The sequence below is a fragment of the Brevundimonas sp. 1080 genome (genome assembly GCF_040545985.1).
Lineage (GTDB): Bacteria > Pseudomonadota > Alphaproteobacteria > Caulobacterales > Caulobacteraceae > Brevundimonas.
Genome location: NZ_JBEPMW010000001.1, coordinates 997511 through 1083295 on the forward strand (window position 1 = coordinate 997511; position 85785 = coordinate 1083295).

The 85785-nt window shown below is 64.7% G+C and carries 87 protein-coding genes, 2 tRNA genes and 1 pseudogene (1 of these 90 running past the window's edge); 45 read left to right on the forward strand and 45 right to left on the reverse strand.

Annotation, left to right across the window (positions count from 1 at the left end):
* Positions 1-267, forward strand: the end of a protein-coding gene (trmD, locus tag ABIC32_RS05060) for a tRNA (guanosine(37)-N1)-methyltransferase TrmD (protein WP_153923945.1). It extends 459 nt beyond the left edge of the window; 267 of the gene's 726 nt are visible here — the last part of the coding sequence; the start codon falls outside the window, past its left edge; the stop codon is at positions 265-267.
* Between the two features lies 1 nt (position 268).
* The gene (gene rplS / locus ABIC32_RS05065) at positions 269-691 is read left to right on the forward strand and encodes a 50S ribosomal protein L19 (RefSeq protein ID WP_017505017.1); all 423 of its coding nucleotides are present in this window, start codon (positions 269-271) and stop codon (positions 689-691) included.
* Between the two features lie 75 nt (positions 692-766).
* On the opposite strand, the gene ABIC32_RS05070 is transcribed toward rplS, so the two are convergent.
* The 12 genes from ABIC32_RS05070 to trmB form a co-directional block, all read right to left on the reverse strand.
* A complete protein-coding gene (locus ABIC32_RS05070; protein WP_039247171.1) occupies positions 767-1252 on the reverse strand; it encodes a PA2169 family four-helix-bundle protein in 486 nt (161 codons plus the stop codon).
* 73 nt (positions 1253-1325) lie between these two features.
* Complete coding sequence (locus ABIC32_RS05075) at positions 1326-2123, reverse strand: tryptophan 2,3-dioxygenase (RefSeq protein ID WP_354072773.1); 798 nt, start codon at positions 2121-2123, stop codon at positions 1326-1328.
* Positions 2124-2172: 49 nt separating this feature from the next.
* A complete protein-coding gene (locus ABIC32_RS05080; RefSeq protein ID WP_055809437.1) occupies positions 2173-2703 on the reverse strand; it encodes a CHAP domain-containing protein in 531 nt (176 codons plus the stop codon).
* A gap of 36 nt (positions 2704-2739) precedes the next feature.
* Entirely contained in the window at positions 2740-3894 is a 1155-nt protein-coding gene (locus tag ABIC32_RS05085) for an acyltransferase family protein (RefSeq protein ID WP_354072776.1), read from the reverse strand.
* Between the two features lie 66 nt (positions 3895-3960).
* A complete protein-coding gene (locus tag ABIC32_RS05090; protein WP_354072778.1) occupies positions 3961-5439 on the reverse strand; it encodes a carotenoid oxygenase family protein in 1479 nt (492 codons plus the stop codon).
* A 23-nt stretch (positions 5440-5462) separates the two neighbouring features.
* Positions 5463-5888 carry a DUF2141 domain-containing protein gene (locus tag ABIC32_RS05095; protein ID WP_354072780.1) on the reverse strand — a complete coding sequence of 142 codons (426 nt, stop codon included), beginning with the start codon at positions 5886-5888 and terminating at the stop codon, positions 5463-5465.
* 241 nt (positions 5889-6129) lie between these two features.
* Positions 6130-9162 carry a translation initiation factor IF-2 gene (gene infB, locus ABIC32_RS05100; RefSeq protein ID WP_354072782.1) on the reverse strand — a complete coding sequence of 1011 codons (3033 nt, stop codon included), beginning with the start codon at positions 9160-9162 and terminating at the stop codon, positions 6130-6132.
* Between the two features lie 108 nt (positions 9163-9270).
* Positions 9271-9930: an RNA-binding protein gene (locus ABIC32_RS05105; RefSeq protein WP_354072784.1), complete on the reverse strand. Its 660-nt coding sequence runs from the start codon at positions 9928-9930 to the stop codon at positions 9271-9273.
* 18 nt (positions 9931-9948) lie between these two features.
* The gene (gene nusA, locus ABIC32_RS05110; protein ID WP_354072786.1) at positions 9949-11682 is read right to left on the reverse strand and encodes a transcription termination factor NusA; all 1734 of its coding nucleotides are present in this window, start codon (positions 11680-11682) and stop codon (positions 9949-9951) included.
* On the reverse strand, positions 11682-12281 hold the full coding sequence (gene rimP, locus ABIC32_RS05115; RefSeq protein ID WP_066555243.1) for a ribosome maturation factor RimP: 600 nt from the start codon (positions 12279-12281) through the stop codon (positions 11682-11684). The genes nusA and rimP overlap by 1 nt, the downstream gene beginning before the upstream one ends.
* Before the next feature lie 140 nt (positions 12282-12421).
* Positions 12422-12916, reverse strand: a complete 495-nt coding sequence (locus ABIC32_RS05120) for a DUF1993 domain-containing protein (protein WP_354072788.1) — start codon at positions 12914-12916, stop codon at positions 12422-12424.
* A 35-nt stretch (positions 12917-12951) separates the two neighbouring features.
* Complete coding sequence (gene trmB / locus ABIC32_RS05125; protein WP_354072790.1) at positions 12952-13668, reverse strand: tRNA (guanosine(46)-N7)-methyltransferase TrmB; 717 nt, start codon at positions 13666-13668, stop codon at positions 12952-12954.
* Positions 13669-13817: 149 nt separating this feature from the next.
* Between trmB and ABIC32_RS05130 the strand changes: the two genes are divergently transcribed.
* The 4 genes from ABIC32_RS05130 to arfB all read left to right on the forward strand — a co-directional run bounded on the left by ABIC32_RS05130 (position 13818) and on the right by arfB (position 17618).
* Positions 13818-15296 carry an amidohydrolase gene (locus tag ABIC32_RS05130; RefSeq protein WP_354072792.1) on the forward strand — a complete coding sequence of 493 codons (1479 nt, stop codon included), beginning with the start codon at positions 13818-13820 and terminating at the stop codon, positions 15294-15296.
* Positions 15296-16675: an amidohydrolase family protein gene (locus ABIC32_RS05135; protein WP_354072794.1), complete on the forward strand. Its 1380-nt coding sequence runs from the start codon at positions 15296-15298 to the stop codon at positions 16673-16675. Before ABIC32_RS05130 ends, ABIC32_RS05135 begins: the two co-directional genes overlap by 1 nt.
* 83 nt (positions 16676-16758) lie before the next feature.
* Positions 16759-17217, forward strand: a complete 459-nt coding sequence (locus ABIC32_RS05140; protein ID WP_174085386.1) for a YaiI/YqxD family protein — start codon at positions 16759-16761, stop codon at positions 17215-17217.
* Positions 17214-17618, forward strand: a complete 405-nt coding sequence (gene arfB, locus ABIC32_RS05145) for an alternative ribosome rescue aminoacyl-tRNA hydrolase ArfB (RefSeq protein WP_017505001.1) — start codon at positions 17214-17216, stop codon at positions 17616-17618. The genes ABIC32_RS05140 and arfB overlap by 4 nt, the downstream gene beginning before the upstream one ends.
* Before the next feature lie 3 nt (positions 17619-17621).
* Here the strand turns inward: arfB and ABIC32_RS05150 are convergent, their stop codons facing one another.
* The 4 genes from ABIC32_RS05150 to ABIC32_RS05165 are packed head-to-tail and all read right to left on the reverse strand — an operon-like array spanning position 17622 to position 21219.
* Positions 17622-18095 (reverse strand): hypothetical protein, encoded by a 474-nt coding sequence (locus tag ABIC32_RS05150; RefSeq protein ID WP_174085385.1) that lies wholly within the window; start codon positions 18093-18095, stop codon positions 17622-17624.
* 14 nt (positions 18096-18109) lie between these two features.
* Entirely contained in the window at positions 18110-19690 is a 1581-nt protein-coding gene (gene ubiB, locus ABIC32_RS05155; RefSeq protein ID WP_354072798.1) for a 2-polyprenylphenol 6-hydroxylase, read from the reverse strand.
* Complete coding sequence (locus ABIC32_RS05160; RefSeq protein WP_284878118.1) at positions 19678-20466, reverse strand: class I SAM-dependent methyltransferase; 789 nt, start codon at positions 20464-20466, stop codon at positions 19678-19680. The genes ubiB and ABIC32_RS05160 overlap by 13 nt, the downstream gene beginning before the upstream one ends.
* Before the next feature lie 51 nt (positions 20467-20517).
* Positions 20518-21219 (reverse strand): Crp/Fnr family transcriptional regulator, encoded by a 702-nt coding sequence (locus ABIC32_RS05165; protein WP_354072801.1) that lies wholly within the window; start codon positions 21217-21219, stop codon positions 20518-20520.
* Positions 21220-21374: 155 nt separating this feature from the next.
* Here ABIC32_RS05165 and ABIC32_RS05170 point away from each other — a divergent pair, with 155 nt between their 5' ends.
* The 6 genes from ABIC32_RS05170 (at position 21375) to ABIC32_RS05195 (ending at position 25512) form a co-directional block, all read left to right on the forward strand.
* On the forward strand, positions 21375-21680 hold the full coding sequence (locus tag ABIC32_RS05170; RefSeq protein ID WP_354072803.1) for a 4a-hydroxytetrahydrobiopterin dehydratase: 306 nt from the start codon (positions 21375-21377) through the stop codon (positions 21678-21680).
* Positions 21677-22474: an SDR family oxidoreductase gene (locus tag ABIC32_RS05175; RefSeq protein WP_354072805.1), complete on the forward strand. Its 798-nt coding sequence runs from the start codon at positions 21677-21679 to the stop codon at positions 22472-22474. Before ABIC32_RS05170 ends, ABIC32_RS05175 begins: the two co-directional genes overlap by 4 nt.
* Before the next feature lie 175 nt (positions 22475-22649).
* Positions 22650-22726 (forward strand) — tRNA-Arg (locus ABIC32_RS05180).
* A 154-nt stretch (positions 22727-22880) separates the two neighbouring features.
* Positions 22881-24914, forward strand: a complete 2034-nt coding sequence (locus tag ABIC32_RS05185) for a TonB-dependent receptor (protein ID WP_354072807.1) — start codon at positions 22881-22883, stop codon at positions 24912-24914.
* A 90-nt stretch (positions 24915-25004) separates the two neighbouring features.
* A complete protein-coding gene (locus ABIC32_RS05190) occupies positions 25005-25166 on the forward strand; it encodes a hypothetical protein (protein WP_354072809.1) in 162 nt (53 codons plus the stop codon).
* A gap of 145 nt (positions 25167-25311) precedes the next feature.
* The gene (locus ABIC32_RS05195) at positions 25312-25512 is read left to right on the forward strand and encodes a ComEA family DNA-binding protein (protein WP_354072811.1); all 201 of its coding nucleotides are present in this window, start codon (positions 25312-25314) and stop codon (positions 25510-25512) included.
* 524 nt (positions 25513-26036) lie between these two features.
* Here the strand turns inward: ABIC32_RS05195 and ABIC32_RS05200 are convergent.
* The 6 genes from ABIC32_RS05200 to ABIC32_RS05225 all read right to left on the reverse strand — a co-directional run bounded on the left by ABIC32_RS05200 (position 26037) and on the right by ABIC32_RS05225 (position 34683).
* Positions 26037-27971: a pentapeptide repeat-containing protein gene (locus tag ABIC32_RS05200; protein WP_354072813.1), complete on the reverse strand. Its 1935-nt coding sequence runs from the start codon at positions 27969-27971 to the stop codon at positions 26037-26039.
* Between the two features lie 168 nt (positions 27972-28139).
* Positions 28140-28727: a phospholipase D-like domain-containing protein gene (locus ABIC32_RS15255; RefSeq protein ID WP_502909305.1), complete on the reverse strand. Its 588-nt coding sequence runs from the start codon at positions 28725-28727 to the stop codon at positions 28140-28142.
* Positions 28703-29371, reverse strand: a complete 669-nt coding sequence (locus ABIC32_RS05210; protein ID WP_354072817.1) for a phospholipase D-like domain-containing protein — start codon at positions 29369-29371, stop codon at positions 28703-28705. The genes ABIC32_RS15255 and ABIC32_RS05210 overlap by 25 nt, the downstream gene beginning before the upstream one ends.
* A 109-nt stretch (positions 29372-29480) precedes the next feature.
* On the reverse strand, positions 29481-29744 hold the full coding sequence (locus tag ABIC32_RS05215; protein WP_165117595.1) for a hypothetical protein: 264 nt from the start codon (positions 29742-29744) through the stop codon (positions 29481-29483).
* A gap of 407 nt (positions 29745-30151) precedes the next feature.
* Positions 30152-32530, reverse strand: a complete 2379-nt coding sequence (locus tag ABIC32_RS05220; protein WP_354072819.1) for a putative bifunctional diguanylate cyclase/phosphodiesterase — start codon at positions 32528-32530, stop codon at positions 30152-30154.
* A gap of 2 nt (positions 32531-32532) precedes the next feature.
* Entirely contained in the window at positions 32533-34683 is a 2151-nt protein-coding gene (locus tag ABIC32_RS05225) for a FecR domain-containing protein (protein WP_354072821.1), read from the reverse strand.
* A gap of 199 nt (positions 34684-34882) precedes the next feature.
* Here ABIC32_RS05225 and ABIC32_RS05230 point away from each other — a divergent pair, with 199 nt between their 5' ends.
* From ABIC32_RS05230 to ABIC32_RS05245, 4 genes are all read left to right on the forward strand, one after another.
* Entirely contained in the window at positions 34883-36409 is a 1527-nt protein-coding gene (locus ABIC32_RS05230; RefSeq protein WP_354072823.1) for a ShlB/FhaC/HecB family hemolysin secretion/activation protein, read from the forward strand.
* 841 nt (positions 36410-37250) lie between these two features.
* Positions 37251-38162 carry a helix-turn-helix domain-containing protein gene (locus ABIC32_RS05235; protein ID WP_354072825.1) on the forward strand — a complete coding sequence of 304 codons (912 nt, stop codon included), beginning with the start codon at positions 37251-37253 and terminating at the stop codon, positions 38160-38162.
* A gap of 80 nt (positions 38163-38242) precedes the next feature.
* Positions 38243-38626 (forward strand): hypothetical protein, encoded by a 384-nt coding sequence (locus ABIC32_RS05240; RefSeq protein WP_354072827.1) that lies wholly within the window; start codon positions 38243-38245, stop codon positions 38624-38626.
* Entirely contained in the window at positions 38623-40098 is a 1476-nt protein-coding gene (locus ABIC32_RS05245; RefSeq protein WP_354072829.1) for a S41 family peptidase, read from the forward strand. Before ABIC32_RS05240 ends, ABIC32_RS05245 begins: the two co-directional genes overlap by 4 nt.
* Before the next feature lie 94 nt (positions 40099-40192).
* On the opposite strand, the gene ABIC32_RS05250 is transcribed toward ABIC32_RS05245, so the two are convergent.
* The 6 genes and pseudogenes from ABIC32_RS05250 to ABIC32_RS05275 all read right to left on the reverse strand — a co-directional run bounded on the left by ABIC32_RS05250 (position 40193) and on the right by ABIC32_RS05275 (position 48360).
* Entirely contained in the window at positions 40193-41455 is a 1263-nt protein-coding gene (locus tag ABIC32_RS05250; protein WP_354072831.1) for a ComEC/Rec2 family competence protein, read from the reverse strand.
* A gap of 84 nt (positions 41456-41539) precedes the next feature.
* Entirely contained in the window at positions 41540-44887 is a 3348-nt protein-coding gene (locus ABIC32_RS05255; protein ID WP_354072833.1) for a TonB-dependent receptor domain-containing protein, read from the reverse strand.
* 87 nt (positions 44888-44974) lie between these two features.
* Positions 44975-45985, reverse strand: coding sequence for a FecR family protein (locus tag ABIC32_RS05260; protein WP_354072835.1), 1011 nt, complete (start codon positions 45983-45985; stop codon positions 44975-44977).
* Positions 45954-46763, reverse strand: a complete 810-nt coding sequence (locus tag ABIC32_RS05265) for a sigma-70 family RNA polymerase sigma factor (RefSeq protein WP_354072837.1) — start codon at positions 46761-46763, stop codon at positions 45954-45956. The genes ABIC32_RS05260 and ABIC32_RS05265 overlap by 32 nt, the downstream gene beginning before the upstream one ends.
* A gap of 104 nt (positions 46764-46867) precedes the next feature.
* Positions 46868-47280, reverse strand: a pseudogene (locus ABIC32_RS05270) (site-specific integrase).
* Between the two features lie 171 nt (positions 47281-47451).
* The gene (locus ABIC32_RS05275; RefSeq protein WP_354072839.1) at positions 47452-48360 is read right to left on the reverse strand and encodes an AraC family transcriptional regulator; all 909 of its coding nucleotides are present in this window, start codon (positions 48358-48360) and stop codon (positions 47452-47454) included.
* A 225-nt stretch (positions 48361-48585) separates the two neighbouring features.
* On the opposite strand from ABIC32_RS05275, the gene ABIC32_RS05280 reads away from it, so the two are divergent.
* The 8 genes from ABIC32_RS05280 to ABIC32_RS05315 all read left to right on the forward strand — a co-directional run bounded on the left by ABIC32_RS05280 (position 48586) and on the right by ABIC32_RS05315 (position 54379).
* Complete coding sequence (locus tag ABIC32_RS05280) at positions 48586-49455, forward strand: SDR family oxidoreductase (protein WP_354072841.1); 870 nt, start codon at positions 48586-48588, stop codon at positions 49453-49455.
* Positions 49452-50702 (forward strand): MFS transporter, encoded by a 1251-nt coding sequence (locus ABIC32_RS05285; protein WP_354072843.1) that lies wholly within the window; start codon positions 49452-49454, stop codon positions 50700-50702. Before ABIC32_RS05280 ends, ABIC32_RS05285 begins: the two co-directional genes overlap by 4 nt.
* Before the next feature lie 31 nt (positions 50703-50733).
* On the forward strand, positions 50734-51576 hold the full coding sequence (locus ABIC32_RS05290; protein ID WP_354072845.1) for an SDR family oxidoreductase: 843 nt from the start codon (positions 50734-50736) through the stop codon (positions 51574-51576).
* Positions 51577-51671: 95 nt separating this feature from the next.
* Positions 51672-52550, forward strand: a complete 879-nt coding sequence (locus ABIC32_RS05295; protein ID WP_354072847.1) for an alpha/beta hydrolase — start codon at positions 51672-51674, stop codon at positions 52548-52550.
* 55 nt (positions 52551-52605) lie between these two features.
* Positions 52606-52824, forward strand: coding sequence for a hypothetical protein (locus ABIC32_RS05300; protein ID WP_354072849.1), 219 nt, complete (start codon positions 52606-52608; stop codon positions 52822-52824).
* A 163-nt stretch (positions 52825-52987) separates the two neighbouring features.
* Positions 52988-53224, forward strand: coding sequence for a hypothetical protein (locus ABIC32_RS05305; protein WP_354072851.1), 237 nt, complete (start codon positions 52988-52990; stop codon positions 53222-53224).
* A 1-nt stretch (position 53225) separates the two neighbouring features.
* On the forward strand, positions 53226-53672 hold the full coding sequence (locus ABIC32_RS05310; RefSeq protein WP_354072853.1) for a hypothetical protein: 447 nt from the start codon (positions 53226-53228) through the stop codon (positions 53670-53672).
* Complete coding sequence (locus ABIC32_RS05315) at positions 53672-54379, forward strand: SOS response-associated peptidase (RefSeq protein ID WP_354072855.1); 708 nt, start codon at positions 53672-53674, stop codon at positions 54377-54379. Before ABIC32_RS05310 ends, ABIC32_RS05315 begins: the two co-directional genes overlap by 1 nt.
* 24 nt (positions 54380-54403) lie before the next feature.
* Here ABIC32_RS05315 and ABIC32_RS05320 read toward each other — a convergent pair whose 3' ends face one another.
* On the reverse strand, positions 54404-54844 hold the full coding sequence (locus ABIC32_RS05320; protein ID WP_354072857.1) for a DUF1810 domain-containing protein: 441 nt from the start codon (positions 54842-54844) through the stop codon (positions 54404-54406).
* Positions 54841-55179: a hypothetical protein gene (locus ABIC32_RS05325; RefSeq protein ID WP_354072859.1), complete on the reverse strand. Its 339-nt coding sequence runs from the start codon at positions 55177-55179 to the stop codon at positions 54841-54843. The genes ABIC32_RS05320 and ABIC32_RS05325 overlap by 4 nt, the downstream gene beginning before the upstream one ends.
* Before the next feature lie 139 nt (positions 55180-55318).
* On the opposite strand from ABIC32_RS05325, the gene ABIC32_RS05330 reads away from it, so the two are divergent.
* Together ABIC32_RS05330 and ABIC32_RS05335 are read left to right on the forward strand one after the other, a co-directional pair.
* Positions 55319-56074, forward strand: a complete 756-nt coding sequence (locus tag ABIC32_RS05330) for an ImuA family protein (protein ID WP_354072861.1) — start codon at positions 55319-55321, stop codon at positions 56072-56074.
* Positions 56075-56081: 7 nt separating this feature from the next.
* Positions 56082-57506: a Y-family DNA polymerase gene (locus ABIC32_RS05335; RefSeq protein WP_354072863.1), complete on the forward strand. Its 1425-nt coding sequence runs from the start codon at positions 56082-56084 to the stop codon at positions 57504-57506.
* A 191-nt stretch (positions 57507-57697) separates the two neighbouring features.
* On the opposite strand, the gene ABIC32_RS05340 is transcribed toward ABIC32_RS05335, so the two are convergent.
* Positions 57698-57979, reverse strand: coding sequence for a SemiSWEET family sugar transporter (locus ABIC32_RS05340; protein ID WP_055753660.1), 282 nt, complete (start codon positions 57977-57979; stop codon positions 57698-57700).
* 227 nt (positions 57980-58206) lie between these two features.
* Here ABIC32_RS05340 and ABIC32_RS05345 point away from each other — a divergent pair, with 227 nt between their 5' ends.
* From ABIC32_RS05345 to ABIC32_RS05365, 5 genes are all read left to right on the forward strand, one after another.
* Positions 58207-59352 (forward strand): DUF3182 family protein, encoded by a 1146-nt coding sequence (locus ABIC32_RS05345; RefSeq protein ID WP_354072865.1) that lies wholly within the window; start codon positions 58207-58209, stop codon positions 59350-59352.
* Positions 59349-60107: an alpha/beta hydrolase family protein gene (locus ABIC32_RS05350; RefSeq protein WP_295241432.1), complete on the forward strand. Its 759-nt coding sequence runs from the start codon at positions 59349-59351 to the stop codon at positions 60105-60107. Before ABIC32_RS05345 ends, ABIC32_RS05350 begins: the two co-directional genes overlap by 4 nt.
* Before the next feature lie 129 nt (positions 60108-60236).
* Positions 60237-60500 (forward strand): DUF2171 domain-containing protein, encoded by a 264-nt coding sequence (locus ABIC32_RS05355; RefSeq protein WP_295192244.1) that lies wholly within the window; start codon positions 60237-60239, stop codon positions 60498-60500.
* The gene (locus ABIC32_RS05360; protein ID WP_174086732.1) at positions 60500-60715 is read left to right on the forward strand and encodes a hypothetical protein; all 216 of its coding nucleotides are present in this window, start codon (positions 60500-60502) and stop codon (positions 60713-60715) included. The genes ABIC32_RS05355 and ABIC32_RS05360 overlap by 1 nt, the downstream gene beginning before the upstream one ends.
* Positions 60712-60930 (forward strand): ComEA family DNA-binding protein, encoded by a 219-nt coding sequence (locus ABIC32_RS05365; RefSeq protein WP_354072868.1) that lies wholly within the window; start codon positions 60712-60714, stop codon positions 60928-60930. Before ABIC32_RS05360 ends, ABIC32_RS05365 begins: the two co-directional genes overlap by 4 nt.
* Before the next feature lie 122 nt (positions 60931-61052).
* On the opposite strand, the gene ABIC32_RS05370 is transcribed toward ABIC32_RS05365, so the two are convergent.
* Genes ABIC32_RS05370 through ABIC32_RS05400 form a run of 7 tightly spaced genes read right to left on the reverse strand, consistent with a single transcriptional unit; the run spans position 61053 to position 67381 of the window.
* Positions 61053-61907 carry a glycosyltransferase family 2 protein gene (locus ABIC32_RS05370; protein ID WP_354072870.1) on the reverse strand — a complete coding sequence of 285 codons (855 nt, stop codon included), beginning with the start codon at positions 61905-61907 and terminating at the stop codon, positions 61053-61055.
* Complete coding sequence (locus tag ABIC32_RS05375) at positions 61904-62485, reverse strand: class I SAM-dependent DNA methyltransferase (RefSeq protein WP_295241428.1); 582 nt, start codon at positions 62483-62485, stop codon at positions 61904-61906. Before ABIC32_RS05375 ends, ABIC32_RS05370 begins: the two co-directional genes overlap by 4 nt.
* Complete coding sequence (locus tag ABIC32_RS05380) at positions 62478-63185, reverse strand: PIG-L deacetylase family protein (RefSeq protein WP_295241426.1); 708 nt, start codon at positions 63183-63185, stop codon at positions 62478-62480. The genes ABIC32_RS05375 and ABIC32_RS05380 overlap by 8 nt, the downstream gene beginning before the upstream one ends.
* On the reverse strand, positions 63179-64279 hold the full coding sequence (locus ABIC32_RS05385; RefSeq protein ID WP_354072873.1) for an acyl-CoA dehydrogenase family protein: 1101 nt from the start codon (positions 64277-64279) through the stop codon (positions 63179-63181). Before ABIC32_RS05385 ends, ABIC32_RS05380 begins: the two co-directional genes overlap by 7 nt.
* Entirely contained in the window at positions 64276-65307 is a 1032-nt protein-coding gene (locus tag ABIC32_RS05390; protein WP_354072875.1) for a glycosyltransferase, read from the reverse strand. Before ABIC32_RS05390 ends, ABIC32_RS05385 begins: the two co-directional genes overlap by 4 nt.
* Positions 65304-66257: a glycosyltransferase gene (locus tag ABIC32_RS05395; RefSeq protein ID WP_354072877.1), complete on the reverse strand. Its 954-nt coding sequence runs from the start codon at positions 66255-66257 to the stop codon at positions 65304-65306. The genes ABIC32_RS05390 and ABIC32_RS05395 overlap by 4 nt, the downstream gene beginning before the upstream one ends.
* The gene (locus ABIC32_RS05400; RefSeq protein WP_354072879.1) at positions 66254-67381 is read right to left on the reverse strand and encodes a glycosyltransferase; all 1128 of its coding nucleotides are present in this window, start codon (positions 67379-67381) and stop codon (positions 66254-66256) included. Before ABIC32_RS05400 ends, ABIC32_RS05395 begins: the two co-directional genes overlap by 4 nt.
* A gap of 248 nt (positions 67382-67629) precedes the next feature.
* Between ABIC32_RS05400 and ABIC32_RS05405 the strand changes: the two genes are divergently transcribed.
* Positions 67630-67929 carry a hypothetical protein gene (locus tag ABIC32_RS05405; protein ID WP_354072881.1) on the forward strand — a complete coding sequence of 100 codons (300 nt, stop codon included), beginning with the start codon at positions 67630-67632 and terminating at the stop codon, positions 67927-67929.
* Between the two features lie 82 nt (positions 67930-68011).
* Positions 68012-68776: a Crp/Fnr family transcriptional regulator gene (locus tag ABIC32_RS05410; RefSeq protein WP_354072883.1), complete on the forward strand. Its 765-nt coding sequence runs from the start codon at positions 68012-68014 to the stop codon at positions 68774-68776.
* Positions 68777-68834: 58 nt separating this feature from the next.
* Here the strand turns inward: ABIC32_RS05410 and ABIC32_RS05415 are convergent, their stop codons facing one another.
* A complete protein-coding gene (locus ABIC32_RS05415; protein WP_137722461.1) occupies positions 68835-69593 on the reverse strand; it encodes a Crp/Fnr family transcriptional regulator in 759 nt (252 codons plus the stop codon).
* A gap of 168 nt (positions 69594-69761) precedes the next feature.
* On the opposite strand from ABIC32_RS05415, the gene ABIC32_RS05420 reads away from it, so the two are divergent.
* The 3 genes from ABIC32_RS05420 to ABIC32_RS05430 are packed head-to-tail and all read left to right on the forward strand — an operon-like array spanning position 69762 to position 70812.
* A complete protein-coding gene (locus tag ABIC32_RS05420; protein WP_039248678.1) occupies positions 69762-69947 on the forward strand; it encodes a hypothetical protein in 186 nt (61 codons plus the stop codon).
* Positions 69944-70549 (forward strand): cysteine hydrolase family protein, encoded by a 606-nt coding sequence (locus tag ABIC32_RS05425; RefSeq protein WP_354072886.1) that lies wholly within the window; start codon positions 69944-69946, stop codon positions 70547-70549. Before ABIC32_RS05420 ends, ABIC32_RS05425 begins: the two co-directional genes overlap by 4 nt.
* Entirely contained in the window at positions 70546-70812 is a 267-nt protein-coding gene (locus tag ABIC32_RS05430; protein ID WP_039248674.1) for a hypothetical protein, read from the forward strand. The genes ABIC32_RS05425 and ABIC32_RS05430 overlap by 4 nt, the downstream gene beginning before the upstream one ends.
* 9 nt (positions 70813-70821) lie before the next feature.
* On the opposite strand, the gene ABIC32_RS05435 is transcribed toward ABIC32_RS05430, so the two are convergent.
* The gene (locus ABIC32_RS05435) at positions 70822-71535 is read right to left on the reverse strand and encodes a Crp/Fnr family transcriptional regulator (protein WP_084140461.1); all 714 of its coding nucleotides are present in this window, start codon (positions 71533-71535) and stop codon (positions 70822-70824) included.
* 43 nt (positions 71536-71578) lie between these two features.
* Complete coding sequence (locus ABIC32_RS05440; RefSeq protein WP_354072889.1) at positions 71579-72493, reverse strand: manganese catalase family protein; 915 nt, start codon at positions 72491-72493, stop codon at positions 71579-71581.
* 179 nt (positions 72494-72672) lie between these two features.
* Here ABIC32_RS05440 and ABIC32_RS05445 point away from each other — a divergent pair, with 179 nt between their 5' ends.
* From ABIC32_RS05445 to ABIC32_RS05465, 5 genes are all read left to right on the forward strand, one after another.
* A complete protein-coding gene (locus tag ABIC32_RS05445; protein ID WP_354072891.1) occupies positions 72673-73218 on the forward strand; it encodes a hemerythrin domain-containing protein in 546 nt (181 codons plus the stop codon).
* 33 nt (positions 73219-73251) lie between these two features.
* A complete protein-coding gene (locus ABIC32_RS05450) occupies positions 73252-73818 on the forward strand; it encodes an SRPBCC family protein (RefSeq protein ID WP_354072893.1) in 567 nt (188 codons plus the stop codon).
* Between the two features lie 17 nt (positions 73819-73835).
* Positions 73836-75014 (forward strand): zinc-dependent alcohol dehydrogenase, encoded by a 1179-nt coding sequence (locus ABIC32_RS05455; RefSeq protein ID WP_137722467.1) that lies wholly within the window; start codon positions 73836-73838, stop codon positions 75012-75014.
* Between the two features lie 217 nt (positions 75015-75231).
* Complete coding sequence (locus tag ABIC32_RS05460; protein ID WP_354072895.1) at positions 75232-75801, forward strand: arylesterase; 570 nt, start codon at positions 75232-75234, stop codon at positions 75799-75801.
* A 4-nt stretch (positions 75802-75805) separates the two neighbouring features.
* On the forward strand, positions 75806-76582 hold the full coding sequence (locus tag ABIC32_RS05465) for an exodeoxyribonuclease III (RefSeq protein WP_292078516.1): 777 nt from the start codon (positions 75806-75808) through the stop codon (positions 76580-76582).
* Positions 76583-76625: 43 nt separating this feature from the next.
* Here ABIC32_RS05465 and ABIC32_RS05470 read toward each other — a convergent pair whose 3' ends face one another.
* The gene (locus ABIC32_RS05470) at positions 76626-77186 is read right to left on the reverse strand and encodes an alpha-ketoglutarate-dependent dioxygenase AlkB (protein ID WP_354072897.1); all 561 of its coding nucleotides are present in this window, start codon (positions 77184-77186) and stop codon (positions 76626-76628) included.
* Positions 77183-78256 carry a DNA polymerase IV gene (dinB, locus tag ABIC32_RS05475; RefSeq protein WP_354072899.1) on the reverse strand — a complete coding sequence of 358 codons (1074 nt, stop codon included), beginning with the start codon at positions 78254-78256 and terminating at the stop codon, positions 77183-77185. Before dinB ends, ABIC32_RS05470 begins: the two co-directional genes overlap by 4 nt.
* A 110-nt stretch (positions 78257-78366) precedes the next feature.
* Here dinB and ABIC32_RS05480 point away from each other — a divergent pair, with 110 nt between their 5' ends.
* The gene (locus tag ABIC32_RS05480; RefSeq protein ID WP_354072901.1) at positions 78367-81621 is read left to right on the forward strand and encodes an error-prone DNA polymerase; all 3255 of its coding nucleotides are present in this window, start codon (positions 78367-78369) and stop codon (positions 81619-81621) included.
* Between the two features lie 433 nt (positions 81622-82054).
* A complete protein-coding gene (locus ABIC32_RS05485) occupies positions 82055-82231 on the forward strand; it encodes a hypothetical protein (protein WP_354072903.1) in 177 nt (58 codons plus the stop codon).
* A gap of 370 nt (positions 82232-82601) precedes the next feature.
* Here ABIC32_RS05485 and ABIC32_RS05490 read toward each other — a convergent pair whose 3' ends face one another.
* Positions 82602-83423: a hypothetical protein gene (locus tag ABIC32_RS05490; RefSeq protein WP_354072905.1), complete on the reverse strand. Its 822-nt coding sequence runs from the start codon at positions 83421-83423 to the stop codon at positions 82602-82604.
* 69 nt (positions 83424-83492) lie between these two features.
* Here ABIC32_RS05490 and ABIC32_RS05495 point away from each other — a divergent pair, with 69 nt between their 5' ends.
* On the forward strand, positions 83493-83723 hold the full coding sequence (locus ABIC32_RS05495; RefSeq protein WP_354072907.1) for a helix-turn-helix domain-containing protein: 231 nt from the start codon (positions 83493-83495) through the stop codon (positions 83721-83723).
* 383 nt (positions 83724-84106) lie between these two features.
* Positions 84107-85735, forward strand: a complete 1629-nt coding sequence (locus ABIC32_RS05500; RefSeq protein ID WP_354072951.1) for a recombinase family protein — start codon at positions 84107-84109, stop codon at positions 85733-85735.
* Here ABIC32_RS05500 and ABIC32_RS05505 read toward each other — a convergent pair.
* Positions 85692-85768: transfer RNA gene (locus ABIC32_RS05505), tRNA-Met, on the reverse strand. The genes ABIC32_RS05500 and ABIC32_RS05505 overlap by 44 nt on opposite strands.
* Positions 85769-85785 lie beyond the last annotated feature (17 nt).

Consider the following 85785-nt stretch of genomic DNA (forward strand, 5'->3'; position numbering starts at 1 on the left):
AGACTGATCCCCGGCGTGCTCGGCTCAGGCGACAGCCTGTCGTCCGAAAGCTTCGAGGATGGGCTCTTGGAACACCCGCAGTACACGCGACCGCGGACGTTCGAGGGGCTTGAGATACCCGAGGTGCTGCTGTCGGGCGATCACAAGAGGATCGCGGGATGGCGCGAGGCGCAGCGGGCGACGACTACGCGGGAGCGGCGGCCGGACCTCTGGCAGGCGCATCTCGCCAACTCACAGCTAAAGGGCGCAAAGCCCGAGGAGAAATGACATGAACATCGTTCAACAGCTGGACGCCGAAGAAAAAGCCCGCGTCCTGGGCGAACGCAAAATCCCGGAATTCCAGCCCGGCGACACCCTGCGCGTCAACGTGAAGATCAAGGAAGGCGAGCGCGAGCGCGTTCAGGCCTTCGAAGGCGTCTGCATCGCCCGTGACGGCGGCGGCATCAGCGAAACCTTCACGGTCCGCAAGATCTCGTTCGGTGAAGGCGTCGAGCGCCGCTTCCCCATCCTGTCGCCGAACATCGAGTCGATCGAAGTGAAGCGCCGCGGCGTCGTGCGTCGCGCCAAGCTCTATTATCTGCGCGATCGTCGCGGCAAGTCGGCCCGTATCGCCGAGCGCCAGACGGTCCGCCCCGCCAAGGGCGTCGTCGTTCCGGAAACCGGTTCGGCTGCCAAGACCGAAGAAGCCTAGTTTCAGGCTACACGATCAAATGACGAAGGCCCCGGCGGTGACGCCGGGGCCTTTTTCTATTCCGTCAGTCCGGGATTACTGCGGGAACAAGGGGTTGGCCGCGTCGCGCTGGCCTTCAAGGCTGTGTTTCAGAGCCTCCATCTGCTCATGCTCGGTCTTCACCGCCGCATAGGCCCGCCGGATCGTCTCGCGCGTGGTGGCGGAAATGCCCGTGTCTTCCAGCGCCTTTTCATATTTGTTGGCGATGAACCCCTCGCCCGAGTTGATCGAGCCGACGACGGAATCGTCGTTACGCAGCAGGGCGTGTTTCACATCCAGAAACGCGCGGTGCGCCTTGGCCAGAATCGATCCATCGGACTCCGGATCGCCGCCCAGGCCGCGAACGGCGGCCGACAGGTCGTCGACGACCTGCTGGCGTTCGCTGCTGCGGCGCTCGAACAGGGTGCGGTAGTGCGGGTCTTGCGTCTGTTCGGCGGCTTCGCGATAGCCGTCTGCGCTGTCCAGCGTCGTTTCGATCAGGCCGTTCAGAACCTTGATGTCGTGGGCGTTGGGGTTGCTCATCTCGTCCATTCCTTCCGCTGTTGCGGTCAAACGGCGAAATGGTCCGGCGCGGCGAAGGTTGCCGCCTGCGACATCAAAGTTTGGTGCGAAGCGACCACAGCTCGGGGAAGCAGCGCTTGGTCAGGGTCGAGGCCAGATAGGCGGCGCCTTCCGTTCCGCCCGTGCCGCGACGCCGACCGATGATGCGTTCGACCGTGACGACATGCTTGTGCCGCCAGGTCAGCAGGGCGTCGTCCAGATCGACCAGCTTCTCGGCCAACTGATAAAGGACCCACCACCGTTCCGTGTCGCGATAGACCTCCAGCCAGGCCGCCTCGACGGCTTCGGACGGCGCATAGGGCTGGGTCACGTCGCGGTTCAGCACCTCGGCGGGCACCGGCAGACCGGCCTTGGCCAGTTGAGCCAAGGCGTCATCATAAAGGCTGGGCGCGGCGATGGCGGCCTGAAGCGCGGCCAGGGCCTCGGGGCGGTCTTCGTGGAACTTCAGGAAGCTGGCGTCCTTGAGGCCAAGCATGGCCTCGAAACGTCGGAACTGGTCGCTCTGGAAGCCGGACGATGACCCCAACGACCCTCGGAACCGCAGATAGTCCGACGGCGTCATCGTCGACAGAATGTCCCAGCTGTGGGTCATCACGGCCTGGATGCGGCTCACGCGCGCCAGGCTCTTGTAGGCCGGGACCAGGTCACCCGCGCGCACCATCGACTGAGCCAAGGCCGTCTCATGCAGGATCTGCTTGAGCCACAGTTCCTCGGTCTGGTGGATGACGACGAACAGCATCTCGTCGTGCTGGTCCGACAGCGGGTGCTGGGTCGAAAGCAGGTCGTCCAACGCCAGATAGCCGGCGTAGGTGATGTCGCTGGATTGGGTCATGCCCGCCTATCGCCCGCGATGGCGGGCGGTGCAAGCTTGGCGCCGGCCCTTAATGCTGGCCTTGGGCCGAGACGTTGGCGGCGATCTGACGGCCGGCGTCGAAGGCGTCGCGGGCGCCTTTGTAGATGAAGCCGTAGGTCGGATAGACCGTCGTGCCCAGGTCGTTGATCGGATTGTACCAGACCTTGACCTGCGACCAGTCGTTGGAGGGCGAGACGTCGACGACGGTGACGTTCTCTTCGACCTTGCCGCGGCTCCCGCCCCAGTTGGCGTGGGTCACGCGCACGACGCGGTCGGTCAGGATGTCGGAGACGACGGCGACGTGGCCCCGGCTCATGCGGCCCTCGGGGCGGAAGACCAGAACCGAGCCGGTTTCCGGGGCCTTGCCGGTGCGGAAGTTGGCGGCGGCTTGGCGCCACCAGGTCCAGGCGTCGCCGAAGATGTTGATGCCGGAGAACATGCGCGCAAAAGTCACGCACTGCCAGTAGGGCTCATCAGCCTTTGCGGTGGAGGGGACGGCACCCAGCGCAAAAAAACCGAGGGTCGCCGCAACCGCGGCGGCTTTGAGCCGTTTTGACATGCTTGGGGTATCCCGACCCGCCTTTGGAAGCGCCCTTTAGGCCACGGGATCACGCCCTGTCGCAAGTTGTTTCGGCATATCGCCGTCCTTCATATTTCCTTCTGAAACCTTGTTGTGACGCTTGGCGCGCTTGTCGGCCATGTCCCTGAGAGCCTTGCGCGCCGGGCGTTCGACCAGATGATAGGAGACGGTCGCAACAACTGGCAGAAGGGCCAGGATCGCCAACCACACGAAAATTTGAAGCTGCTTGTCCGGCGAGTCGAACAGTTTGGCGGCCAGACCGACCGCCAGAAGCTTCCACGGCACGCAGACCATATAGACCGAATAGCTGATCTCGCCGAGGTAGACGGCGGGTTTGGAGGCCAGCCATCCGGCGCGCGCATTGGGCAGCGACGCCAGTGACAGGATCAGGGCGCCGGCCAGCAGAACCGTGACGCCGTCCCACAGTCCTAGCGCGGCGCTGAGCACCATCAGGCCGAACGAGACGGCGGCGCACAGCCACGGCGCCTTCAACGGCGCGCGGCGATAAACCAGATAGAGGGCGCACCCCAAGGCGAAGCACGGCACGATCCTGAGCGCGCCCCAGAGGATCGTCGCCTCGGTCAAGGCGAAGCCGGCCAGTTGCTCGAACGCGAAATAGAGGATGACGAGGAAGGCCGCAGCCCCGACCACCGCCGCGATCGGCCGATGACGCAGGCGCCAGAAGACGAAAGCGAACAGCGGGAAGCAGAGATAGGCGAACCACTCTGCAGAAATGGACCAGGACGGATGGTTCCAGCCCGCGACCGGCGCCAGCCCCCAGGCGTGAACCATGAAGAGGTTGGCGGGCAGCGACGCCCAACTCAGCACATTGGCGTCCACGCTCATACCGGCGAAAAGGGCGGCCGCCGCCAGCAGCCCCACGCCGATCAGGGTGGCGATATGCAGCGGATAGACGCGCGCGATCCGCGCCCACAGGAAGCCGCGATACGAGAACCGCTTCTCGCCTGCCGCCGCCAGATAGACGTGGCTGAGGATGAAGCCGGACAGGACGAAGAACAGCTCGACTCCCAGATAGCCCTTGGCGACGAGGCCTGACTGACCCGCGCCGGCCAGGTTCTCCCAGAAGCTGTAGACGGCGACCCACATGGCGGCGCCGAAGCGCAGGGCGGTGATGGGGCGAAGATCGGCGGGCGTCTGGACGGGGGTCATGGTCTCACCTTGGCACGTCAGCCTTTTCGAACCGTGAAGGCCCGCAAAGGTTGTGCCCGTTCGGCCCTACCCTGCCCACACGCCGTGGAAGCCGGCCGGCAGGGCCACGTCCGCCTGCCAGGTCGCGACCGGGCCGTCCTCGATCCGCGCCACGTCGAAGACGTGCAGTTCCGTCCGCCCGTCCTTCAGATTGACCGACGGTCCAACCAGCCAGGCGTCCCGTTCCGCCGTCGCGCCGGGCTTGGGCACGAAGACCGCCTCCTCGACCACCTGATGCACGCCGAACTCGAAGGCGCGCGAGCGACCGCTGTCCCAGTCGTGGACCGCCAGTCCCGTCGGTAAGGGCCGGCCGCGAGCCTCGCCGGAGGTATGGGCGGTCAGGCCGCGCTTCAGCCCCGCACGACGCGGATCGGCTTTCGGGAATTCACCCACGACAGCGCTGTAGGTCATGTGGGCGTGTCCATCCGGGCGCAGGGTGATCAGAGCCATTTTCGCCGGATCGCCCGGAACGACCCCATGTCCATCCACCAGAACCCGCGCGCCATCGACCGCGAAGCGCGGATCGCCGCTGGCGGCGACATCGAAGCGGATCGTGCCGTCGCGCTCAGCCCAGGCGTCACCCAGGTGGAAATGGAAGAAGCTGGGCACCTCATAGAGGCGGCGCTTCGACAGGTCGTCCTTGTCCAACACCAGGACCTGGGTCCCCATCTCGGGTCTCCAGGCCAGGCCCGCGGTCACCGGCATGGCGTGGGTCGCGAACACCCAGGGCTGGAGCACCAGGATCACGTGCCGGTCCGTGGCGGTGAAGTCGTGCATATAGCTGGCGCGCGGCAGAGGCACGACCTGGGCGTCGCTCAGGCTGCGATCCGGGCGCAGATGCCAGATGACGGCCTGGCTGCCCGCCGACCCCACGTTCCAGATCGAGCCGTCGGGGGCGTAGCGCGGATGGGCCTGGAACGGCATGCCTTTCAAATCATCGCGCAGGGTGACGAAGTTGCCCGTCGACAGGTCCGACGCCGACAGGGCCAGGGGCGATCCCGCCTCCCACAGCGCCCAGACCTGATCGCCGGCGACCATGACGGCGGTGTTGGCGGCGTTGGCGTCGTCGTTCGAGCCGATGCGGGCGCGGTCGTCGCCCTTGGTGCCGAAGCCCGGCGTAACCACCGCGTCCAGCTCCGTCTCCGTGCGGCGCTTGGGCGTGTCGGCGAACCGCGCCTCCAGCGTCGCCTGGCCGTCCTGGATGCGGAAGGCGCGCATCATGCCGTCGCCGTCAAACCAGTGGGTTGCCGACCCGCCCTGCCGCCGGAACTTGGCCGGTCCGTTGCGATACAGCGCGCCTTGCAACCCCGCCGGCGCCCGGCCGTGGACCAGGCGCATCGTTTGGCGCGCGATGTCGCCTTCGACGTCCTGGGTCGCCAGCGCCCAGTCGGCCTTCGTCGCGGCGACAGCGTCCAGGGCGGCGGCGGCGCGCACCATCTCGGGCGTAGCGACCGCGGCCGAGAGGGCGGCGGCGCCCATCAGGAATGAACGGCGGGAGGGGGTCATGATCAAGCTCCGGCTTTCGTCGCTTACTTCAGGTCGATCGACTGGGTCGTCGCGCCGGCGGCCGCGAACTTGGCGCGCTCCCAAGACGCCGGTCCCATATTGCCGACAGCGTTGTTGGAGAAGGCGAAGGGCTCGACCGGCATGCCGAAGGGATTGGTGTTCATCTTGCCGTCGCCGTTCAGGTCGTGGAAGGCGCGCACCGCATAGTCGCCGTCCGGCAGGCCGTCGAAGGTCACGCTGGTCTGGCCGGCGGCGGCGTCCAGCATGGCCACCTGGGCCGGCTGGCCCTCGCCGCCATAGTTGGCCTCGCTGTTGAAGACGGCAACCATGATCTGGCCTTGGGGCGCCGCGCTCGGGAAGGCGACGGTCAAGTCCGCGGCGAAGACGGGCGCGGCTGACAGGGCAGCGGCGAGAGCGAGGACGGGAGCGATGGCGGTGACGGTCTTCATGACGGCGTGTCCTGTGTCAGTGAGAGGACCGACGACCGGCCCTCGACGACCGGACCGTGCCGTCGTCCCCTGCCCTTCACCACCGCGCTTGCGGCGATGAACGGCCGCAGTTCGCCAACGACCACCCCCGTTTATTCGCGAAGCGCGAACGAACACTTCGAACGCATCGTGTCCGTGCCGCAAAGAAAAGGCCCGGAATCTGAGTTCCGGGCCTTGGTCTCTTCGTGCTCGCGACGAGGAACTAGTCCAGCGTGCGCTTGATCTCTTCGACCGTGAAGCACTCGATGTAGTCGCCTTCCTTGATGTCCTGGAAGCCCTGGAACTGCATGCCGCATTCCTGGCCGGCCGTGACCTCGTTGACCTCGTCCTTGAAGCGCTTGAGCGTGTTGAGCGTGCCCAGCTCCAGCACCACGACGTCGTCGCGGATGATGCGGACGCGCGCGCCTTTGCGGACCACGCCTTCCGACACCCGGCAACCGGCGATCTTGCCGATCTTGGAGATGTCGAACACCTGAAGGACAGCGGCGTTGCCCAGGAAGGTTTCGCGTTGCAACGGCGCCAGCATGCCGGACAGCACGCCTTTGATGTCGTCCAGCAGGTCGTAGATGATCGAATAGTAGCGGATCTCGACGCCTTCGCGCTCGGCCAGATCGCGCGCCTGTTTCGAAGCTCGGACGTTGAAGCCGAGGATCGGCGCGCCGGCCGACTTGGCCAGGTTGACGTCGCTCTCGGTGATGCCGCCGGCGCCGGAGTAGACCGTGCGGGCGCGCACCTCGTCGGTGCTCATCTTGTCCAGCGAACCCATGATGGCTTCCGCCGAACCCTGCACGTCCGCCTTGATGACGACCGGCAGTTCCGAGGCCTTCTTGGAGCCCAGCTTGGCCATCATATCGACCAGCGAGACCGAGCCGCCCGAAACCTGGGCCTTCTCGCGCTTCACCCGCTGACGGTATTCGGTCAGCTCGCGGGCGCGGGCTTCGGACTCCACCACGGCGAAGACGTCGCCGGGCGAGGGCGCCTCGTCCAGGCCGAGGATCTCGACCGGGACCGAAGGACCGGCTTCGGTCAGTTGCTCGTTGCGCTCGTTCAGCAGGGCGCGAACCTTGCCCCACGATCCGCCGGCGACGACGATGTCGCCGCGCTTCAGCGTGCCGCGCTTGACCAGGACGGTGCCGACCGGGCCGCGACCCTTGTCCAGCTTGGCCTCGATGACCACACCCTCGGCCGAGCGATCGGCGTTGGCGCGCAGGTCCATAACCTCGGCCTGGATCAGGATGGCTTCCAGCAGGCCGTCGAGGTTCATCCGCTCCTTGGCCGAGACCTCGATGATCTGGGTCTCGCCGCCCAGGCTTTCGGCGATGACTTCGTACTGCAGCAGCTCGTTGACGACCTTCTGTGACGTCGCGCCGGGCTTATCCATCTTGTTGACCGCCACGATCAGGGGCGCGTTGGCCGCCTTGGCGTGTTGGATGGCTTCGATGGTCTGCGGCATGACGCCGTCGTCGGCGGCGACAACCAGGACCACGATGTCGGTCACATTGGCGCCGCGCGCCCGCATGGCCGAGAAGGCGGCGTGGCCCGGGGTGTCCAGGAAGGTGACCTTCTGGTCGTCCGGCAGGCGAACCTGATAGGCGCCGATGTGCTGGGTGATGCCGCCGGCTTCGCCGCCGGCGACGTCGGTCGTGCGCAGGGCGTCGAGCAGCGAGGTCTTGCCGTGGTCGACGTGGCCCATGATGGCCACCACCGGCGCGCGGGTGTCGGAGGCGTCGGCGTCGTCGTCCTCGCCCAGGAAGCCGGTTTCGATGTCGGATTCCGAGACGCGCTTGACGGCCATGCCGAACTCTTCGGCCACCAGTTCGGCGGTGTCGGAATCGATCACGTCGTTGATCTTCATCATCAGGCCCTGCTTCATCAGGAACTTGATGATGTCGACGCCGCGAACGGCCATCCGGTTGGACAGCTCCTGCACGGTGATGACGTCGGGGATGACGACTTCACGCGGACGGTTGGGCGCATCGGTAGAGCCGCCCTTGCGCTTTTCCTTCTCACGTTCGCGAGCACGGCGGACCGAGGCCAGCGAGCGCATCCGCTCGGCGGCGTCGCCGTCGCCGACCACGGACTGGATGGTCATGCGGCCTTCGCGGCGCTTGGGCTCGCCGCGCGTGCGGCTGACGGCCTTGCCGGCGTCGGAGAAGCGCTTCTCGCGATCGTCGTCACGACCGGCCGGACGACCAAAGCCGGCACCGGGCGCACGGGCCGGACGCAGAACATTGGCCTCGGCCGGCGGGGCGTTCGGGGTCGGACGACCGCCAGGGCCGGTGCGCGCGCCGCCGGGACGGGCGGCGCCGGGCGCCGGACGCGGATTCAGGGCCGAATAGCGGACGGGCTCGGCCGGCTTGGCGCCTTGCGGACGTTGACCGCTAGGGCCCGAACGGGCGCCCTGCGGACGGTCGCCTTGCGGGCGATCGCTCTGCGGGCGGTCCGAATAGGCGCGATCGCCGCCGCCCATCGCCTGCTCGCGGGCCGAACGGCCGCCGAAGGCCGGACGCTCGGGTGCGGCGCGTTGGGGATTGCCGGGCTTGGGCACACGTTGGCCGAAGTTGACCACCGGGCGGGCCGGAGCGGCCGGACGGACGGGCGCAGCCGGGGCCGGATTCGCAGGCGCCGGGGTCGGCGCGACAGGCGCAGGCGCGGCGGCCACGGGCGCGGCCGGCTTGGGTGCGGGCTTGGCCGGCGCGACAGGCGCAGCCGCCGTCAGCTTGGCGGCTTCGGCGCGTGCAGCTTCCGCGGCGGCCTTGGCGGCCGCGGCCTCGTCGCGAGCGGCCTGGGCGGCGCGTTCGGTGGCGGCGGCCTGTTCGCGGGCTGCGGCGTCTGCGGCGGCCTTGGCGGCGGCGGCGGCGTCAGCCTTGGCGGCGTTCGCTTGCGTGGCCAAGGCGATGGCGCGACGGCGGGCTTCCTGCTCCTCGGCCGACAGGGCGCCGCCGGCGGGTTGCGACGGACGCGGACCTTGCGGACGCGGCGCCTGCGCGGCCTGTTGAGGACGCGCGACATCGAAGCCCTGCGGACGTTGAGGTCCGCCGGCGCCGGCGCGGCGCTTGGTCTCGACCACCACCGTCTTGGATCGGCCATGGCTGAAGCTCTGCTTCACGGTGCCGGTCGGCACCGATCCCACAACGCGCGGCTTCAGGCTCAGCGGAGCGCGCGGCCCCGTCTGGGACGGCGTGCCGCCCGTGTTGCCCTGGCCTTGGTTGGTCTTGTCGTTTTCGTCGCTCATCCGGTCGCTTTACTCGGGGCGGAAAGGCCCGCCGTCCTCATCTAATACCCATGAACGACCGTGAGCCCGTCTCCGCCCTTGGAGACAGGCCCTCGGCCGCTAAAATCCTCAGCTCGCCCCTGTAGGGGGTGCTCCCGCCGATCCGTCCTCGACACTGGAAACGTCCCAGTGAGGGGGGCGAAGCGGCCGAAATCCAGCCAGTCGTTCGACCTCGATGGTCCAGCGATCGGCGCGTCCGCCCGCAAGCAGGACGGCGTGTATCGCATTTTCCAGCCCAAGGGCCAAACTCAAATCGTCCGCCGTGAACGCGCCGCAGATCTTGGCGGTCTGATGACGGGCCAGGGCGAGGATCTTTCCGCGCCCGTCGGCCGAGCCATCGGCGGCTTCCAGCACCCAGGCGGCCTTGCCCGCACGCAGGCTCGCCGCGGTTTTCTCGAAGCCGGATATAAGAACGCCTTCGCGCCGGGCAAGACCTAGCTGGTCGAGACAGCGCCTTGTCAACAGCCGTTCGACGACATCGGCCAGGTCGGCCGGGGCGGTCAATTTGGTCTTGGCCGCGCGGGTGAAGCCGTTCTTCTTGACCGCCGCCTCGACTGAGGCGCGGCTGGCTTCGACCCACAGGCCGCGTCCGGGCAGCTTCCTGCCCAGGTCGGGGACCACCTGGCCATCGGGCCCGGCGACGAAACGGATCAGGCGAGATTCGTCCATGACCTCGTGAGAGACGAGGTCCCGGCGTTCCCTATCGATCGTTGCGTCGCGCAAGCTCATATGTGGCCAGGTCTCCCATCACGCGTTCGACGGTTCGGCGTCGGACTCTTCGCCCTCGGCCGGGTCGTCTTCGGCGGGCGCGTCGCCGAACACCTGGTCCGGATCGTATTCGCCCTCGGCGTAGTCGCCCTCTTCTTCGTACTCTTCCGGCTCGGGCTGCGGCAGTTCCGAAGCGTCGATCCAGCCGGCCGCGACGCGGGCCTGCAGGATCAGCAGCTCGGCGTCTTCCTGCGCCAGATTGAAGTTTTCCAGCACGCCGGGGACCTTCACCCGCTCGCCGTTCTTGACCTCATAGCCGCCGCGGATTTCGTCGGTGGCCAGGTCGGCCAGATCCTCGACCGTCTTCACGCCGCCTTCGCCCAGGGCGACGGCGATCGGCAGGGTGACGCCCGGCACCTGAAGCACGCCGTCCTCGACGCCCAGTTCGACGCGCTTGGCGTCCAGCTCGGCGGCCTTCTTGTCCAGATATTCGCGGGCGCGGGCCTGAAGCTCTTCAGCGGTTTCTTCGTCGAAGCCTTCGATCTCGGAGACTTCGTACGGATCGACGTAGGCCAGGTCCTCGACCGTGGCGAAGCCTTCGGTGACCAGCAGCTGGGCGATGACTTCGTCGACGTCCAGGGCTTCCTGGAACAGTCCGGTGCGCTCGGCGAACTCGCGCTGACGACGCTCGGAGTCCTGAGCCTCGGTGATGATGTCGATCTGCCAGCCGGTCAGTTGCGAGGCCAGGCGGACGTTCTGGCCGCGACGGCCGATGGCCAGCGACAGCTGCTCGTCCGGCACGACCACTTCGACGCGGCCGGCTTCTTCATCCAGCACGACCTTGGAGACTTCGGCCGGGGCCAGGGCGTTGACGATGAAGGTCGGCTCGTCCGGATTCCACTGGATGATGTCGATCTTCTCGCCCTGCAGTTCGGCGACGACCGCCTGAACGCGCGAGCCGCGCATGCCGACGCAGGCGCCGACGGGATCGATGGAGCTGTCGTTCGACAGGACGGCCATCTTGGCGCGCGAGCCCGAGTCACGGGCGGCGGCGCGGATCTCGATCACGCCGTCATAAACTTCCGGCACTTCCTGGGCGAACAACTTGGCCATGAAGCCGGGGTGGGCGCGCGACAGCATGACCTGCGGGCCCTTGGCCTCGGGGCGGACGTCGTAGATGTAGGTGCGGATGCGGTCGCCGATGTTGAACACTTCGCGCGGGATGGATTGGTCGCGGCGCATGACGCCTTCGCCCCGGCCCAGATCGACGATGGTGTTGCCGTATTCGACGCGCTTGACCGTACCGTTGACGATCTCGCCGACGCGATCCTTGAACTCTTCGTACTGGTTGGCGCGCTCGGCCTCGCGGACCTTTCCGGTCACGACCTGGCGGGCCATCTGGGTTTGCACCCGACCGAACTCGAACGGCGGCAGGTTCTCGACGTATTCCTTGCCGACCACCGCCTCGGGATCGCGCTTGGAGGCGTCCTTCAGGCGCACCATGGCGCTGTCGTTGAACTCTTCCAGCTCGTCTTCCGGCATCCAGTCGTCCTCGACGATGGTGACGTGACGGGTCAGCGACAGCTCGCCGGTCTTGTGGTCGATCTTGGCGCGGATGTCGTGATGCGCGCCGTAGCGCGACTTTGCGCCCTTCTGGATCGCTTCTTCGATCGCCTCGATGACGATTTCGCGCTCGATGTTCTTCTCGCGGGCGACGGCCTCGGCGATCTGCAGCAGTTCGAGGCGGTTGGCGGAAATACCAGTGACGGCCATCAGGCGTTGTCCTCAGAAGGGGTCGTGGTGTCGGTTGTCAGGTCGGAGGCTTCCCCTTCGGGAAGGCCGTCGTCTTCAGGTTCGCCGCGTGCGGCACGAATGGCGGCGCCCCGTTTCATCAGGGCGTCGGTCAGGACCAGCTTCGCGTCGCTCAGCCAGTCGAAGGGGATCAGGGCGGTGTCGTCCTCGCCGTCCAGGTCGATCAGGACGTTGCCGTCTTCATAGCCGGCCAGCACGCCCTTGAACCGCTTGCGGCCCTCGATCATGCGGTCGGTTTCCAGACGCGCCTCCTCGCCCTCGAACAGGTCGAAGTCGATGGGACGGGTCAAGGGCCGGTCGATGCCGGGCGACGACACCTCCAGCATATATTCACCGGGGATGGGGTCGGCGGCGTCGAACACTTCCGACACCGCGCGGCTCAGCTTGGCGCATTGTTCGACCGAGATGTCGTGGTCGGACGGCCGCTCGGCCATGATCTGGAGGCGCTGACGTTTGGAGCCGGTCATCAGGCGCACGCGCACGACGTCCAGGCCCAACGACTCCGCGATAGGGTCGATCAGGTCCAGCAGTTGGCGATCCTGGGCGGTTCTTGCGCGCAAGCGACGAATATCCAAAACAAAAGCGGCGGTCCGTCCGGGCCGCCGCTTGGAACGACGCCGTTGGACGCCGGTCTAACGATGTGAGCGCCATATAGGCCAACCGAAAGGGGTTGTCAGCCCCCCCGCGATCAAACCCGCCGTCAGCGCGGCCCCAGATAGTCGCGCTTGCCGATCTCGACGCCCGCCGCGCGCAACAGGGCGTAGGTCATGGTGACGTGGAAAAAGAAGTTCGGCAGCGCAAACCCGGTCAGATAATCGACGCCGTTGAACTCGTGCTGCCCGCCGGGGAATTTCAGCACCACTTCGCGCGCCTCGGCGCCCTGGAAGGCGTCGCGAGGCACGCTTTCGATATAGGCGATCGACAGGGCGATGGTGGCCTTCAGCTCGGCGAACGACGCTTCGGTATCGTCCGTCTTGGGCCAGTCCTGTCCGACCAGCCGGGCGACGCAAGCCCGCGCCGAAAACGCCGCCGTGCGCACCTGGGCTGGGAACGGGTTCATGTCCGGGGCGAGACGCGCCTCCATCAGGGCTGCCTCATCGAACCCCTGGGCAAGCGCCTTGTCGAGCAAGGCCGACAGATTGTTCAGCGTGCGCAAAAAGACGGGCGCCGAGGCGTCGTAGATCGAAAAGGCCAAGGAGGTCAGGTCCGGTTGGAACGACCCCTTAGCTGCTAATCAACGCGCCGATATTCAAGGAAGACCGGGGTCGTGTCGCCAAGCTTCTTTTCTTCGTAGCGGGTCACGACGTGATCGGCGGGCGGGACGAACCAGTCCTGGTCGGCTGGACCTAGTCGCTCCAGGCCCTCAGTGCGGTTCAGCCGCTCCAGCGCCCATTCGGCGTAGTCCAGCCAATCGGTGACGAAGCGCAGGGTCCCGCCAGGCTTCAGGATGCGGGCGAAGGCCTGGGCCGTCTCGTCCTGCAATAGACGGCGTTTGTTGTGGCGCGCCTTGTGCCAGGGGTCGGGGAACAGGATCAGCACCCGATCGACCGAAGCGTCCGGAAGGGCGTCGACCAGGTCGCGCGCGTCGTCGGCATGGATGCGGACGTTCTTCAGTCCGCCCTCTTCCACGTGACGCAGGGCCGAGGCGACGCCGTTCAGGAAGGGCTCGCAGCCGATCACCAGGGCGTCGGGCCGCGTCGCCGCCTGGGCGGCCATATGCTCGCCGCCGCCGAAGCCGATCTCCAGCCAGACCTCGGTCGCCTCGGGCATCATCGTCTTGGGGTCCAGCGGCCCGGCCTTGGGATCGGGCACGGCGATCTCGGGCAGCAGGGTCTCCATCAATGCCGCCTGGCGGGGCTTAATGGGGCGGGCCTTGATGCGGCCGAACGATCGCAGCGGGCGGTCGAGATGCGGGTTTTCGTCCTCGGGACGGTCATCGGCGTTCATGCGTCTGCCGTTAGCCGTCGCCGGCCAAAGCGTCCAGAACTAGCGTCCAGAAGACGAACGCCGAAACCTTTTGACGGTCGCGGCCGAACGCCCTTCTATGCCGATCACAAGCGGCGTCGGGGCTGACGCTTCGCGGGAGAGGGATTTCGATGATCGGACATCATCTGCGGGGCGTCAGCCTCGCGGCCATTACATGCGCCGTGCTGGGCCTGTCGGCCTGCGCCACCACCGGCCAGACCCCTGACGATACGGCCGCGAAACCGTCGAGGGACCGGACCTTGGCCGCCGGCCTGGATCCCGCGACGACGCTGGATCCCTATCCCTCGACCTATCAGCCCCTGCCGCGCGAGAACTTCGCCGTGGTCGGCGCCACCGTCCTGACCGGCACGGATCGCAAGATCGAGAACGGCGTGGTCGTGGTCACGGACGGCAAGATCGCCGCCGTCGGCGACGCCTCGACCCCCGTCCCTTCAGGCTATCGCGTCGTTGAGGCGCGCGGCCGCTATGTCACCCCCGGCGTCATCGACGTGCACAGCCACCTGGGCGTCTATCCGTCGCCCGGCGTCTCGGGCATGAGCGACGGCAACGAGGCGACCAGCCCGAACACCGCCCAGGTCTGGGCCGAACATTCGCTGTGGCCCCAGGACCCCGGCTTCAACACCGCCCGCGCCGGCGGCGTGACCACGCTTCACATCCTGCCCGGCTCGGCGAATCTGTTCGGCGGACGCGGCGTGACGATCCGCAACGTGCCCTCGATCACCATGCAGGGCCTGAAGTTCCCGGCCGCCCCCTATACGGTCAAGATGGCCTGCGGCGAGAACCCGTCGCGCGTCTATGGCGGCCGCAACCAGAGCCCGGCGACGGGCATGGGCAATATGGCCGGCTATCGCGCCGCCTTCATCGCCGCGCGCGACTACAAGGCCAAATGGGACAAGTGGCGCGAGGACGGCGAAGGCGCCGCCCCGACCCGCAACCTGCAGAACGAGACCCTGATGGGCGTTCTGGACGGGTCGATCCTGATCCAGAACCACTGCTACCGCGCCGACGAGATGGCGCTGATGATGGATATGGCCAAGGAGTTCGGCTACCGCATCACAACCTTCCACCACGCCACCGAGGCCTACAAGCTGGCGCCGCAACTGGCCGCCAACGGCATCTGCGCGGCCATGTGGACCGGCTGGTGGGGCTTCAAGATGGAGGCCCTGGACGCCATCGAGGAGAACGCCGCTCTGGTCGACGCCCAGCAGGGATCGTGCGCCGTCATCCACTCCGACGACGCCGAACTGACCCAACGGCTCAACCAGGAAGCCGCGGCCGCCCTGTCGGCCGGTCGCCGCGCCGGGCTGAACATTTCCGAAGAGCACGCCATCGGCTGGATCACCTCCAATGCCGCCAAGGCCATCGGCATCGCCGACCAGACCGGGTCGCTGGAGCCCGGCAAGCGCGCCGACGTGGTGATCTGGAGCGCCGATCCCTTCTCGATCTACGCCCGCGCCGATCAGGTCTTCATCGACGGCGCCCTGACCTTTGATCGCAGCAACCCCGCCTATCAGCCGACCAGCGACTTCGAACTGGGTCAGCCGGGCTATGGCCTGACCGCCGCCAACGTCACGGAAGGAGCCCGCTGATGCGCCTGTCTCACATCCTCGCGGGCGCCGTCGCGGCCTTGTCGCTCGCCGCCCCTGCTCTTGCGCAGTCCGGGCCTCAAGTAGCGCGAAGCGCGGTAGGCCAAAATGAAACCGTCGCCATCGTCGGCGGGCGCATCCTGACCGGCGACTCCGTCATCGAGAACGGCACGGTCGTGATCCGCGACGGTAAGATCGTCTCGGTGGGCTCAGGCGGCGCGCCGTCCGGCGCCCGCGTCATCGACGCAGTGGGCAAGACGGTCGCGCCCGGTTTCGTCGCCGTGGATTCCGGCTTGGCCGGGACCGAAGTCGGCTCGGTCAGCGGCACCAACGAACTGCGCAACAGCGCCAATACGCTCAGCGCCGCCTTCGACATCTCGTACGGCCTGGACCCCTGGTCCTTCACCCTGCCAGTCGCGCGGCTGGGCGGCATCACCCGCGCCATCGTCGTGCCCCAGCATCCCGGCTCTTCCGGCGGCCATGTCCATGAGGACGAGACGGCCGGCGCCGGCGACGGCGGCTATCAGACGCCGGGCCTGTTCGCGGGTCAGGCGGCGATCATCAATCTGGGCCAGGGCTCGAACATTCTGGTCAAGCCGCGCGTGGCCATGGTCGCCCCGTTCGGCGAGGCCGGAGCCGGCATCGCCGGAGGCGCGCGCGGCGCGCAGTTCGTCCTGTTCAAGGAGACGCTGTCGGAAGTCCGCCTCTATGCCCGCAACAAGTCGGCCTATGAGCGGGCGGGCCTGCGCGACCTCAGCCTGTCGCGCGCCGATCTCGAGGCGCTGATCCCCGTCGCCAACGGGACGATGCCGCTGATCGTGACCGTCCACCGCGCCTCAGACATTCAGCAGGTGCTGCGCCTGGCGCGCGAGGAAGGGATCAAACTGATCCTGGACGGCGCCGAGGAAGGCTGGCTGGTCGCCGGCGACATCGCCGCAGCCGGCGTGCCGGTGCTGCTGAACCCCATCTCCAACCTGCCCAGCGATTTCGAGATGCGGGCGGCGCGGGCGGAAAACGCAGCGGCTCTGAACGCGGCGGGTGTCGTCATCGCGATCAAGGGCAACGAGGGCTCGACCCACCGCGCACGCGAGGCCCGTTACAACGCGGGCAACGCCGTCTCGCACGGCTTGCCCTATAGCGCCGCCATCGCCGCCCTGACGGTCAATCCGGCGAAGATCTTCGGCATGGCCGGGCAGTTCGGCCAGATCGCACCGGGCGCAGCGGGTGACGTCGTGGTCTGGTCCGGCGATCCGCTGGAGCCGCTTAGCCAACCGTCGGCCGTTTTCGTCAATGGCGTCGAACAGCCCCTGACCAGCCGCCCGCTGATGCTGCGCGACCGCTATCGCCAGCAGACGCCGATGCCGCCGGCCTATCGCAACTAAGGACCGCTTTGGTCTGAACGTAAAGGGCGGGGCCGCACGGTCCCGCCCTTTTTCATTGGCCGCGTCCGCGCTAGGTCAGGCCCATGCCCACCGCGCTCTACATCGACGCCGACGCCTGCCCCGTGAAGGAAGAGGTGTATCGCGTCGCCCGCCGCTATGGGCTGAAGACCTATGTCGTCTCCAACACCTGGATGCAGGTTCCGCGTGAGCCGCTGATCGAACAGGTGGTGGTGGACGCCGGCCCAGACATCGCCGACGACTGGATCGCTGAGCGGGCGGGCGTAGGCGACGTGGTCATCACCGCCGATATCCCCCTAGCGGACCGCTGTCTGAAGTCGGGCGCACAGGCGCTGAAGTCGAACGGCCAGCCCTTCACCCCGGACTCCATCGGCTCGGCCCTTGCCGGACGGATGGTGGGCGAGCATCTGCGGTCGATGGGCGTGGCCACATCCGGTCCGCCGCCGTTCTCGGCCGCCGACCGTTCGCGTTTCTTGCAAGCGCTGGACCAGGCCGTGGTCAAGGCGCGCAAGGCGGCGACATGACCACCGTCATCCCCGAGGACGAGCTTGAGTTTCACTTCTACCGCGCGGGCGGTCCAGGCGGGCAGAACGTCAACAAGGTCTCGACCGCCGTCCAGATGCGGTTCGATGTGAAGAACTCGCCGTCGCTGACCGATCCGGTCAAGGCGCGGCTGATGAAGCTGGCCGGCAGCCGGCTGACGCTGGAAGGCGTGATCCTGATCACCGCCGTGCGTCACCGCACCCAGGAGCGCAATCGCGCCGACGCCATCGAACGGCTTCAAGCCATGGTGGACGAGGCCTCGATCCGCCCCGTCTATCGCGTGCCGACACGTCCGACCAAGGCGTCCAAGGAACGCCGCCTCAAGGCCAAGACGACCCGCGCCTCGATCAAGTCGGGGCGCGGCAAGCCTTCGCTGGACTAACGGTCAGCGCTCGGCCGGGCGGAACAGCAGGGCCGCGATCTTGTCCTCGGCGTCGAAGCCGATCAGCCATTCGGTGACCTGATTGTCGAAGGTGACCTTGAACATCTGGGCCTCGCCTTCCTGTTTGACGTATTCGACCGTCTTGACGGCGCCGAAGCCCTTGATCAGTGGGACCACCTGGGCTTCCTGCTGACGGATCTGGGTTCCAAGGCCGGTCGTGAAATCCGAATAGTCGAAACCGGTCCCCTGCGCGCTGGCGATCACGGCGCGCAAAGCCTCTTCCGAACGGGCGATGTCGGGAGCTTGGGCGGCGGACGCCGCTGCGGGCGCAGCGGCGGGACGGGCTTGAGGTGCTGCGGCTTGAGCCGGGCGGTCGAAGGCGTTCGGCACGGCGCCGGCGGCCGCCTGAGCCAAGGCGGGCACGGGCGCCAGCAGGACGGCGGCTACAATGGCGGTCTTCATCAAGGTCGGCTTCATAGCGAAAGCTCCGGTCAGGTCAGATAGGGCCAGAGCGAAAGGCCCAAGGCCGCCAGGGCCGCGATGACCGCGACCGTGACTGAAGCCGCCACCCAAGCCGGAGTTCCCGACTTTTCGATGACCACCGCGCCCGGGCGCGGCGGCTCCTGAACCAGGCGCGAGATGGCGCGGGCGGCGGCGATCATTTCGTTGATCGCATCGCGGGCCTGGGCCTGCGGTCCCAGTTCGCGGCGGATCCAGCGTTCGACCACCGGCTGGGCGGCCTTCCACAGGTCGTGGTCGGGTTGCAGGCGGCGCGCCACGCCCTCGACCGAGACCATGGTCTTTTGCAGCAGGATCAGTTCGGGCCGCAGCCGCATGTCGAACAGGGCGGTGATCTCGAACAACTGGCCCAACAGCCGGCCCATCGACACCTGGCTGGCGGCGCGGCCGATCACCGGCTCGCCGACCGCGCGCAGCGCCTGGGCGAAGGTCTCCACCGAGTGGTGCGGCGGGACGTAGCCGGCCTCGAAATGCACGCGCGAAATCCGGTCGTAGTCGCGACTGATGAAGCCCCACAGGATCTCGGCCAGATAGCGCCGCTCCGCCGGTCCCAATCGCCCGACAATGCCGAAGTCGATCGCCGTCAGATGAGCCGGCGCGCTGGCGAACAGATTGCCCTCGTGCAGATCGGCGTGGAACACCCCGTGGTCCAACGCCTGCACCAGAAAGGCGCGCACGACATTGTCGGCCAGCTGATCCTTGTCCAATCCTGGCAGGTCCGTAAGCGCCGGATCCGTCATGGGCACGCCTTGCGCCCACTCCAGCGTCAGCACGCGCTTGCCCACCCCGTCCCAGATCACGGCCGGCGCGGACATATATCCGTCCTTGGCCAGCACCTCGGCCATCTCGCTGGCGGCGGCGGCCTCCAGCCGCATGTCCAACTCCAGATCCAGCGAGTTGGCGATGGTCTCGACAAAGGCGGACGGCTCCAGACGCCGCGCCATCGGCACGAGCCGCCAGACCAGCCGGGCGGCCAGACGCATCGAATCCAGGCCATTGGCGACCCGCCGCTCGACCCCCGGCCGCAGCACCTTGACCGCGACGGCCCGCCCATCGGCCAGGGTCGCGCGGTGCGCCTGGGCCAGGGAGGCGGCGGCGACCGGCGGGCTGAGGTCGATGAACAGGCTTTCGGCCGGACGACCCAGCGATTTCTCGATCTCGCGACGCGCCTCTTCCAGAGAGAACGGCGGCAGGGCGTCCTTCAACCGGCCAAGATCGCGCGCGAATTCCAGCCCGAAGATATCGGCGCGCGTGGCCAGAACCTGACCCAGTTTGATCGCCACGGGGCCCAGATGTTCGAACGCCTTGCCCAGCCTCTGGCCCGGCCGACCCTGGCGGCCAGCTCGACCTGAGAACAGTTGCACGAACCGAGCAAACGGTCGCGTCCAGGCCGGCAGCAGATGGGTCACCTCGCGCGGGATCAGGGCGTCATGACGCGCCAAGACCCAAAGCCAGCCCAGCAGGCGCAGGAAGGACGCAACCGGGTTCTGGACCGCGACCGTCGCGGGCGGCGGCGGGGCCGTGCGATAGATCCGGCTGGTCAGATCGCCCACCCGTGATGGATGGCGGCGATCCCGCCCGACAGATTGGTCACGGACACGCGGCGGAAGCCGGCGTCCTCGATCATGCCCTTGAACGTATTCTGATCGGGGAACCGACGGATGCTCTCGACCAGATACTGATAGCTGTCGCGATCCTTGGCGACCCAGCCGCCGATGCGCGGAATGGCGTGGAAGGACCAGGCGTCATAGACCTTGCGGATCGGCGTGGTGGTGGGGCGCGAGAACTCCAGGCACAGGAACCGACCGCCCGGCTTCAGCACCCGGCGCGCCTCGGCCAAGGCCTTGTCGATATGGGCCACGTTGCGGATGCCGAAACTGATCGAATAGGCGTCGACCGAGGCGTCAGCTAGCGGCAGGTTCATGGCGTCGCCGACGCTCCACTGCATCTCCGGTTCGCCGCCCTTGTGGACGCCGGCCAGGATCATCTCGGCGTTGTAGTCCAGCACGATGACATTGGCGTCCTCGCCGCCGCGCCGCTCCTGCGCCGCGCGCGCCATCCTGGAATAGCGACGCGCCATGTCGCCGGTGCCGCCCGCGACGTCCAGAATGGTCTCGCCCGGACGCGGGTTCAGCTTGGCGGCGGCGATGTCCTTCCAGATGCGGTGGACGCCGACGCTCATCAGGTCGTTCATCACGTCGTAGTTGGAGGCGACGGAATCGAAGACCCCGCGCACCATCTTCACCTTCTCGCGCGCATCCACGTCGCGAAAGCCGAAGGAGGAACGATCACCCGACGAATGCGGGCCGTGGGAGGAGGCGTCGGTCATAGTCGTCGTCTAGCGCGTCGCAGCGCCCCCGTCATCCAATGAGACACCCGATCATGCCGCTTCGGGCTGCGGCAGTTTCAAATCCTTCATCACGTCGCGCATCAGGCCGTAACAGCCGCACGACGCCGCCTCCAGACCGTCGCGATCCAGCACCTTGACCCAGCCGCGCCCCCGCTGGATCAGAGACTTGCGCTCCAGCACCGTGCCGACCTCCGACACCGTGGCGCGACGCACGCCCAGCATGCCGGCAATATCAGCCTGCGTCAGATCGATCCGGTCGTCCTCGGCCCGGTCGTGGAGCATCAGCAGCCAGCGGGCCAGCCGTTCGTCCAGCCGATGCTGGGCGTTGCAAGCGGCCGCCTGCTGCACCTGCGCCATCAAGCCTTCAGTGAAGCGCGACAGGGCCGAGCGCAGCGTCTCGCTGTCCTCCAGCGCCTCGCCGAACACCTCGGCCGAGCAATGGGCCGCGATCCCGTCGCGTTGGGAAATGGCCCGACTGGCGGCGCGGGCGTTGAAGGGTCCGCAGGTGACGCCGATCAGGCCTTCGCGCCCTATGGCGGCCGTCTCCACCATCTTGTCATCGGGCAGGATGGTCATCACCGACACCACGCCCTTGATCGGAAACCACACCTGATCGACCGCCTCGCCGGCGTCATAGAGCATCTGGCCGCGTGTGATTTCGCGCTCTTTCAAATGCGGTTCGATCCGCTTGCGGTCGGCCGCATCCAGAGCGGCGATCCAGAGATTTTCCATCCTAACCCCGCTGGCGACCGATGACGCCGAAGAGCGACGATCGCTGCTCGATCAATGCACAAGCTTGACCATGGGTTCCCTGGACGGATCCGCGCGGCTTCGCCGCTTGCCGCCATCCATCAGGCGCCCTACGCCAAAGAAAAAGAGGAAACGCGATGACCGACACACGGCTTGACGTAGCGGAAACGCTGAAGGGTTTGCCCGCCTGGCGAGCGCATGACGGCGATCGCCCGGCCATCACGCGGACGCTGAAGTTCGCGGATTTCAACGCCGCCTTCGGCTTCATGACCCGCGTCGCCCTGATGGCCGACAAGATGGACCACCATCCCGAATGGTCGAATGTCTACGACCGCGTCGAGATCCTGCTCACCACCCACGACGCCGATGGCGTGACGGACAAGGACGTGACCTTGGCCCGCTTCATTGACGCCGCCGCCGCCGGCATGGGAGTGAAGTCGTGAGCGGCTCCGCGCGTTCCGGCCGCGTCGCCGGCAAGACGGCCCTGATCACCGGCGCGGCCGGCGGCCTGGGCGAAGCCATGGCCTTCATGCTGGCCCGCGAGGGCGCCCGCGTCGCCGTCACCGACATCGACGCCGCACGCGCTCAAGCCTTGGCGAGCCGGATCAATGCGGAAGTTCCGGACGCCGCCTTCGCCTATGCCCACGACGTGGCCAGCGAGGCCGAATGGGAAGGCGTGATCGCCGCCGCTGTCGCCGATCTCGGCGGCCTGTCGGTGCTGGTCAACAACGCCGGCGTCGGCGGCCCCCTGGCCTTCGTCGAGCAGGACACGATCGAGAACTGGCAGCGTCAGTACGAGATCAATCTGCGCTCCATCATGCTGGGGGCCAAACACGCCATGCCGCATCTGCGCGCCTCGGCTCCGGCCTCGATCATCAACATCTCCTCGATCGCAGGGCTCGCGGCCGCCCCCGGCATGGGCGCCTATAACGCCACCAAGGCGGCGGTCTGGATGTACACCAAGACCCTGGCGCTTGAGGCCGCCAAGGCCGAATGGAACGTGCGCTGCAACTCGGTCCACCCTGTCTTCATCAAGACCCCGATCCTGGACCCCTTCATCGCCCTGGCCGGCGGGGACGAGGACAAGGCGCACGAGCGCCTGGCGCGCGGCATTCCCTTGAAGCGGATCGGCGAACCGGACGACGTCGCCTACTGCGTCCTCTATCTGGCGTCCGACGAATCCAAGTTCGTCACGGGATCGGAGTTCAAGATCGACGGCGGCATGACGGCGCAATAGGGCGCGAGCGCCCTATTGCTTTCTTTTTGGGCCTATCGCGCTTCGCGCTGCTTGAGGCCGTTGGCCTTCCTTGTCGGTGATTGATGTCGGCCATCCGGTCGTCATCCGCGCATTCGGGATTGAGGCCGCTTGCGCCATGCTGTAAGCGGCCTGTTCCGGCGTCGCGCCGGCCGACGCACCCGTAGCTCAGCTGGATAGAGTGCTGCCCTCCGAAGGCAGAGGTCACAGGTTCGAATCCTGTCGGGTGCGCCATTCTCCTCCAAAATAGTCCATGACGTCGTCTCCGGCGCGCGATGCTCGCCAAGACACGTTCAACACAAAATCGTCGTCGGGTTCTTGATTGCGCAAAGCCTATGTGACGTTATCTCGTAACAAGTCACTTCCTCCCCAGGCTGAGAGTTTTTCTATGCGTCCCTCAAGCGTCTCGCGATCCCTGCTCATGGCGGCGGCAGGCTCCACGATCCTGGCCGGCGCCGCCGCCGCGCAGTCCGCACCGCAGGCTCCGACGGAGTTGGGCGACATCATCGTGACGGGCGCACCCTATGGCATCAGCCAGCGGGCCTCGGTGATCGCGACGGACGTCGTGGACGAACAGACCCTGGCCACGGCGCCGGCGGCCTCGCTCGGCGACATGCTCAGCGGGCGTCCGGGCATTCGTTCGACCGACTTCGCGCCCGGCGCCAGCCGACCCGTCATTCGCGGCCTCAGCGGCCCGCGCGTCCAGGTGCTGACCAACGGCATCGGCCTGATCGACGCAAGCTCTGTGTCGCCTGACCACGCCGTGGCCACCGATCCGGCCGAGGCCAATCGTATCGAGATCATCCGCGGCCCCGCGACGCTGGTCTATGGCGGTTCGGCCATCGGCGGTGTGGTCAACGTTCTGGACGACCGCATCCCCACCGAGATCCCCGAGGGGGGCGTGTCCGGCGTGGTCTCCACCCAGGCGTCCAGCGTCGATGATGGCCGCAGCGCCTTCGGACGCGTGACCGTCGGCAGTGGGAACTTCGCCTTCAATGTCGATGGCGTGAAGCGCAAGACCGACGACTACGACATCCCGGCCCCGGCCATTTCCGCCAGGCGCGCCGCCGCCGAAGGCCTTGCGCGCGAAGACACCGGAACCCAGCCCAACAGCTATACCGATCTGGAAGCCTGGGGCGTCGGCGGTTCCTACATCGGCGACAAGGGCTTCGCCGGCGTTTCCTACAAGAACACCGACAGCGAATACGGAACGGTCGCCGAGGAATCGGTCTTCATCAAGCTGAACCAGAAGCGGTGGGACGCGCGCGGCGAATACCGTTTCGACAGCGGGCCCTTCTCGGCCCTGCGCGGCTCCTACGGCCATGCCGATTACACCCACACCGAGTTCGAGGCCGTGGGCGAACCGGGCACCATCTTCAACTCCGACGGCTGGGAAGGCCGTGCGGACCTGGTTCAGCGCGAACGCAACGGCTGGAACGGCGCCGTCGGGGTTCAGGCCCTGTCGCGCAACTTCGAGGCCATCGGCGAGGAGGCCTTCGTGCCCAGCGTCAAGATCGACGAACTCGGCCTCTATACGGTGCAGCGTCTGGACCTCGGCAACCATGGTTTCGAGGGCGGCCTGCGTTATGACCGGCGCGAACTCAGCGGCACGCCCATCGGCGGCGCCAGCGAAGTCACGCGCGAGTTCGACAATTGGTCGGCGTCCGCCGCCGCCTTCATCCGCCCGACCGCCGGTCTGTTCCTGGGCCTCAGCCTGGCCCACAACGAGCGCGCGCCCAGCGAGGTCGAGCTGTTCGCCGACGGCGTCCACATCGCCACCGCTGCCTATGAGACCGGCGACCTGACGCTGAACTCCGAAAAGGTGACGACGCTGGAGGGCACCGCCCACTACGACCGCGGCCGATTCACCGGCGATCTGCACGTCTATCACTCCTGGTATAACGGCTTCATCGACGAACGGCCGACAGGCGACCAGTTCTATTTCGAGGAAGAGGACGAGTTCTTCCCCATCTATCGGTTCGTCCAGACCGACGCGAAATTCTATGGCTTCGAGCTGGAAGGCGCCTATGCGCTTTGGCAGGACGGCGATCGCAAACTGTCGCTGGAAGGCGCGGCCGACTATGTCCACGCCCAGACGGACTTCGGCCCTGCCGCGCGGATTCCGCCCTACTCCGTCACCGGACGCCTGGCCTGGACATCGACCAGGTTCGACGCCAGCGCCGAGGTTCGCCATGTCGGAGAGCAGGACCGGGTCGCCAACGAATTCGAACTGCCGACCGACGACTACACCCTGGTCAACGCCTCGGTGGCCGTCCGCCCCTTCGCCCAGCAGAACGTCACCCTGTTCGCCGAGGCGCGGAACCTGACGGATGAGGAAGCCCGCGAACACGTGTCCTTCCTCAAGGACATCGCCCCTCTGCCGGGGCGCAACCTTCGGGTCGGCGTCGCCTACCGCTTCTGACAAACATCGAGAGCCTTCGGCGCAGTCTTGGTTGCGCCGAAGGCTCACACGCGTCGGCGAACGCGAACCGCCTCCGTGCGTTGATCGCCCATGAATGAAAAAGAACCTCGCAAAGTCCCGATCGGCTACGAAGACCGGCCCGACAAGCCGACACGCGGCGCCTTTCGCATCACGGCCCTCGCCATAGCGGCCGCAGCCGTCGTCTTCCTGACGCTGATCGCAGTCGTCGTCATGCGAAGCGGCGGCATCTAGGGGCTCGAAGCCTTCCGACCTGTGTTAGGGCCTGGCTTGCTGCACGTCTCTTCCAAGCGCTTAAGCGCTTCACCAGCCGGCGAAGTCGCCAGCCCGCGCAATCCCGCGGCCACCGGCCGCGAGGCTCTACTGCGGACCGCGAGAGATGATTGACTTGAACACCGCCACTGCGGCCGAACTCGATGGCGTTGAACTTTTGCGTGGCCATGGGTTTGAGATCGTCCGCTATCGTGAGGAACGCGGTCTGTTCACCAGCCTTCGCCAACTCTACGAAGTGCCGGGTCTGGCCCAAAAAACGGATGGCGTCGAAGCGCACCTTTACTTCGAACCTGGTGACGCCAGCTAGGCGATGTCTTTATTACAGCGGCGACCACAACCACGGTAGTGTGACGCTTTGAGAGATGCCGCGACATGAACCCTTGGTATTGGCTGGGCTCCCGAGTTGGTTAAATCGCCACGCACCTCCAACCCGCCACACGTCAGAAAGCCCCACGGCTTTGTGCGGTGGGGCTTTATGGTGTTTTGGGTGCGGGAGCACGCATTGGCCACAATAGTATACTCGGCGTGATCGATATTCCGGCTTGACGGGACGTCGCCACGCGCCGTCATTTTTGACAGTCACAAATGCGCCAAGAGCGGTCTTGGGCTGGTCGCCCGATACCGGACATTCAGCGCAGCAACCCGAAGTCTGCTCTCGACCCGTACTGACCTTCGAAGCGTCCGCTTGCGCCCGCAACCCGCCCGTGATCCGAGAAGTTGACCCAACAGGCGACCTCAATCCGAGGAGCCTCCAAGTTTTTTACAAGCCAGGGTCCCGCCAGTGAATGCCGGGACCGTGCCGAGCGACAGTTACCCGACCGATCGCCCGCATTAATTGATCTGGAACCGCCGCCTCGCCGCCAGCGCCACGAGGAACAGTAGGACGCCGGCGAGGAAGGACTGTACCGACGAAATCAGGCGCGTCGCCAGCGCGAACCCCGGGCTGTCCCTGAGCAGCGCGTATTCCATGGCCTGAGCGACAGACGTCGGCTCGCCAGACCCGAGCGGTTTGAGGTTCCAGATACCGAACAGATTGACCATCGACCGGGACGATAGATTGGCCGCCTCGATCCATGCCCGGTGGGGCCAAGCGGGTGTGACTGAATACTGGAGGGATTCCGTCCCTGTCATCGCGGCCAGCCCGAAGTAGACGCACGCGCCGAAAGCCCAGAGCGCAAGGGCGGCGGCAACAGGACGGCGGAACGAAGCCCCGTAGTTGGAACACAGGCCGAACAGCCAGGACAGCGATCGCTCCACGCTTGGAGTGGTAGTCTGCTGCCGTCGCGAGACGAGCTCGTACCTGAACAGGGCCTGCTCCAGGTACCGGTCCCTGACGCCTTCCGCCGCCTGCTTGAGAGCGCGGAAGCCGTGCTCGAGGCCTAGCCGCTCCTCGTCAGTGTCCGCGGCCCTGATGATGGGGATCATGCGACGGTCGTTGGTGACGAGATCGCGATCAAACCGGATCTCGCCCTTGAACATGGCACCGTTGAACGCCGAGAAGGCGGTGAATGCGATGCCGCGAAAATCGACGAAGCTGTCAAAACGCGTCTCCTTGAACGCGCCCTCGTGGTCACCGCCAACTCCTTCCCAGATCACGTTCCGAAAGTCGGCCGGTCCCTGGAAATGCGCCCGGGCGAAACTGACCAGGTTTTGGAAGGTGACGTCATCGAAGCCGACCTTTCCCCCGAACTCCGCGCCATGGAACATCGGCATGGACAAGGTCGCTTCCGCGAATGACAGCGCGCGTCCCCAGCGGGTCTCCGTGAAGCTCGTCGAAAGACCGGTTTTGACGAGTGAAAAGTCCGCGTCCCTCTCGACGGACATGTAGTCGCCCTCGAGCTGTTCGCCTTCGAAGCCGGAGACGCTGAGGGCCCCGCCGATCTTCACGCTCTCTAGGGACAGGTCCCCTTGGACGTTGCTGATCCGGAGATCGTCCGCGATGCGCGACTCCTCAAGGGTCAGTTGGCGCGTGGTGATGCCGTCGAACTGCACTTCGTCCCGGAAGTCATCTCCGTTAAAGCTCACGCCGCCCGGGCACGTGATGGCTTCTGCGGAGACCGCGTCAGCGCAGGTCAGACGGGCGCATTGAAGACGGCCCGCGTCGATATTCGCGAACGTCATCGCCCCGGCCACGACGCCGCTTGACAGCCGGAGGTCCATCCCTTCGGTCACCCCGGCCAAGGCGAAGTCGTCGTCGACGAACACCCGACGCAGATGCAGGTTCTTCAACGCACGACCGCGCAGACGTCCTTCTCCGAGGTAGAGCCTTTGTCCCTTGATGCAGGCTTCCGACAACCAGATGTCCGGCAGGACGTCGAGGATCGCGCCGTCCATCGGGAGGCCGGGCGCCGTCGTATAAGACAGGAACCTCGGGGGTTTGCCGCCAGACCGCTCGGTGCTGACCGGGAGTTCTTTAGGAAAGCGCTTGAGGGCGGCGTCGATGGAGCGGTCTATCGCATCCTGCTCCTCCCACATCCAGGCGGATTTGGCGGGCGAGCCATCCTGCCACACCAGCGGCGTATGTACCCGCGTATACTCCTGCCCGTTGGGCGCCGTCTCGAGACGGTGTTCCTCCTCGCGCCAGATATCCTGTAGAGTTGCGGGACGCGTGCCGCCGACTTGCCGCCGGTTGCGCGTGAACTGGTCGTCGGGCGTAAGAAACCATCCGGCGACCCGGATATTGGCCAGTCCGTTCCAGGAATAATCCTGTCGCCACCAGCGCCGCCACCACTCCGCCCGCAGATCCGCGATGCTGTCCGACTTCATTTTCCCCGCCCTTGTGTGCCCGATCTGGCGTCGGTTCGTCGCCTAGCTCATCTACGCCATCGCTCGCGCCTATATGCGCAAACTCTGGAGCGGCCAGACCGATCAAGGTCAGCGCAATTTCAGAGGCGGCCAAGCTGTTGCCTTTCAAACGCCCAAGCCACACAACCGTTAGGCGATTAGTTCGTTGGACGCCACTCCGACGGCGTTCTGAGACAGTGGGGCCTTCATGTACATCGACCAACTCACAATCTGGAATTTCCGCAGTTTTGGGGCGACCGCGCCTGAAGTCACCGATAACCCCGGCACTTCGGCGACGATCGTGAAACTGGATGCGGCAGCGAGCGTCTTCATCGGCCGCAACGGAGCGGGAAAGAGTTCCTTGGTCCAGGCTCTTCTTCGACTGTTCGGAGAGAACCGCCCATGCCGATCGGCGTCTTCTAGCCTCTTGAGAAAGGCCGAGCGCGTCTTGTCCATGGTCATTTGATCGAACCAGCTTGGCGAATGCTGGGTCGAGACCAGGATCACCTCCGGGCCATCGGCTTCATCAAGCCGCTGGGCGATAGCCTCCGCGACGACGGGCGAGGTGAAATACTGGTTCTCAATGTAGAGGGTCGTTTTGGCCGCAGCGATGGCGGCCAATGTGGCCGCCTCGCCTTGCCTCAACTCCGGAAAATCTTTCCATGGGGCCTGGGTTCGAGACACGCCGATCTCAACGTTTTCCAGATCGGGCCTCACAGCGGCGGCCAGACGTCGCAAATGGTTTCAGCTCGGGCGGCAAGCGGCTCTCCGGTCGCTCTCGCCCACCGTTCGCGGAAGAGATCACCCAGGGCGGCCGCCGGCGGACCATCGACCATCGCCATGACCTCATGCCGGCAATCGTAGCAGGGCGTTCCCTTCTCGGTCTTCCCGCGACGCGGATCGGGGTGGAGATGTTCGGGGCTATCCCAGCGGTCGGGACCGATGTCGCAACTGCCGCAGAAGGCCACGGTGTCATCGACGATGATGACCTTCTGGTGGTGGGAAGCGCCTGGCGGCAAGGTTCCGTCCAGACGGAAATCGACGCGCGTGTCGGCGAAGAAGCGACGACTGCGCCAGGGAAAGAACCGCTGAGTGGCCGCAACGGCTAGGGGCGACTTCCAGCACAGGATCCGGATGTCCAGGTCCGGCCGAGCTTGCGACAGCTCTTTGAGGAAGCGGCCGATTGTTTGCGGACCAGAGCCGTCCGCGGGCTTGTGATCAACGACGGTGTCGGGATCAAAGGCCCAGTTCAGGAAGTGGATGGTCCGACTCGCCTGGCTCATCGCCGCCTTTGCGGCCGCCAGATAAGGCTCCATGTCCACCAGCAGCGCGGCGCGGGGCGCGACTTCGGCACGCCAGCAGGTGGTTCCGACTTCCAGCATGTCCGGGTCTCCCGACCAAAATCGCCCGGTGAGCCGGTCGCACTGCTTACATCATATTGAAGATGTCGCGACGCCCCCGACAGGCATCCAGAGCGTCGCGACGCTTCTCTTACTGGGTCCGGGACGCAGCGTCAGCGGCCGCATCGGTCTTGCGCGCTGCGGTATCGGCGGCGGCATCGGCGTTAGCTGCCGCGTCCTTGGCGGCATCGGTGGTTGCGTCGGCGGCGGCGTCCGCATTCGCGGCTGTGTCACTGGCCGCCGAGGCGACCGTGTCGCCGGCGTTTTCCGCCGTAGCGGCGGCGTTTTCCTCGGTCCGCTCGGAGCAAGCCGACAAGGCCAAGGCGGCCGCGGCGGCGATATACAGCATACGCATGATGTGTTTCCTCTTGCTGACCCGGCGGCTGATCCGCCTTCAATTGCAGCGTCGTCAGGCTAGGGCGAAGGCCTGCCGATGGCGACAGACATTTTCTGATCCGGCTTCGATGTGTCGAACGTCTGACGGCAGTTTCTGCAAACGTCTCAGGTAGGACGCCAAATATCAGCCTCGCGCCAGAAGCGGTCATTCGCCGGCTGCCGCAAACACGACATTCAGTGTGATCGAAAGTCGTAGTTCCAGCTGACAGCCCATGACGGTTCTCGACCCATAGCGGACACTCGCAAGGTCCGCTCCGAGGTCAAACTGAGCGCCACAATCGAGGTCGTACGCAGCACGGCGTACAAGCGGTGGCGTTGGAACGCTCTTTCGATATCGGGGCCGAATATGGCTCAGGTGCAGCCAAATCAATCTATCGCCAGTTCTGAATGATGATTGTCGAAAAGTGCCATCAGATCGCTGAAAGGCAGCGGTCGGGAGACCCAGTAGCCTTGGATGGTGTCACATCCCAGAGCCGACAAGGCGTCAAAGACCTCCTCGGTTTCAACGCCTTCAGCCACGACGGTCATGCCTAAGCCGTGCGCCAAATCGACGGTGGATTTGACAATCAGGCGATCACGCGCGCTGTTGACGACATCAAGGATCAGAGATCGGTCAATCTTCAACTCGTCGGCGTTCAGCATTTTCAGATAGCTGAGCGAAGATAGGCCGGCGCCGTAGTCGTCGATCGAAATCCGCACCCCCGCCGCCCGATAGGCCGCGATCGCTTGGGCCGCGATCTTCGGGTTTTCGATGACGGCGGTTTCGGTGATTTCGAAGATGAGATCGGCGTCGCAGCCCTCGATCAACTGGAGCGCACGCGCCTGGAAGGCCTCATCCACAAGAAGACGTCCCGAAACATTCAGAGCGATCGCCAGATGAACGCCCTGAGCCCTCAGCGCGGCCTGATCTTCGATCGCTTTGACGATGCTCCATTCGGTCAGCGCCCTGATCTGTCCTGTCTGTTCGGCGATGGGAATGAAGAGGTCCGGCCCGATCCGACCGCGAACGGGATGGTGCCAGCGGCAGAGCGCCTCGACCGAAGCCGTTGAGCCGTCCGAGGTCTTGCGCTTGGGCTGATAGTGCAGACTGACGTCGCTCGTGCGCAGGGCGTCGCGAAGTTCCGACATCAGGGCGAGGTTGTTGTCGGGATCGACAAAGGACGCCTCGTCATAAAGCACCGTACGGTCGTCCGAGAGATCGGCCTGGTTAAGCGCCGTCGTTGCCCGTTCGATCAGGGCGTCGCCGCTCCCCGACTGCCTATCCTGTGAGGCGCTGCCGATGCGGACGAACAAATCTAGAGGCTGGCCGTCGACGGTAAAGGTCGTTTCCACGGCGCGAAGCGATCTGGCCAGGGCGTGTTGCTGATCGACGGACAGATCGGCCCGCGAGAAAGCGAGCACCGAGGACGCGATTTGCGCCACTAGGTCCACGTCGGCCAAATCGGCCAAGCGGTCGGCAAGCTGGACCATCAAGGTGTTCGCGACGTCGTAACCGACGACCCCGCGCATTTCCGCATGGCGATCCACGCCGATCGCAAACACGGCGACGTTGGTCTCGGCTGTGGCGATCAGGTCGTCGATGCCCGCCAGCAGAGCTCGGCGATTGGGAAGCCCTGTTTCCGGCTGGTGCATCGCCAGATGAAGCAGGCCGGCCTCTCGCGCCTGCACGATCGCCTTGGCTTGCCTCGTCAACTCCACGCGGGTCGCCCAGATCGCCATCAGTGTCTGCGTGAAAAGAAGCGCGGCGATGTCGATGCTGACCGGCAGCAAGGCCTGAAGCACGATCGGCGCGATGACGATCAAGGCCGTGATGGCGACATGGCGCACGACCAGCCGCCACAGGGCGCCGCCCCCGCTTCTCACAGGCTGTAAAGCCGCGACGAGCCCGGCGCACAGGATCAGAAGCGCCAGCGGGCTAAGGCTGACCAGGGCCCGTCCGTCAGCGATACTTTCGTAGGCGAGGGCATGGATGATGACGCCGGGCAACAGCCCGACGGGCGTGGCGAACTCGTCGCCGAGTTCCAAGGCCGTCGCCCCCATCAGAATCTTCTTGCCGCGCACGAGCGAGGGGTCGAAGCGGCCGCTGTAGACGTCCTCGAAACTGAGGTGGGGGATCGATTTCTGCTCGATCCCGAAATCGACGGTGAAAGCGCCCTGTCGCACCGAGGCATCGGCCAAGATGGCCGCGACCGATGGCGGCGCTTCATCTGAGGCGCCATAATCGTAATGGCGCACCCTTCCGTCGCCATCCACAGGCACATTGACCGAAGCGAGCAAGGAATCATTCAGAAGCGGCGCGATCGGACGATTGCCCGATCTGCGTCTTTCGCCGGCGCCATATGACGCCATCTGCTCAAAGGTCGCCAACGCCACCTGGCCGGGGTGGCGCGATACCGCCGCCGCCAGCGCCTGATCGGACGCGGGGTTCGACGGCGCGCTGAAATCGACATCGACCGCGACCAGGGTCGCGCCCGCCAAAATCAGATTGTCGATCGCCTGGGCATACCGTCGCCGATCCCATGGCCAGGCCTCTGCGGCGATGAGGCTTCGGGAATCGATCTCGACGACCGTCAGACTCTGGCTGGCAGGCCGCTCCAGAACCGAGAACCGCGCAGAGGCGATAACATCGTCGAGGGGCCGGAAGGCGTTCGCGAGCATTCCAATGCCCGCGAACGCCAGGATCAGCACGGACCAGGCGACGACAGAAAGTCGACGTCGACCGAGTTCATCAGCAGCAGCGCGCATGGTCACCGCTTCGGAGGCCGAGGACCACCCTTGCCGGGATCATCCCCACCCGGGTTGCCATTGCCTGGGTTGCCCGAGCCAGGGTTGCCCGAGCCCGGATTGCCGTTGCCCGGATTGCCGGAACCGGGGTTGCCGGAACCGGGGTTACCCGAGCCCGGGTTGCCGTTGCCGGGGTTGCCCGAGCCCGGATTGCCGTTGCCCGGATTGCCGGAACCGGGGTTACCCGAGCCCGGGTTTCCATTGCCTGGGTTGCCCGAACCAGGGTTGCCGTTGCCCGGATTGCCGTTGCCCGGATTGCCGTTGCCTGGATTACCGTTACCGGGGTTGCCCGAGCCCGGATTGCCGTTGCCCGGATTGCCGGAACCAGGGTTGCCGGAACCGGGGTTACCCGAGCCCGGGTTGCCGTTGCCAGGGTTGCCGTTGCCCGGATTGCCGTTGCCAGGATTACCGTTGCCGGGGTTGCCCGAGCCCGGATTGCCGTTGCCAGGGTTGCCGTTGCCCGGATTGCCGTTGCCTGGATTACCGTTGCCGGGGTTACCCGAGCCCGGGTTGCCGTTGCCAGGATTGCCGTTGCCCGGATTGCCCGAGCCGGGGTTGCCGTTGCCAGGATTACCGTTGCCGGGGTTGCCCGAGCCCGGATTGCCGTTGCCCGGATTGCCGTTGCCCGGATTGCCGTTGCCCGGGTTGCCGTTGCCGGGGTTGCCGTTGCCGGGGTTGCCCGAGCTGGGGTTGCCGGAACCGGGGTTGCCCGAGCTGGGGTTGCCGGAACCGGGGTTGCCGGAACCGGGGTTGCCGGAACCGGGGTTACCATTGCCCGGATTGCCCGAGCCGGGGTTGCCGTTGCCCGGGTTGCCGTTGCCGGGGTTGCCGTTGCCGGGGTTGCCGGAACCGGGGTTGCCCGAGCTGGGGTTGCCGGAACCGGGGTTGCCGGAACCGGGGTTACCATTGCCCGGATTGCCCGAGCCGGGGTTGCCGTTGCCCGGGTTGCCGTTGCCAGGATTGCCGTTGCCAGGGTTGCCGTTGCCCGGATTGCCGTTGCCGGGGTTGCCCGAGCCGGGATTGCCGGAACCGGGGTTGCCGGAACCGGGGTTACCATTGCCCGGGTTGCCCGAGCCGGGGTTGCCGTTGCCTGGATTACCGTTGCCCGGGTTGCCGTTGCCAGGATTGCCGTTGCCAGGATTGCCGTTGCCCGGATTGCCGGAACCGGGGTTGCCGGAACCGGGGTTACCCGAGCCCGGGTTGCCGTTGCCAGGGTTGCCAGGATTAGTCGCTCCGGTATTGGCGCTGTTAGCTGGGCCCGCTGCGGCATTATTGCTTGCGTTGGTTGCAGCGGGGGGAGATGAAGCGTTTCCGCCTGAACCGGAGTTTCCTGCCGCAGCGGTGGAAGTCGCTGCTGAAGACGTCGCTGGAACCGAAGCCGTGCTTGTGGTCGTAGCCGATGACGTTGTCGTCGCGACGGTCGAGGCGCTTGATGTGGACGCCGTCGTGGTGGTGGCCGCTGGCGCCGTCGCGGGCGGGTTCTGGACCAGACCATCGGTCAAGGCCTCGTAGTCGAGGCTCGGCGCCGCAACGGGCGCCGCTTCGATCGGAACCAATGCAACGGGTGTGGAAACCTCGACGCTGGTCGGTTGCTGACGCGGAACCAAGGCGGTGGCGCCCGCCGCCACGTCGCTGACGGCGTTGCCGTTGTTGGCGCGAACTTCGACCAGACCTTCGGCGACATGCACGCGGTCGCCCATTGGGTCGACGGTGACTGTAAACGTCGTTCCCTTCACCACGGCGGCAAGCAATGGCGTCTCCACGCGGAAGTGCGGCTGCCTCTGCCGATCAACCTGGAAAAGGGCCGAACCGAGGTCCTGCAAAACCCGTGTCATGCCGCCGACTTCAGGCGCCAGAGTGGTGCGACTGTTCGGCCCTACCACGACCCTTTGCTGACCGTTCGTGATCATCGCACGGCCGTTTCCGCCTGTCGTGACGCTGGTTCCGGTAGGTAACACCTGCCCAACCGAGCCGTTTGCAGCGGGCCGCGCCGGTATGGCCACGCGAACAACGCCCGCCACTTCTCTAATGCGCCATTCATCCGCAAGAGCCTGGGTCGGGTAGCGCACGAAGAAGAAGAGGACCGCGAAGAATATTGCGTATCGATTGGCCAACACACACTCCAGACATTCTGTTTGATGTTCTGGATATCAGCACGTGCCTGCCAAGCCCTTAACTGGTGATATTAATACGATTTTTAGCCCGAACGCCGTAAATGATCTCCTGTGTTTGGAGAACGGCGTGCGTCATATTTTTTCGACTTCATGGTTAAGAACAATCAGTGTCCTGTGGGGGATGGTGGCGGTGCTGACCATGGCTGTCGCGGGACCGGTTCGCGCGGACGCTGAGCCGGCCTCGACGCCGGACGCCGGATGCGCCGGATGTCTGATCCTGACCAGCATGCTGATCCAGGGGGTGAGCGCCTATCCACTCGCCGATCTCGCCGACACCTATGACCAGCAGTTGGCGCGGCGCGTCTCAGTGGATGATTTGGTGCAGTCGGCCAATGCGATCACCGCGCGTTATCGCAACGACGGATATTTTCTGACCCGCGCTGTCGTCGCCGAGACCGACCCCGCCATCGGCGCCGCCCGCATCGTCGTGTTCGAGGGCTATATCTCGGAAATGAAACTGACCGGCGATGGCGCACGCGCCGTCGAACCGATCCTGAAGCCATTGGTGAACCAGCGCCCCCTGACCATCGGCGAACTGGATCGCCGCCTGTCCCTGGCGTCCGACGTGCCCGGCGTCAAACTGACCAGCCGCATCGAGCCGATCATCGGCGACCCGGCCCAACACCGCCTGGTGGTCGAGACGGCAATGACCTCGGGCAGCGCCGGCGTCTATGTCGACAATCGCGGTTCCGAAACGCAGGGTCCGTGGCAGGTCTACCTTTCCGGGGCGCGTAACTCGACATTCATGGCCGGCGACCAGATCACTTTGGGCGTGCTGACAGTGCCGGATCGTCCTGACGAACTCACCTATGTCGATGCGTCCTACTCTGTCGTCGCGCCCGGAGGCGGCCGCATCCGTTTTGGCGTATCAGGCTATGAGACGGATGCGCCGCTTCAGAACGCATCGGGCTGGGTCGGGGGGAGCAGCCGCATGGCCTCGGTCACGCTCTCGCATCCTTTGGTCCGTTCGCGCGACAAGAACCTCTGGCTCAACGCGGGGCTAGATGTCCGTCGCGTCGAACAGAACTACGTCGCCACGGGTCGCGCCGACGAAACCCTGACCGTGGCGCGGGTATCCATGGCGGGACAGCGGCGTTCCAGCCCCGGCTGGATGGCCGGCTCGGTACAGCTGTCGAAAGGGATCGACGCCTTCGGCGCCACGACCGAGCGTTCGCCGCTGAATACGCGCTACGACGGGACCGGCGAGTTCTTCAAGGTCAACGCCCAGGTCAGCGCCTATCGCGATCTCAGCAAGTATGTCGGCGTTTACGTCGAGGCCTCAGGCCAATGGTCGGACGACGCCTTGCTCAGCTCCGAAGAGTTCTTCGTCGGCGGCCCGACCTATGGCCGGGCGTATGACTATGGCGAAGCCAGCGGCGACAAGGCCGTCGCCGGGATGATCGAGGCGCGGATCGGATATGATCCCAAAGGCGACCTGATCACCTTCGCCCAGGCCTTCGCCTTCTTCGACACCGCCAAGGTGTGGAACAAGACGCCCGGTCGCGACTGGTCCGAACAGCTGACGTCCGCCGGCGTCGGTTCGCGCATCACCTTCGACCGCAAGACCACCCTGCGTATCGAGTTCGCCAAACCCCTGTCCCGCACCCCTTACACCCAATCGGACAAGGCTTGGCGAGTGTTTGCATCATTGTCGAAACAGTTTTAGGCACCTGACGGCGTATCCGCGTCAGTTCACCAACATGACCTCAGCCGATGCGTAGAGGCCTGCGGACCCTGTCTTAGGCAGGATGGCATAATTTCGATCTACGACATCATAGAGATGCGTGACTAGAGCATCAAACTCTTGCTCGAAGCCCGGCCGAGGCTGGATAAGAATTGCTCCGCTCAGCGGCGTGCAGATGTGGATGTCACTGCCGGTGGCTAGATCTTCGAACGATACCATGCGTAGTCCTATGCTGGCATAGTTGATCCGTCACGCCCGAAACCCCGGCACTTTAAACGTCACGACTCAGACCTTCGGACTGTCTGTCAAGGCGACCTAGATGGATCCCGTTTGAGAACGGCCTTAGAACTCTTTCGTAAGTGTGCCGCCGTGGAAGAAGCTGAAAACTTTTCGCTGTGGTCGCTCCGCAGCTTGTTGACACTGGATATCTCCTCCTCTGGTCGAAATCCATGGGCGCTAATTGACCCGCTGCGGACATCCGACGCTGTCTTATGCTGAAGGCGGGCGCGTATGAGAGCTAAATACTGCATTGGGCTCGCCCTGAAGACGCCAAATTCAGGTCCCGGCACTTGCCTATGATGTCTGCTTTTCGCGCTTGTATCGCTTGCGGCGGTCGACGGGTGTTTAACGTGGTCAGTCTCCAGCTTTGAGAAGTTTGCGGCAGCGCTCGAAACAGTTGGCTCTAACCTAGTTTGTGGAAAATGCCCTTCGCTGCCCATGCCTTGAGAGCCGAAGCCCGCCGCTACCTAACCCTTTCGCGGGCGATCAACTGCCCTCGCACGCCGGGGCCTACGACAAATGGCGGTGGCTGACGTTTCTGCCCGTGGCCAATCCGTTGTGGGCCCCGCCTCTGCTGTATCTGTATGCCCATGCCCTGACACAAGGGCGGTGGCCAGACGGCGGCTGGCGGCACCTGATCCCCGGCGGAGTACAGTTCGCATGGCAGGCGGTAGGTTTCGCTCTGCCCTTGACCATCAAGAATGTCTGGGCCGACCTCAGCCTGCCAGTCACAGGGCCAGTGTTCACGCTGGCGCTGACAATCAGCTTCCTTGTCTATGGTCTGGCCATGGTTCGTCTGCTCACGGCCTATCGGCATGCGCTCGCCCAGCAGCGTAGCGACGATGCACAGTTCGCGTTGCGCTGGCTAAACCGCGCCATGGCGGCGGCCAGTGTGCTGGCAGCCTTTTGGACCGTGTACGGTTTTTGGGACGCGATCGCGCCGCTGGGGTATCGCGGGCTGATGGGGCTGTATTCGGGCCTCGCCGCCATTGCGGTCTATCTGGCGGTCGAGAGCTGGCGTCAGACGCGGGTCGCCTATCCGACCCTGGAGGCGCTGACGGCAGTTGCGCCTTCGACGGTCAGTACCGCACGCGACTGGAGCGCGCAGGGCCGCGCCTGGGCCGACACCGTTCGGCGCGAAGGCTGGGCCGCCGAGCCGGAGCTGAGCCTGACCACGCTGGCCGCGAGGCTAGGCACCAACACCGGCTATCTGTCGCGGGCGATCAACGAGGGGCTGGGCGTGAACTTCTCGACCTTCGTCAACCACCTGCGTAGCGAGGCGGTGGCGAAACGGATGGACCAGGGCGCGACGGCCTCCGTGCTGACGCTCGCTCTGGAGGCGGGATTCAGCTCCAAGGCCAGCTTCAACCGCGCGTTCCGCAACCGCTTCGACCAGACGCCGCAGGCCTATCGCGCCGGTGCGGCTCGGCTGCCGCAGGTGTCAGATCGTGAATAAATCACCGCAGCCATGATCTGGGACGCCAAGGTCCAGACGACGGGGTCAGGGTGGGCGACTTCACAACCGGAGGCCCGACCATGCTGATCCTTGCCCTGACATCCGCCCTGCTGCTGACGCCCGAGCCGACGGACCCGCGCGAGGTCGCACTGGAGGTGCGCACCGCCCGCTTTGAGCAGATCCTGGATGCTACAGTGGAGGCCATCGAAGCCGACATCGCCCTGCCCGTCCGGCTCGAGATGCGGCGTCAGGCAATCGCCCGGCGCATCGCCACCCTGAAGCCTGAGATCGACGCCTATGCTCGCGACATGACCGCCGGCTTCGCCGTCTTGGGCGAAGGCGAAACAGCCGAGCGCGCGGCTGAACTGCGCCAGTATGGCGAGGGGCTGACGCGGTATCTGGATGGACTGTCAAACGAGCTGACGCGTGGAGCCGAGGTCGAACTGGCGGGTGGTCGTCAGTGATCGGGACCGCCCTCTCTCGCCGTCACCTGCTGGGCGCAGGCATAGCGACACTGGCGGCCAGCACCCTGTCCCGACCGGTCAGGGCTCTGGCCCAAGCTGAGACGCTTTCGCCCGCCGCGATGCGCGAGGATTTGCGGCTGCTGCGTCGCGCCTATGAGACCTTGCATCCAGGCTTGCTGCGCTACAATACGCCAGAGCAGATCGCCGCCGGTTTCGACCGGCTGGAGGCGGACAGCGCGACGCCCCAGCCGCTGGAGGCCTTCTATCTGCGGCTGTCGCGGTTTCTGGCGGCGCTGCGGTGCGGGCATTCCTACGCCAACTTCTACAACCAGTCGCGGGGGGTGCAGACGCGGCTGTTCGAAACCCCTGACCGGCTGCCATTCCAGTTCCTTTGGCTGGGCGACCGCATGATCGTCACGGCCGATCCGACCGGAACGGGGATCGCGCCGGGTAGCGAAATCGTCCGGCTGAACGGACGTCCCGTAGGCGAGGTTCTGGCCGGGCTGATGGCCGTGGCCCGCGCCGACGGCGGCAATGACGGCAAGCGGCGTCAGCTGATGTCGGTCCAGGGGCAGGACGGCTATGAGAGTTTCGACGTCTTCTACCCCCTGGTGTTCGGCTCGCGTGCCCGCCATGCGCTGGAGGTGGTCGGAGCAGACGGTCGCACGCGCCGAACTGAGGTGGAGGCCATCTCCTTGGAAGCAAGACGGGCCCAGCGGCCGCCGGTGATCGAGGCCGCCGACGACACCCCCGCCTGGACGATGGAGGGGCGAGGTCCGACGGCGGTGCTGACCATGCCGGGCTGGGGCCTGTACAACAGCGATTGGGATTGGGCGGGCTGGCTGAATGCCCGGATGGACGCGCTGGTGGCCGAGGGCGTTCAGCGGCTTGTCATCGATATTCGGGCCAATGAGGGCGGGCTGGACTGCGGCGACGTGCTGGCGGCGCGATTGATCGACCGGCCCATCGTGCCGGACACGGCGCGGCGGCTGGTGCGCTATCGCCGCATCCCTGACGACCTGCGTCCCGCGCTGGATACCTGGGATCGCAGCTTCGACGACTGGGGCGACGACGCCCAGCCCTATGATGATCGTTTCCTGTGCCTGGCCCGAAGCGCCGACGAAGGCGGTGTGATCGAGCCCAAGGGGCCACGTTTCACTGGCGAGGTCCGCGTCTTGATCGGGCCGCAAAACAGTTCGGCCACCTTCGGCTTCGCGCAAATGGTCCAGCGCGAGCGGCTGGGCGCGCTGGTGGGCGAGACCACAGGCGGCAATCGGCGCGGCATCAACGGCGGCGCCTTCTACTTCCTGCGGCTACCCGCCACCGGCCTTGAAGTCGACCTGCCGCTGATCGGTACATTCCCGCAACAGCCCCAGCCGGATACAGGCATTCAGCCGGACATCACCATCCCGCGCACGGCCGAGGCGATCGCAAGAGGGCGCGATCCGGTGATGGAGGCGGCGCTGGCCTGATCTAGCCGACGGGTTCGCGTCAGACCAGGCTTGGAAAATGGCGGGACCAGCCTCCGACGTGGCGTCATCTCACGGGAATCACTGAGCCGCTCGATCACCTGCTCTGATAGGGACCCAAAACGGCCTTCACCGTCATATCTTCAGTGGCGTCATCCAGCACGAAGACGCGAAAGCTGTCGCCGCCCTCATTGACGCGGATGACCACGTGGCCCTGAGTGCTCTTTGCCGTCTCGGCTATGCCGTAGGTCGTGGTGGCGGTCGCCGGCGAGACATTGGTGACGAAGATGTCGCGTTGTCCTGGCCAGACCCGTTGCGAGGTCATTCGTTTCCAGGTGTTCACCGACGGATGCCCATCGGCCCGAGACCCGATGACGATCACCCGGGGACGAAGCGCCGCCAGAAATGGAATACTGTTGGAATCCCAGCTGCCATGATGGTTGGCCTTCATGGCGTCGACCGGTCCAGTAGCCTGGCCGACCAAGGGCTCCACATTCCCCCAGGCAGGCGGGGTGGCCGCTGTCTCCTCATTGATCGAAGACAGGTCGCCGCCAGTGAAATAGTCGAACGGACCGTAGCTGACGCGAAACGCGATGCTGAACTTGTTCTCGTCCGGCTGGTCGTCTTCAGGCCAGGTCTCAGAGGCAGGGAACAAAGCGCGCGTAGCCGCGCCCTGTCCGGTCCAGAGCACCCCGTTTGCGTATAGGTTCCGGATCTGGAATTGGGGATAGGTGTGGGCGTCGTGCACCAGGATCAGTTGATCAGCGCGCCCGGGCTGGAATCGCTCCACCTGAAGATGATTGTGTTCGGTCTGCCAAGCCAAGAAGGTGCGGTAGTTGGTCATCGTGCGGTCCGAAATCGGCCTCGGATAGTCGTAGTCAGGCCAAGCGCGGTCGATCACCTTTGCGATCGGCAGATGCTCTGCGACTTCCGTGATGCCGCTCAGCCGATAGGCGCCATTGGCCGCCCACGGCGAGCTATCCACGATCGCGCCCATGTGGTCGCCGTGGAAGTGGCTAATCAAGGCATAATCGATTCCCGGTGCGGACGGGGGCAGGACGCGCTGCAGATAGCGCGCCACCCATTCACCCGGAGCGCGCGAACTGTCAGGCCGTGTAGGCAGCGAGAAGGGCGGCCGTTCCACGGTCTTGCCACTCATGTCGACGAGAAGGCTGGTGCCATCAGGCAGGATCAGCAGCTGGGCCTCCCCTCGTCCCGTATTGATGTGATGAATGTCCATCTCGCCCTTCCGCCATGGGCTCAGCGGTGCGCCGATAGCGGGATCGATGCTTTGCGCCCAGGCGGGGACGGCGAAGCCCACGACAAGAGCGGCGACGGCTAAAACGGGTCTGAGTGTCATCTTGGCCTCGAAGGTCGCTCGATCGCGCCTTGTTGCGGAGATTTGGGATTGGGGCGTCGACGCCCGCACGACCGGCGGTCGAGATCAGAAGCGAGCGCGGAAACCGACGGTGGCCTTCTGTCCGCTGTAGATATCGATTTGGCTATGGTGACCCTTTGATCCCGGCCAAATCTCGCTGTTGTCGTACCAAGTGCCGCGATGATTGCCGAAGATGTTGTTGGCGCTGAAATAGGCCTCCAGCCCCATGACACTGCCCCGGGTCTTTTTGATCAGCGTGTAGCTGCCCGAGATATTCACCTCGAGATAGGGAATGAAGGGTTGGGACTGGGTGATGACGCCTTGGGGCGTAGCGATGTTGCCGGTCTGGCCGCGGTCCTTCTCATTGGACCATACACTGTTCAGATTCAGCCGCGCCGGCCCTTGGCGCCAGCTCAAACCAAATTGTCGAACTTGGGTGGAGACGCGCTCCTGGACGACGTCAGGATCGCTGTAGAGCCACGACCCACGCACCGACAGACCCCGCAGCGGTCCAGGCAGATAATCCATGGCGTGGTTGAACTCGAGTTCGTAGCCATTGACGCCGACCTCTTGATCAGACCGGTTCGTGTAAGACTCGAAAGTGGCGTCGGCGTATTCCGTCCCCTCGTAACCGAACTCTTGGGCTGTAAAGCTGCGCGATATAATCCCATTCCTGATGCGGTTCCGATAGTAGTTGACCCCGAGCAGACCAACCGGTTCGAAATATTTAACGAGCCGAACCGAGACATTGTCCGAATATTCCGGCTTCAGTTCGGGGTTTGGGGCCGTAACCACGACGCCCTCTTCGGTAAAAGACGTCGACCAAACCCCCGCAAGCAAGCTGACGTCAGGTCTTTGAATGGTCCGGCTGTAACCGACGATGAAGTCGATATTGTTGTCGAACCGGTAGCGGACCGATGCACTTGGAAAAACGTCTGTATACCGCCCTTCCCTTTCAACCTTAGGGCGCGTCAGGTACTGATACTCTAGGCCGGCGATTGTGGTGGCCCGGCCAGTCGCGGCATTGACCGCATAACCCGCTCTGATGACCTCTGGCGCACTCAGAGGATCGAAATCGGCGCTTCGGCCTGTTGTTTCTTCAGCTCGCAAACCCGCCCGTAGCGTCAGGCGCTCCGTGAGTTCGGCCGTCGCCATCAGATAGGCGGCGCCGATGTCTTCCGCGTATTCGCGGGTATTGACGATGTTGGCGTTGTACCAGTTGCTTGCCGTGACCGCGTTGGTCCACTGGCCTGGGTTCGCCTGCATCATGTCGTAGATCTTCGTCAGGCTCGGCATATAGAGACCGTTCCCGGACAGGGTTCTGACCCTTATGCCGCTGTTGGCGAACGAGGCCTGATTGCTGCTTTGCACAGCCCGGAGGAATTCGGTGTTGGTCAGCGGGCCGCCGTAAATCCACTGAAGGGCTTCGCTGTTGTTGGCGTAATCGTAGGTGTTGCGGGCCAGTTTCACGCCCGTTTTCCAGGTCACAGGCAGTCGGTCGAACGTCGTATCGAACTCAAGATTGAGCCCTCCGCCCAGCATCTCGGCCTGGATTGAGGATCCAGAAGTGGTCCGGATTTGCGGTCGGTTGGAGCCATTGACCGTGCTGAGCGTGAAGCTGGCAGGATCGGCCCAGTCAGTACCGCTGACCTGTTGGATCTTCCAATCCTGATCGAGAAGGTTGCTGCGCGCCGCACTGAAGTTGCCACGCGCTTCCAAAGCGTTAAGCAACGTCGAAACCTGACCCCGAGCCGCTGAATCATACCGGCTGCTGGAGTCCGAATAGGCCGCATAGCCGTCCACGCGGAAGCGAGCGCCCGACCACTCGAAACTGGGAATGACGCTGGTGGTCTCGCCGACCTTGTAGGTGAAGGTGTTGGCCAGAGACAAAGTGGTCGATGTCGCGGCAGCATTGGTGGTGAAGTCGAGCGCAGGGTCGCCGCCGCCGCCGACACCCCGGGTGCGAGCCAGCGTCGTGAAGGTCGGCGTGAAGGTGCTGGGCTCGATGTCGCCGCGATTGTAGGTGCTGATCAGCGATAGGATCAGATTGTCAGCGGCCTTGAAGTCCAGTCCAAAAGTCGCGGACTTGCGATTGTATTCTCGGTCATAGAAGGCGCTGCCGATCGATGTCACAGCATAAGGCTGGGGACTGACAGCGGTAGGTATGTAGTTTCGACCCGCCGTGGTCTGGACGTGTTCGATCAGCGTGGTGGAGTCGCTGAGACCCGCCGTCACGCCCAAACGCCCGCCCAGAAAAACGTCGGCGTAGGTGATTTGGGCCATGGGGAGAAACTTGCGGTCGCCATAGCCGCCTTCCTGCCAACCCGTTTGATAATCATCCCAAAGGCCGGTGTGGGTCGAGGCGCCCAACTGCACAGTGATGCTGCGCCCGCGGCGATCGAAAGCCTTGCGCGTCCGGATGTCGATCGTCCCGGCGGGCGCGTTGGCGTCCATGTCAGCGCTGGTCGTCTTGGAAACGCTGATGGTGTCGATCCCCGTCAGCGCCAGCTGCTCGAAACTGTACTGGCGCGATGTTGGCGAGGTCGTGCTTGTATTCGCGTCAGCGCCAGCTAATGACCGGCCATTGACGGTGATGCCGGTGTACCGAGACGGCAAGCCTCTCAGGGAGATGTTGCGGGGCACATCGTCAGCCACGACGTCAAAATCCACGCCGGGCATATACTTCAGGAATTCGGCTGGATTGCCGTCGCCGATTTCGCCAAAGCTGTCTGCCGACAATGTGTTGACGATATTCATGGAGGCGCGCTGCTCCATGATGGCGCGCGCGTCGCCCTCTCGTGCTCCGACGACAACGACTTCGGCGACCTCGGTAGCGGAGAGATCGGAGGCCGCCGAAAGGGAACTGCGCAATTCAACGTCACTCCGCGCCACGCCTCCGGCAGGCACACGGACTACTGTGCGAGCAGGGACGTAACCTGTGTACTCAATCGTCAGCTCCACATCCCCTGCGGGAACGCCAACGACACGGTATTCGCCCCGTTCACCCGAGATGGCGACCTGGCGGCCGTCGATCTTCACGACCGCGTTGCGCAAATAGTCACGGGTGGCGGGATCCGAGACTGTCCCGGTCACCACGCCCACCGCCGATGCTCTGACCGAGCGCAAGGTGATGAGTGAGCCTGTATCGGCCGCAATCCGCAAAGGGGAGCCTGCGATAAGTCGCTCCATCGCATCACGCACCTTCAGTTCGCCTATGATGGCGGGTGTGCGCACGCCTTCCAAATCGCGCGCGGACGCGACAACCTGGATCCGCGCCTGCCGGGCGAACTCGGGAATGGCCGTCACGGCCGGTTGTGCAGGAATGCTGAAGTCGCGAGTTTGCGCTTGTGCCTGCTCAAACGCGCAGACGACAAATACGGCTGAGCCGCAGGCGAGAAGAGCCTTGTGAGACATTATGATCTTTCCCCGAGCCGCTGAGAGGCGACCTATGATCGGGGAGAGGTTTGGGCGGATCGGGTTCCGCCATCCGTCATGAAACTTTTATGCGCGAGCCTGCGGCAGGCCGACCACTACGCGAGTTCGCTCCACCCTTATCGGGGCGCCAAAGAGATCGGCGACGGCTCGGCTGAAACCAACCGGATCATTGGCGGAAAAAAGGCCTGACACGGGTTCGCGCGCCAGCGTCGGATCGGCGATCAATATCCGCAAGTTGCTGTAGCGCTGAAAAGCTGAAGCCGCCTGTTCCAGACTTTCGCCCTCGAATGCGATCTTGCCCTCGCGCCAAGCCAACTCTCTGTTGATTACGGTCGGAGAGACATGACGCGGCAAGGAGTCTCGGCGCCCGTCTCTTCCGCTCCCGAGGATGATCTGCGTGTCCGACCGCAACACATCGCGTCGGCCGATCTGGTCGTCGCCGATCTGGACAACACCCTGATGAACCAACAAGTCGATCGGCTCTTGTCCAAGCTTGCGAACCCGAAAACCACCGCCCTCTGCTGTTTCAATCTGGCGATGGCCAACTTCAACGACAAAGGGCCGGCCCTGATCGCCGAGGACGGTGAAGTCCGCCTCCCCTTCAAGTAACCGCACCAGACGCCTTGTTTTGCTATAGCTGACGGTCACGCGAGACGCTGTGTTCAAGACAACGGTGGACCCATCGGGCAGCGGAACTAGACGCATCTGTCCACGCTCGGTCGCGTAGGCCGTTGGCGCTGTGAGGGTGAATCCCACAGCCGCGACTGTGGCGCCGCAGGCCGCCGCTCCACCGCTCCATGCCATCAACTGGCGACGCGATAGGCTCTGTTGCACGGGAGGACGCCGTGTGGAGCTGGTGAATCGCCTTGGATCAAAATCTCGGCCGAGAGCCGAGGCCGCCTGGCTGCTCAGGCCTATGGCGCGAGCCCGCAACAGGGCGCCGGCATGGCGGGGATCCGCATGCAGCCACACGTCCAGCGCAGCTTGATCTTCGTCCGACAGCTGCCCCCGATCCTCCCGCGCGACCCAAGCCGCTGCGGCGTCGTCAATGGCCTGACTTGTGTCTCGTGCGACCATGGGGGACGCGTTTCTCCATCTTCAAATCTGTAGAGCGTTGGGACGCGCCTTTTCCGCCATCTGCGTACCAATCAATCAGAAAACGAACGCCTCGCGCGATGTGTTTTTCGACCGTGCTTTCCGACAGTCGCATCTGATGCGCAATCTCGCGTTGGGTATGACCGTGTACCCGGCGAAGGATGAAGGCTTGGCGCGTTTGGCCGGGCATGGCGGCGATCGCTTCAGCCAATCGCCGCAACTCGTCACGATCTATGAGCGACTGTTCAAGCGAAGCCGCCCCATCGATCGGATCGAACCCGTCCATTTCCTCGATCGCCTGGATCGATACCACCTTGGCTCTTCGAACGTGGCGCACGACGATCGAATGAGCCACCTGGAAAATGTAAGCGCGGGGGTTCTGTATGTCGCCCACGTGTTCGCGCGCGGCCAAAACGGTATAGGTTTCCTGGATTACGTCGTCGACATCGATGCCTGCGTAGCGTTTTCGCGCGAGCCAGCTCCGCAATCCGGGCTCGTGAGGCAAAACATGGCGGCAAAACCACCGCGTCTTCTCTTTGGTGAAAACGAACATTGCAGCCGATCCCCAGAAGCGGGACCGGTAGACGACGGTTTTTACGACGGCGTGACGGACGCGTGACGTCTTGCAAAGCGACACCGCGAAAGCTAGCCAACAGACGAGTGCGAAAAACGCTCCTCGGCTTCTGGGAAACTTCAGCTTCATCGAGCCAACGCTGGTCACCATCACTGTCTGCGGCTGCAATGCGCCAAGAGCGGACATTGCCGCCGCGGGGGGAAGCGGACCCTCTGTCGAGGGCCCGCTGAAGGACCGCTCCCGATCCTTAGGCGATGATGGCCGGGCCCGCTTTCGGGGTCAGCCATGGGTCACAGGTCGATTTGTTCTGACATTTCCAGAGCGTCGCCCACCTCGATGCCGAGGTACCTGACGATGCTCTCTAGCTTCCTGTGGCCGAGCAAGAGCTGACAGGCGCGAAGGTTGCCGGGCTTCTCGTAGACGAACGGCACCGGCCTTCCGGTCTTCTGCTGGATAGTGATCGACCGTTGTCGGAGCGCGCCGCCGGGAGCCACATCACTGACCCGGAGCCGAACCAGATCACAGGCTCGCAGCTTGGCATCCAGGGTGCAGTTGAACATCGCAAGGTCACGAATCTTCTTCGAGACCTTCAACTGCTGTCGATGGCCCAGATGTGCTTCGGCTTCAGCGGCGCTTTTGGGCCGATCAAACGGCCGGCGTTCCATGGGCGCTTCGGTTGCTTGAACAGGTCAGACTGGCGCATGGCCAACCTCCATTGAGGTCGCCTCCCTGTCCGTGGCCCAATCTACGCCATCTGCATCTTTCCCGAGGCGACAGAGGACCTTGATCTCAAACCGGAAAGCCGATTTTCGACGTGGCGCAAAGCTGAGGCTGATCCCAGTGGCCTGCGGAAGCGCATATGCATCAGGACGCCTTAATGGACCGACTGACCCTCGGCGGCGGCTGCGCGGGCGGCCTGCGTCTCCCGCCTGGGCGGTGAACCGAACATGCGGGCATATTCGCGACTGAACTGGGACACGCTCTCGTAGCCAACCGAGTGAGCGGCGGTGCCCGCCTTCTCTCCGTCCGTCAGCATGCGTCGGCGCGCTTCCAGGAGCCGCAGGTGCTTCTGATATTGAAGCGGCGCCATGGAGGTCATGGCCTTGAAGTGTTGGTGGAAGGCCGAGGGGCTCATGCCCGCCGTCCCTGCCAGTTGGGCGACGCTGAGCGGAGTTTCGAAGTGATCGCGCATATGGTGGATGGCGCGAACGATTTTCTGCGAAGGGCCGTCCGGCAGCACCATCCGGGAGATGTTTCGACCGGCCGGTCCGGTGAGCAGCCAGTAGGCGATCTCCCTCATCACACCCGGATAGAGAATCTCGACCGCATCCGGCTGGTCCGCGATCTCCAACAGTCGGATGAGGGATGATGTGATCCGATCGTCCAGGTCGGTGACGGTCATGCCGAAGTCCGAGGCCCCGCGCGCCGGTGTCTTCTCAAGACGAGACGCGACGTCGAACAGGATGTCGGGGTCCAGATTGAGCACGCATCCCGCGAAAGGCCGATCGGGCGACGCTAGGGCGATCTGGCTGAGCACGGGCGCCTCGATCGTCACGACCAGACATTGCATCTCGCCATAGGTGACCGTGGTATCGCCGACGAGCATTTCCTTGGCACCTTGGGCGACGACGCAGAGCGACGGTCGATAGCCCATGTGGCGCGGCGGCACGCCCGTATGCGTCCTCAAAACGCGAAATCCCGGCACCGGAGTTTCGAACGCGCCATCGACGATCCCCTGATCGTCCAGAAGGGCGCAGATGGCCGTCGTCAGCGGGTTCGACATTTCGGCGGCTCCTTCATGGACGATGGTGACACCGTAGTCGAGGCTGGTGCGGGTGCCAACACAGGCTGGAGGATCAGGCAAAAAACCTGCGGGTTTTGACATTCGCAAGATGAGGCTCGGGCGACAGGCTTGGGACGCTGACAGACCCCGGACTTAAGGACACCCGAAGCCATGACCCGTTGGACGACCCGTAACATTCCCCCCCAGAACGGGCGAACCGCCGTCGTGACCGGCGCCGGCGGCCTAGGGTTCGAAGACGCGCTTGAGTTGGCGAGGGCGGGGGCCGACGTAATCCTCGCCAGCCGCAACCCGGACAAGGGCGCGATTAGCGTCGACCGCATTCGGCGTGAGGTTCCTTCGGCCAAGATTCGGTTCGAAGCGCTGGACCTCGCGGACCTGAACTCCATCGATGGCTTCGCCAAGCGTCTGTCGGGCCAGTTGTCGAGGCTGGATATCCTCATCAACAACGCGGGGGTGATGCGGCCCGTACGCCGCATGGAGACCGCCGACGGCTTCGAGCTCCAGCTCGGCACAAATCATTTGGGGCATTTCGCGCTGACCGGAAAGCTGATGCCGCTTCTAAAGGCGTCCGGCGGGTCACGCGTGGTGACGCTGTCGAGTGTCGCTGCCCGTCAGGGTGCCATTGATTTCGACGACCTGCAGGCGAGCCACAAGGCCTACGACTCGATGGCGGTCTACGCCCAGTCAAAGCTGGCCTGCCTGATGTTCGCCCTGGAGCTCCAGCGACACAGCACGGCGCTGGGATGGGGCGTGACCAGCCTGGGTGCCCACCCGGGCGCATTGTCCAGCACCGAACTGCTGGACAATGCGCCCGGCGCAGGTCGTCGCGTTCCCCTGGTTTATCGCATTTTTCGGGCAGTGATGATGCAACCGCCTTCGCAGGGCGCTTTGCCGACCTTGTATGCGGCGACTGATCCTCGCGCGATGCCGGGCGGATACTACGGGCCGAACGGACTGGCCGAGACCCGGGGCCATCCCGCCGAGGCGCGCATTCCGCCAGCGGCGCTCGACGTCGACGCCGCAGCGCGCCTCTGGGCCGCGTCCGAAGAGCTCACCGGCGTGCGCTTCCTATGAGCGCGGCCAGTGCAGAGATCGTGCGGGGTCCCCGTGCCTGGGCCCTTTTGGTCGTCCTGACCCTTGTCAGCATCTTCAGCCAGATCGACCGAATCCTGCCCTACATCCTGGCGGAGTCCATCCGCACCGAACTGGGTCTGAGCGACACCGAGATCGGCCTGATCACCGGTCTGGCGTTCGCCGTGTGCTACACCTTGTTCTCCCTGCCCCTCGCGCGAGCGGCGGATCGCGGATCGCCAAGGCTCGTGCTCCTGGCCTGCCTGCTCGTGTGGAGCCTGATGACGGGCCTGGGCGGCCTGGCAGGGAGCTTCGTCGTCCTGGCCATGACCCGGTTGGGCGTCGCCTTTGGGGAAGCCGGCGGCACGCCGTCCGCCCATGCCCTGATCGCCCGCCGGATCGGACCGGACAGGCGCGGCCTCGCCATCGGCCTTCTCGCCATGGGCATTCCGCTGGGCACCATGATCGGCTTTATCGGCGGGGGCCTGATCGACGAGGCCTTCGGCTGGCGCGCAGCCTTCATCGGCGCCGGCGCTCTCGGCGTGACCGTGGCCCTGCTGGTTTGGCTGACGGCCGGTCCGACGCCGCCGCTGAGGCGTCCGGCCGAACAGACCGAGCCGTACGTGCGCTCGGCCCTACGCCTTCTGTCAGTGCCCGCCTTCCGTTGGCTGATGGTCGGAGCCCTGGCCGTGGGGTTCGCCACCGCGCCCTTCTATACCTTCACCGCCCCTTTCCTGATCCGCACGCACGGTCTGACGACGGCCCAGGTCGGCCTGTCCTTCGGCCTGCTGCAGGGCCTGACCGGCGTCATAGGCGCCCTGGTCGGCGGTCGAATGTTCGATCGCGGCGTGCGGCGAGGCGCCCGCCACCCTCTCCTGGCGCCGGCGGCCATGCTCGTCATGGGGGCCTTATCGACCACGGCGGCCCTGTTCGCCTCGGCCGGCTGGATGGCGATCGCCCTGTTCGTGCCCGCCATGCTCGGCTTCGCCTTCCTCCTGCCGTGGGTGTTCGGCGCGGGCCACCGGATCGCTGGCCCTGGCAAGGAGGCCCTCGCCTCCAGTCTCGGCCTGGTCGCGTCCGGACTGTTCGGGCCGGCCCTCGCTCCCGTCCTGGTCGGCCTCATCAGCGACAATGCGGCCGGTGTCGGTCTCGCGAATGGTCTGGCCCTGGGGCTGCTTATCGGTCCCGCATGCTCGGTCCTTACCGCGCTTGCGCTGATGGCGGCGGGCCGCCGCATGGGCCTCGCCTGATCACTCCCCTCTCGCTCATAAGGAGATTTCCATGTCCGACACCAACCGCCGCAGCCTGCTGGCGATCACCGCCGCGGGAGCCGCCGCCTTCACCGCCGGATCGGCCTTGTCCCAAAGCGCATCGACGTCGCCCCATCCCAGCTCCGGTGCCGGGCGGACAGCCCTGGTCACCGGTTCGTCTCGAGGAATCGGCGCCGCGACGGCCAAGCGCCTGGCGCGGGACGGGTTCGCCGTCACCGTCAACTATTTCACCAACCGCGAGCTCGCCGCCCAAGTCGTGCGCGAGATCGAAGCCGGCGGGGGGCGCGCCATCTATCGCCAGGCGGACGTTGCCGATCCGGCAGCGGTGCGCGCCCTGTTCGATGCGCATCAGGAGGCCTTCGGCGGCCTCGATGTCGTCGTCAACAACGCCGGCGCTATGAACGTCGCGCCGTTCGCACAGATGACCGACGATGCCTTCGACCGGATGATGGCCACCAACATCAAGGGCAGCTTCAATGTGCTGCGTGAAGCGGCCAACCGCACCCGGGACGGGGGGCGCATCATCAGCCTGAGCTCGAGCATCACCCTGCAAAGGCCTCCAGGCGCGGGTGCCTACGCCGCCAGCAAAGGCGCCCAGGACCTCTACACCAGCGCCCTCGCCAAGGAGCTCGTGGGCCGGAACATCTCGGTCAATGCGGTGGCGCCCGGCGCGGTGGACACCCAGCTGTTGCGCCAGCATGGCGATGCCGCCCTGGCCGGCATTCCCGCCATGACGCCGCATGGCCGGATCGGTCTGCCGGAAGACATCGCCTCGGTCATCGCAACTCTTTGCACGGAGGATGCGGCATGGATCCATGGCCAGGTCATCTTCGCGAACGGGGGGATCGGATGATCGCCGACGGCGCTTCGGCAGGCGGGCAGCGAATGAATTGAACAGGAACGAATAAATTGAGACGCGTAGTTTTCAAGAATCGAGCACTGGACGTCGTGGGCCATCTTCATCTGCCGCCGGACTTCGATGAGACCCGCCGTTATCCCACCCTCGTGCTTTCGACGCCGGGCAGCAGCGTCAAGGAACAGATCGGCGGGATCTACGCGTCCCGGCTCGCGGAGCACGGCTTCGTCGCCTTGACCTTCGACCCGACCTATCAGGGTGAAAGTGCCGGCGAGCCTCGGGATCTGGAAAGCCCCGCCGCCCGGACCCAGGACATCCACTCAGCCATCGACTTCCTTACCACACTGTCGTTCGTGGACGATGATCGACTAGGGATGCTCGGCATCTGCGCCGGCGGCGGCTATGCCATCCAGGCGGCCCTGACCGAGCGGCGCTTCAAGGCTCTCGGCACCGTCGTGGCGAGCGACCTCGGACGGGCCTTCCGGCGCATGGTGGACGTCGAGGAGACCTTGGAAGCCGTCGCACATCAGCGAACCGCCCAGGCACACGGCGAACCAGTGAGAAGGGACCCCTGGATCCCCGACAGCCTGAAGTACGCTGAAGAGGTAGGCGTCACAGACTCCGAGATTCTCGAAGCGATCGCCTTTTACCGCGAATCGGAGTTTCGACATCCGAACTCAACGAACCGCCTGCTCTTCACCAGCTACGGAGAGATACTCGGCTTCGACAGCTTCCATCTGGTCCCCGAACTCCTGACCCTTCCGCTGCAGGTAATCGTAGGGGGCCGCAGAGGGGCCACAGGCCAGTACGAAGCCGGCGTCCTGCTCCACGACCTTTCGCCCGCGACGGACAAAGCGATCTTCGTTGTCGAGGGCGCCGGTCACTACGATCTCTATTACAAGGCGGAACCGGTTGCAGTCGCTATCGGGCAGCTGGCTGATTTCTTCAGTCGCACACTGAGTAGTCGATGAGGGCCGCTATGCGCCAGTAGCGGTCATTGGGTGAGTGACAGAAGCACGACATTGAGTGTGCGTTCCGAAGTTCGCCACGCGGCGCTATCCGGGCCTGACTCTATTGGAGGCAGCCGACCGAGCCGACGAAGACGGCGGCGAACGCATCGCCCCGACCACCGTCAACACCTACTTCCAAAATCTCGCCGCCGTGTTCAACTGGGCCGTAGGAGAGGAACTTGTGGACCGGAACCTACCCATTATTCGTCCGGCTTTCCGCGATCTGACGGCATAGCTCAGACCCGACATTCCGGAAGTCAGCTAAGAGTCAAGGCCAGACGTAGCTGGAGCGCTGACGCCTAACCTTGTTGGCGATGGCGCTCGAACGCGATCTCCACACGGTCGCGACTCCACATTCGCCGGCCTGCGTGTCAGGGTTCGGTTGGGAGGACAGACTGATGGCGATAAGCAAGACTCTCATCAGATCACGCGCCGGCGTTCGACTCCAACACATCGAACATTTGGCCCGCCAGCAGGTTGCCCAATCATCCTGGCGGCTGTCGGCACTGCGCCAGAACCAACCACGTTCATTTGCCGATCAGACGGAAGCGGAGGACACCTTCGACATGGAGGTCATCGCTTCGCTGACCGATCCCATCATCATAGACATGCAGCGTCGCGGACTGATCGACTGAGATGGCGGCCAAGCTGAAGGTCTTCACCTGGTCCGACGGTTTCCATGCCTTTACCGTCGCCACCACCTCGCGAACCAAGGCGTTGGAGGCCTGGGGCTCAAAGCAGGATTTGTTCGCAACCGGCCTAGCCAGCCAACTTTCCGGCGGACCGGATTACGAGGCTGCCATGGTCTCTCCGGGCGAGGTCATCGAGCGGGGCCTCGCGATCGATGTCGGCAAGATCGACAAGGCCAAATCCGCCAAACCTCCGGGACAATCCAAGACGAGGGCCGCCAGGATCGAAAAGCTGAAGACGGCGCTGGCCGATCTGGATGAACGCCATCAGGCGGTAAGGACTGATTTCGAAGAACAACAGGCCGCGCTAAGCCAGGCGCGTCAGGAGGCGGAGGCGACCTATGAGGCGGACCGTAAATCCTTGGCTGCCGATCTGAAAAAGGCCAGGGCCTGATGTGCAACCTGTACCGCCAGCGCTCGGGTCCCCAGGCCATACTGGACGTAGCGAACGCCATGCAGTCGACCGTCGGCAACCTCGCGCCGGGTGATGTCTATCCCGACTACCCCGCGCCGATTGTGCGTTGGGAGGGCGCAGAGCGCATTCTGGCTTCGGCGCGCTGGGGCATGCCGTCGTCCAAAAAGATGATCTTCGACAATGCGACGAGGCGCGCCGACAAGCTGCGCGCCAAGGGCGGCGAGGTGGACTTTCAGAAAATCCTGGAGTTCGAGCCCGACAGCGGCACGACCAACGTTCGCAACACCAGCTCCAGCCATTGGCGCCCGCATCTGTCGCCAGCGTCGCGCTGTCTGGTCCCCTTCACGGCCTTCAGCGAACCAGGTCGGGACGCCGCCGGCAAATACCGACCCGTCTGGTTCAAGCTCGCCGGGGATGATCCCGAGCCCCTCGCCTTCTTCGCCGGCATTCACCTTCAGGCCCACACAAGCGTGCGCAAGATCAAGACCGGCATGGAGACGATCGACGTTTTCGCCTTCCTGACGACCGAACCCAACGCGGAGGTCGGCGCGGTTCACCCCAAGGCCATGCCGGTGATCCTGACACAGCCCGACGAGATCGAGGCCTGGATGACGGCGCCGTGGGAGACGGCCAAGGCGCTTCAGCGCCCGCTGCCCGACGGCGCTCTGTCAGGTATCGACGCCTGAACCGCGTAAAAATCCGGCAGTTGTTTAGAGACGATCCGGTCCCGTCCTCGCGGTCGATACAAGGTCTGCGGTCAACGGATCAGGCGACAGGTGCCAGCGCGCCAACGCCGCCTCAAACACAGTCGGATCGGCCGCCACGGCGGCGAACAGGGTCATCGATGAGCGGAACTTGAGATCGTCGGGCGATCCGAACAGCTGATGCAATGAGGCCGCCGGCGCCGTGGTCGCGGTCAGGGCGGCGCGGGCAAGCCGCTCCCCTAGAACCGAATGAGTTAGGTAAGATTCCGCCTCCTCGAGCGATCCAATGCCATAGAAGGCGGCCGTCGAAGACCGTCCCAGAGACCGGGCCTGGGGGAAGACGAACCACATCCAGTGGCTTGTCTTGCGACCCGCCGCGAGCTCAGCCATCGCCGTCTCGAACACAGGGTCTTGAGCCACGACGAAACGGTCGAGTGCTGTCGTCATTCGCCTGTCTCGCCCAGACTGGCGAACCAGTCCGCATAGGGGGTGTTTCTCACCATGTGGCGATTAAGATCCGGCGAGCCGTCGGTCCACCACACAGGGCCCCGCTCGCCCAGTCCCACCTTGGCCTTGTCGACGCTGCGCCTCGCTGCCGCCAGAGCATTCGTATCCTCAGCCGCCAGGGCGGTCCGCACCGCCCGGCGCGCCGACATCAGATCATGCACCAGATCGTCCCTCGCCTCTGCCGACAGAGCAGGATTGGAGCACCGCCACAGCCGGCCTCGCACCACGAAGTACCGGCCGTCGGGGGTCGTGGGATATCGGAGGGGCTGCGTCATCGTCGAGCTAACGCGCAGCGGGCCGGATGGGCGCCGCCCACAGGGCGATCCACAGCGCCCCTGCGATCCGGCTTGACTCTCGCACGCTCGAATAAGAACAAACACGGAACATTCAGCTCGCAGTCGGTTTCAGGAGAATATGTCCGCCGCCCCCCCATCCTTCCAGGCGCTCCGCGCGGAGATCGCACGCATCGAGGCGGGTCGACGTCCGCCTGGCGGCGTGCTGCCGTTCGGCCTGGCCGCGCTCGATCGTCGGCTGCCCGCCGGCGGCTTGGCGCTCGGCGCGCTGCATGAGGTGGCTGGCGGCGGCGACGGGGCCATTCACGGGGCCGTTGCCGCCTTGTTTGCGGCCGGTGTGGCAGCGCGCACCCACGGGCCGGTGCTCTGGTGTATGACCCGCCCGGACCTGTTCGCGCCGGCGCTGGAGCAGGCGGGGCTGTCCTCGAACCGGGTCATCTATGTGGAGGCCGGCGACGAGGCCGGATTGCTGGCCGCCTTCGAGGACGGCCTGCGTCACGGCGGCTTCGGCGCCGTCGTGGGCGAAGTGGCCCGCCTGTCCATGACGGCGTCCCGGCGGCTGCAGCTGGTCGCCGAGGACACGGGCTCTCTTGGTCTGGCCGTGCGACGATGGCGTCGTCAGGCCGAGGCGGCGGACTTCGGCCAGCCCACCGCCGCCGCCACCCGCTGGCGGGTCACCGCCCTGCCCTCCGCCCCCCTGCCCGTGCCCGGCGTCGGCCGCCCGCGCTGGTTTGTCGAACTGATCCGCTGCCGCGCCGGAGCCTGCGCGGATTTCGAACTGGAAGCCTGCGATGAGACGGGTCGTCTCGCTCTACCTCCCCACCTGGCCGACCGATCGGCTGCGACGCCGGCTTGGACCCGACGCGCCATCGCCTGATACGCCGATGGTCCTGATCGGGCGCCAGGGCCGCAAACGCGTGGTGCTGGCCGCCGACCCCGCCGCCCGCGCCCATCGTCTGCATCCCGGCATGGCCGCGACCCAGGCCCGAGCCCTCGTCGCCGATCTTGTCGTTCACTCCTTCGACCCCGCCGGGGATGCGGCCGCTCTGGACCAGCTCGCCCTCTGGGCGCTGCGCCGCTATGCGCCGATCGTCGCCGCCGACCCGCCGGACGGCTTGGTGCTCGACGTCACCGGGGCCGGTCACCGCTATGGCGGCGATGAGGGCCTGCTCGAGGATCTGATCGCCCAGACCGCCGCTGTTGGTCTGGACGCCCGAGCCGCCCTCGCTGACACCTGGGGCGCCGCGAATGCCTTGGCCCGCAACCTCGCCGAACCGACGATCATCGTCGCGCGCGGGGGGCCTGCCGTCCGTCACCTGCCCTTGCGAGCCTTGCGCCTGCCCGCCGACATGGTCGATGGCTTGGGGCGTCTGGGGATCGACACCATCGGCGAACTGGAGGCCAAGCCTCGCGCCCCATTGGCCCTGCGCTTCGGGCCGGAGCTGATCCGTCGCCTGGATCAGGCCTACGGCCGCGCCCATGAGCCGATCACCCCGATCGACGCCCCGGAGTTGATCCAGGTCCGACGGGTCTTCGCCGAGCCGATCGGCGCGCCCGAGACCCTGGCCCGCTACACGCTGAAACTGGTCGAAGCCCTGAGCGGTGCGCTCGAAGCTCAAGGGCTTGGCGCGTCCCGGCTCGACCTCCGGTTCGAACGGATCGACAACCGGACCGAAGCCATCCGCGTCGGCCTGGCGCGCCCCGTCCGCGATGTCGCGCGGCTCACACGCCTGCTGTGCGACAAGATCGAAACCGTCGATCCTGGTCTCGGCGTGGAGGCTATGGTCCTGGCGGCGCCGGTCGTCCTGCCGCTGGACTGGTCGCCGAACGCAGACGATCTGGGCGGTCCGGCGACGCCCGACATCGGCGATCTCGTCGATCTGCTCGCCAATCGTCTCGGCCCGCAGAACCTGTATCGACTGGCCCCCGCGCAGAGCGACGTCCCCGAACGCTCGATCCGCAAACTGCCGCCGACCGCGCCGCCGGTGCCGGAAACCTGGACGCGACGCTGGCCGCGCCCTTCGCGTTTGCTCGCCCGTCCTGAAGCCATCGAGGCTGTCGCGCTCCTGCCCGATCAGCCGCCGGTCGCCTTCAGCTGGCGCGGCGTTCGTCATCGCGTCACGCGCGCTGACGGTCCTGAGCGGATCTTCGGCGAATGGTGGCGACGCGACGGCGAACGCGATGCGGTGCGCGACTATTTCCAGCTTGAAGACGAGGCTGGGCACCGCTTCTGGGTCTTTCGACGCGGCGATGGCGAACAGCCTCAGACCGGCGATCTCAGCTGGTGGCTGCACGGGCTCTTCGGCTGACGCCTTTCGACCGGGGTCAATCTCGAGCGGTCCGCGCTGTCTAGGAATTGCTGACCGATCGTCCATTGCTGCCGCTTGTTGGTCGGACAACTAGCACGTCTGCATGGCTCTCCTCAGCAATACCGGTTTGACCAGGCCACTCTGACAAGCACGGGCAAGGCGAGGGATAGGCGGTAGCCGGTCGATACGACCTAATGCTCGTCAGGATCGCCATCGCGAAATCGCCACTTCATGATCAGGACGCACGCCGCCATGACCAGAGCAAAACTGTTTGACACCGTCACCGGCCAGGCCTGGGTCATGACGCCATAGACCACCCAGAGGATGAAACAGGTAACGGTGAGCGAATAGGTCTTAAGGCTGACCGAAGACGCGTCGCGCTCTTTCCAAATCTTGAGGGCTTGGGGCGCAAAGCTCGTAATCGAGCAGACCGCCGCCGCTGTACCCACGATATTGGCTGTCAGGTCGCTCATGGATAGGCAACGACGCCCCCTGGCTCACCGTTCCTGTGCGCGATAACGCACCTCTACAGTGGTAAAGCCGCGCTGGCATAGGACGTTTTCAATCCTGATTTCTGCCTCGTCCGGCGTCGGCCTGTCTTCCCGACAACGACACTCCGGGGGGCCGCAAAAAGAAGGGTTGGCGTGCTGAACCGTTGCTCGCTCTTGGGGTTGACCCTCGGCAGGGAGCGTTGATCGCCATGACCATCGTCAATCCATTGGGCGTCGCCCCGATGCCTTCGTTCACCAACGCGGCCGCCCTTGCTGGCATCGCGCTGTTCGATCCGGACGGGCACAATCCGGGCAATCTGCACGATCAGGCGTCCAGAGCGATGTTGGTCTCTCGCCTGGCGCGCCTTCTGCGGCTCCCGATCATTGATGTGGTTGAAGACGCGGAAGACGTCGGACCCGACGTCTTGCTGGTGCCTCGCGACACCCTGATCGGAGAAGACATGACCTCGCGCACGGTCTTCACCGCTGGCAATCTGTTGGGCGGCCGCGTTCCACACCGCTTCATCGCCACCAAGGCGATCACCCACGGCCTGATCGATCGGTCCGCGACCTGCCCGGCCGGCTGGTCCAACACCATGGCCGACCGTCTGGGCGATGCGGCTCTGGAAGGCTACACCGCCTTCTGCGTCGCCGACGCGATCGAAGCTGGTCGGCGCCTCCTCGAGACCGGGCCTGTCCGCGTCAAGGATGTTCTGGCCAAGGCAGGGCTGGGCCAGACGGTCGTCGAAACGCCTGAGGCGCTCGTCGCCGTCATCGCCGATCAGGACGAAGCGCAAATCGCCGCCTTCGGCGTCGTCCTTGAGGAAAACCTGCTCGGCGTGGAAACCTACAGCGTTGGAACCCTGTCGGTCGGCGGACTGCGCATCAGCTATGTCGGCGATCAGCGGGAAACGACGGATCACAAGGGACGCGAGGTGTACGGCGGTTCACGACTGAGGTGCGTCAGGGGCGATCTCGATCGATTGACCCACCTCGGACTGACCCCCGAGGCGGTGGAAGCGGTGCGTTGCGCCGCCGTGTTCGACGACGCCGCCCAGCGCGCCTATCCGGACCTGGTCCTGACCCGCCGGAACTACGATGTCCTCGCCGGCAAAGATGCACGCGGGCGAAGGCGTGTGGGCGTGCTGGAGCAGTCCTGGCGGGTCGGCGGCGCGACGGGCGCCGAGATCGCCGCCCTTGAGGCCTTCGTGGCGTCGCCAGCGCTGACCTCCGTCGAAACCGCCACGGTCGAAGTGTACGGCCTCGCCGATGTCGGACCGGAGGACGTCGTCTATTTCCGGGGTGAGGACCCCAAGGTCGGGCCGATGACGAAATATGTGACGAGGACAGCGTGATTGAACCTGACGACGTCGAGGAAGGGCGGGTCCGACTGTCTGTCGACGGACAGAAGCTGACCGGCACGCTTCTGACGCCCGAAGCCCCTGTGCCGGGCTTTCTGTTTGTTCACGGCTGGGGCGGCGATCAGGAAGAGGATCTGGGCCTGGCCGAGGATCTCGCACGACTGGGCTGCATCTGTTTCACCTTCGACCTTCGAGGCCATGCCGAAAGCGATGCGAGCCGAGACGAGGTCACCCGGCAGAACGGCCTGGACGACGTCACCGCAGCCTATGACTATTTGGCGTCCCAGCCGCTGATCGATCCCGGTGCGATCGGCGTGATCGGCACGAGCTACGGAGGCTATTTGTCGGCTCTGCTGACGAGCATACGAGACGTGCGCTGGTTGGCGCTACGTGTCCCGGCGCTTTATCCGGACGCCCACTGGGACGTGCCCAAGGCCAAGCTCGATAAAGACGCGGTGCGCGCCTACAGACAGCAACTGCGAACGCCGCAGGAAGACAAGGCGCTCTCGGCCTGCGCCGCGTTCGAGGGCGACGTTCTCATCGTGCAGTCTGGCAAGGACGATCGCATTCCGCCCGAAGTTATCGCCTCCTATCAGGCCGCCTTCAAGGACGCCAACTCGTTCAGCCACAGGATCATCGCCGAGGCGACTCATGCGATGCGCGATCCCGCCCATCAGCGCCTTTACGCCACCCTGCTGATCAACTGGGTCGAGGAAATGGTGCGGGCGAGCCGCCGGTCTTATCGGTGAGCCTGTCGCCAGCGCTCAGGGCCCAGCGCAGACGCACGTACCGAGGCCGCCCTAGCCGCTACGCCGCCTTCGTCTCTGGAACGCCGCGCGTCGCGCCTCGTTGATGGCATAGGCAAACGGAGACCCGCCATGATCGACCTCTCGAACATCAAAGAGCATATGGAAGTGATTGGCGCCGACGGCGTCCATCTCGGCACCGTCGATAAGGTTGAAGGCGATCGCATCAAGCTCACCAAGGCCGACAGCGGATCGCACAGCGATCACCATCATTACCTTTCTGGCGGCCTTATCGCCGAGGTCGAGGGCAATCAGGTGCGCCTATCCGCAAACGCCGACAACGCCGCTCTGCTCGAGGAAGAAGAGGCCGGCGAGGCGATCGCCGACCTTAAATAGTGTCGGCGATTCGGGATAATGATGCCGTCGCCGCACAGCTGCTGGCCATCCGCGAGCAGCTGACAACCGAAGTGTGGTCAACCGCCGGAGCCGCCGCGGCGTCCGGCGACCACGAGCGCATCCGTGATCTGGTGAAGCTGAAGGTCGATATCGAAGCCATCGACTTCGCCCTCGGACACCTGCCGGCGGGCAGACCTGAGGGAGACGAGAGATGATCGACCTGAACATCGCCAGCGCCGATACTTTGGACGGGATTGAGATGTTGCGCGGCCACGGGTTCGAAATCGTTCGCTATCGGGAGGAAAGAGGTCGTTTCACCAGCCTTCGCCAGCTCGATGAGGTACCGGGTTTGAGCGGCAAGACTGACGGCGTTGAAGCGCACGTTTCGGTCAAAGCCACGAGCTCAGCGACCCAGCCAACTTCGCATTAACAGTCCGATGCGTGGGTCGCCTGATCAAGATCGCTTCCTCACTAGAGAAGACGGACACTGAACTGCGTCGGCTTGTTGAGTTCCATTCGTACGGCGGGCCTGCGCTCTGAAAGACCGTAGTCCTAAAAGGGATTTGCAGGATCTTTTTGTGCAGCGGCGATTTCTGCCGGCGTTGGGTCCCGGCAAATGGTCAGTTCATCCGACGACCAGTCGACCAGTCCGAGATCCGCCATCGCTCGCAGCCAACCGTCCATCGGCCAGATCGACCAGGCGGCGTGGAAGCGTTTGGCGTTGGCGATCAGGGCGCGGAAATGCTGCAGGGGCGGATCATAGCCGTCATGATGTTGGTGGAAGACGGGCACACCGCCGGCGAAGAGCAGCGGCAGGCCCTCTCGCGCGATGCGAAAGCCCAGGTCCGTGTCTTCGGCGCCGTAGCCGACATAGGTCTCGTCGAACCCGCCGATCCGATCGAAGGTCGAGCGACGGAGCGCGAAAGCTAGAGACCAGAACAGGCCCGGATTGCCCTCCGGGCTTTCGCCTTCCCGTGGAAAGGGGCGCACGGGATGGGGTCGCCCGGCGGCGCTCAGATCAACTTCCGACAGGGGTCCCGGCCGGACGGCTCCGGCAGGAAGATAGAGCACCTCTGGACAGATGACGGCGTCATGCTCGGCGAGCACCGCCTGCATCCGGTCGCAAACTGCCGACGACACGATGCAATCCACATCCAGAAACAGCAGAATATCGCCCGACGCCAAGGCGGCCGCCAGATTTCGGGCGGCGGCCAGAGGCAGGGCGTCGCCTGCCAGACGTTCGACGCGGACCGGAAAACCCACCGGCGGCAGCCTCGCGGGCGCATCGCTCATGTCGACGACGATCAGTTCGTCGGGCGGCGAGGCGCTGAGCTTCAATCCCTCGACCAATCGGTCCAGATGCGCCTGCCGGTTGCGAACCAGCGTCAGAGCGGACAGCGTCGTCATCGCCGGCTCCACAAATCCAGCCGATAGTTCGGATGCTTTTCGGCGAGATCCACCTGCATGAGCTCCGATAATCCAAGCCAGAGGCGCTCGACGGCGTCGTCGGCGGTCTGGGGATAGTCAGTCTCGCCAGTCCAGTGCACCAGAAGAACGCGTCCGCCCTCGACCAAGCCGTCGGAGATGCGTTGCGCCGCAAAGTCCAGATCGGCGTCGCTCCAGTAATAGGCGACTTCGGACAGGACGACGAGATCCAGCCCGTTTAGAACCGGACAGTCGCGAGGGAAGGCCGCGGCCGCGAACCGGACGTTCGGCCGCCCCGACAGACGCTGGCGCGCCCTTTCCAGGGCGGTCGGGCTGACGTCGATCGCCAACAGACGATCGCAGACTGTGCTCAGCCGCTCGGTCAGGACGCCGCCGGCACAACCGACCTCGAGTGCAAAAGCTGCTCGCCGCGTCGAAAGGGCGGCGATGGTGCGATCGAACTTGGCGGCCTCATAGGGGCTGGAGGCCAGATCCCACGGATCGGCGTCCCCGGCGAAGATGCCTTCGAAATAGGCGGCGGGAAGCGAGCGTTCAGCCATAGGCGTCGCGCCGATACAGGGTGTCCGAGGCGGCCTGCAGCCCCCTCTGCGTCTCGAGCCGAAACCCCGGTCCGAACATCGGCGTCAACTGGCTCTGATGGGCCGACAAGGCAAAGGCCCTCAAGCCGGCCCTTAAAGGTCGCGTCGTAATCCGCAGCTTCGACTCGGACGGAGCCGCCCCCCATACGATATAATCGAAAACGGCGACCGGCCGGCGAGCCATACCGGCTGCGCGGCGGGCAAGCTGTGCCGCCGCCTGGTGATCGCAATGGGGATCGTCGGGACCCGTCACGGCGATCGCATCGACGCGCCGCTCGCGGCACAAAGCCGCGAGACGACGCACGGTCGACTCGAACGCCATGCTGCCAGGAGAAGCGGGCTGGGCATCGGGCCAATCCAGAAACACCGGCGGCGCAGCCGCATTCCCCGCCAGCCGTCGAACGGCGCGCCCGGCCTCCAGGCGTCGGGTCCGGATGAGCCTTGCACGGGACGCAAAATCTGGAAGGTCGTGCGAACCCGCACCGTCGGTCAGGATCACGACGCCCGCCAACCGCCCAGCCTCGGCCGCCTGATGGATCAAGGCGCCGGCGCCCAGCGTCTCGTCGTCGGCATGCGGGGCGATGACCAGCCACCGCGCGGATCGCCAGGGCGAACGCTCCAGCGCCAGGGTCGCCAGCCGGCCGGTTTTCTCGCTCACCATAGGGCGTCGCCCTCGCCCCAGAGATCGCGATCCAGCCAGGTCTTGGCCGCCTGGTCCTTCGCATAGTCGGGTCCGGCCTGCCGAAGATAGAGGCTGAGATCACGGGTGATCTTGTCGATGCGCTCGCCGTCGAAGGCGCTGCGTGTCCCGACCGACCGCGCCGCCAACTCCATTACATCCAGGGCGCTGCGTTCGACGACGCCGCGCGTGGCGCGGGCGAAATCCCCGGCGTCCGGCGCTTCGGACGCCGCGCGGATCGCGGCTTCGCGGACCCAAAGCCAGGCCGTCCGCGTCGCAACGACCGCATCGGCAAAGCGCGCGCGCTGGATGGGATCGGCGCGGGCGGCGTCGGACAGTGCGTCGCGCATCGCCATGACCAGGCCTTCGACGCCGCCCAACTGCACCGCCGTGAACCGCCACGCGCCGGCCGTGAAACGCGGTTCGCGATCATATTCTCCGGGACATCCGAGCCGCTGATCGGCATTTACCATCAACCCGGTCACCTCATAGCGCCCGCTGGTCGTCGCGCGCATGCCGCGGACGCGCCACCCGCTCAGATCAGCCCTCTCCGGGTCGTTCGCCGGCACGACGATCAGCTGGCGTTCGCCCTGTTCCGGCTGGGCGGTGATGATGGCATATTCCAGGCCGCCCGCGCCGGTCGCAAACATCTTGGCGCCCTGCAGCCGGTCGCCGACCAGACGAACGCCGGGCGGCGGCTCCGTCGCCCACACGCCGAACCAGCCGCCCTGCGCAAGGACCTTGCCCAGCCAAGCCTTCTGGGCCGGGTCCGCGTACCAGTCGAACAGCGCCAGGGCGTTGACGTGTCCTTCGAACAATCGGCCGACGCTGAGATCCGACCGCCCCACACTTCGTAGAGCGCCCATCAAGGCCAAGGCCTTTTGGACTGGATCGTCATAGGCCGTTCCACCGCTTTGGACCGGAGCGAACCGTCGACCCCAACCCTCCGAGGCGAGCAGCGTCAGACTCTCGGCGGGATATCGCGGCGCAGCGTCGTAGCGCGCACCGAGCGCCGCCAATCTAACCTCAAGTTCCAGAGCCGATGACGCGGTCGGCGTTGTTTCCAGAGCTGTCATCGGCGTGCCTCAAGCTCTGATGCGAGGTCGACAAGCCAGGGTCCGGCGGCGCCGAGTCCCTGCCCGCTGATCTGCTGCCGATCAGCGGGCGACAGTGCGAGTGCTGACTGAAGGATGCCCAGCCATTGCTGCGCCTGCGGCCACTGCGCCAGGACGATCGAAGCGCCAAGTGTCACCAACCGCTCGGCCTTCGCGACCTGCTCATTATAGGCGCGAGGCTCGGGAAGACAAACAAAGGGCTTATCGGCCGAAATCACCGCATTCAGCAGGCCGTCTCCCGCGCCCCCGACGATGATCTCCGCCTTGTCGATCTCGTCGCCGATGGCGTCGATCCAGCCCGCCAGCTTCAGGTTCGGCGGTATGACCGGCGGAGGCTCGATCGGCCCAACGCCGGTCCACATCTTCTCGGGCGTCGCCTCCGCAGCCGCCGCCAGCTTGGCGCCATCCAGCGGATCGCCACCTCGCCCATGAACGACCAGGACGCCTGATCCACGCTTCGGTCCCAAATAGCGTTGGGGGGCGAAGTAGTGCGTCTTGTCTCGCACCTCGCTGGCCCCCATCCCATCCAGCTGCTCATGGAAGGGCGCAAGCAAGGCTTCTGCGCCGCGGAAGGCGTCCAGATGCGCCGGGTCTGATCGATCCCCTGCGAGGCGGACATAGACCACAGGCGTCGCACACAGCCGGGCCAGCATCGCCATTTCGACCGACACGTCGATCACCATCAAGGCCGGCCTGGCGTCGCTGATCCACTGGGCGAACCGGGCGGTCCGCGCCCGGACGCCCGCATGGTAATAGGGGGCGTAATGCAGCGTCTCAGGCCGGACAGGCGCCTCGTCACGGCCGGAGAAGCGGTCTTCGTCGTGAGGCCTGTCATCCTCCAGATCCACGCAGGCGATGTCTTCGGTTCGCCCCTTCAGTCCCGTTCCAAGCAGCACAAATCGCTCGGGCGCGGCGGCGGCGATTTCCAGTGCGCGCTGGCGGTGGCCGTCGCCCTGGTGATGGACATAGTATCCGATCGGAGCCCTCACGCTGCGGGTCTCTCAAGGCCGTCGGCCCAACCTCGTAAATCCAAGTCGAGCGGCATGGCGGGCAGCTGGGTTTCCAATGCCGGCAGCCGCCTGGCGCTCGCCGCGTCGTGACGCTGACCCCGGCGCCAACTCGCCCGCTGTCGCCAATGCGAAAAGTCCGGCGCCATGATCGGACCGCCTTTCCGCGCCTGATCGAACAAGCGGGTCATATCCTCCGCCATCCCCCCGGCGGCGCGGCCCGTGGTGCGTGCCGACACGCGGGTCCACACCGCCAAGGGATGCACAAGCCGGGCCCCCTGCGCCTGAGCGGCGATCACAAGCGCCCGATCCTCACCCGTCGGCTGTTCCGGCACGCCGCCGGCTGACAGATAAGCCGCCGCCGTGATGGCGAGGCTGGCCCCGGTGTGATCGCCATGCCGAGGGGCCGGATCATGTGGCGAAGGGTCGATCTCGTCCTCAATCATGCGAACTTCACGCCAGTAGGCGTCCCATAGTCGCCGCAGAGCCGCGACATCCGCCGAGATCGGTTCCGCTTCATCCAGCACCAGCCGTCCGCCCACCAGATCGGCTCCATCCGCGATGGCTGCGAGATTGGCGGACAGCCAGTTCGGCGGCGGCCGCGTGTCGGCGTCCGTCGAGATCAGAACGCCATTGGATCGATCTCCGAGATGCTCGAGACCGACGGACATGGCCGCGCGACGCGCCGCGCCGGCATGCGCGCGATGCTCCGGGAAGGTCTTCAGATCGACGACGATGTCCAGTCGATCCTTCCACCGATCGGCCGCTGCCTGCGCCTGATGGAGCGAACCGTCCGTGGAGTTATTGATGCAGAGCGCGACCGAAATCCTGCTTTGAAGTCCCTGCGCGGCCAAGGCGGCCAGAAGCACAGGAAGACGCCGTTCCTCATTCCGCGCGGGCACGCAAACGCAGAAGGCAGATTCGCCCGTCATGCGATCAACCGATCTTCCAGCGCGTCATTGGCCTGCATCTGCCCTGCCGCAGCCGCCTGAATCATCTCGCCGTAGAGCCCTTCGTAGGCGGTGATCATCCGGCGCACATCGCAGGCCGCCTCGGCGCGCGCGCGGCAGGCCGACCGAGACAAGCCGACCGCCCGGGCGATTGCGCGCGCCAGATCCTGCACATCGTCAGGGCGCGCCAGGGCGCCGCAGTCGGGTGTCAGAATCTCGGGTATGGCGCCGCGCGCGAAGGCGGCGACGGGCGTTCCGCACGCCAGCGCTTCGGCCACCACCAGTCCATAGGGTTCGTCCCAGCGCGGCGTGCAGACGAAGGCGGCCGCCTGCCCGATCTCCTTCGACAGCGTTTCGTGGTCGAGATGACCAAGATAGGTGGTTTCGCGCGTCAATCTCGGAGTGATCTCGGCATCGAAATAGGCCTGATCGAGGATCGGGCCCGCGAACCGCAGGCCGACACCCGCCAATGCCGCCGCGTCCAGCGCCAGATGCAGACCCTTCTCCGGCACGATCCGCCCATACCAGATCAAATGCCCAGGGTCGTCGTGACGCGCACGCCACGGAAAGCGCTCCAGGTCGATCCCGTTCAGAATGACCTGATCGATCGGCCGCACCCGACTCCATTGTTCACGCATCGCCTCCGACACGCCGACGAACCGTGCGGACGGCGCGCTCGCTTCGCGGATACCGCTTTCCAGCCAGCAAAACGGCGGCGTGTGGAGGGTGGTGACCATCGGCATGGGCAAGGTCTCGGCCATCGACACCGGCAGATAGTGCAGGCTGTTGTTGTGGATGACGTCGAACGAACTTCGACGAAGCCGGCTCATCAACGACAGATAGGCGTGATGCTCTCGGAAGAAGGCGACGTCGCCCGCCTCCGCCGTCCCGACCTTGGCGATTTCCGTCTGGTCGCAGATCGCCTCTAGGCCTAACTCGGGGTCGGAGAGGGTCGCGGCAAACAGAGTGACGTCATGGCCCTTCAGCCGCAGTTGGCGACAGAGCAGATGCGTATGCATCTCCAACCCGCCGGCGAAGGGCTCTGCGATCGGATATTTGAGATGTGCGATGACGCCGATGCGCATCCATACCGCCGTGATCGACAACCCGACCCCCCTCGGATCGGTCCATGGCATAAAGCCTGAAGGTCAAAGCTATGCCGCGGCTATTCGTTCCTGTGTTCGATAATGGTCTCAAGCCGATCGGAGGCATTCGGGCTTCTTTGAGCCAGCAGAAACCGGCGTATTTTGTTTGGGATGACCCAATGAAAACGCGCGAGCGCCGCTGAAAGCGGTCAGCCCCGGAGCGATAAACTACTCGGCGCGTTCTCTGGACTAGCTAAAAGGACCCAACCATGACCAACCTTTTCGCCTCCACATTCGCAACACGTCGAGACGCCGAGCTTTTGGTCGAACGGCTCGTTCAAACCCATGGCATGGAACGAGACGCCATTCAGGTCGCCCCTGAAGGCGAGGCGAACACGGTTGGAGACAGGCCTTCGGGCGGAGATGTCGAAGGCGACAGCCCCAGCGTCGAACCTCGGTCGGACGTGCCGGTCGCCGGGCGTGTCAAAGTCGTCGTGTCTGCAGAAACCGATGACGAGGAACAGGCGATACGCGCCGCATTCGCCGAATTCGGCGCCAAGGACGGATGACCCTCATGCGAGCCGGTCATCGGCTGCGTCGCGTTGATCCTATGATGAGGGCCGAAGCGTCCCGACGCCTCTGCTCGCAAGGATGACGTCCGTGGAATCGCTCATCGACGCCAAGCTTCATCGCCTCGGCGACCTTTCGAACGACGATCGCGGACGGCTTGAGGGCCTCCTGAGTGGGCGCCGTCGCGCCGCAGCCGGCGAAGCCTTGGTGGAAGAGGGCAGTCGACCCACGTTCAGCACGCTGCTGCTCTCGGGATTTGTCGGCCGAGTCTCGACCCTGGCGGACGGCGGTCGTCAGATCACAGCGATCAGCGTTCCCGGGGACTTCATCGATCTGCATGGCTTTCTTCTGAAAACGATGGATCACAGCCTTGTAGCCTTGTCTGACGTCACCGTCGCGGTTGTCCAGCACGCCGACTTGAGGCGCGTGACGGAACACGCCCCTCGCCTTGCGCGAGCGCTTTGGCTTGAAACGCTGATAGATGCGGCCATCCACCGGCAGTGGCTGGTGGCGCTGGGACGCAGAGACGCAGGGACAAGACTGGGCCAGTTGATCTGTGAACTCTACCTCCGTCTGGAAGCCGTAGCCCTCGCCCAAGACCACACCTTCGAATGCCCTCTGACCCAATCGGACCTAGCGGACATGCTGGGGATGTCGAGCGTCCACGTGAACCGCTCGCTCAAGGTCCTTCGCGACACGGGCCTGGTGCGATGGCGGAATGGTCAGGTGTCGATCGACGACTGGACGGCGCTGACCGAGCGCGTCGCCTTCGACGCCTCCTATCTCGATCTGAAGCTGTCTAGGTCCTCAAGCGGCGCGCCGATCGCGAGACGGCGGACGGCCTAAATCTATCCGAAGCTCATTAGCGCGCGGCCGCTGCGCCTCCATCTCCGCGCCTGCGGCGTCAGACGCTCGTGATCCGGTTGGGACCGGACACATAGCGCCTGACGGGCAGCCCAGCGATACGGCGAAGCCGATCAACATCGAGCAGGGAAATCGTCTGGTCGGACCGTTTGATCAGATTCAGGCGATCCATCTCGCGAAGGGTTCTGTTCACATGCACCGGCGTGATCCCGATCAGGTCGCCGAGATCGCGCTGGGTCAAAGGCATATGGAACATGCCGCCCGGCGCATCGCCGCGTTCGGACAATCGATCGAACAGATTGGTCAGCGTGGCGGCGATGCGAACGTGAGCGGGCGCCTGACCAACCACGGCCAGACTTTCCATCAACGCGACACGCTCTTTCTGCGCGCTCAGAAAGAGTGAAAGCGCAATCCGCGGATAGGCCTCAAATGTCGCTATCAGCCTGGACCTCGATATCGCGTGCACAGCGATGGGCGTCATGGCGGTCAGGCAGTCGACCGTTGTCGTCAGGCACAGGCTCGGCGCTCCCAGGAGATCGCCCGGAAGATGGACCTTCACAATCTGCTGCTTGCCCGATGCAAGCGCGATGGACGACGCGACCCAGCCCTGGGTCAGCAGATAGAGATGCGAAGGTTCAGCCGCCTCATGACGCAACACATGGTGGCGAGGCCAATGCTGGACCGGCTCGAGAAGCCCGGCCAGCGCTGCACGCTCGCGAGATGACAGAGTGACGAATTCCCCCAACCGCCCCGGCGCATCGGATTGCGAATCGTTTGGGGGCGGCAGGTCCTCATCCATGCCCCGCGTTCCCCCAAACCCGGCATGCCTGCACTAACCCATGTAAAGGGCTGTCCGACGCGCCTTCGGGGGTACTCTCGACAGGCTAGAAGCCTGTCCAAAATCGGACCTATGAAACTCAGCTGACGCACCAGGATTGGTTGTCTTTTGATCCGGCGAGAAGGCGACATGACCCGACATACGCCACACAGGGACAAGATTGATCATACGCGCGGCTTGGCGCAGGGCGGTCTAGGTGGTCCCGAGGACGAAATACTCGACGCGGGCCAGGAGGAAGTCTTCTCCCGCACCGAAGTCGAACGGGGCGAGAGCGAACACCACCGGGGCGAAGAGACGCCGGAGCTCAGGCCGTGACACGCGGCCTGAAGACGCGCATTCCGGAAACAGCGGCGCACCTTTGCATCGACATGCAGCGCATGTTCGTGGAAGGGACCGAGTGGCATACGCCGTGGGCAGCCAAAACGCTTCCGGCCATCGAGACGCTATGCGCTGCAAGGCCTGAAAAGCTGTGGCTCACCCGATTCATCCCCGCCGCAACGCCCGATGAGGCGGAAGGCGCCTGGCGCGACTATTGGCGGCGTTGGTCGACCATGACGAAGAACGCTCTTGATCCGGCGATGTTGGATCTGGCGCTTCCGCTTCAGCGGTTCGCGCCGCCCGCCCAGATCATCGACAAGACGGTCTATTCCGCCTGGTCAGGCACACGCCTCCACAAGGCGTTCAAAGATCAGGGTGTTGATACGCTCGTCGTAACGGGGGCGGAAACTGACGTTTGCGTTCTCTCGACCGTGCTCGGAGCCATCGATCTGGGCTATCGCATCGTGGTGGTCAGCGACGGGGTCTGCAGTTCAGCTGATCAGCCTCACGATCACCTTTTGGCGCTCTACAGCGACCGCTTCAGTCTCCAGGTCGAAACTGCCGAATGCCGAGAGGTGCTGGAGGCCTGGGTGGCATGACCGTCCATCCTCCCGTTCTGCGCTATCAGATCCGCTACCGTGATGGCGGAGAGCCTGAGACCCTGATCTCAAACGACATGGCTGACGCCATGGCCCAGGCGTCTCAGCGCGCAAAAGCGGTGGGTCAGGCTGTCGCCCTGTGGTGCGATGGTCGGTGGATCGCCGACGTCGATTCAGCCCCGTCGCTCCTCTCGCCCGACTTGATCGCAAAGCTCGTCCATGCCGGCATCTATGTATTCGGCGCACCGGTCCGAGACCGGTGACGAGCTGATCTAGGCCGCCTCGGCCGCGATGGCTTCGGCGAACGCTGGAGACTGCGGACGATAGTGACAGCAGGCCACGCTCGCGAGAACGGCCTCATCCTTCAAAAGGATTCGTCCCCGCACGGTGCGTAGGGCGCCGGCGGCGCGAAGGCTCTGGCAAGCCTGATTGATGCTGGATCGGCGCAGGCTCAGCAACGCTCCGATATTCGATTGTGACAGAGCGATCTCAAAGCCACCGGTAGCGCGATGAATATCCAGAAGAAAGCTGGCGACGCGAGAGATCGACCCATGCGACATGGCGCACCTCAAACGCGTCTCCATCGCCCTCAATCGCTTGACGCCGCCTGAAAGCAGAAATTGAACGCCTTCCTCACCCGCTTCCCGGCAGAAAGCCGCAACGGGCGCCCGGTACACCAAGCCGTTCGACAGCCAAAGCCCTGGGCTTCCCCCTGCGATGTCGATCAGATCGCCCGCCGCAGCGACGCCACAATGGGTTCCTCGTTTCCCGTCATCAAGAAGAAGACAACCGTCGAGAACGACAGCGATCTCGCCATCCGGACGATAGGGTCCGCCCGACACGACGGGAATGATCTCTCCCAGGCGTAGCGCGCGACTGCGACTTTCGAAGGAGAGCGGATCAAACGCCCGCCACAACGAAAGAATTTCCTCGCGCGGCTCTAGACATGGCGAGGTCTCGCCGGACGGTGTCGCAGGATCGAGCATAGGCGCATCCTGCGACTTTCCGGGCGTCGCGCACTTACATGGGTTAACTGACGCCTTCGTCTTCGATCAGTTCGGTCGTGGTCCCTGCCCCAGGTCCCGCCCCTAGATCAGCCCCGGTCACAGGATTGCCGTCGAGGTCAGAGGCTGTTCGGGCCGCGAAGGCCTGGACAGCGGCGGCGTCCCGTTCGCCCAGTGAGACGCTGGCGGAGCCGTCGCCGCCGTCCACGGCGCCCTGCTGTTCACGGTCGTTGATGAACTCCCATTGCTCCCCCTCATTCCAAGGTCCGCGGACATCGCCCTCCCCTTGGGACATGTCGTAGTATTTGTCAGCGAAGGCAGGCAGGCCGACCAGCTTGCCTGCCGGGAAGTTCGGCTCCATGGCGTAGAGGGCCTTCTCGAAGGACTTCTGATGCGCCACTTCGCGCGTCATCAGGAAGTTCAACGCGTCCTTCACGCCGGGATCGTCCGTGCAGTTGATCAGACGTTCATAGACGATCTTGGCACGGGACTCGGCGGCGATGTTGGAGCGTAGGTCGCAGGCGGGATCGCCGATCGAGTCGATGTAGGCGGCGGTCCACGGGACACCGGCGGAATTGATCAGGGCAGGCGCGCCGCCATAGAGAATGGAGGTCGTATGGCTCTCACCACCGCTGTTCAGCGAGGCGTAGAGATCGGCCTCCTCCATCGTGGCTTCCGCCAACTGGCCCTTGCCCCCCCTGTTCAGCATGGACACGATCGAGCCGATAACCTCGAGGTGGCTCAACTCTTCCGTGGCGATGTCGAGCAGCATGTCTTTGCGGCCCGGATCTTCATCCGCCAAAGCCTGGGTGAAGTAGCGCATGGCGGCGGCGAGCTCGCCCTGCGGCCCTCCGAATTGCTCAAGCATCAGGGTGGCGAGACCCGGGTTCGGTTCGGATACCCTGACCGTATACATCAGGCGCTTGTTGTGCATGAACATGGTTGGCTCCTTGAAGTTGAAGCCAAGCTAACCGGGCCATTCCGAGTGCTGTTCCGAAGGTCGGTTTTCCGACCTTGAAACGTTTTACTTTCGAGCGCGGCCATCGGTTGTGCCCGCTATTGGACAGTCGGAACGGACAACTCCGAGCGGCTCTTGAACCTTCTTTCATGGGAGGTTTGATGTCCCTCATCGACAAGGCGCTCGCCGCCGTCACCCCGCAGCCTGACCACGAGACTCGTAAGGCGGCGACGGAAAAGGCCCGCGCCGCCTCCCAGGCGGGAGATTGGCTTTCGCTGGTGCTCGATCATCACGACTCGATCCGCGCGGCCTTCGCCAGCGGCCGAACCGCCAAGACCGCCGTAGAAAGAAACGCCGCGCGCCATGCGCTCGCCGTCGTGCTGAACGGCCATGCGCTGGCCGAGGAGTTGGTCCTCTATCCCGCCCTCGGCCAAGCCAGCGAAAAGATGCACGCGGCCCACGCCTATCTCGAGCAGACAACCACAAAGGCCCAGATGGCGGAGCTTGAAAACATCGCGCCCTCAAAGCCCGCCTGGCTGGACAAGTGGGCCCACATCGAAGGCGCCGTTCTTACTCATATGTTCGAGGAAGAAAGCGATTGGTTCCTGACGCTGATGGCCAAGGGCGGCCACCAGGTCCGTCTGGCCTCGCGTTACACCGAAGAGTTCGAACGCTACGCGGGCGCGCCTCAGTCTCAAGCCGCCTGATCCCTACCGTCCAACATCAAGGAGGCATCCACGATGTCCGCCCCCCTTTCGACAGACGCCGACGTCCAGTCACCAGCCTTCCATGACGACGACTATGTGGAAAGCGCCTACGACTCCACAAGCGTCCGCGCTGTTACGATCAACCGGCCTCGACAACAACTTTATGATTTTTGGCGCGATTTCGAAAACCTGCCTCGCTTCATGGAGAACGTGAAGTCTGTCGATCTTCTCGATGACGTTCGATCCAGTTGGAGCGTCGCCGGCCCGGCCGGTGCGGAGATCGAGCTTGTCAGCGAGATCACCGAAGATCGTCCCGGCGAGTACATCGCCTGGCGCTCCACAGAAGACAGCGACGTCGATCACCAAGGCTGGATCGAATTTCGCGACAACACCTTCGGCCGCGGAACCGAGGTGCGTGTCCTGATCAGCTACGACCCGCCGGCGGGCGCGGTCGGCAAACTGGTCGCCAAGGTGATGCAGCGCGAGCCCCGGGTCCAGGCCCGGCGAGAGCTACGACGTTTCAAACAGCTGATGGAGACGGGCGAAATCTCAACATCCAAGGCTCCCGACGCGGCGCCACGCGCCGACCGTCATTTCTGATCCAGGAAGGAATTCCCATGCGCGCCCTGACTTGGCACGGCAAACACAATGTTCAGGTGGACACGGTCCCCGATCCCCAGATCGTCAATCCCCGCGATGCGATCATCAAGATTACGGCGACCGCCATCTGCGGATCAGACCTGCACCTCTACGATAGCGTGATCCCCGGCATGTCCAATGGCGACATCCTCGGCCACGAGTTCATGGGCGAGGTCGTCGAGATCGGCCGTGGCAACACGAGCCTTCAGGTCGGCCAAAAGGTCGTCGTCCCCTTCGTGATCGCCTGCGGCTCCTGCTTCCATTGCGGCAAGCAGCAGTTCTCGGCCTGCGATAACTCCAATCCCGCCGACAAGTCCGACGCATCCGAGATCGCCTACGGTTACCCGGCTGCCGGGCTGTTCGGCTATTCGCATCTGACCGGCGGCTATGCGGGCGGCCAGGCGGAATATGTCCGCGTCCCCTATTCCGACGTCGGCCCGATCGTGGTGCCGGACGGGATTGAGGATGAGCGGGTCCTGTTCCTGTCGGACATCTTCCCCACGGGTTGGATGGCGGCCGAAAACGCGGAGATCGAGCCCGGCGACACGGTGGCGATCTGGGGCTGCGGGCCCGTCGGTCTGTTCGCCATCAAGAGCGCCAGATTGATGGGCGCCGGCCGCATCATCGCCATCGATCATCATCCACGCCGACTGGAGCTCGCCAAGGCGAATGGCGCGGAAGTCCTCAACTATCATGAGGTCAAGGTTCGCGAAGCCCTGATGGAGATGACCGCCGGCATCGGGCCGGATGCCTGCATCGACGCCGTCGGCATGGAGGCGCATGGCTTTTCGCCCGACAACATCATCGATGCGGTGAAGCAAGAAACGAAGCTGGGAACGGATCGCCAACATGTCCTGCGCGAGACGATCATGGCGTGTCGCAAGGGAGGCCGCGTTTCAATCCCCGGCGTGTATGGCGGGATTGGCGACAAGCTGCCGATCGGCGCCCTCATGCAGAAGGGTCTGACGATCAAGACCGGCCAGACCCATGTGCAGAAATACCTGCCGCAGCTCCTTGAGCTGGTCATGGACGGCAAGATCGACACGACGGATCTGATCAGCCACCGTCTCCCGCTGGAGCAGGCGCCAGAGGCCTACAAGAACTTCCATGACAATCCGAACGAATGGACGAAGGTCGTACTGAAGCCGCACGGCTGATCAACGGCCCTCTTTAAAGCCTTACTGCCGTGGACGATCGACAGCCAGACGAGCGCATCACGGCCGGAGTTGGGGATTGTTTTCAGACGACCTGAGAGGAACAGGACAGGTGCGGCCTACTTTGGGTAGGCCATGACGCATGACCCGCTGCACTCCGACCGCCCAAGATCCGGTTTCGGCCTGCCTGTCACATTCGACGCTGACAGGAGCGCCGCCTATGGGCAATGCTGAGCGTGTCGTAACGCTTCTCGGCGACTCGCTGACCGCAGGCTACGGCCTGAAGTCGGCTGAAAGCTTGCCGCGCCAACTGGCGGCGCGACTGGCGAGCGAAACGCCTTTGGTTCGCGTCATCGGCGCGGGCGTGTTCGGCGACACGACGGGGGACGGCTTGCAAAGGCTCGATCGGGACGTGCCGGCGCAAACGGATTTTTGCGTCGTCGCCTTGGGCGCCAACGACATGATGCAGTTGGTCCCGACCGATCATGTCAGGGATAATCTGCTGTCGATCATCGACAAACTCCATCGGCGCAGCATCCCCATTCTGCTGTGCGGTATGCGGGCGCCGCCCTGGTTCGGCGCCTACGCCTGGGCGTTCGATGCGGTCTACCCCGAGGTCGCTCGCGCAGCGAGCGTGCCCCTGATGCCCTTCCTGATGGAGGGTGTGGCGTTGCAGCCGGCCTATGTCTTGCCGGACCGGATCCATCCCAACGCCGCCGGCGTGGGCAAGATGGCCGACACCCTTGCACCCCATGTGCGATCCGCCCTGGCGGCCCTGCGGACGCCGTGACGGGATGCGGCTGGCCACCTTCAACATCAACGGCGTCAATCGTCGCCTGCCCAATCTCCTCGCCTGGCTTGAACAGGCCCAGCCGGACGTGGTCTGCCTTCAGGAGCTGAAGGCGACCGACAGCCAATTTCCGAATGCCGAGATCAAGGCGGCCGGCTACGATGCGGCCTGGGTTGGCGAACAGCGCTGGAACGGCGTCGCTATCCTAAGCCGCATCGGCGAGCCGGTCGTGACCCGACGCCGGCTGCCCGGCAACGCCACTGATCCTCAGGCCCGTTATGTAGAGGCGGCGGTCAATGGCGTGTTGATCGGCTGCCTCTATTTGCCCAACGGCAATCCCAGGCCCGGGCCCAAGTTCGACTACAAGCTCGCCTGGGCCGACCGGCTGATCGCCCATGCGGGGACCCTCTACGCCACTGCAGCGCCGGTCGTGCTCGCCGGCGACTACAATGTCGTTCCGACCGACGCCGACATCTACAACACCAGTTCGTGGAAGGCCGACGCCCTGCTTCAGCCCGAGAGCCGCGCCGCCTTCAAGCGCCTGCTGGACCAGGGCTGGACCGACGCCCTGCGCGAGCGTTTCCCGCACGATCCGCCGCCTTGGACCTTCTGGTCCTATTTCCGCGAGGCTTGGTCCCGCGACGCGGGCCTGCGCATCGACCATCTCCTGCTCAACGGCCTTGCGGCCGAACGCCTGACCGACGCCGGCGTCGATCGCGCGGTCCGCGGCGTCGAGGGCGCCAGCGACCATGCGCCGGCCTGGATCGACCTCGCTGACTAAGCCGATCCGGACACATGACGTCCGGCGGCAGCCCCCGCAGTCTTCAGGCGGCCAGGGTCCGGAAGGTGACGGAATAGCGTAAGGCCATCATCGGCGTGATCGAATGCTCCCAGTCCCTGCGCGCCTCTCCCGACAACCGGTAGACCGAGCCGCACGCCAGCGGCGCATTGCGCCGCAGAAAACCCGCCCCCTCGCGTCGGCGCAGCCGCATCACGCAGGGCGCCAGCAGGGACAGGCCCAGGATCTCGCCATAGACAGGACGGTCGCGATGCCAGCCGATGCCGGCACCCGGGGCATATTCATTGACCAGGACCTGGACGAAGGCCGCGCCGTCCAGATCGAGACGACCCGCCAAGCGCGCCATTAGGGTCGAGAGAAACGTTGGCCACTCCGGCCCATCCCCCCTGCGGTCAAAAGCGGCGATCCGGCGGTGGCCCAAGTAGCCCAGATGTTCATAGGGTTTGAACGCCAGAGTCTGGAGCGCGGCGACAAGCGCGGCCTGTTCGGGCGCCGACAGAACGTCGGCCCAATAGTCGAACCCCGCCACCACGGGCGTGCGCGCGGGTGCATCGCCGAACAAATCGAACTGCGACAGTCCGGTCACGACAGGGCCAGTTGGTTCGCCGCGGCCCCGGTTGTCTCCAGATTGGACAGGCTGACCCCTACAAGGCGCACGCCACGGCTTGGCGGGTAGAGGGATCGGACCAGCAGCCGACTGACCTCGTGCAGGGCTTGGCGGGAAGCCACGGGCTCGGACAAGGACCGACTACGCGTCGATTGCTGGAAGTCCGCCCATTTGACCTTGACGGTGACCGTCCGTCCCCGGCTTCCTGTCTTCTCGCACCAGGCCCAGACATCGTCGGCCATGGCGGCCACACCGGCTTCGATCGCGTCCGGATTAGTCAGGTCGGAAGCGAAGGTGGTTTCCGACCCGCTCGATTTGCGCGTCCGGTCCGGATTGACCGCCCGGTCGTCCTGCCCGCGCGCGATGGCGTAATACCAGGGCCCGGACTTGCCGAAATGGTGTTGGAGAAAGGCCAGGGACTGACGGCGCAGATCAGCGCCGGTACGGATTTCCAGTCGCTCCATCTTGGCGGCCGTCACCGGGCCGACGCCATGGAAGCGCCTGACCGGCAAATCCTCGACGAAGGCCTCGCCGCGCCCTGGCGCCACAACGAACTGGCCGTTCGGCTTGTTCTGGTCCGACGCCAGCTTGGCCAGGAATTTGTTGTAGGAAACGCCTGCCGAAGCCGTCAGGCCGGTCTCGTCTAGAATCCGCCGCCGGATCTCTTCCGCCGTCGCCGAGGCGGTCCCGAGGCCTCGCCGATCGGCCGTCACATCGAGATAGGCCTCGTCCAGCGACAAGGGTTCGATCAGATCGGTGTAGTCCGAAAAGATCGCATGGATCTGGGCCGACACCGCGCGATAGACCTCGAAGCGCGGCGGGACGAAGACGAGGTCCGGACATTCCCGCTGGGCGGTCGTCGAGGGCATGGCTGACCGCACCCCGAACCGCCGCGCCTCATAGCTGGCGGCGGCGACCACGCCGCGCGCCGCCGCATGACCGACTGCCACGGGGCGACCGCGCAGGGCGGGATCATCCCTCTGTTCCACGGAGGCGAAGAAGGCGTCCATGTCCACATGGACGATCTTGCGGGTGGCGACGCCGGACATGCAGCCTGCATATCAAGACAAGAACAAAAAGAAAACATTTGTCCAAGGCCACGCTTGCCATTCGGCTTGCCGGAGTGCTGTCGGGGAGGTCGAACAGCCGCTTAATCCCTATGTCTTACGTCGAGCTTCAAGCCACCTCGCACTTCTCCTTCCTGCGCGGCGCCAGCAGTTGCGAACTGCTGTTCGAACAGGCGCGGCTGTGCGGACTGGAGGCTCTGGCCATCGTAGATCGCAACTCACTAGCGGGGATCGTGCGCGCCCATGAGGCGGCCAAGGCCTCCGGCGTACGGCTGATCGTTGGCTGCCGGCTTGATCTGATCGATGGGACGGGCGTGCTTGTCTATCCGACCGATCGACCGGCCTATTCCCGACTGACGCGCCTGCTCTCTCTGGGCAAGCGTCGCGCCGGCAAGGCCAAATGCCACCTCGACTGGTCAGACCTGAAAGACTGGTCGGAGGGCCTGATCGCCATCCTGGTTCCTGACGAGGCGGACGAGGCCTGCGCCGTCAATCTGCGGCGGCTGAAGGCGACCTTTTCTGCGGGCGCCTATCTCGCCCTGACGCTGCGGCGACGCCCCGGCGATGCCTTGCGGCTGCACGACCTGTCGAACCTCGCCGCCCAGGCGGGCGTGCCGACCGTCGTGACCAACGACGTCCTCTTTCATCATCCGGACCAACGCCTGCTGCAGGACGTGGTCACCTGCGTTCGACACGGCTGCACCATCGACGAACTGGGTTTCCGACGCGAACGCCATGCGGATCGCTATCTGAAGCCGCCCCACGAGATGCACCGCCTGTTCAAGGCCTATCCCGAGGCCTTGGCCCGCTCGGTCGAGATCGCCGACCGCTGCCGGTTTTCGCTGGATGAGTTGGCGTATCAATATCCGGACGAGGTCTCGACGCCGGGCATGACGCCGCAGCAGATGCTGGAACAGCTGACCTGGGCCGGAGCCGCCGAGCGCTATCCGGAAGGGCTGCCGGACAGCGTGCGTAAGACGCTTCGGCACGAACTCGATCTGATCGGCCAGCTCGACTACGCCCCCTATTTCCTGACGGTCCATTCGATCGTGCGCTTCGCTCGCAGCCAGGACATCCTGTGCCAGGGTCGTGGTTCGGCCGCCAACTCTGCCGTCTGCTACGTGCTGGGCATCACCTCGATCGATCCAGGCCGCAATGACCTTCTGTTCGAGCGCTTCGTCAGCCAGGAGCGCCGCGAGCCGCCGGACATCGATGTCGATTTCGAGCATGAGCGGCGCGAAGTCGTCATGCAGTGGATCTTCGAGACCTACGGCCGCAACCATGCGGCGCTCTGCTCCGTCGTCACCCGCTATCGCTCGCGCGGCGCCCTGCGCGACGTCGGCAAGGCGCTGGGGCTCAGCGAGGACCTGATCAAGACCCTGTCGTCCCAGGTCTGGAGCTATTCCAGCGAGGGCGTCGAGGACAAGCATGTCGCGGACCTCAACCTCAATCTGGAAGACCGGCGGCTTCGCCTGGCGCTAGAGCTGTCGCGTCAGCTGATCGGGGCCCCGCGCCACCTCAGCCAGCACCCGGGCGGCTTCGTCCTGACGCACGATCGCCTGGACGACCTGGTCCCGATCGAGCCAGCCGCGATGAAGGACCGCCAGGTCATCGAATGGGACAAGGACGACATCGACGTCCTGAAGTTCATGAAGGTCGATGTGCTAGCGCTCGGCATGCTCAGCTGCATGAAGCGCGGCTTCGACCTCCTGGCCGAGCACAAGGGGATCGCGCTCGACCTCGCCACCATTCCGGCCGAGGACCCCAAGACCTATGCGATGATCCGCAAGGCCGACACGCTCGGGGTCTTCCAGATCGAGAGCCGAGCCCAGATGGCCATGCTCCCGCGCATCAAGCCCCGCACCTTCTACGATCTGGTCATCGAGGTCGCCATTGTCCGCCCCGGCCCGATCCAGGGCGACATGGTCCATCCCTATCTGCGCCGCAGGGAGGGTAAGGAGGACGTGGTCTATCCCAAGCCCGAGCTCGAGAAGGTGTTAGGCAAGACCCTGGGCGTGCCCTTGTTCCAGGAACAGGCCATGCGCGTCGCGATCGAATGCGCCGGTTTCACCGCTTCGGAAGCCGACCAGCTCCGCCGGGCCATGGCGACCTTCAAGTTCACCGGCGGGGTCAGCCATTTCAAGGACAAGCTGATCAGCGGCATGGTCGAGCGCGGTTATGACGCCGCTTTCGCCGAGAAGACTTTCAGCCAGCTTGAGGGCTTCGGCTCCTACGGCTTTCCGGAAAGCCATGCGGCCTCCTTCGCCCTGATCGCCTACGCCTCCTCCTGGCTCAAATGCCATCACCCGGATGTCTTTTGCGCCGCTCTGCTGAACGCCCAGCCCATGGGCTTCTATGCCCCGGCGCAGATCGTCCGGGACGCCCAGCAGCACGACGTCGAGATCCGGCCCGTCTGCGTCAACGCCAGCCGCTGGGACTGCACCCTGGAGCCTGTGGGCGAGGATGGCCGGTTCGCAGTCCGCCTTGGCCTTCGCATGGTGCGCGGCTTGGTGAACGGCGACGCCGCCCGCCTCCTGGCGGCAAGGACGGACGGCGCCTTCCGCTCCGTCGACGACCTGTGGCGACGCGCCGGCGCCCAGGTCGCCAGCCTTGTCCGCCTAGCGGAGGCGGACGCCTTCAGACCGGATATGGATCTGGACCGCCGCGACGCGCTGTGGGCCATCAAGGGGCTACGGGACGCCCCCCTCCCCCTGTTCGCCGCCGCCGACGCCCACGACCACAAACCGGAAATCCTGGAGCACGATCCAGGCCTCAAGCCGATGACGCCCGGACGGGAAGTGGTCGAGGACTACAGCCACATCGGCCTGACCCTGCGCGATCATCCGCTGAGCTTCCTGCGCGGCGATCTGCAAGCCCGCCACGTCATGACCTGCGCCGACGGGACGGCCATGCGCGACGGTCGGCTGACCCGCGTGGCGGGCCTCGTGCTGGTCCGTCAGAAGCCTGGCAGCGCCAAGGGGGTCATGTTCATCACCATCGAAGACGAAACCGGCGTGGCCAATCTGGTCATCTGGCCGAGCCTCTACGAACAGCAACGCCGCGTCGTGCTGTCGGCCTCCATGCTGGTCGTCGACGGCAAGGTTCAGCGGGAGGGCGACGTCGTCCACATCGTCGCGACCAAACTTCACGACGCATCGGCCCTGCTCGCTTCAGTCGGGGATCGGGGCGAAGCCTTCCCCCTGCCCCACGGACGCGGCGACGAATTCCATCGCGGCGGGTCGCCCGATGCGCGAGACGCGCCCCCTCGCGCGATCAAGGTTCGGGACATCTACATTCCCGATCTTCATCTCGACCCGATCAGACCGAGGACGCGGGATTTTCGATAGTCGCCAGGAGCGACCGCAGGACTGGTCAGAATCCCCATCGTGAAATCCCCATTTCATGATCAGGACCCATGCCCCCATGATGAGGGTGAAGCTGAGCTGGCGTACAGATGTGTGTCTTTAAATGGGTTACGCGCAACCCATATAACCTGCTGTTTTATCTAGGCAAATCAGCCCTACAGATTCTTGGGTCACCTGTAACCTATTTTGCGCCCGAGTTTTCTTGTTGTTTTACAATCCCCTAATACTACCGCAGGTGTGCGTAATGTGTGCATCATCCTCCACAGGATGATATTCCTAATGGCCCCCACTGGGGTTAGACGTTTTTTGTTGTCTGGTTCCGTCGTTTAGAGCACGGGCTATCGCCCTCTAGGCTATGTGAAGGATGGCGCTCGAGATGGAGTATTTGGCTGCCCAACACGCTGGGAGGACGACGGTGACCGACGCTGAGCTTCCAGCCTTTCAGATGAACTTTGTGCAGATGGCTTTCGTGTTCTCGTTCACCATCGTGGGGGTCCTCGCCATCAAGACGGTGATCTCCAAAATGGTGCGAGCGCTGTGTGATCGAAAGCCCCGCGCCGGCGATCATGACGAGCCAAGCAACTCTTATTGACCTAGTTCTCTCGCGTTGATCCGGCTGCGCTCATCCGGCACGCCCAGGGCTACCGCGACGAGGGCTGTACATCTTCCGTGCCGGAGGAACGCGGTGTCGAGATAGCGACCCACATGCGGAACCAGCTGCTACTCCGACCTTTTTTTACGCCGGCTAGTCCCGCCATTCATGCCTTCGATGAGTCCCCCGAAAATCGGTTGGACCAACCAAGCTATGAACACAGCGGTTATCCCACCGGCCATGAATATAAGAACGTCCATCATCAGGCGTCTCCCAACAAAGTCTGTGGCTCTCGCATACGGCAGTATGTCGTGTGACCGAAGCTGTGGGGCGGCACGGCGACCAGAGCACACGTCCGAATGCCTGCTTTTCAGTGCCGAACGCCCTTCGTCTCGACGGGGTTCAGCTGCAGCTCCGCCGCACTGATCGCGAGAGCCTGAAGCTTGGTACACGCAAGAAGGCCGCATTCCCGAGCAAAGGTCAGCGGCCCATGATTGGCGGGGTCGATCAGACCAACCACTGCGTCGTGCAATCCCTCTAGCGTCGAGACGTCATCCACGAAAGCGGCCAGGTCCGCGCCGGCCCCGTATACCGTGTAGTGAGCGAGGCCTCCTCGCTGGGCTCGATAGGCATCCCAACGAGCCTTCAGCTTCGCCACGCGCTCGCCGGAACCGACAAGTTCGTTCGCTCGTGCCAACCCCTGCGCGACGATCTCCTCGGCAGCCTCGAGCTTGGGCGCCATTCTCATCACATAGTTAGCCGTCCAATACCGGGTCAGTAGATTGCTGCAGTCGGCGCCGTCCTGATGCAGCAGAGGCGCCAAGCCAATCTCCAAATCCCCTTCAGCAAACAGGGCGAGGTCATCGATCAGGATATGCGGACCCAGCGCCTGCAGGGACGCTAGCACCCTGTCCACCAGCCATCCTGAAAGGTCAGCCAGATCCTCGGCGGTCGTCTTTACCAATCCTCCATTGTCGGGATTGTCCCGCAGCTGTCGAACCCACACCATCAGCATTAACGAAAGGATCGTGAGTGCGTCGTCGTTCAAGCCTTCCCGGGCGGCGTTCTGCAGAACCCTAAGCGATGCAAGCATGATCAACGGGTCGAGCTCTGCTGGGTCCAGATGCGACCCTGTCCCGATCATGAGCTGCAGTTCGGAGCTCATCTCGGAAATATCGATAAAATCAGCCATCACGTCTCTCGCACAAATCACACTGATAGTGTGTAGTGAAGATCGGGCGGCAGCCGCAAGTGCGGTTGTGTGGAAGTTAACGCTGACCTGCTGAGTTTTGGCCGCGCCGTCAGGTCGCGACGCATTGCGCTCGGCCTCAGCCAAGAGGAACTGGCGGACAGAGCCGGACTCCATCGAAATTACATCGGCGGCATTGAGCGCGGCGAACGCAACGTCGGCATCAAGGCGGTCTACGCTCTCGCAGCTGGCCTTGGCTGTGGGCCGTCTGAACTGTTCAGCCAAGCCGCGCCTTTACGTTAACCTTCGCTTAACTTACCTGCCTTCAAGCTGATCGAGCCGTAAGACCGATTCCAGCCGAACTTCTTTTTTAAAGAAACAAGGTGGAATGATTAAAGCTAAATATAACACGACCAATATGGAGAGGTTTACCCCAACCACTCCAACATTAAGTCATCATCAATCTTGCGAGGAGGCCACAGCCTCACCCCCTTCGCAAAATTGCGCGCCGGCTGACGCCAGGAGCATACTCAACACCGCGCGCGCGATTAGTGCGTGCGATACGATATGGCCAAGCAGTCGAGTTGCTGTCGCCGAGACCCTTCTCGACGAGCTGGCTCGCATCCTTGCGCGTATGACTGTCGATATGCACCGTGGCGATCTTCCATCGCCTGGAGCCTGATCTGATGCGTGCAGCCATATACGCCCGCTACTCAACCGACCTTCAAAACGTCGCTTCGATCGCGGATCAGTTTGCGATCTGCCGGTCCTTCGCAGCGAAGGAGGCGATCAAGACCGTCGCGACGTTTGAGGACGCAGCCATTTCAGGAGGGTCCGCAGCAAACCGGCCCGGATTGCACAGCCTGATGCACGGCGCAAAGAACGGCGAGTTCGACGTCGTGCTTTGTGAAGCGTTAGATCGCCTTTCTCGGTCCCAAGCCGATGTCGCGGCCCTCTTCGAGGATCTGCGGTTTCACGGCGTCAAAATCCGCACGATCTCCGAAGGCGACATATCTGAGCTTCAGATTGGGCTGATGGGCACCATGAACGCCCTCCAACTGCGCGAGACAGGCCGAAAGACAAGGCGCGGCCTTCAAGGCGTCGTCCGCTCCGGTCGTCATACTGGCGGCCGTGTCTACGGCTACAAAATTAGGCGAGAAGTCGACGCCATCGGCGATCCGATCCGGGGCCTTCGCGATATCGATCCTGGTGAAGCAGAAGTCGTCAGAGAGATCTTTCGGCGCTACGCCGCCGGCCAATCGCCTCGGGCGATCGTAAGCGACTTGAATCGGCGCAGCATACCCGGCCCGCGAGGCGGAAGCTGGAACGCGTCGACGATCAACGGCAATGCCGAGCGCGGCAATGGGGTCATCCATAATGCATTATATCGCGGCGTCCTGGTTTTCGGTCGCCAGACTTGGGTCAAGGATAGACGCACAGGAAAGCGCCAAGCGCGAACGGCGGATCCTGGAGAAATTATCCGGACCGAGGTACCCCACCTCCGGATCATCTCCGACGAGTTATGGGCGAAAGTTCAGGGTCGCTATGCGGAAAACACGTTATCGCCACGGAGGCACTCCCCGCGCATAGCCGTTCGGCCCAGGTACTTACTAAGCGGAAAACTGACCTGCGGGGTTTGTGGCGGCCCGATGATCCGAAGCGGCGCCGACCAACGCTTTATGTGCTCATGGCGACGAGAACGAGGAAAATCGGCATGCACGAACGGCCGCGGGATCAAGAGCGCAGAGATCGAGGCGCGCGTTCTCGCCGCGATCAAGAACCGACTTCTAGCGCCAGAACGCGTGGCGCTCGCCGTCGAAGAGGCGAGGCTCGCAGCAGAGAATGACGCGCGTAGGATCACCCAAGCTCGATCAAAACTCGACAGTGAGCTTGCAGAGGTGAAGCGCCGCGCCGAACGCTTGGTCGACCAGATCGCCGATGGCGTCCTTACGGGCGCTGCAGTCAAGGATCGTCTGGACGCGCTGGAAGCGCGGCGAAGCCAGATTGAATCAGAACTGGCCCAAGCACCGGCGGCGTCGGTCGTCGCCCTGCATCCTCGCGTGGCCAAGCATTACCGGACCGTCGTGGACTCGCTGGAGCGCGCCTTGGCTCGCAGCGACAGCGAGGCAGCGACTGAAGCACGGGACTTGGTGCGCAAGTTGATTGGAACCGTCGTGGTCACGCCGTTGGAAGAGCGCGGAAAGTTTGGCTTGACCGTACAAGGCAAAATCGCCGCCCTGGTGAACCAAGACGGCGAAAATACTACGAAGTTGGGTGCGGGAGTAGGATTTGAACCTACGACCTTCAGGTTATGAGCCTGACGAGCTACCGGGCTGCTCCATCCCGCGGCAAACGGTAGTGTATC

Bases quoted from the DNA above. Each gene is read 5' to 3' on its own strand.
- ABIC32_RS05315 (WP_354072855.1), top strand. From the start codon at position 53,672: ATGTGCAACCTGTACCGCCAGCGCTCGGGTCCCCAGGCCATACTGGAC.
- ABIC32_RS05355 (WP_295192244.1), top strand. From the start codon at position 60,237: ATGATCGACCTCTCGAACATCAAAGAGCATATGGAAGTGATTGGCGCC.
- ABIC32_RS05080 (WP_055809437.1), bottom strand. From the start codon at position 2,703: ATGTCAAAACGGCTCAAAGCCGCCGCGGTTGCGGCGACCCTCGGTTTT.
- trmB (WP_354072790.1), bottom strand. From the start codon at position 13,668: ATGAACGCCGATGACCGTCCCGAGGACGAAAACCCGCATCTCGACCGC.
- ABIC32_RS05265 (WP_354072837.1), bottom strand. From the start codon at position 46,763: ATGTCCGCTCTTGGCGCATTGCAGCCGCAGACAGTGATGGTGACCAGC.
- ABIC32_RS05370 (WP_354072870.1), bottom strand. From the start codon at position 61,907: ATGACGACGCTGTCCGCTCTGACGCTGGTTCGCAACCGGCAGGCGCAT.
- ABIC32_RS05375 (WP_295241428.1), bottom strand. From the start codon at position 62,485: ATGGCTGAACGCTCGCTTCCCGCCGCCTATTTCGAAGGCATCTTCGCC.
- ABIC32_RS05220 (WP_354072819.1), bottom strand. From the start codon at position 32,530: ATGCGCGCTGCTGCTGATGAACTCGGTCGACGTCGACTTTCTGTCGTC.
- ABIC32_RS05465 (WP_292078516.1), top strand. From the start codon at position 75,806: ATGCGGCTGGCCACCTTCAACATCAACGGCGTCAATCGTCGCCTGCCC.
- ABIC32_RS05320 (WP_354072857.1), bottom strand. From the start codon at position 54,844: ATGACGACAGCACTCGACCGTTTCGTCGTGGCTCAAGACCCTGTGTTC.
- ABIC32_RS05260 (WP_354072835.1), bottom strand. From the start codon at position 45,985: ATGGTCGCACGAGACACAAGTCAGGCCATTGACGACGCCGCAGCGGCT.
- ABIC32_RS05085 (WP_354072776.1), bottom strand. From the start codon at position 3,894: ATGACCCCCGTCCAGACGCCCGCCGATCTTCGCCCCATCACCGCCCTG.
- ABIC32_RS05150 (WP_174085385.1), bottom strand. From the start codon at position 18,095: ATGAAGCCGACCTTGATGAAGACCGCCATTGTAGCCGCCGTCCTGCTG.
- ABIC32_RS05385 (WP_354072873.1), bottom strand. From the start codon at position 64,279: ATGACAGCTCTGGAAACAACGCCGACCGCGTCATCGGCTCTGGAACTT.
- ABIC32_RS05230 (WP_354072823.1), top strand. From the start codon at position 34,883: ATGGCTGTCGCGGGACCGGTTCGCGCGGACGCTGAGCCGGCCTCGACG.
- ABIC32_RS05325 (WP_354072859.1), bottom strand. From the start codon at position 55,179: ATGACGCAGCCCCTCCGATATCCCACGACCCCCGACGGCCGGTACTTC.
- ABIC32_RS05445 (WP_354072891.1), top strand. From the start codon at position 72,673: ATGTCCCTCATCGACAAGGCGCTCGCCGCCGTCACCCCGCAGCCTGAC.
- ABIC32_RS05405 (WP_354072881.1), top strand. From the start codon at position 67,630: ATGACCAACCTTTTCGCCTCCACATTCGCAACACGTCGAGACGCCGAG.
- infB (WP_354072782.1), bottom strand. From the start codon at position 9,162: ATGAGCGACGAAAACGACAAGACCAACCAAGGCCAGGGCAACACGGGC.
- ABIC32_RS05420 (WP_039248678.1), top strand. From the start codon at position 69,762: ATGACCCGACATACGCCACACAGGGACAAGATTGATCATACGCGCGGC.
- ABIC32_RS05140 (WP_174085386.1), top strand. From the start codon at position 16,759: ATGCCCACCGCGCTCTACATCGACGCCGACGCCTGCCCCGTGAAGGAA.
- ABIC32_RS05395 (WP_354072877.1), bottom strand. From the start codon at position 66,257: ATGACGGGCGAATCTGCCTTCTGCGTTTGCGTGCCCGCGCGGAATGAG.
- ABIC32_RS05340 (WP_055753660.1), bottom strand. From the start codon at position 57,979: ATGAGCGACCTGACAGCCAATATCGTGGGTACAGCGGCGGCGGTCTGC.
- ABIC32_RS05430 (WP_039248674.1), top strand. From the start codon at position 70,546: ATGACCGTCCATCCTCCCGTTCTGCGCTATCAGATCCGCTACCGTGAT.
- ABIC32_RS05160 (WP_284878118.1), bottom strand. From the start codon at position 20,466: ATGACCGACGCCTCCTCCCACGGCCCGCATTCGTCGGGTGATCGTTCC.
- ABIC32_RS05095 (WP_354072780.1), bottom strand. From the start codon at position 5,888: ATGAAGACCGTCACCGCCATCGCTCCCGTCCTCGCTCTCGCCGCTGCC.
- ABIC32_RS05090 (WP_354072778.1), bottom strand. From the start codon at position 5,439: ATGACCCCCTCCCGCCGTTCATTCCTGATGGGCGCCGCCGCCCTCTCG.
- ABIC32_RS05310 (WP_354072853.1), top strand. From the start codon at position 53,226: ATGGCGGCCAAGCTGAAGGTCTTCACCTGGTCCGACGGTTTCCATGCC.
- ABIC32_RS05275 (WP_354072839.1), bottom strand. From the start codon at position 48,360: ATGTCGAACCCGCTGACGACGGCCATCTGCGCCCTTCTGGACGATCAG.
- ABIC32_RS05455 (WP_137722467.1), top strand. From the start codon at position 73,836: ATGCGCGCCCTGACTTGGCACGGCAAACACAATGTTCAGGTGGACACG.
- rplS (WP_017505017.1), top strand. From the start codon at position 269: ATGAACATCGTTCAACAGCTGGACGCCGAAGAAAAAGCCCGCGTCCTG.
- ABIC32_RS05200 (WP_354072813.1), bottom strand. From the start codon at position 27,971: ATGAAGTCGGACAGCATCGCGGATCTGCGGGCGGAGTGGTGGCGGCGC.
- ABIC32_RS05240 (WP_354072827.1), top strand. From the start codon at position 38,243: ATGCTGATCCTTGCCCTGACATCCGCCCTGCTGCTGACGCCCGAGCCG.
- ABIC32_RS05215 (WP_165117595.1), bottom strand. From the start codon at position 29,744: ATGCGTATGCTGTATATCGCCGCCGCGGCCGCCTTGGCCTTGTCGGCT.
- ABIC32_RS05170 (WP_354072803.1), top strand. From the start codon at position 21,375: ATGACCGACACACGGCTTGACGTAGCGGAAACGCTGAAGGGTTTGCCC.
- ABIC32_RS05450 (WP_354072893.1), top strand. From the start codon at position 73,252: ATGTCCGCCCCCCTTTCGACAGACGCCGACGTCCAGTCACCAGCCTTC.
- ABIC32_RS05345 (WP_354072865.1), top strand. From the start codon at position 58,207: ATGACCATCGTCAATCCATTGGGCGTCGCCCCGATGCCTTCGTTCACC.
- arfB (WP_017505001.1), top strand. From the start codon at position 17,214: ATGACCACCGTCATCCCCGAGGACGAGCTTGAGTTTCACTTCTACCGC.
- ABIC32_RS05070 (WP_039247171.1), bottom strand. From the start codon at position 1,252: ATGAGCAACCCCAACGCCCACGACATCAAGGTTCTGAACGGCCTGATC.
- ABIC32_RS05105 (WP_354072784.1), bottom strand. From the start codon at position 9,930: ATGAGCTTGCGCGACGCAACGATCGATAGGGAACGCCGGGACCTCGTC.
- ABIC32_RS05380 (WP_295241426.1), bottom strand. From the start codon at position 63,185: ATGGTGAGCGAGAAAACCGGCCGGCTGGCGACCCTGGCGCTGGAGCGT.
- ABIC32_RS05460 (WP_354072895.1), top strand. From the start codon at position 75,232: ATGGGCAATGCTGAGCGTGTCGTAACGCTTCTCGGCGACTCGCTGACC.
- ABIC32_RS05165 (WP_354072801.1), bottom strand. From the start codon at position 21,219: ATGGAAAATCTCTGGATCGCCGCTCTGGATGCGGCCGACCGCAAGCGG.
- dinB (WP_354072899.1), bottom strand. From the start codon at position 78,256: ATGTCCGGCGTCGCCACCCGCAAGATCGTCCATGTGGACATGGACGCC.
- ABIC32_RS05075 (WP_354072773.1), bottom strand. From the start codon at position 2,123: ATGACCCAATCCAGCGACATCACCTACGCCGGCTATCTGGCGTTGGAC.
- ABIC32_RS05500 (WP_354072951.1), top strand. From the start codon at position 84,107: ATGCGTGCAGCCATATACGCCCGCTACTCAACCGACCTTCAAAACGTC.
- ABIC32_RS05305 (WP_354072851.1), top strand. From the start codon at position 52,988: ATGGCGATAAGCAAGACTCTCATCAGATCACGCGCCGGCGTTCGACTC.
- ABIC32_RS05195 (WP_354072811.1), top strand. From the start codon at position 25,312: ATGATTGACTTGAACACCGCCACTGCGGCCGAACTCGATGGCGTTGAA.
- nusA (WP_354072786.1), bottom strand. From the start codon at position 11,682: ATGGCCGTCACTGGTATTTCCGCCAACCGCCTCGAACTGCTGCAGATC.
- ABIC32_RS05255 (WP_354072833.1), bottom strand. From the start codon at position 44,887: ATGTCTCACAAGGCTCTTCTCGCCTGCGGCTCAGCCGTATTTGTCGTC.
- ABIC32_RS05330 (WP_354072861.1), top strand. From the start codon at position 55,319: ATGTCCGCCGCCCCCCCATCCTTCCAGGCGCTCCGCGCGGAGATCGCA.
- ABIC32_RS05435 (WP_084140461.1), bottom strand. From the start codon at position 71,535: ATGCTCGATCCTGCGACACCGTCCGGCGAGACCTCGCCATGTCTAGAG.
- ABIC32_RS05290 (WP_354072845.1), top strand. From the start codon at position 50,734: ATGTCCGACACCAACCGCCGCAGCCTGCTGGCGATCACCGCCGCGGGA.
- ABIC32_RS05480 (WP_354072901.1), top strand. From the start codon at position 78,367: ATGTCTTACGTCGAGCTTCAAGCCACCTCGCACTTCTCCTTCCTGCGC.
- ABIC32_RS05490 (WP_354072905.1), bottom strand. From the start codon at position 83,423: ATGGCTGATTTTATCGATATTTCCGAGATGAGCTCCGAACTGCAGCTC.
- ABIC32_RS05135 (WP_354072794.1), top strand. From the start codon at position 15,296: ATGCGCCTGTCTCACATCCTCGCGGGCGCCGTCGCGGCCTTGTCGCTC.
- ABIC32_RS05185 (WP_354072807.1), top strand. From the start codon at position 22,881: ATGCGTCCCTCAAGCGTCTCGCGATCCCTGCTCATGGCGGCGGCAGGC.
- ABIC32_RS05335 (WP_354072863.1), top strand. From the start codon at position 56,082: ATGGTCCTGATCGGGCGCCAGGGCCGCAAACGCGTGGTGCTGGCCGCC.
- ABIC32_RS05285 (WP_354072843.1), top strand. From the start codon at position 49,452: ATGAGCGCGGCCAGTGCAGAGATCGTGCGGGGTCCCCGTGCCTGGGCC.
- ABIC32_RS05210 (WP_354072817.1), bottom strand. From the start codon at position 29,371: ATGCTGGAAGTCGGAACCACCTGCTGGCGTGCCGAAGTCGCGCCCCGC.
- ABIC32_RS05365 (WP_354072868.1), top strand. From the start codon at position 60,712: ATGATCGACCTGAACATCGCCAGCGCCGATACTTTGGACGGGATTGAG.
- ABIC32_RS05130 (WP_354072792.1), top strand. From the start codon at position 13,818: ATGATCGGACATCATCTGCGGGGCGTCAGCCTCGCGGCCATTACATGC.
- ABIC32_RS05190 (WP_354072809.1), top strand. From the start codon at position 25,005: ATGAATGAAAAAGAACCTCGCAAAGTCCCGATCGGCTACGAAGACCGG.
- ABIC32_RS05440 (WP_354072889.1), bottom strand. From the start codon at position 72,493: ATGTTCATGCACAACAAGCGCCTGATGTATACGGTCAGGGTATCCGAA.
- ABIC32_RS05415 (WP_137722461.1), bottom strand. From the start codon at position 69,593: ATGGATGAGGACCTGCCGCCCCCAAACGATTCGCAATCCGATGCGCCG.
- ABIC32_RS05410 (WP_354072883.1), top strand. From the start codon at position 68,012: ATGACGTCCGTGGAATCGCTCATCGACGCCAAGCTTCATCGCCTCGGC.
- ABIC32_RS05250 (WP_354072831.1), bottom strand. From the start codon at position 41,455: ATGACACTCAGACCCGTTTTAGCCGTCGCCGCTCTTGTCGTGGGCTTC.